The organism is Bacteroidia bacterium (assembly GCA_040880525.1).
Lineage (GTDB): Bacteria > Bacteroidota > Bacteroidia > CAILMK01 > JBBDIG01 > JBBDIG01.
The window spans coordinates 1-115,343 of sequence record JBBDIG010000024.1 but is presented as its reverse complement, the minus strand read 5'-3'; the positions used below and the strand labels follow the sequence as shown (position 1 = coordinate 115,343).

General features: G+C 45.4%; 111 protein-coding genes and 1 tRNA gene (1 of these 112 running past the window's edge). 51 read left to right on the top strand and 61 right to left on the bottom strand.

Annotated elements, in window-relative coordinates:
* The 9 genes from WD077_07140 to WD077_07100 form a co-directional block, all read right to left on the bottom strand.
* A protein-coding gene (locus WD077_07140) for a PKD domain-containing protein (protein ID MEX0966996.1) crosses the window boundary here: on the bottom strand, window positions 1-32 show its 5' end (the start). The gene continues 2,839 nt to the left of window position 1, outside the view; 32 of the gene's 2,871 nt are visible here — the first part of the coding sequence; it begins with the start codon at window positions 30-32; the stop codon falls past the left edge of the window.
* 187 nt (window positions 33-219) lie between these two features.
* Complete coding sequence (locus tag WD077_07135) at window positions 220-759, bottom strand: hypothetical protein (GenBank protein ID MEX0966995.1); 540 nt, start codon at window positions 757-759, stop codon at window positions 220-222.
* 222 nt (window positions 760-981) lie between these two features.
* Window positions 982-2,073 carry a DUF1573 domain-containing protein gene (locus WD077_07130; GenBank protein ID MEX0966994.1) on the bottom strand — a complete coding sequence of 364 codons (1,092 nt, stop codon included), beginning with the start codon at window positions 2,071-2,073 and terminating at the stop codon, window positions 982-984.
* Window positions 2,074-2,158: 85 nt separating this feature from the next.
* Entirely contained in the window at window positions 2,159-3,220 is a 1,062-nt protein-coding gene (gene ribD, locus WD077_07125) for a bifunctional diaminohydroxyphosphoribosylaminopyrimidine deaminase/5-amino-6-(5-phosphoribosylamino)uracil reductase RibD (GenBank protein ID MEX0966993.1), read from the bottom strand.
* Window positions 3,221-3,628 carry a DUF2188 domain-containing protein gene (locus tag WD077_07120; GenBank protein ID MEX0966992.1) on the bottom strand — a complete coding sequence of 136 codons (408 nt, stop codon included), beginning with the start codon at window positions 3,626-3,628 and terminating at the stop codon, window positions 3,221-3,223.
* Window positions 3,629-3,718: 90 nt separating this feature from the next.
* A complete protein-coding gene (locus WD077_07115; protein MEX0966991.1) occupies window positions 3,719-4,420 on the bottom strand; it encodes an SDR family NAD(P)-dependent oxidoreductase in 702 nt (233 codons plus the stop codon).
* Window positions 4,420-5,280, bottom strand: a complete 861-nt coding sequence (gene prmC, locus WD077_07110) for a peptide chain release factor N(5)-glutamine methyltransferase (GenBank protein MEX0966990.1) — start codon at window positions 5,278-5,280, stop codon at window positions 4,420-4,422. The genes WD077_07115 and prmC overlap by 1 nt, the downstream gene beginning before the upstream one ends.
* Before the next feature lie 107 nt (window positions 5,281-5,387).
* Complete coding sequence (locus WD077_07105) at window positions 5,388-7,625, bottom strand: T9SS type A sorting domain-containing protein (GenBank protein ID MEX0966989.1); 2,238 nt, start codon at window positions 7,623-7,625, stop codon at window positions 5,388-5,390.
* Window positions 7,626-8,185: 560 nt separating this feature from the next.
* The gene (locus WD077_07100) at window positions 8,186-9,481 is read right to left on the bottom strand and encodes a DUF5103 domain-containing protein (protein MEX0966988.1); all 1,296 of its coding nucleotides are present in this window, start codon (window positions 9,479-9,481) and stop codon (window positions 8,186-8,188) included.
* A 238-nt stretch (window positions 9,482-9,719) separates the two neighbouring features.
* On the opposite strand from WD077_07100, the gene WD077_07095 reads away from it, so the two are divergent.
* From WD077_07095 to WD077_07060, 8 genes are all read left to right on the top strand, one after another.
* Complete coding sequence (locus tag WD077_07095; protein MEX0966987.1) at window positions 9,720-11,069, top strand: Na(+)-translocating NADH-quinone reductase subunit A; 1,350 nt, start codon at window positions 9,720-9,722, stop codon at window positions 11,067-11,069.
* A gap of 22 nt (window positions 11,070-11,091) precedes the next feature.
* Window positions 11,092-12,270 carry an NADH:ubiquinone reductase (Na(+)-transporting) subunit B gene (locus WD077_07090; GenBank protein MEX0966986.1) on the top strand — a complete coding sequence of 393 codons (1,179 nt, stop codon included), beginning with the start codon at window positions 11,092-11,094 and terminating at the stop codon, window positions 12,268-12,270.
* On the top strand, window positions 12,257-12,991 hold the full coding sequence (nqrC, locus tag WD077_07085; GenBank protein MEX0966985.1) for an NADH:ubiquinone reductase (Na(+)-transporting) subunit C: 735 nt from the start codon (window positions 12,257-12,259) through the stop codon (window positions 12,989-12,991). Before WD077_07090 ends, nqrC begins: the two co-directional genes overlap by 14 nt.
* Entirely contained in the window at window positions 12,988-13,668 is a 681-nt protein-coding gene (locus WD077_07080; protein ID MEX0966984.1) for an NADH:ubiquinone reductase (Na(+)-transporting) subunit D, read from the top strand. The genes nqrC and WD077_07080 overlap by 4 nt, the downstream gene beginning before the upstream one ends.
* 12 nt (window positions 13,669-13,680) lie before the next feature.
* On the top strand, window positions 13,681-14,298 hold the full coding sequence (gene nqrE, locus WD077_07075; GenBank protein MEX0966983.1) for an NADH:ubiquinone reductase (Na(+)-transporting) subunit E: 618 nt from the start codon (window positions 13,681-13,683) through the stop codon (window positions 14,296-14,298).
* A 30-nt stretch (window positions 14,299-14,328) separates the two neighbouring features.
* Window positions 14,329-15,576: an NADH:ubiquinone reductase (Na(+)-transporting) subunit F gene (gene nqrF / locus WD077_07070; protein ID MEX0966982.1), complete on the top strand. Its 1,248-nt coding sequence runs from the start codon at window positions 14,329-14,331 to the stop codon at window positions 15,574-15,576.
* A gap of 282 nt (window positions 15,577-15,858) precedes the next feature.
* On the top strand, window positions 15,859-16,314 hold the full coding sequence (locus WD077_07065) for a helix-turn-helix domain-containing protein (GenBank protein ID MEX0966981.1): 456 nt from the start codon (window positions 15,859-15,861) through the stop codon (window positions 16,312-16,314).
* A 123-nt stretch (window positions 16,315-16,437) separates the two neighbouring features.
* Complete coding sequence (locus WD077_07060; GenBank protein ID MEX0966980.1) at window positions 16,438-16,866, top strand: PIN domain-containing protein; 429 nt, start codon at window positions 16,438-16,440, stop codon at window positions 16,864-16,866.
* A gap of 92 nt (window positions 16,867-16,958) precedes the next feature.
* Here WD077_07060 and WD077_07055 read toward each other — a convergent pair whose 3' ends face one another.
* The 6 genes from WD077_07055 to WD077_07030 all read right to left on the bottom strand — a co-directional run bounded on the left by WD077_07055 (window position 16,959) and on the right by WD077_07030 (window position 23,679).
* Window positions 16,959-17,381 carry a DUF5004 domain-containing protein gene (locus WD077_07055; GenBank protein ID MEX0966979.1) on the bottom strand — a complete coding sequence of 141 codons (423 nt, stop codon included), beginning with the start codon at window positions 17,379-17,381 and terminating at the stop codon, window positions 16,959-16,961.
* Between the two features lie 43 nt (window positions 17,382-17,424).
* The gene (locus WD077_07050) at window positions 17,425-18,528 is read right to left on the bottom strand and encodes a TIGR03032 family protein (protein ID MEX0966978.1); all 1,104 of its coding nucleotides are present in this window, start codon (window positions 18,526-18,528) and stop codon (window positions 17,425-17,427) included.
* Between the two features lie 148 nt (window positions 18,529-18,676).
* The gene (gene glmS / locus WD077_07045; protein ID MEX0966977.1) at window positions 18,677-20,515 is read right to left on the bottom strand and encodes a glutamine--fructose-6-phosphate transaminase (isomerizing); all 1,839 of its coding nucleotides are present in this window, start codon (window positions 20,513-20,515) and stop codon (window positions 18,677-18,679) included.
* An 11-nt stretch (window positions 20,516-20,526) separates the two neighbouring features.
* On the bottom strand, window positions 20,527-21,567 hold the full coding sequence (gene aroF / locus WD077_07040; protein MEX0966976.1) for a 3-deoxy-7-phosphoheptulonate synthase: 1,041 nt from the start codon (window positions 21,565-21,567) through the stop codon (window positions 20,527-20,529).
* A gap of 2 nt (window positions 21,568-21,569) precedes the next feature.
* Window positions 21,570-22,883, bottom strand: coding sequence for a DUF4270 family protein (locus tag WD077_07035; protein ID MEX0966975.1), 1,314 nt, complete (start codon window positions 22,881-22,883; stop codon window positions 21,570-21,572).
* The gene (locus WD077_07030; protein ID MEX0966974.1) at window positions 22,861-23,679 is read right to left on the bottom strand and encodes a glycogen/starch synthase; all 819 of its coding nucleotides are present in this window, start codon (window positions 23,677-23,679) and stop codon (window positions 22,861-22,863) included. The genes WD077_07035 and WD077_07030 overlap by 23 nt, the downstream gene beginning before the upstream one ends.
* 76 nt (window positions 23,680-23,755) lie before the next feature.
* Between WD077_07030 and panC the strand changes: the two genes are divergently transcribed.
* The 5 genes from panC to WD077_07005 all read left to right on the top strand — a co-directional run bounded on the left by panC (window position 23,756) and on the right by WD077_07005 (window position 27,724).
* Entirely contained in the window at window positions 23,756-24,646 is an 891-nt protein-coding gene (gene panC / locus WD077_07025; GenBank protein MEX0966973.1) for a pantoate--beta-alanine ligase, read from the top strand.
* A 3-nt stretch (window positions 24,647-24,649) separates the two neighbouring features.
* On the top strand, window positions 24,650-25,015 hold the full coding sequence (panD, locus tag WD077_07020; GenBank protein ID MEX0966972.1) for an aspartate 1-decarboxylase: 366 nt from the start codon (window positions 24,650-24,652) through the stop codon (window positions 25,013-25,015).
* On the top strand, window positions 25,012-26,040 hold the full coding sequence (locus WD077_07015) for a lysylphosphatidylglycerol synthase transmembrane domain-containing protein (GenBank protein ID MEX0966971.1): 1,029 nt from the start codon (window positions 25,012-25,014) through the stop codon (window positions 26,038-26,040). The genes panD and WD077_07015 overlap by 4 nt, the downstream gene beginning before the upstream one ends.
* Window positions 26,018-26,518, top strand: coding sequence for a D-glycero-beta-D-manno-heptose 1-phosphate adenylyltransferase (gene rfaE2 / locus WD077_07010; protein MEX0966970.1), 501 nt, complete (start codon window positions 26,018-26,020; stop codon window positions 26,516-26,518). Before WD077_07015 ends, rfaE2 begins: the two co-directional genes overlap by 23 nt.
* Before the next feature lie 63 nt (window positions 26,519-26,581).
* Complete coding sequence (locus WD077_07005; GenBank protein ID MEX0966969.1) at window positions 26,582-27,724, top strand: acyl-CoA dehydrogenase; 1,143 nt, start codon at window positions 26,582-26,584, stop codon at window positions 27,722-27,724.
* A 131-nt stretch (window positions 27,725-27,855) separates the two neighbouring features.
* On the opposite strand, the gene paaN is transcribed toward WD077_07005, so the two are convergent.
* Together paaN and WD077_06995 are read right to left on the bottom strand one after the other, a co-directional pair.
* Window positions 27,856-29,511 carry a phenylacetic acid degradation protein PaaN gene (gene paaN, locus WD077_07000; GenBank protein MEX0966968.1) on the bottom strand — a complete coding sequence of 552 codons (1,656 nt, stop codon included), beginning with the start codon at window positions 29,509-29,511 and terminating at the stop codon, window positions 27,856-27,858.
* Between the two features lie 169 nt (window positions 29,512-29,680).
* The gene (locus WD077_06995; GenBank protein MEX0966967.1) at window positions 29,681-30,340 is read right to left on the bottom strand and encodes a YggS family pyridoxal phosphate-dependent enzyme; all 660 of its coding nucleotides are present in this window, start codon (window positions 30,338-30,340) and stop codon (window positions 29,681-29,683) included.
* On the opposite strand from WD077_06995, the gene WD077_06990 reads away from it, so the two are divergent.
* On the top strand, window positions 30,333-30,695 hold the full coding sequence (locus tag WD077_06990; protein MEX0966966.1) for a DUF4296 domain-containing protein: 363 nt from the start codon (window positions 30,333-30,335) through the stop codon (window positions 30,693-30,695). The two genes, WD077_06995 and WD077_06990, sit on opposite strands and share 8 nt — an antisense overlap.
* Here the strand turns inward: WD077_06990 and WD077_06985 are convergent.
* Both WD077_06985 and WD077_06980 read right to left on the bottom strand, forming a co-directional pair.
* Window positions 30,692-31,375 carry a zinc metallopeptidase gene (locus tag WD077_06985; protein MEX0966965.1) on the bottom strand — a complete coding sequence of 228 codons (684 nt, stop codon included), beginning with the start codon at window positions 31,373-31,375 and terminating at the stop codon, window positions 30,692-30,694. The genes WD077_06990 and WD077_06985 overlap by 4 nt on opposite strands.
* Window positions 31,376-31,436: 61 nt before the next feature.
* The gene (locus WD077_06980) at window positions 31,437-31,580 is read right to left on the bottom strand and encodes a DUF6728 family protein (protein ID MEX0966964.1); all 144 of its coding nucleotides are present in this window, start codon (window positions 31,578-31,580) and stop codon (window positions 31,437-31,439) included.
* A 297-nt stretch (window positions 31,581-31,877) separates the two neighbouring features.
* Between WD077_06980 and WD077_06975 the strand changes: the two genes are divergently transcribed.
* From WD077_06975 to WD077_06960, 4 genes are all read left to right on the top strand, one after another.
* Window positions 31,878-35,738, top strand: a complete 3,861-nt coding sequence (locus WD077_06975; GenBank protein MEX0966963.1) for a gliding motility-associated C-terminal domain-containing protein — start codon at window positions 31,878-31,880, stop codon at window positions 35,736-35,738.
* Window positions 35,739-35,843: 105 nt separating this feature from the next.
* On the top strand, window positions 35,844-36,494 hold the full coding sequence (locus WD077_06970) for an ABC transporter ATP-binding protein (protein MEX0966962.1): 651 nt from the start codon (window positions 35,844-35,846) through the stop codon (window positions 36,492-36,494).
* The gene (gene kdsB / locus WD077_06965) at window positions 36,494-37,252 is read left to right on the top strand and encodes a 3-deoxy-manno-octulosonate cytidylyltransferase (protein MEX0966961.1); all 759 of its coding nucleotides are present in this window, start codon (window positions 36,494-36,496) and stop codon (window positions 37,250-37,252) included. Before WD077_06970 ends, kdsB begins: the two co-directional genes overlap by 1 nt.
* Before the next feature lie 138 nt (window positions 37,253-37,390).
* Entirely contained in the window at window positions 37,391-39,031 is a 1,641-nt protein-coding gene (locus WD077_06960) for a CTP synthase (GenBank protein ID MEX0966960.1), read from the top strand.
* Between the two features lie 25 nt (window positions 39,032-39,056).
* Here WD077_06960 and WD077_06955 read toward each other — a convergent pair whose 3' ends face one another.
* The 4 genes from WD077_06955 to yihA all read right to left on the bottom strand — a co-directional run bounded on the left by WD077_06955 (window position 39,057) and on the right by yihA (window position 43,088).
* Window positions 39,057-39,695, bottom strand: coding sequence for a hypothetical protein (locus WD077_06955; GenBank protein ID MEX0966959.1), 639 nt, complete (start codon window positions 39,693-39,695; stop codon window positions 39,057-39,059).
* Window positions 39,685-40,602, bottom strand: coding sequence for a hypothetical protein (locus tag WD077_06950; protein ID MEX0966958.1), 918 nt, complete (start codon window positions 40,600-40,602; stop codon window positions 39,685-39,687). Before WD077_06950 ends, WD077_06955 begins: the two co-directional genes overlap by 11 nt.
* Window positions 40,603-41,044: 442 nt before the next feature.
* Entirely contained in the window at window positions 41,045-42,316 is a 1,272-nt protein-coding gene (gene rocD / locus WD077_06945) for an ornithine--oxo-acid transaminase (protein ID MEX0966957.1), read from the bottom strand.
* Window positions 42,317-42,488: 172 nt separating this feature from the next.
* Window positions 42,489-43,088, bottom strand: a complete 600-nt coding sequence (gene yihA / locus WD077_06940; GenBank protein ID MEX0966956.1) for a ribosome biogenesis GTP-binding protein YihA/YsxC — start codon at window positions 43,086-43,088, stop codon at window positions 42,489-42,491.
* Between the two features lie 109 nt (window positions 43,089-43,197).
* Here yihA and ubiE point away from each other — a divergent pair, with 109 nt between their 5' ends.
* Window positions 43,198-43,926 (top strand): bifunctional demethylmenaquinone methyltransferase/2-methoxy-6-polyprenyl-1,4-benzoquinol methylase UbiE, encoded by a 729-nt coding sequence (ubiE, locus tag WD077_06935; protein ID MEX0966955.1) that lies wholly within the window; start codon window positions 43,198-43,200, stop codon window positions 43,924-43,926.
* 162 nt (window positions 43,927-44,088) lie between these two features.
* Window positions 44,089-44,796, top strand: a complete 708-nt coding sequence (locus WD077_06930; GenBank protein MEX0966954.1) for an outer membrane beta-barrel protein — start codon at window positions 44,089-44,091, stop codon at window positions 44,794-44,796.
* Here WD077_06930 and WD077_06925 read toward each other — a convergent pair.
* Entirely contained in the window at window positions 44,774-46,399 is a 1,626-nt protein-coding gene (locus tag WD077_06925) for a GNAT family N-acetyltransferase (protein ID MEX0966953.1), read from the bottom strand. The genes WD077_06930 and WD077_06925 overlap by 23 nt on opposite strands.
* 414 nt (window positions 46,400-46,813) lie before the next feature.
* Here WD077_06925 and mbhE point away from each other — a divergent pair, with 414 nt between their 5' ends.
* From mbhE to mnhG, 7 genes are all read left to right on the top strand, one after another.
* A complete protein-coding gene (gene mbhE / locus WD077_06920; protein ID MEX0966952.1) occupies window positions 46,814-49,126 on the top strand; it encodes a hydrogen gas-evolving membrane-bound hydrogenase subunit E in 2,313 nt (770 codons plus the stop codon).
* Window positions 49,123-49,533: a Na+/H+ antiporter subunit B gene (locus WD077_06915; protein ID MEX0966951.1), complete on the top strand. Its 411-nt coding sequence runs from the start codon at window positions 49,123-49,125 to the stop codon at window positions 49,531-49,533. Before mbhE ends, WD077_06915 begins: the two co-directional genes overlap by 4 nt.
* A 2-nt stretch (window positions 49,534-49,535) precedes the next feature.
* Window positions 49,536-49,877, top strand: coding sequence for an NADH-quinone oxidoreductase subunit K (locus tag WD077_06910; GenBank protein MEX0966950.1), 342 nt, complete (start codon window positions 49,536-49,538; stop codon window positions 49,875-49,877).
* Window positions 49,878-49,944: 67 nt separating this feature from the next.
* Window positions 49,945-51,468 (top strand): Na+/H+ antiporter subunit D, encoded by a 1,524-nt coding sequence (locus tag WD077_06905; GenBank protein ID MEX0966949.1) that lies wholly within the window; start codon window positions 49,945-49,947, stop codon window positions 51,466-51,468.
* Complete coding sequence (locus tag WD077_06900; protein ID MEX0966948.1) at window positions 51,461-51,961, top strand: Na+/H+ antiporter subunit E; 501 nt, start codon at window positions 51,461-51,463, stop codon at window positions 51,959-51,961. Before WD077_06905 ends, WD077_06900 begins: the two co-directional genes overlap by 8 nt.
* Window positions 51,958-52,233, top strand: coding sequence for a monovalent cation/H+ antiporter complex subunit F (locus WD077_06895; GenBank protein ID MEX0966947.1), 276 nt, complete (start codon window positions 51,958-51,960; stop codon window positions 52,231-52,233). The genes WD077_06900 and WD077_06895 overlap by 4 nt, the downstream gene beginning before the upstream one ends.
* Entirely contained in the window at window positions 52,230-52,571 is a 342-nt protein-coding gene (gene mnhG / locus WD077_06890; GenBank protein MEX0966946.1) for a monovalent cation/H(+) antiporter subunit G, read from the top strand. Before WD077_06895 ends, mnhG begins: the two co-directional genes overlap by 4 nt.
* 182 nt (window positions 52,572-52,753) lie before the next feature.
* Here mnhG and WD077_06885 read toward each other — a convergent pair whose 3' ends face one another.
* Both WD077_06885 and truB read right to left on the bottom strand, forming a co-directional pair.
* Window positions 52,754-53,692, bottom strand: a complete 939-nt coding sequence (locus WD077_06885; GenBank protein MEX0966945.1) for a bifunctional riboflavin kinase/FAD synthetase — start codon at window positions 53,690-53,692, stop codon at window positions 52,754-52,756.
* A gap of 48 nt (window positions 53,693-53,740) precedes the next feature.
* On the bottom strand, window positions 53,741-54,481 hold the full coding sequence (gene truB, locus WD077_06880; protein MEX0966944.1) for a tRNA pseudouridine(55) synthase TruB: 741 nt from the start codon (window positions 54,479-54,481) through the stop codon (window positions 53,741-53,743).
* Window positions 54,482-54,635: 154 nt separating this feature from the next.
* Between truB and WD077_06875 the strand changes: the two genes are divergently transcribed.
* Entirely contained in the window at window positions 54,636-54,989 is a 354-nt protein-coding gene (locus tag WD077_06875) for a DUF1801 domain-containing protein (GenBank protein MEX0966943.1), read from the top strand.
* A 53-nt stretch (window positions 54,990-55,042) separates the two neighbouring features.
* Complete coding sequence (locus tag WD077_06870; protein MEX0966942.1) at window positions 55,043-55,582, top strand: DUF1697 domain-containing protein; 540 nt, start codon at window positions 55,043-55,045, stop codon at window positions 55,580-55,582.
* 342 nt (window positions 55,583-55,924) lie between these two features.
* Here WD077_06870 and WD077_06865 read toward each other — a convergent pair whose 3' ends face one another.
* Window positions 55,925-58,606, bottom strand: coding sequence for a PKD domain-containing protein (locus WD077_06865; protein MEX0966941.1), 2,682 nt, complete (start codon window positions 58,604-58,606; stop codon window positions 55,925-55,927).
* Between the two features lie 609 nt (window positions 58,607-59,215).
* Between WD077_06865 and WD077_06860 the strand changes: the two genes are divergently transcribed.
* The gene (locus WD077_06860; protein MEX0966940.1) at window positions 59,216-60,031 is read left to right on the top strand and encodes a hypothetical protein; all 816 of its coding nucleotides are present in this window, start codon (window positions 59,216-59,218) and stop codon (window positions 60,029-60,031) included.
* A 9-nt stretch (window positions 60,032-60,040) separates the two neighbouring features.
* Here WD077_06860 and WD077_06855 read toward each other — a convergent pair whose 3' ends face one another.
* The 10 genes from WD077_06855 to WD077_06810 form a co-directional block, all read right to left on the bottom strand.
* The gene (locus WD077_06855; GenBank protein ID MEX0966939.1) at window positions 60,041-61,105 is read right to left on the bottom strand and encodes an anhydro-N-acetylmuramic acid kinase; all 1,065 of its coding nucleotides are present in this window, start codon (window positions 61,103-61,105) and stop codon (window positions 60,041-60,043) included.
* Window positions 61,106-61,244: 139 nt separating this feature from the next.
* Window positions 61,245-62,192, bottom strand: coding sequence for a glycosyltransferase (locus WD077_06850; GenBank protein MEX0966938.1), 948 nt, complete (start codon window positions 62,190-62,192; stop codon window positions 61,245-61,247).
* On the bottom strand, window positions 62,189-63,124 hold the full coding sequence (locus WD077_06845; protein MEX0966937.1) for a glycosyltransferase: 936 nt from the start codon (window positions 63,122-63,124) through the stop codon (window positions 62,189-62,191). The genes WD077_06850 and WD077_06845 overlap by 4 nt, the downstream gene beginning before the upstream one ends.
* A 51-nt stretch (window positions 63,125-63,175) precedes the next feature.
* Window positions 63,176-63,844, bottom strand: a complete 669-nt coding sequence (locus WD077_06840; protein MEX0966936.1) for a hypothetical protein — start codon at window positions 63,842-63,844, stop codon at window positions 63,176-63,178.
* A gap of 12 nt (window positions 63,845-63,856) precedes the next feature.
* Window positions 63,857-64,786 (bottom strand): hypothetical protein, encoded by a 930-nt coding sequence (locus tag WD077_06835; protein ID MEX0966935.1) that lies wholly within the window; start codon window positions 64,784-64,786, stop codon window positions 63,857-63,859.
* Window position 64,787: 1 nt separating this feature from the next.
* Entirely contained in the window at window positions 64,788-65,483 is a 696-nt protein-coding gene (locus WD077_06830; protein MEX0966934.1) for an acetyltransferase, read from the bottom strand.
* On the bottom strand, window positions 65,480-66,214 hold the full coding sequence (locus tag WD077_06825) for a WbqC family protein (GenBank protein ID MEX0966933.1): 735 nt from the start codon (window positions 66,212-66,214) through the stop codon (window positions 65,480-65,482). The genes WD077_06830 and WD077_06825 overlap by 4 nt, the downstream gene beginning before the upstream one ends.
* Window positions 66,211-67,302, bottom strand: coding sequence for a DegT/DnrJ/EryC1/StrS family aminotransferase (locus tag WD077_06820; protein MEX0966932.1), 1,092 nt, complete (start codon window positions 67,300-67,302; stop codon window positions 66,211-66,213). Before WD077_06820 ends, WD077_06825 begins: the two co-directional genes overlap by 4 nt.
* A gap of 253 nt (window positions 67,303-67,555) precedes the next feature.
* The gene (locus WD077_06815) at window positions 67,556-67,762 is read right to left on the bottom strand and encodes a CsbD family protein (GenBank protein ID MEX0966931.1); all 207 of its coding nucleotides are present in this window, start codon (window positions 67,760-67,762) and stop codon (window positions 67,556-67,558) included.
* 142 nt (window positions 67,763-67,904) lie between these two features.
* Window positions 67,905-68,279, bottom strand: a complete 375-nt coding sequence (locus WD077_06810; GenBank protein ID MEX0966930.1) for a LapA family protein — start codon at window positions 68,277-68,279, stop codon at window positions 67,905-67,907.
* A 358-nt stretch (window positions 68,280-68,637) separates the two neighbouring features.
* Here WD077_06810 and WD077_06805 point away from each other — a divergent pair, with 358 nt between their 5' ends.
* From WD077_06805 to pyrH, 4 genes are all read left to right on the top strand, one after another.
* Window positions 68,638-69,642 (top strand): fumarylacetoacetate hydrolase family protein, encoded by a 1,005-nt coding sequence (locus WD077_06805; protein MEX0966929.1) that lies wholly within the window; start codon window positions 68,638-68,640, stop codon window positions 69,640-69,642.
* Between the two features lie 63 nt (window positions 69,643-69,705).
* Window positions 69,706-70,596 (top strand): flavin reductase family protein, encoded by an 891-nt coding sequence (locus WD077_06800; protein ID MEX0966928.1) that lies wholly within the window; start codon window positions 69,706-69,708, stop codon window positions 70,594-70,596.
* Window positions 70,597-70,725: 129 nt separating this feature from the next.
* Window positions 70,726-70,798 (top strand) — tRNA-Pro (locus tag WD077_06795).
* Between the two features lie 101 nt (window positions 70,799-70,899).
* Window positions 70,900-71,607, top strand: a complete 708-nt coding sequence (gene pyrH / locus WD077_06790; protein MEX0966927.1) for a UMP kinase — start codon at window positions 70,900-70,902, stop codon at window positions 71,605-71,607.
* A gap of 453 nt (window positions 71,608-72,060) precedes the next feature.
* Here the strand turns inward: pyrH and hemL are convergent, their stop codons facing one another.
* Both hemL and WD077_06780 read right to left on the bottom strand, forming a co-directional pair.
* A complete protein-coding gene (gene hemL / locus WD077_06785; protein MEX0966926.1) occupies window positions 72,061-73,344 on the bottom strand; it encodes a glutamate-1-semialdehyde 2,1-aminomutase in 1,284 nt (427 codons plus the stop codon).
* A gap of 43 nt (window positions 73,345-73,387) precedes the next feature.
* Window positions 73,388-73,918: a thioredoxin domain-containing protein gene (locus tag WD077_06780; GenBank protein ID MEX0966925.1), complete on the bottom strand. Its 531-nt coding sequence runs from the start codon at window positions 73,916-73,918 to the stop codon at window positions 73,388-73,390.
* Window positions 73,919-74,203: 285 nt separating this feature from the next.
* Here WD077_06780 and mltG point away from each other — a divergent pair, with 285 nt between their 5' ends.
* Entirely contained in the window at window positions 74,204-75,238 is a 1,035-nt protein-coding gene (mltG, locus tag WD077_06775) for an endolytic transglycosylase MltG (protein MEX0966924.1), read from the top strand.
* A gap of 53 nt (window positions 75,239-75,291) precedes the next feature.
* Here mltG and WD077_06770 read toward each other — a convergent pair whose 3' ends face one another.
* The 7 genes from WD077_06770 to WD077_06740 all read right to left on the bottom strand — a co-directional run bounded on the left by WD077_06770 (window position 75,292) and on the right by WD077_06740 (window position 82,012).
* Window positions 75,292-76,659, bottom strand: coding sequence for a dihydrolipoamide acetyltransferase family protein (locus WD077_06770; protein ID MEX0966923.1), 1,368 nt, complete (start codon window positions 76,657-76,659; stop codon window positions 75,292-75,294).
* 297 nt (window positions 76,660-76,956) lie between these two features.
* Window positions 76,957-77,748 carry a hypothetical protein gene (locus tag WD077_06765; GenBank protein ID MEX0966922.1) on the bottom strand — a complete coding sequence of 264 codons (792 nt, stop codon included), beginning with the start codon at window positions 77,746-77,748 and terminating at the stop codon, window positions 76,957-76,959.
* A 30-nt stretch (window positions 77,749-77,778) separates the two neighbouring features.
* The gene (locus WD077_06760) at window positions 77,779-78,309 is read right to left on the bottom strand and encodes a hypothetical protein (GenBank protein MEX0966921.1); all 531 of its coding nucleotides are present in this window, start codon (window positions 78,307-78,309) and stop codon (window positions 77,779-77,781) included.
* Between the two features lie 457 nt (window positions 78,310-78,766).
* A complete protein-coding gene (locus WD077_06755) occupies window positions 78,767-79,669 on the bottom strand; it encodes a T9SS type A sorting domain-containing protein (GenBank protein ID MEX0966920.1) in 903 nt (300 codons plus the stop codon).
* 67 nt (window positions 79,670-79,736) lie between these two features.
* Entirely contained in the window at window positions 79,737-80,585 is an 849-nt protein-coding gene (locus WD077_06750; GenBank protein ID MEX0966919.1) for a T9SS type A sorting domain-containing protein, read from the bottom strand.
* Window positions 80,586-80,673: 88 nt separating this feature from the next.
* Window positions 80,674-81,525 carry a helix-turn-helix transcriptional regulator gene (locus WD077_06745; GenBank protein MEX0966918.1) on the bottom strand — a complete coding sequence of 284 codons (852 nt, stop codon included), beginning with the start codon at window positions 81,523-81,525 and terminating at the stop codon, window positions 80,674-80,676.
* Window positions 81,526-81,553: 28 nt separating this feature from the next.
* Window positions 81,554-82,012 (bottom strand): SRPBCC domain-containing protein, encoded by a 459-nt coding sequence (locus WD077_06740; protein MEX0966917.1) that lies wholly within the window; start codon window positions 82,010-82,012, stop codon window positions 81,554-81,556.
* A gap of 294 nt (window positions 82,013-82,306) precedes the next feature.
* On the opposite strand from WD077_06740, the gene WD077_06735 reads away from it, so the two are divergent.
* Window positions 82,307-84,517: a SulP family inorganic anion transporter gene (locus tag WD077_06735; GenBank protein MEX0966916.1), complete on the top strand. Its 2,211-nt coding sequence runs from the start codon at window positions 82,307-82,309 to the stop codon at window positions 84,515-84,517.
* Between the two features lie 34 nt (window positions 84,518-84,551).
* Here WD077_06735 and WD077_06730 read toward each other — a convergent pair whose 3' ends face one another.
* Window positions 84,552-85,148, bottom strand: coding sequence for a hypothetical protein (locus WD077_06730; protein MEX0966915.1), 597 nt, complete (start codon window positions 85,146-85,148; stop codon window positions 84,552-84,554).
* A 126-nt stretch (window positions 85,149-85,274) separates the two neighbouring features.
* Between WD077_06730 and WD077_06725 the strand changes: the two genes are divergently transcribed.
* Window positions 85,275-87,137 carry a sodium:proton antiporter gene (locus tag WD077_06725; protein ID MEX0966914.1) on the top strand — a complete coding sequence of 621 codons (1,863 nt, stop codon included), beginning with the start codon at window positions 85,275-85,277 and terminating at the stop codon, window positions 87,135-87,137.
* A gap of 20 nt (window positions 87,138-87,157) precedes the next feature.
* Complete coding sequence (gene trmB, locus WD077_06720) at window positions 87,158-87,802, top strand: tRNA (guanosine(46)-N7)-methyltransferase TrmB (GenBank protein ID MEX0966913.1); 645 nt, start codon at window positions 87,158-87,160, stop codon at window positions 87,800-87,802.
* Between the two features lie 4 nt (window positions 87,803-87,806).
* Here the strand turns inward: trmB and WD077_06715 are convergent, their stop codons facing one another.
* The 4 genes from WD077_06715 to WD077_06700 all read right to left on the bottom strand — a co-directional run bounded on the left by WD077_06715 (window position 87,807) and on the right by WD077_06700 (window position 90,114).
* A complete protein-coding gene (locus WD077_06715) occupies window positions 87,807-88,280 on the bottom strand; it encodes a DUF1573 domain-containing protein (protein MEX0966912.1) in 474 nt (157 codons plus the stop codon).
* Window positions 88,281-88,617: 337 nt separating this feature from the next.
* Window positions 88,618-89,082, bottom strand: coding sequence for a DUF1573 domain-containing protein (locus tag WD077_06710; protein ID MEX0966911.1), 465 nt, complete (start codon window positions 89,080-89,082; stop codon window positions 88,618-88,620).
* An 80-nt stretch (window positions 89,083-89,162) separates the two neighbouring features.
* Window positions 89,163-89,588, bottom strand: coding sequence for a hotdog fold thioesterase (locus WD077_06705; protein ID MEX0966910.1), 426 nt, complete (start codon window positions 89,586-89,588; stop codon window positions 89,163-89,165).
* An 88-nt stretch (window positions 89,589-89,676) separates the two neighbouring features.
* Complete coding sequence (locus WD077_06700; GenBank protein ID MEX0966909.1) at window positions 89,677-90,114, bottom strand: DUF1573 domain-containing protein; 438 nt, start codon at window positions 90,112-90,114, stop codon at window positions 89,677-89,679.
* Window positions 90,115-90,264: 150 nt separating this feature from the next.
* Here WD077_06700 and WD077_06695 point away from each other — a divergent pair, with 150 nt between their 5' ends.
* From WD077_06695 to WD077_06660, 8 genes are all read left to right on the top strand, one after another.
* The gene (locus WD077_06695; protein ID MEX0966908.1) at window positions 90,265-90,900 is read left to right on the top strand and encodes a histidine phosphatase family protein; all 636 of its coding nucleotides are present in this window, start codon (window positions 90,265-90,267) and stop codon (window positions 90,898-90,900) included.
* On the top strand, window positions 90,897-91,283 hold the full coding sequence (locus WD077_06690; protein ID MEX0966907.1) for a CrcB family protein: 387 nt from the start codon (window positions 90,897-90,899) through the stop codon (window positions 91,281-91,283). The genes WD077_06695 and WD077_06690 overlap by 4 nt, the downstream gene beginning before the upstream one ends.
* A 486-nt stretch (window positions 91,284-91,769) precedes the next feature.
* The gene (locus tag WD077_06685) at window positions 91,770-92,666 is read left to right on the top strand and encodes a PorP/SprF family type IX secretion system membrane protein (protein MEX0966906.1); all 897 of its coding nucleotides are present in this window, start codon (window positions 91,770-91,772) and stop codon (window positions 92,664-92,666) included.
* A 1,215-nt stretch (window positions 92,667-93,881) separates the two neighbouring features.
* A complete protein-coding gene (locus WD077_06680) occupies window positions 93,882-94,415 on the top strand; it encodes a hypothetical protein (protein MEX0966905.1) in 534 nt (177 codons plus the stop codon).
* Window positions 94,416-94,593: 178 nt separating this feature from the next.
* Window positions 94,594-95,127 (top strand): hypothetical protein, encoded by a 534-nt coding sequence (locus WD077_06675; GenBank protein MEX0966904.1) that lies wholly within the window; start codon window positions 94,594-94,596, stop codon window positions 95,125-95,127.
* Window positions 95,128-95,145: 18 nt separating this feature from the next.
* Entirely contained in the window at window positions 95,146-96,279 is a 1,134-nt protein-coding gene (locus WD077_06670) for a T9SS type A sorting domain-containing protein (protein MEX0966903.1), read from the top strand.
* A gap of 133 nt (window positions 96,280-96,412) precedes the next feature.
* A complete protein-coding gene (locus tag WD077_06665; protein MEX0966902.1) occupies window positions 96,413-98,434 on the top strand; it encodes a dehydrogenase E1 component subunit alpha/beta in 2,022 nt (673 codons plus the stop codon).
* Between the two features lie 150 nt (window positions 98,435-98,584).
* A complete protein-coding gene (locus WD077_06660) occupies window positions 98,585-99,295 on the top strand; it encodes a hypothetical protein (GenBank protein MEX0966901.1) in 711 nt (236 codons plus the stop codon).
* Between the two features lie 54 nt (window positions 99,296-99,349).
* Here WD077_06660 and WD077_06655 read toward each other — a convergent pair whose 3' ends face one another.
* Both WD077_06655 and WD077_06650 read right to left on the bottom strand, forming a co-directional pair.
* Window positions 99,350-100,132, bottom strand: coding sequence for a shikimate dehydrogenase (locus tag WD077_06655; protein ID MEX0966900.1), 783 nt, complete (start codon window positions 100,130-100,132; stop codon window positions 99,350-99,352).
* Window positions 100,129-101,058, bottom strand: coding sequence for a DUF368 domain-containing protein (locus WD077_06650; GenBank protein ID MEX0966899.1), 930 nt, complete (start codon window positions 101,056-101,058; stop codon window positions 100,129-100,131). The genes WD077_06655 and WD077_06650 overlap by 4 nt, the downstream gene beginning before the upstream one ends.
* Window positions 101,059-101,431: 373 nt before the next feature.
* Between WD077_06650 and WD077_06645 the strand changes: the two genes are divergently transcribed.
* A complete protein-coding gene (locus tag WD077_06645) occupies window positions 101,432-102,151 on the top strand; it encodes a GNAT family N-acetyltransferase (protein MEX0966898.1) in 720 nt (239 codons plus the stop codon).
* A gap of 47 nt (window positions 102,152-102,198) precedes the next feature.
* Here WD077_06645 and WD077_06640 read toward each other — a convergent pair whose 3' ends face one another.
* The 4 genes from WD077_06640 to WD077_06625 all read right to left on the bottom strand — a co-directional run bounded on the left by WD077_06640 (window position 102,199) and on the right by WD077_06625 (window position 106,990).
* Window positions 102,199-103,863, bottom strand: a complete 1,665-nt coding sequence (locus tag WD077_06640; GenBank protein MEX0966897.1) for an FAD-dependent oxidoreductase — start codon at window positions 103,861-103,863, stop codon at window positions 102,199-102,201.
* A 63-nt stretch (window positions 103,864-103,926) separates the two neighbouring features.
* Complete coding sequence (locus WD077_06635) at window positions 103,927-105,339, bottom strand: ATP-binding protein (GenBank protein ID MEX0966896.1); 1,413 nt, start codon at window positions 105,337-105,339, stop codon at window positions 103,927-103,929.
* Between the two features lie 83 nt (window positions 105,340-105,422).
* Complete coding sequence (locus tag WD077_06630) at window positions 105,423-106,493, bottom strand: alanine/ornithine racemase family PLP-dependent enzyme (protein ID MEX0966895.1); 1,071 nt, start codon at window positions 106,491-106,493, stop codon at window positions 105,423-105,425.
* A gap of 77 nt (window positions 106,494-106,570) precedes the next feature.
* Window positions 106,571-106,990 (bottom strand): GNAT family N-acetyltransferase, encoded by a 420-nt coding sequence (locus WD077_06625; GenBank protein ID MEX0966894.1) that lies wholly within the window; start codon window positions 106,988-106,990, stop codon window positions 106,571-106,573.
* Window positions 106,991-107,227: 237 nt separating this feature from the next.
* Between WD077_06625 and WD077_06620 the strand changes: the two genes are divergently transcribed.
* On the top strand, window positions 107,228-109,075 hold the full coding sequence (locus WD077_06620) for a T9SS type A sorting domain-containing protein (GenBank protein ID MEX0966893.1): 1,848 nt from the start codon (window positions 107,228-107,230) through the stop codon (window positions 109,073-109,075).
* A gap of 233 nt (window positions 109,076-109,308) precedes the next feature.
* On the opposite strand, the gene WD077_06615 is transcribed toward WD077_06620, so the two are convergent.
* A complete protein-coding gene (locus tag WD077_06615) occupies window positions 109,309-109,773 on the bottom strand; it encodes a hypothetical protein (protein MEX0966892.1) in 465 nt (154 codons plus the stop codon).
* Entirely contained in the window at window positions 109,770-110,342 is a 573-nt protein-coding gene (locus WD077_06610) for an RNA polymerase sigma factor (protein ID MEX0966891.1), read from the bottom strand. Before WD077_06610 ends, WD077_06615 begins: the two co-directional genes overlap by 4 nt.
* Window positions 110,343-110,466: 124 nt before the next feature.
* Here WD077_06610 and WD077_06605 point away from each other — a divergent pair, with 124 nt between their 5' ends.
* Both WD077_06605 and WD077_06600 read left to right on the top strand, forming a co-directional pair.
* Window positions 110,467-110,859, top strand: a complete 393-nt coding sequence (locus tag WD077_06605) for a DUF6249 domain-containing protein (protein ID MEX0966890.1) — start codon at window positions 110,467-110,469, stop codon at window positions 110,857-110,859.
* Between the two features lie 58 nt (window positions 110,860-110,917).
* Complete coding sequence (locus tag WD077_06600) at window positions 110,918-111,352, top strand: hypothetical protein (protein MEX0966889.1); 435 nt, start codon at window positions 110,918-110,920, stop codon at window positions 111,350-111,352.
* Between the two features lie 118 nt (window positions 111,353-111,470).
* Here the strand turns inward: WD077_06600 and WD077_06595 are convergent, their stop codons facing one another.
* A complete protein-coding gene (locus tag WD077_06595; protein ID MEX0966888.1) occupies window positions 111,471-113,081 on the bottom strand; it encodes a S8 family peptidase in 1,611 nt (536 codons plus the stop codon).
* Between the two features lie 298 nt (window positions 113,082-113,379).
* Between WD077_06595 and WD077_06590 the strand changes: the two genes are divergently transcribed.
* The gene (locus tag WD077_06590; protein MEX0966887.1) at window positions 113,380-114,153 is read left to right on the top strand and encodes an SDR family NAD(P)-dependent oxidoreductase; all 774 of its coding nucleotides are present in this window, start codon (window positions 113,380-113,382) and stop codon (window positions 114,151-114,153) included.
* A 354-nt stretch (window positions 114,154-114,507) separates the two neighbouring features.
* Here the strand turns inward: WD077_06590 and WD077_06585 are convergent, their stop codons facing one another.
* Complete coding sequence (locus tag WD077_06585; protein ID MEX0966886.1) at window positions 114,508-114,891, bottom strand: hypothetical protein; 384 nt, start codon at window positions 114,889-114,891, stop codon at window positions 114,508-114,510.
* Between the last annotated feature and the right edge of the window lie 452 nt (window positions 114,892-115,343).

Below are 115,343 nucleotides of genomic sequence, written 5' to 3'. Positions count from 1 at the left end.
AGCGAGATCAGGAATGTATAAATTATCCTCATAGGCGTATGTAAAAGTAAGATGTAAAAATCCGGTTTAAGAAGGGTTTAATCAAGAAACCGGTTTTAGGATCAAAATAGTTCACCAGAACCGGACGCACTATAGCAAGAAAAAAGCCCCGGCAGTTAAAACTACGAGGGCTTTCTATCAAAAAATGTATTAGAACCGGAATTGACGACTATCAAATAGTTACACCTTGTAATATTCACAAAGATGGCTGCAAAGAAAGTTGCTGACATGCAGCTTATTCTTATACATGCAGGATAAAATGATCATTCTGTTGCAATTATTGTCATCCTGGAAAGAGAAGGACAGATAAAGGTCCGGAGCCTTTATTCCTCCTTTGTGTGGAATCAGGTCCGTAAAAATATTCTGCAGCCTGCCTAATGGATCCAGGAGGTTACCCCGAAGCATGGCCTTCCCAAGTACTGATCGCTCCTTTCTCAGGAGGATCTGCTCCTTGTCTTCGAGAACTATATCATTAAGATTTTGAAAGGGAATAGCCGCATAGAATTGTTGCGAACCATTACTGATCTGTATTTCCAGTCCTCCCTTTCGCATCAACAGGTTGGTAGTGAGCTTTGGGCTAAATGTTTTTTTCTCCTGCACCAGCCGGTCAAAAGGTTCCACACCTGAGATATAGCTTAATTTATTCATCAGCTTTACCTGGTGAAACAGTCCGAGATTTCCGATCATTTGTGCTATTTCATTCTTTTCAAGTAGTTGCATAAGCGTTACATAATTACAGTTAATAATACACTTTTCAAATTTATCCACAAAAAAATGTGAATAACTACTGAAACCTGCGCCTGCCTTTACTTTTGTAAGAATCAAATAAAATCAAGATAATTTTTGTACTCAAGCTATAAGCCCAATTTAGAGATGTAGCTCCTGAAACAATAAAGGCCGGAACATGCCGGCCTTTACTTGAATTTATATAAGAGCAAAAATCTAATTGGCTGAAGTTGCCACTACATTTGCTTTGATCGTTAATGTTTGTTGAGGAGTTAAAGGGTCATTGGACCATACTGTAATAGTTTTCTCCTCGTATCCTACTTTTCCGGGTGGGGTAAATGTTACACGCAATTTACTGGATTCACCTGGCTCCAGCTTCTCCTTCTCAGGCTGCGATGCCGTGCATCCGCAACTGGTTTTTACCTTGTAGAGCACGAGCGGTTGCTTTCCGGTATTCTTATATTCAAATGTCACCTCTGATGTTCTATCAAGCGGGATATTTCCGTAATCAATCACATCCTGCTTAAACTCCAGTTTCGGAGCATTTGCCATTTCTTCTTCGTCCAGGGGTGAGAAATACTGCTTTACGGTAGCCATTACAATAAGCTCCTTTTCCGGCTGGGCCTTATCATTTGTCTTAACCATCACCTTTTCATGGACAAAACCGAGATCTTCTTGCTTCGCACCATCAAAATAGATGATGAAGCGGCCTTTTTCTCCTGGCGGCAAAAATTTAGGGTCTGCATGAATTTTCAGGTGTGGAGGCGTTTCTATCTCAGCAAAAACGATGGTCTCTTCTCCATCGTTGTAAAACGCCATGTGAACACTGTCCTCTTCGTTGGTATAGATTTCACCCAGATTAATATGATTGATCAGCACCCGAAGATTTCCGAGCTCAGTGGGGTAGAGGTCTTTTGCCGTCTTTACCCGTGGAGTAACGTTCCCTGAAATATAAAGCATCACCTGCTGAGGAAAACCGTTAGTAGTAACAGTGATGGATTTGTTGAATTTGCCCGGACGGTTCATAGGGTCAAAAATCACTGAAACTTTTCCGGTATCCTTGGGCAGAACTTCCTCTTTTGTCCATTTTGGAGTAGTGCAGCCACATTCCGCTTTTACAGTTTCAAGCTTCACCGGGGCCTTTCCCTTGTTCACAAAATAGAAAGTATAAGACATCATCGGCCCGTCTTCAGCAAAAACGCCAAAGTCGAAGCTGGTTTCTTCAAAATCGAGGATCCCCATTTTTTGTGCATCAGCCGCAAAATAAATGAGGAGGGCCGGAATTAAGGTTATCAAAATTCTCTTCATGATTGATTGTTTTAGGTTTGTGAGAATTATGGGCAGGCGGGCCAATATTTATGCCGTTGCCCTTATAACTCCACATAATTCACATTTATAAATTAAGGTAGTGGTTCATTACATCATGATCAATGGAATGCCGGGCAACAGGGGTCTTGCTGAGAACGGGAGCAGGAATACCTTCTGTAAAATAAACCGGGGCGGTAAAAACCCTTGCCTCATCCCACAGATCCTTTTCAATGAAGGAATTTAAGAGCGCGGCACCTCCTTCAACTAATACTGACAATACCTTCATATTGAATAGCTCATTCAGCATTGCCGCCAATCCATCCTCTCCGAACGCGATCTTCCGGAAACTCACATTCCGTTCCTCGCCATTTTTATGTTCATTGAAAATCACAATTTTTCCTGTTTTAGCAAAAATTTGAGCAGAAGCAGGGATTTTAAGCTGCCGGTCAATTACAATTCTTAGAGGATCTTTTCCAGACCAGTTCCGGACGTTTAATGCCGGATCATCAAAAAGTGCAGTTCTGGTACCCACCATTATTGCGCTTTCCGTGCTTCTGAATTTATGGACGAAAGCCCGGCTATACTGGTTGCTTATCCATTTCGAAGAATAATCTTTCCTTGCAATGAATCCATCGCTGGTTTGCGCCCATTTCAACAGAATATAGGGCCGCTGTTTCTGGTGCCAGGTAAAAAATCTGCGATTCAGGTAAATGGATTGCTTTTCCAGCACACCCGTTTTCACCGTGCATCCTGCCTTTTGAAGGGCGCTGATCCCGCTTCCGGCTACGAGCTTATGGGGATCCTCGCATCCAATCACAACCTCTGGAATTTCCTTCTCAATCAGGAGCCGTGTGCAGGGAGGCGTTTTCCCAAGATGGCTGCAAGGTTCAAGATTTACATAAACCCGCGCTTTTCTAAGCAAGTTGGGATCTCTGACCGCTGCCACTGCATTCACCTCGGCATGAGGACCACCAAACTGCTGATGATAGCCTTCGCCAATGATCCTTTGGCCATAAGGTGCGGCTTCATCCCCGATGGTGATCACACACCCCACCATAGGATTCGGTGCCACATTTCCTGCGCCTAAAGCTGCCAATTGAAGGCAACGCGACATGAATACTTCATCAGCTTCCAAATGGGCGCGCAATTATGCCATTCGACTTCTGAAACTAAAAGGCTTTGAATACAATTGGCTTAGTTCTTTTGCCTTAGAAATCGCATCAGAGGCTTCCGGGTAAATAAATAAAGGATGCTCCACAGATCCGTTGCTCACAGCCCAACCCTTAGGATGCCGGAATATTTTGAAATTATCGTCATCCGGAGGGGAGCCATTCACAGGGGCTGTTTTATGGTCTGATTCACCCTGCTCAAGGGAGTGAACAATTACCTCCCCCTCATCCGTAAGAGATAGCTCCCGCGCCTTGCGGATGGCCTCATCCCTGGAATCGAAAATAAAGGAAGGCAGCGAAAATTCTCCTGCTTTTACGGCCCATTTTTCATTGTGCCGTACTACGTGCAGGCAGACGCCAAGTTCATTGTCAAGTTGGTTAGCCATTTTTTCTATTCAGTTATATCAAAATAATCCGATTAAGGTAATAAGATTCTCTTACAATCCAACAAAAGGGAGTGTTTCCGCAACAGAAACCTACTTCTTTGCCGGCCTGGGTTGCAGTGGGCGGAACTCCAACGAGTTGATAACGAAATTATCCGGTGTTTCAATAATCCTGAGAATTTGCCCGGCTACGTCCTCCGGCATCATCATGTTATCATGCGCATCAATACCCTGAGCATTGTCAAAAAAGTTCGTTTTGGTGGACCCGGGAAAAATAGCCGTCACCTTTATATTGAAGTCACGGAGTTCCCGGAAGAGCGAATCGGAAATGCCGCGCACGGCATGTTTGGCTCCGCAATATGCTGCGCCCTGGGCCTGCCCTTGCAGCCCGGCTATGGAAGAAACATTGATGATATGACCACGTCCGTGCTTCTTCATGACGGGTATCGTTTCCCGGCAGGTAAAAAAAGTACCGTTTACGTTCACCTCGAATATCTCATGCCATTGCTCCAGGGGCATTTCTTCCAGCGGGCCGAAATATCCAAGCCCGGCATTATTGATCAGGATATCCACCCGGCCATCATGGCGGGCAAGCGCCTCCGCAACGGATCGCTTCACAGATCCGGATTCCCGGACGTTGGTTTCATAAAAGCTGAAACGCTCATGGCTGTAGCCGGGACGAGTCTTGCCCAGGCCGCAAACATGAGCACCTTTTTCCAGCAGTTGGCTGACCACTGCCTGTCCTATTCCTTTGCTCACCCCCGTTACGAAAGCTACTTTATCCTTTATTTCCATTATTCCTGTTTTACCAATTTTAAAAAACGTTGCTTGCCCGAAAGATCCTTCCTGATTTCTATGTTATTGAATTCAGAACTGCTTCGGAGTTCCTGCGCCAGTTCTCCGGCCAAATGCTCATTTACCTCAAACCAGATTGCCCCTCCTGCTTTGAGGTGAGAGTTAGAAAACCGGCATATTGCTTTGTAGAAAAGGAAAGGATCTTCATTCGGAACAAACAGCGCCAGGCGCGGTTCGTATTCCGCAACATTTGACAGCATATTCTCCTGTTCCGCCAGGGTTACGTAAGGAGGATTGCTCACAACTACATCATACTGCGGAAGATGGCTGATCTGTGAAGTTTGCAGAATGTCAGCCTCTGCGAAATTGATTTCAACTCCCAGCGTGCCTGCATTTTCCCGGGCCACCTTCAGCGCTGCGGGGGAAACATCAAGCGCATGAACTTCTGCGTGCGGCATGGCCCGTTTTAGCGCTATGGCAATGCAGCCAGTGCCGGTTCCAATATCGAGGATGCGGATCTTTTGATCCTGATGCTCTCTAATGACCTGCTCCACCAATTCCTCGGTTTCTGGCCGAGGGATGAGCACATCTGGCGAAACACTGAGTTTGAGATCATGGAACCAGGTATAGCCTAAAATGTATTGCACCGGTTCATATTTCTTCAGTCTTTCCAGCATCTTCATCAACTGCTCCAGCCGTTCGGGAGGGATGATCTCTTCGGCCCCTAGCAGGACTTCGGTGGTTGTTTTGTCCAATACTTCGCGGAATACCCAGTTCGTAATGCTTCCTGCTTCTGCCTCAGGGTAAAGGGCAGAAAGGGCCTGGATATAATATGTACGGAGTTCCCCGATCTTCTTCATTCAAGTGCGGCTAAAGATGCTTTTCTTTTGTAACATAATCGGGCAAACATGAAAAAGCCCGGACTGAATAATCAGTCCGGGCTTTTTCATGTTCAAGAAAAGATCGGTTAGCGAATGATGCTGATCTTTCTGTTCTCTATCTGGTTTCCGGCTCTCACCGTCAGGATGTAATTTCCGTTAGGAATACTTTCCACATTCAGTTTCATGTTGGTGTCATACGTTGACTGATTCAACACCTCTTGTCCGTGAATATTGATCAACCGCACGTCCATCTTCTCATTGTCGCGGTTGTTCATGTTGATGTTCACGCTTCCGCCTTTGGCAGGATTCGGGAAAATATCAATGACAAAGCTGCCGGCAAAATCAACTGCCACTACTCCGGAATAAGCATACTCACCATTGTAGTCAACTTGCCTGAGGCGATAATAGTTAATGCCGGACATTGGCGCATCGTCATGGAAGCGATAGCTCTGGGGAACCATTGTGGTACCGGTGCCTTCTACAAAACCCAGCTTGCTCCATTCCTTCAGGTCGCGACTGCGCTGCACTTCAAAGCCCTTGTTGTTAAGTTCAGAAGCGGTATTCCAATCCAGTTGGACATGATCTTCAACTTTTACAGCAGTGAAAGAGGTGAGTTCCACAGGGAGTGGAGACTGCATGTCACCTACGCCAAAGGGGGTATTGTCGAATATACCCAATGAATCTCTTGAAAGCATGTAAGTATCTGGATACGGACCCGCAACTGCCGCTTCAGGGCCAGCAGGAATATTCCAGCCTCCGCTAAAGAAGAAAGCGATATTAGCCGAATCGCGATTAAAATCTCCCCTCTCATCCGTGTCATTCCATAGCAGTGTTACACGTGTATCATCCGTGTTATCAGTATTTGTTCTGTTCACGATCCAGGAACGGAGAACTGTATTAGAACCAATTGCACTTCCTGTTGGCTGGCCATTATTATAGTCGTTGTAAACATCTCCAATTACACGGGCTTCGTAATGATTTGTTTGACCATTCGAGCCTACTGTTATGTAAATCGGAGTAAACCCGGTACTCGTTCCTAATGGATAAATCACAGAATCTGCATTTTGCACTACTTGTTGCCTTAGATAACCTGTTTGGCCCGTAATAATGTAATTGTCAGGGCCATAACCAATAAATTCAGAGGAACTATTAGGTGCAATCAGAACCTGATTAGAGCTCAAACGCGCTTTGGCTGTTCCGGCAAAAGTGAAATCTTCCTTAAAAATGATCTCGCCTGTTGCTTCAAACGTTTTAATGCCAGAGCCTCCAATTGTAAGATTATAGATGGTATCAAGTGAGGGTATTGACTGATTCCCGGCTCCTGTATATTGCAGTCTTCCAAGAGGACGCATATTTAGCAGCGTAAAAGTTCCGGCCCCAATTTGCTCGGAGTTTAACGTGCCCCTGTTATTAATCCTTACATCCGCATTAAGGATAATCCCATCATGTACGGTCAACATCTGCCAACCGGTAGCAATAAGAGGATCTTGTGAGCCTATTTGAAGTGTGGAGCCAGCTCCTGTAATTGACCATGCACTGTCCAGGACAACTGTATCAGGCGTTGTCGAGTAAGTATTCACTAAATTGAACCGCACATTAGATTCGCCAAAACCTGAAGGGCGGATACCCACAACTGCGGTATCCGGATTTGTGTCCCAATTGGATGTATCTTGAACATCTCCTGTTCCATCATAATAATAATCTATTGGAGAAAAATAAACCGTAATCTCAACTCCGTCCACATAAGGACTTGCCGTCTTTCCTCCGGTAGTATCAGCACGCACAGAAATACCTATTCCAAAATTACTACTTTTAAAATCAGCTGCGGTCCATGTAGTACCCCATAAATCAGAAGATCCCCCATAGGTGCGTGTAACAGCAGGGAAAGCTTGTGTATTCCACTCTCCACTTATCTGCTTACTTGTACCGACAAAACTTTGCGATCTAGCGAGAGTAATAGCTGAATCATAGGTATTAGCTCCATTTCCCGCAAGGATTTCAACCTGAATGCCCGTGATCACGGCATTTGACGGGATATCCTTGAACTCATCTGCTGTGTTAAAATTCTTTAACAATAAATATTGCGAATTGTCCCTTGCATTTCCATTGCACGACCCACCTGGTAGATTAACCTGAGCGATTTGTCCATTACCGGATTGAGTCGCTCCAGATGCATTATTCCAAGCCGCACCACAAATAACACTCTCATTATCTCCATTTCCAGCAATGTCAGAAGACAGTGAACTCTGCCCAAATCCCCAAACCGGCACTGCCATCAGCACCGCCATTAAAACTAACTGAATGTAATGTTTTACCTTTTCCATAATTGTTTTCATTAAAAATTTACTTTGTGTGTTAAAAAATTTTTGATAGTGTTCTTTTCCGCCTGCCAGGAATATGTTTTCATGCCTGCTTCAGACAAAGAAGAACGGAAGTTTTCCCTTCTTCACGGCAAAGATATAAAAATCAAATACTTTTAACCACTATCTTACAAATGAAATTTTTTGGGGATAGTTGCAAATAATCTCTCATTTCCATTTGATCCGATTTTGTCCTTATCCCATTTTTATCAAACCTTGAAGCACTAAATGTTAAGAATACAACCATCATTTTAATTTATAATAAACTATATTTAAGATGTTTACCAATTCAATTGTATGAAAATTTAGAACGTCAATAATTTTAACGAAGAAAAGATATGCCGGCCTGAAGAACCCTTTTCCCTGCCCGGATGGGCCCTAAAATGTTTCTAAACTCTTGGTATATTTCAAAAAAATAATAATATAGTTTGGGAAAAAATGATAGAATTTGACATTTGGCAAAGTTCAGAGTTCAACGCAGAACCCAGAACCCGGAACCCAGAACCCAGAACCCGACACGCAGCTCACATTCCGGTGTTTAGGCGGAGGATGCCGGCTAATTCGTCTGTATTGAGGGACAGGGAGCGGTGGTAGACGTAGATGGTGTAATCGTTTTCGGTTTCCCAATAGCTGCCTTCAAAATAGGTTTGGTCTATCGCTGGCAACCTGCCGGGGGTGCCGGGAGGCGCGGAGGGCCGGGCCAATACATATATATAGTTATAGTATCCCTGCTTCAGCAACTGCTCGGAAAAATAGTATCCTGAAGCACTGTCATAGTGCAGTTTGTAGGGTGGCTGCGTTTTCCAGCCGCTCAGCTCTCCATAGAGGTACATATCCGGTTCCTCTTCAGGATATGGATTCTTGAAGCGGAAATAGGTGAGCACGTAATCGCCTTCCACCGCGGGATTGGAAGCTTCCTTCGCGTCTATGATGCGCTTTCCGTTCAGGTCTGCCCGGCTGGAAAAGGAGAAGTATGAACGGTCCTCATCCACATGCAGCCGCGCCACGAACAGGGAATCAAGCGTAAGCTGCTCCACGCCCGTGCCTTTAAAGCGAACCGACCGCAAATCCACCGCCCGGAATTCATTGCCTGCCTCAAATAAATTCTCGAATTCATAATCATATATAAGGAGGTTATCCCTTACAAACTTTGGCTGCAGGTTGCGCAGCTCGCTATCGGGCCGGCCATTCTGCTGCACCACGATGCGTATGTCTCCATAAGGATTGGATACGGACAGATTCTTTAGGTCTACCTCAAAATCCACTTCCTGCATTCGCTTCCTGTATTTAGGATCCAGCGGCTGATGCACGTTTCCTCTGATGCCTACCTGCTGGGCAACCACATAGAACCGCCTCGTCAGCACCACCTCTTCCGGAGAGCCGGATTCATATACCTTTATTATATAGTTGCCGGCAAGCTTCGGCACCATCTGCTCGCTGGGAATTGCTACTTCATAGTTTGTATACTTTACATACGTATTAAAGGAAGGACTGATGTTGATGATATAATCGGAGATCAAACCATCAATATATTGATTCTCCGAAATATTGCTGGGATACCAATTGTAGTCGCAATGGATAAGCGTATATTCAAAATTGCGCTGTTCCGTTCCCATTTCATCGAATGAGAGTTCCAGCCGGTCGCCCGCATTCAGAATTAATATTGGATAAGAGTCTGGTATTCCCTTTTGTCGGAGCATCACGGTATGTATATTTTCATCAAATACATGATCAGAAAATTCAGGATCAGGATTTACTTGTGAGAGCAAACCAAACGGCAGGCTCAGCAGCAGGGAAAGCAGGCAGGAAGTATATTTCATAGATTTCGTTTATCAGGCTCAGGGGTATTGGCAAATGGCTGACCATGCAGCCGCAACCAACGAACGAAACAGGAATTGACTGCAAAGAAGGCAAATTCTTACACGGCATCCGGGCGCCAAAACAGGAAGTGCCGGAAATTAATTGATTTGTTTCCAATACTTCCCCGCTCTTTTCTACTTTTGCACCGATTTTTACGAATGGGTCGTAAAACCTCATTACAGAGCAAACACGGATAGAATGCCGAAAACAATAAGGTTGAAGAAAGGCCACGATATAAGGCTGGTCGGAGAAGCCTACAAGTTCATCGAACAAGCCCCGAGGCCTACAACTTTCGCAATTAAACCCCCGGATTTCCGGGGCATCGTCCCCAAACTTCTTGTGAAGGAAGGCGAGGAAGTAAAAGCGGGTTCGCCATTATTTTATGACAAATATAATGAGCGGGTGCAGTTTACCGCACCGGTGAGCGGAGAAGTGGCTGAGATCAAACGCGGAGCAAAGCGAAAGATCCTGGAGATAAAGATCCTGGCCGATTCCAACAATGACTTCATAGATTTCGGGAGTGGTGATCCGGCCCATCTGTCTCGGGAAGAGATCAAGGATAAAATGCTGGCGAGTGGTGTTTGGCCTTTTTTGCGGCAGCGGCCATTTTCAAAAATTGCCAAATCAGATGAGGTGCCGCGCGATATTTTCATCAGCGGCTTCAATTCAGCACCCCTTGCCCCGGACTACGCTTACATCCTCAAGGACTACGGCCCCGATTTTAAGACCGGCCTGGATGCGATAAAAAAACTTACGGACGGCAAGGTGTACCTCAGTTTGCCTGCCGGTAAGGAAAATCCTGCGGCTTTCGTGAACGCGGACGGAGTGGAGATCAATTATTTTTCCGGGCCTCATCCTTCGGGTAACGTAGGCGTTCAGATCCATCACCTGGCGCCATTGGGGAAAGGCGAGATGGTTTGGTATATTAATCCGCTGGATCTGATCACGATCGGAAAGCTTTTCAATGAAGGCCGCTTTAACGGAGAACGCATCATTGCTATCACCGGCTCGGAAGCTCCCAACAGGAAATATTTCCGCACAACCCTGGGAACCGCTATCGCACCTTTTTCGGCTGAAGAAAAGGAAGAAAAGCGAATCAGGCATATCAGCGGCAATGTACTTACCGGCACTGCAGTAGCGGCCAACAGCTATCTCGGATTTTATGATTACCAGCTCACCATCATTCCGGAGGGCGATGAACCGGAATTTATGGGATGGCTCTTCCCATCTTACCCGCGCCCCACGCTGTCCCGTACTTTTCCCTGGGCTTTTATGGAGGACAAAAAGTATGTGGTAAATACCAATATGCACGGGGAAGAACGTCCGTTCGTGATAACCGGAAAATTCGAAAAAGTAATGCCGATGGATATTTTACCGCTCCAGTTGCTGAAGGCGTGCCTCACGGAAGATCTGGACGCAATGGAAGGTCTTGGCCTCTATGAAGTAGACGAGGAGGACTTTGCGCTGGTAGAATTTATGGATACTTCCAAACTGCCGATTCAGTCAATCATCCGGGACGGCTTGGACCTTATGGAAAAAGAAGGTTAATCAGGACATTTTTTAAAATATCATGATCAAAAAACTCAAACAGCTTACTGAAGAGTACGGGCATCTATTTGAAAAAGACGGAAAGTATTCGCAATTGCATACTACCTACGATGCAATGTATACTTTTCTCTTTGCTCCCGGCCATACCGCCCGCTCTGGCGCACACATCCGGGATGGAATAGACCTGAAACGTACAATGATCACCGTAGTAATTGCGATGATCCCGGCTTTGCTTTTCGGCATGTGGAATACAGGGCACCAGCATTTTCTGGCAATCGGAGAACTTACCGGTTATGGAGAAGGCTTTCTGGATAAAATGCTGTTCGGAGCCATTGAGGTGCTTCCCATCGTAATAGTATCGTACGGAGTAGGGCTTGGTGTGGAATTTCTTTTTGCCACCATTCGTGGCCATCAGGTGAATGAGGGGTACCTGGTAACCGGGATGCTCATTCCTTTGGTGATGCCTTCCACCGTTCCGCTTTGGATGGTAGCCGTAGCGGTAATTTTTGCGGTGGTAATTGGCAAAGAAGTGTTTGGCGGAACAGGGATGAACATCCTCAACGTGGCGCTGATGGCCCGTGCATTTGTCTTTTTTGCTTATCCCGCTTATATGTCGGGAGATACAGTTTGGGTATCGGAAACGCCCGATGGATGGTCAGGTGCCACAGCACTTGCTCAGGCAGCATACGGAGGCGAAGTAACCTATTCGTTCTGGGAAATGTTCCTGGGCGTGGTTCCGGGCTCTATTGGAGAGACCTCCACTTTAATGTGTCTGATCGGTGCCGCGCTTCTCATTTTTACCGGAATCGGGAGTTGGAGGATCATGCTTTCGGTGGTTTTAGGCGCCTTGTTTATGGGAGCGCTCTTTAACGTGATCGGAGCACAATTTCCGGATACCGAATCGCTGGGGATTATCTTTATGCGGGAGGTTCCATTTTATGAGCACCTGGTAATGGGAGGGCTGGCTTTTGGCCTGGTGTATATGGCCACCGATCCTGTTACGGCCGCTCAAACAGACCAGGGAAAATGGTGGTACGGCTTTTTTATCGGTATCCTAACGGTTCTTATCCGGGTGGTAAATCCGGCTTACCCTGAAGGTACCATGTTAGCCATTTTGCTTATGAACGTTTTCGCACCTCTCATTGATTATATTGTTGTTCAACAAAACATAAAAAGGAGGTTAGTCCGTGTCACGAAATAGCACAGCATACCTGATATTCTTCGCTGCGATGGTAACGCTCGTAGCAGGAGTAACCCTGGCAATAACGGCTACGTATCTGAAGCCTGCACAGGATAAGAACGTAGCGCTTGAAAAGAAAAAATTCATTCTTTCTGCCATTAATTTTAAACCGGCTGAAGACACCGATTCTGCTTACGAAGAAGCTTACGCCAAGTACATTACAGGTATAGTGGTGGATAATAATGGTCAAGTAGTGGAAGGCGAAGATGCATTCACAATAAACCCTGTGGAGCAAAATACAATCCTTGCCGAGAATCCTTCAGCACAAGCCAAATTCCCGCTATACCAGTATAAAGGTGAAGATGGCACTACCGCCTACATTATTCCTGTGAATGGGAAAGGGCTTTGGGGTCCGATCTGGGGCTACATTGCGGTAGATGAAAAATACGAATCGGTTTTGGGTGCCCAGTTTGATCACAAGGGCGAGACGCCTGGCCTGGGTGCTGAAATCGGAGGCGATGTTTTTCGCGATAATTTCATTAACAAGAAAATCTACGATGAGGATCAAGAACTGGTTGCCGTTACCGTATTGAAAGGGACGGGCAACAAAGTAGATGAACATAGTGTGGATGGAATTTCCGGAGCAACTATTACCGCGAATGGCGTTTCTGAAATGCTTTTCCGCGATTTAAAGAAATACGAGCCCTACTTTATTAAGTTGAATAAAAACAAAGGAGAATGAGCGATACTGCAACAACCGATGTAAAAGCGCCTGAAGTAAAAACCAGTGAACCGCTTTTCTCAAAGAAGAACAAGCGGCTGCTTTCAGATCCGATGAACGAGAACAACCCGATAACCGTACAGGTATTGGGTATTTGTTCTGCGCTGGCCATTACTATTAAACTGGAGCCGGCCTTTGTAATGGCACTGGCGGTATTGGCCGTCATAGCATGTTCAAATGTCATTATTTCACTGATGAGAAATGCCATTCCATCCCGCGTACGGATCATTGTACAATTGGTGGTGGTAGCTTCTCTCGTAATTATTGTAGATCAGATCCTGAAAGCCTATTACTATGACGTAAGCAAGCAGCTTTCTGTTTTTGTTGGGCTTATCATTACGAACTGTATCATCATGGGCCGCCTGGAAGCTTTCGCAATGGGAAACAAGCCCTGGCCGTCATTTCTTGATGGCATTGGAAACGGACTGGGTTACGGAGCAATCCTTATAATCGTGGCCCTTTTCCGGGAAGTTCTGGGTTCCGGCAGCGTCTTCGATTTTCAAATCATCCCTCAATGGGCTTACGAGGCCGGATATACAAACAATGGATTGATGGTATTTCCGGTAGGCGCCCTCTTTACCGTTGGCCTTATTATCTGGGCTCAACGGGCATGGAACAAACAATACGAAACACATTAAGAGCAAAATACAATGGTAGATCTGGCAGATATTTTCGTCAAGGCGATTTTTGCAGAAAACATGATTTTCGCCTATTTCCTCGGGATGTGTTCCTATCTCGCGGTTTCTAAAAACGTGAAAACAGCAGTAGGACTTGGTGCAGCCGTCATCTTTGTGCTGCTGTTGACGGTACCGGCAAACTGGGCTATTCAGAAGTTCTTTTTGAATCCCGGAGCACTTCGATGGACAGGAATAGAGGCACTTGCTGCGGTTGATCTTAGCTTTCTCAGCTTTATTCTTTATATCGCTGTGATCGCATCCGTGGTTCAGCTAGTAGAGATGGTCGTGGAAAAGTTTTCACCTGCCCTGTATGGTGCATTAGGAATTTTCCTTCCGCTTATTGCTGTGAATTGCTCCATTCTTGGGGGTTCGCTTTTTATGGGCGAGAGAGGTTATGCGTTTACTGAATCCATCGCGTTCAGCCTGGGTTCAGGTATTGGATGGTTTCTGGCCATTGTGGGCATCGCAGCCATCCGCGAAAAAATTCAATACTCTAATGTTCCGCCACCGCTTCGTGGCCTGGGGATAACGTTTATTATCACCGGCCTGATGGGTCTGGCATTCATGAGTTTTCAAGGAATCAGTCTTTAATACTTATCGCTTATGTTATTAGTCGCTGAGATGTTACCGGTTATACTTTCCAGTGTAGCCGTCATTCTTTTCCTCATTCTGTCATTGGCATTGATGATCGTTTATGCCAAGACCAAACTGACGCCAAGCGGGAGCGTCTCCATCGTTGTGAATGGCGATAGTGAAAAACCCATCATTACGCAGCCCGGCACCAATCTGCTTAGCACCTTGTCAGAATCCAAGCTATTTCTGCCCTCAGCCTGTGGCGGTGGCGGAACCTGCGCCATGTGCAAGTGCCAGATTATAGAAGGAGGCGGAGACGTATTACCTACCGAAAAAAACCACCTGACCCGCAAGGAGCAAAATGAACACTGGCGGCTGGCCTGCCAGGTGAAGGTGCGGGAGGATATGCAGATAAAAGTTCCTGAAGAAATTTTCGGGATACAGAAATGGGAATGTGAAGTGGTGAGCAATGAGAATGTGGCTACCTTTATTAAGGATTTCATCGTAAAACTGCCGGAAGGCGAACACCTGGAATTTGAGGCAGGCGGTTATATCCAAATATATATTCCTTCATATAAAATTAAGTTCAGAAAAGATATTGAAGTAGAGGAAAGGTTCCGGGAAGACTGGGATAAGTTCAATTTATGGGATTTAAATGCCAGCAATGATGAGGAGATATTCCGGGCATACTCAATGGCGAACCATCCCGCTGAAGGAAATATCATAAAGCTAAACGTACGAATTGCTTCACCACCCTGGGACAATAAAAAGAACGGCTTCATGGATGTGCCTCCGGGCATCGCGTCTTCCTATATTTTTGCGCTGAAGCCAGGTGATAAAGTCACCGTTTCGGGTCCGTACGGAGAGTTTTTCGTGAAGCCAACAGAAAAGGAAATGTGCTACATTGGAGGAGGTGCCGGTATGGCTCCGCTTCGTTCGCACGTTTTTGATCTGCTGATGAGCAAGAATTCAAAGCGAAAGATATCTTACTGGTATGGCGGCAGGTCATTGCGAGAATTGTTTTACACCGAAGAATTCAGGGAACTGGAAAAAGAGCATCCCAACTTCAGTTATCATATTGCACTTTCAGAGCCGCTGCCTGAAGATAACTGGACCGGATCCGTGGGCTTCATCCATAAAGTCGTCCTGGAAGAATACCTTAGCAAACACCCTGAGCCGGAGGAAATAGAATATTATCTCTGCGGCCCGCCAATGATGCTCCAGGCCGTAATGAAAATGCTGGACGATCTCGGTGTTCCGCCAGAAAATATAGCATTTGATGATTTCGGGAACTGATCTCTGATCATTGATCTAAAGGGTAAAAGCCCCGGCATGAATGCCGGGGCTTTTTTTATTGAATTCTTTTTGAAGCTCATGCCGGAATGCTTACTATTCGAAAAGAATCTTCCCAAAAGATATTTTCTCTGCTGATCACCGATCTGGACTTGACAGCCCTGCTCTTCAGATTGAAACCCTCTTTAATATCAATATTCGGTTTCGGACATTTAGAAACAAAACTTCAAACCGAAAACATCGTTTCGATTATTTCGTTTAATTTGCAAACAAATACACCTTGTTATGGCACATCACCTCGATATACAAAAGCCTTCCAAAGAAGAGCGCAAGACTGCAATGGAGTCTTATGACGCACTTGCAGCCACTATAGCAGCACTCAGGACGGAAAACCCTGAAATTGAAATTGAAGAAACAGAAGAAAAGATTAAGATTCCACTTAAAGCCCTTAAGCTTTTAGCAGAAATTCTTAAAGCCACCAGCCAGGGAAAACCTATTTCGATTGTTCCCATTGCAACAGAAATGACCACTCAGGCTGCCGCTGAGATGTTAGGCTGCTCCAGACCCCATCTTGTAAAACTGCTTGAAGAAGGGCAAATTCCTTACACCAAAGTAGGGAAGCACAGGCGCATTAAATATGATGACATGGAGAAATACAAAAAGAACCTAAAGAAGAAACAGAAGAAACTTCTAATCAATATCATCAAGTCAGATGAAGAAGCCGGACTGTATGATTCATAGCATTCGCTTTACCTGTGTTTTGGATACAAACATTCTTTACCCTGTGGATGTCAGAGATATTTTATTCTGGTTTGCCCATTACGACCTATTCACCCCTAAATGGAGCAGACACATCTTTGATGAATGGGAAGCTCTGATCCAAAAAAGAAGTTTCCCCGGGAGAGAATCATCAAAGCACTGGAAATGGCCCAGTTAGCATTCCCCGATGCGTTGGTTCAGAACTACGAAGGGCTAATTAAGACCTTAGAACTTCCCGATGGTAAGGACTGTCACGTATTGGCAGCTGCCATTAAGATCAATGCAAATATTATTGTCACCAACAATCTCAAAGATTTTCCAGAAGATTACCTTTCTACATTTGGCTTGTCTGCAAAATCGGCTGATGAATTTATCACAGATATTATTGACTTGAACCCCCAAAAAGCCATACTTGCTTTTCGTGAAATGGTCATTAACAGAACAAATCCGGATCTGGATGAATATGAAGCATTGGACATCCTGAGAAAGAGAGGGCTAACAGATTCAGCTAATTATCTCCACACCCTTTTGTAGTCTCCAATTCGAATTCTCATCATTTTGTTACCAGGCATAAAAAAACCCCTGACTGAACATCAGAGGTTTTAAATGATAAATAACCGGAAGAGTTATTCTTTCTCGAATTCATATTCATACCCATCCTCATCTTCCACCCAAAGCTCGTCACTTGTCAGCTTATTTATTTGCCATTCCGTTTCCTCACTATCAACTTCCAATAACAGCGTTTCTTTTTTGTCGTCAAACTCCCATTCGCCATTTACGGAAAACGGGAATGGCATTCCATAATAGGAGATACTGCCGCGCATGGTGAAATCGCCATCCTTCTCAAATTCCATGGAGAGATCAGGTAAGTCAGCCCCAGAAGGTGGATCTGTGGCAACCAACTCCCAGTCTCCGGTTAATCTACCCTTTGGTGTTTTCAGGGTAAAGCCAGGCCCTTCTTCATACTTTTTACATGCCTGGAAATTGAACAAGATGGCAGCCGTGGCTATAGAAGCCAGCGAAACTTTCCTTTGCAGATTGATTTTCATATAAAATAACAGTTTAGAATTGACCGCAAAAGTAGTTTTAGTTTTAGTTATTTTCTGATTCTTTTTCCTGCTTCCTTTCTTTTTTCCAGTAATTCATTCCCGGTGCTGCAATTGAAGATAAATGTATCTCATTCTCAGCACTTAATATCCCCGGCACGCGAACTCCGGGAATCACCTGCACATCATATATTTCCTCCACACCTTCATCATACGTGAGATGGCCGATAATGGACGAAGTTGGCTTGAATATAATGATCACGCCCGCTTTTTCAGCCTTTTCCTTAACCGGCAATTTATTAAAGCTTTTGCTGCCTTTCCGGATTTGTGAAAGTCCAATAAAAATGTACTCGTTATACTCACACATGCCTCTTACAAAACCCGGCAAATCCATTATTTTTTCCTTACCTGTGATGAGATTGTGGATCAGGAGCTGGCCTGTAGCAGAAAGAAGCACATACAAATCGTCTCCGTAAACGCGCGGAGAATGCGGCATCGGTAGTCCGTCCAATATTATTTTGGAAGTAGGAATATGCATCACAACGCCATCCGTGGCAATATTTTCACGCCAACTGTCCTTGTAGTCATTGGTTCCCAGCGCTGAAACGTACATCGGCTCTCCATCCTTTACGGCAAGTCCATTCAGGTGGCAACGATCCTCCGGCCTGAGTTCTGAGATGAAAGGTGGCTGCCAGAGCGGTGTGAAACTATATTCCTGATCAATCCTCGAAATGCAGGAAAACATGGTATTGACTGCAATAAGTCCCTGGTTGGTCCAGTGCAAATCGTGCAGATCCAGCAACCCGGAATAGTAGCTGGCCCTGGGCAGGAACATGGAATCATACAATCCAGGCCGCATCGGAAAGGACCGCGCCAGCTCCGGAACATTTTTCAACACCTCTACATAATTCAGCGTAGCAATGGCCAGCCGGTTTCCATCTATGGCAATGCCCATAGGCTTCTTATAGCTCTTTGGTATCTGCGTTATTTTATTAGGCGTAATTGCTGTAAGGAATATGAGCTTCCCGGCCTGGTAAGTACTGATGGCAATTGAACAGTTGAGCTTATGAAGCAGCTCCGGAACATTTTCAGAATAGCTAAGCCTTATTTTCTTTTTAACAGGAGCTTCTTTTTCGGTTTCTTCTGACATAATATTTGGTAAAAAATTGACGAAAAACTTGGGAACAAAGGTAGATTTTTGATCAGCCCCACTTTTAAGCTTCTATATTCAAAAATTTTGGACACAAAAAAAGCCTCCACGCATGAAGGCTTTTTTTAAATGATTAATTCTCAGATAGCTATTCCACCGTTACTGACTTAGCCAAATTCCTGGGCTGATCCACATTGCAACCGCGCATCACCGCAATATGATAAGCGAGCAACTGCAATGGAATGACAGACAGCAGCGGAGTAAAGACTTCATCCGTTGAAGGTATTTCAATGATATAATCTGACAACTCATTGATGGTAGTGTCGCCCTCAGTAACCACTGAGATGATCCTGCCTTTCCTGGCTTTCACTTCCTGGACGTTGCTCGCCACCTTATCGTAGTTCACCCGGTTTGTGGCCAATACCACTACGGGCATAAACTCATCAATAAGTGCGATAGGTCCGTGTTTCATTTCGGCAGCCGGGTATCCTTCTGCATGAATGTAGCTGATCTCCTTCAGCTTAAGGGCACCTTCAAGGGCCACCGGAAAATTGTATCCCCGCCCCAGATAGAGGAAGTTTGAGGCATCCTTAAATTTATCAGCAATAAACTTAATGCGCTCATCCAGTGCCAGCACTTCTTCCACTTTCCGTGGCAGGCGCTCCAGTTCTGCCACCAATTCCTGATAGCGGCTCAGGGAAAGGGTTCCTCGCTTTCTCGCGGCCAGAAGCGCTAACAGGCTCAGCACCGTAACCTGTGCAGTAAAAGCTTTGGTGGAAGCCACCCCAATTTCCGGTCCTGCGTGGGTATAAACACCAGCGTGTGTGGTGCGCGGGATGGAAGATCCCACTACATTGCAGATGCCGAAAATAGTTGCCCCCTTTTCTTTAGCAAGCTCTATTGCAGCAAGCGTATCAGCCGTTTCACCCGATTGAGAAATGGCAATTACTATATCATCCTCATTAATGATAGGATTGCGATACCGGAATTCTGAGGCATATTCGACTTCTACGGGAATCCTGGCAAGATCCTCAATGAGGTATTCGCTTACTAATCCTGCGTGCCATGAGGTTCCACAGGCCACCACGATGATCCGCTTCGCATTTACAAGTTTTTCCTGGTATTCCTGAAGCCCTCCCAGAACCACCTCATGGGTCTGGCCGTCCAGCCGCCCCCGCATACAGTCCTTTATCGCATCGGGTTGTTCATGGATTTCCTTCAGCATAAAGTGCTCGTAACCACCCTTTTCCAGCGATTCAAGATTAAAATCCAACACATTTACATAAGGTGTTTGAATTTTATTCTCAATGGTTTTGAGCGTAAGTGACTGGCCCTTAATAACTGCAATATCATTGTCGTTCAGGTAAATGACGTTACGTGTATATTCCACGATCGGGGTGGCATCCGAAGCTAGGAAGTATTCTTCATTACCAATCCCGATGACCAGCGGACTTCCCTTGCGTGCTGCTATTACAGTATTCTTATCATTCTTGCAGAGCATCACAATAGCATAAGCGCCAATCACCTTTGTGAGGGCTAAGCGCACAGCCTCCTCAAAAGAGAGGTTTTCATTTTTCTTGATGTCCTCAATGAGGTGAAGCAGGACTTCCGTATCCGTTTCCGAACGGAATACATATCCGCGGTTTATCAGTTCCTTCTTCAGGGAACTGTAATTTTCAATAATTCCATTGTGAATAATGGCGAGGTCGCCATTCTCAGTGATATGAGGATGAGCGTTTATATCATTAGGTTCTCCGTGGGTAGCCCAACGGGTATGACCAATACCAATATTTCCTGAAACGTCCTTTCCTTCGATATGGTCCCTCAGCTCCTGGACCTTACCTGCAATTTTAAATACCTTAATTTGATCATTTTCGAGCAAGGCAATCCCTGCACTGTCATAGCCACGATATTCGAGGCGCTGTAATCCTTTAAGCAAAATATCGGACGCCTGGCGGTTGCCGATATACGCAACAATTCCACACATAGTAGTTAATTTTATTTAGCGAAAATTTTCGTTTTGAGGCTAAGATTCCTGCCGACAGACATTGCGACAGGAGCCAATTTTTGGGTGAGGTGTGTAAACTGCTCTAAATATAATGATTGTGGACCATCTGACAAAGCAGTTGAAGGGTTTGGGTGGATTTCGATCAATAAACCATCACATCCTGCAGCTACAGCTCCCGCAGCGATAGGATTCACGAGTGAGCGAATCCCGCTACCCTGGCTGGGATCAACGAATACCGGCAGATGGCTAAGTTGCTGAACGAGCGGAATAGCAGAAATATCCAGGACGTTGCGAACCGAATCATCAAAAGAACGGATACCGCGTTCGCAGAGAATGACTCGCTCATTGCCTCCGGTAAGAATATATTCAGCCGAAAGCAGCCATTCTGTGATCTTAGCATACATGCCCCTTTTGAGCAGCACTGGCTTATCAATTTTTCCCAATTCTTTGAGAAAATAGTAGTTGTGCATATTGCGGGAGCCTACCTGCAAAATATCGCTGTAGTTGTAAACCTGATCGAGTACGTTAAGATCAATTACTTCCGTTACCACGCGCAGGTCAAATTCATCTGCTGCCTGCCTGATGAACTTCAGCCCCTCCAGCCCTAAGCCCTGAAATGAGTATGGAGAAGTTCGCGGCTTATACGCTCCACCGCGAATGAACTTGATGCCGCTGCGGTGCAGGTGTTCTGCAATCGTAAAGATCTGTTCTTCACTTTCTATGGCGCAAGGCCCGGCTATTATTGTAAGCTCATTGCCCCCTATTTCCTCTCCTTTAACATGAAAAGAAGTTTTTTCTGTTTTCCATTCTCTGCTGGCAAATTTATAGGGAGTAGAAACCGGAATGACGTCCTCTACTCCGGGCATGAGCCTGAGTTCCTCAACCAATGCGGGAGAAAGCTCCTTCTCAAATCCAATCACCTGCCGGCCGTATAGATTGGCAACATGATAATGAGTGTTATGTGCTTGTAAAAAAGCTGTTACATGCTCAATACCTGCTTCCGGGAATCCCTTTTCTATCGAAATGATCACACCTAATTGAGTTTGGTGAATGTGAGCCGGAGCGTTATTTCCGGCTGGCTGCTGTTACCTTTTGCTCTTGCTATTAACCGGTTGGCCTCAAGCGGATTATCCGATTTAACGATCACATAAACACCCCTTGAACTATATGCCGGATCGGACTGCATTTTCATAAATTCTTCCTGCAAATACTGGGTGATGATGAACTGGTACCGGTTTTCTGAAGCGTCATAATTTCCACCGTAATATGTAAAAAGCGCGTCCGGCAGGACAAAGCTCCTGCCGTTCTGATCAATGCCGTATAGCAGCAGTTCTGAAGGTGGTGAAAGTGTATCTCCCTGGCCGGTAATGGCAGGAATGATAACCTGCGCCTGCATCAGCGCAACATTTGTGGATTCATATTCATCCACTAAATCCTTCAAACCAGGAAATTCCAGTTTTATCTTTACGCTGCCATGAGGCTGAGCAAATACCCTATGGAATTGCTGCTGTGGCGCTGCCAACTGATCTGCTACCGGAGTGCCATTGTAATTATGGCTTACACCTGAAATTCTGGCGCTTGATGAATTCACCGGATAAACGACCGAATGGCTGCCACTATCATTGGTATAATTCAATATCAGATCAGAAAAAGGGCTGGTAAGAAGAAATTGGACGATCGCGCCATCTCCTGAAGGGATCCCGGTAGTATCAGGAATTACTGCAAGCCCATTCATAAAGTCCTTAAAATCCTCATTGGTAGAATACTGAGTGGGATCTGTAGGTAGTAATGACGAAGCAAAACTTTGGCTTAAAGGAATATTCAATACGGAATCCGCAGTATTGAAAGCTGTGGTAAGTTCCCCTGCTTCATCCGAAACATGGGAGATGCGCCTTCCTGTAACATAGCTCCTGTTCAGGAAAATTCGCTCATTGAGCTTATACACATTGAGCGTTTGGGGAAACGAAGTATTTCCGACCGAACGGCCATCTTCATTAAGGCGTAACCGCAGTACCGCAGAGGTGGCGACAGGATTTGCCCCGAAATCGTAATCCACTGCGGGGAGTTCTACTTGAAAAAACATGGAATAATGCGTGAGGCCAAAAACCGAATCGTTTAAGGCACCAAAAAGATCTGCTGAGAATTCATCTATTGACAGCGTATCTTCTTTTACAGTAAAGGATCTGACAGTAAAGGTATCTACTGCATCAATATCAAAGTTCTCTTCAGGTGCCTCTTCCAGGAATTCAATATAATCCGGATCCTTACAGGTGCTGAAAAAGAGAAGTGAAAAAAAAGCGATTGCTGCATAGCAGAACCGGGATTTATTCATCAAATAATTCCTCATAAAATTTAGAGTAGCTATCCATTAATTCGTCACTTTCCATATCAGTAGATCTCAACACCGGTTTATCCGTAGCGTTAAGGTATGCCTCTACTTCAGGATCCAGTTTCTCTGCCAGCGTGGTGATGGCATCGGCTGATTTGATTCCGGCCATATAAAGATCCTTACACTCAGGATTTTGCAACATTACATCAAAATCCTTCATCTCCCCGTTGAGACCCGCCTTTTGAGCAAAGCCATCTCCAAGCTTTGTATTGAATCCTTCATCCAGCACCGAAAAAATGAATTTTGCGTTTTTGAAAACCGGCTCGTTCTTGAAATGTGTTTTTGCATAAAACGGTACCAGTGCAGTCATCCAGCCCTGGCAATGAATAACGTCAGGAGACCATCCCAGTTTTTTCATAATCTCCATTACTCCTTTATTAAAGAAGATCATTCGCTCATCATTGTCTTCAAAGAAAGACTGATCATCATCTCCGAGAAAACTTTTACGATGGAAATAATCCTCATTATCTAAAAAGTAAACCTGCATTTTAGCAGAAGGCAATGAAGCAACTTTAATAATCATCGGATTATCAGCTTCTCCCACAGGAATATTAATACCTGACAGCCTGATGACCTCATGAAGACGATGCCTGCGCTCATTGATCTTTCCATACTTTGGCATAAAAACCCTCACCTCCATTCCATCTTCCTGCATCTTCTGTGGCAACGCACGGGCTACCTTTGCATAAGGGGTAATTTTAGCATAAGGCTCCATTTCATGAGTTACAAATAAAATTTTTTTCTTATTTGTCATAATTAATTAGTTGTTTAGCAATCAATTTTAGGGGCATTTTGCCTTTTTGAAAAATCGGTCAAAATTACCGTTTTTAATGTATAATTCGAAATTTAAGAATAGCTTTGCCCCGGCTATGGCAGCGGTTTTCACCCAAAAATTCCCTCTTAAAAATGAACTCGAAAAATTTCGAAAGAAGGGGAAGAAGATTGGATTTGTTCCTACAATGGGTGCGCTCCACCAAGGGCATTTTTCTTTATTGGAAAAGAGCAAAAGGGATAATGATATCACTGTCTGCAGCATTTTCGTAAATCCCACCCAATTCAACAACAGCAAGGATTATATAAATTATCCCAGGAACCCTGAAGCTGACGTTAAGGCGCTGCAAAGGTATCAAATTGACCTCATTTTTTTACCTTCTTCAGAGGAAATGTATTCTGTTGCTGAAGAAACCCTGGATTTTGATGCCGGTAAAATCGCAGAGATCATGGAAGGCAAGTTCCGGCCGGGCCATTTTGCCGGGGTAGCATCAATCGTCCATAAGTTCCTGGAAATCGTAAACCCGGACAGAGCCTATTTTGGCCAGAAGGACTTCCAGCAATACCTTTTGATCCGGAAGCTGGCGAAAGAGAGGAACCCGAATGTAGAGATTGTAGCATGTCCTACTACGCGGAACGAAGCAGGCCTCGCCCTGAGCTCCCGGAACCAGCTTCTGACGCGGGAACAGCAAGATGCAGCCACCGCCATTTATCGTACTTTGACAAAAGCTGGAGAAATGGTGATGGCCGGCAGGGCCATACAGGAGGTAAAGGCCTGGGCTTTGCAGAACCTGGCCCTGGATGAATTGCTGAAACCTGAATACTTCGAGATCGTTAATGCTGAAACGCTTAACGATATAAAATCTAAATCTGAAGCAGAGAAAATATTGATCGCAGCAGCCGTAAGGGCAGGCGAGATTCGGCTTTTGGATAACATTGTGTTAGAATAAAATATGGACAATCGCTTTTATATAGAAGTTCTGAAATCAAAGATCCACCGCGTACAGATTACCGGGGCCGATCTTAATTACATCGGAAGCATAGAACTGGATGAGGACCTGATGGATGCCGCCAATCTTATAGAAAACGAAAAGGTGCAGGTACTCAATTTAAATAATGGCGAACGCTTTGAAACCTACGTAATAAAGGCTGGCAGGGCCACCGGCACCGTTTGCCTCAATGGCCCGGCTGCACGCAAAGGTGAAGTGGGCGATATCCTGATCGTAGTGAGTTACGCCCAAATGGATTTTGAGAAAGCTAAGACATTCAAGCCTTCCATCGTATTTCCGGAAAACGGAAACAAAATTTCCCAGGGTTGAAGAAGTTTTATTCTGCCGCCAAATACCTGTTCCTGCTGGGGATAGGCATTTTCATTTTGTGGCTGGTATTTAAGGGAGTAGACCCTGATGCCATCGCAGACGGTTTTGCCCACGCCAACTATATATGGGTGGCAATTGCCCTGAGTGCAGGAATGCTCAGCCACGTGAGCCGCACGCTCCGCTGGAATATGCTTATCGCTCCACTTGGATTCAGGCCCCGCTTTATAAGTGCATTTGCGGCAATTATGCTTGGCTACCTCGCCAATCTTGCATTGCCACGTATGGGGGAAGTAACGCGCTGCATTGTGCTGAACCGCACCGATAATATCCCGGTCAATAAGCTTTTTGGGACGGTGATCGTAGAACGGATCATTGATCTCATTTCGTTGCTGCTGATCGTAGCATTTACATTTATTATGGAATTCGACCGGCTGAAGAATTTTCTCAGCGAACAGATAGGGGGATCCGTTCAGGAAAAAGGAGATAGCTTTTCTACGCTCCTTTCTCCGCTCAATATTTCCATTGTGGTATTTGTAATCGGAGCAGGCTTATTTCTGCTATATATGATACTCAGGATGAAAAACCCGCCTGCCTTTATCATCAAGATCCGCTCATTGTTCGAGGGTTTTGTTTCCGGCCTCAAAACCATCCGGGCTATGGAGAATAACTGGCTCTTCATTCTGCACACCGTTTTCATCTGGATCATGTATTTCCTGATGAGCTACCTCTGCTTTTTTGCCCTGGATGCCACAGATCATCTTGATCTTCTTGCCGGTTTATCCGTACTTGCCATTGGCAGCCTGGGGTTCATCCTTCCGGTGCAGGGCGGGATCGGAACATTTCACTGGGCCGTACGCGAGGCGCTTGCGATATATGACATTGACAAAACTGACGGACTTGTGCTGGGTACGCTTATCCACGCATCTCAGGCACTTATGATCATATTGTTTGGCGCTATTTGCTTCCTCATCTTTATTTATTTAATAAAAAAGAAAGCTGCTAATGAAGTCCCCAACCTTTCTTAAAGATAAAATTGTAGGATTAGGAGCACTGCAATATTTAGTATCCCAATGGAAGGAGGAGGGGCTGAGGGTCGTTTTTACCAACGGCTGCTTCGATTTGTTGCACCGGGGCCACATTGATTACTTATCCAAGGCTGCCGCCCTTGGCGATAAATTCATCATTGGCCTCAATTCAGACGAGTCGGTATCTGCGCTGAAAGGAGAACACCGCCCCCTTCAGGATGAGGTCAGCCGGGCTATCATCATGTCTGCACTTGCATTTACAGATGCTGTTTGCATTTTTAATGAAGATACGCCTGCCAAAATGATCCGGGCCATAACCCCGCATGTCATGGTGAAGGGAGGCGACTATCAGGTAAGGGAAATTGCGGGTGGAAGCCATATTATGAAAAGTGGTGGCAGTGTAGTAATTCTTCCATTTTTACCGGGATATTCCACTTCAGCCATTGAGCAAAAAATTATTAAAAGCAATCAGCCATAATTTTTTGCTGGCAATCCACTCAGGAGTTGTTTTTTAAATTTGTAAAACTTTTAAAATCGAAAAATGGATTTTCAACTTACCGAAGAGCATAATCTGATTCTTCAGGCTGCGCGAGATTATGCCCAAAATGAGATTATAAAAGACGTGATAGAACGGGATGAGGAGCAAAAGTTTCCCACCCGCCACGTTCAAAAGCTGGCTTCCCTCGGATTCATGGGAATGATGGTAGATCCCAAATATGGTGGCAGCGGCCTGGATACGATCAGTTATGTGCTGGCAATGGAGGAAATTTCCAAAGTGGATGCCTCTTGTTCTGTAATCATGTCAGTGAACAACAGCCTGGTTTGCTGGGGAATTGAAACTTATGGGAACGAGGAACAGAAACAGAAGTATCTTCCCAGACTCACCAGCGGAGAATGGATTGGCGCCTTCTGTCTGTCAGAGCCTGAAGCCGGTTCAGACGCAACCTCGCAGCGTACAACAGCAGAGGATAAGGGCGACCATTATCTCGTGAACGGAACTAAAAACTGGATCACCAATGGAAATTCAGCATCGGTTTATCTGGTCATTGCGCAGACTGACAGAGATAAAGGCCATCGTGGTATCAATGCATTTATCGTTGAAAAATCCTGGGATGGTGTAACCGTTGGAAAGAAAGAACAAAAGATGGGAATCCGGTCTTCGGATACACATTCGATCATGTTTCAGGACGTAAAGGTGCCAAAGGAGAACCGCATCGGAGAGGATGGTTTCGGGTTTAAGTTCGCCATGAAAACCTTGGATGGCGGACGGATCGGCATTGCATCTCAGGCGCTGGGAATTGCCTCCGGAGCCTATGAACTGGCGTTGCAATATTCAAAGGAACGCAAGGCATTCGGCAAAGAAATATCGCAGCACCAGGCCATCCAATTCAAACTGGCAGATATGGCCACCAGGATTGAAATTTCGCGGCTCCTCTGCCTGAAGGCAGCATGGCTGAAAGACCAGCACCAGCCGTATGGGACGGCAAGCGCAATGGCCAAATTATATGCCTCAGAAACAGCCATGTGGGTAACTACAGAGGCGGTTCAGGTACATGGCGGCTATGGCTACGTAAAAGAATATCATGTGGAAAGAATGATGCGCGATGCCAAAATCACCCAGATCTATGAAGGTACTTCTGAGATTCAGCGAATGGTGATCTCCCGTGCAGTTTTAACACAGTAACATTTAAGAATACTGATAAACAGGAAAGGCTGGAGTTTCTAAATTCCAGCCTTTCCTGTTTTAATGCATTGCTTCTTTTGGTATTACACCGAAAGCAATAAAATGAAATGGGTGAGGATACTTTTCTGTCATCAAATCACTTCCCGGTGACCAACCCAGACAAAACGCTTGTTTACATACTCAGGATTGGTGAAGGAAGCATTGCCGGCAGGATTTCCTCCCGTTACGTGGAAATCAGAGAATGCCGCATTCTGATTCATCCAGATAGGTCCGACCATATTGAAGGAAACAGGTGTAAATGCCTGCTCCATTTCTTCTGCAATCATTTCACGCGTACCGGCATCCGTGGTGTAGGCTCCACAGGTAATGGCACCTTTTTCCATCGCCAGATCCCTCGCCAGTTCCACGGAGTGTCCTGTATCTTTCGTTTTTACCACCAACACAATCGGCCCGAAACGTTCCTCTGAAAATATGTCCTTGTTAGTGGCATCCACTTCCACAACCACCGGGGCGGAGATGAGGGCATTGGCAAACTCAGGATTTTGCACATCTTCCGGCTCCAGCACTACATGGCCGCCTAAGTTTTTGGCATGTGCGACCCGCTCCCGCGTTGCAGGATTCTGGATTGCGCCCAAAGTGCCAGCGCCCATTTTAGGATGTGTAACCAATCCCTTAATGTTTGCGGCCAGTTTCTGCACCACTTCTTCGTATGTCAGGTTTCCTTCTGCCGTTTTTATTCCGCCTTCCGGTATGAATATGTTTTGCGGAGCTGTACACATCTGGCCTGAATAGAGGCTGATGGCAAATGAGAGATTCTGGAAAACAGGATCCAGTGAATTTACGGAATCAAGAATAACGGAGTTTACGCCTGCCTTCTCGGTAAAGGTGATTTTTCCCGGCAGCTTTTCAATATAGTCTCCGAAAGAGGGTCCGCCAGTATAGTCAATCAGTTTTACGTTGTTATGCTCTGCCAATTTCTTGGTAACGGGATTGCCATGCGTATCCACAGCAAGCTGGCAAATATCAGGGTCCAATCCATTGTCAGTCAGCGCCTGCTGAATGCACGCCACTACAATGGCGATGGGATACACCGCACCAGGATGTGGTTTTACAATGACAGGATTTCCGGTGACGAGGCTTGCATATATTCCAGGAATACTATTCCAGACAGGAAAGGTGGAACAGCCGATGACCAGCCCTGTTCCTCGTGGCACTGGTTTCCAGCTCTTTTTGAGCTTCACATTAAATTTGCCCATTGGCTTTTCCCATTCTGCATTTTCAGGAAAGCGGGTAAGTTCATGATATCCCAATGCAATGGCTTCCAACGCCCGGTCAGCCGCATGTGGGCCCGATGCCTGGAAGGACATGATGAAGGACTGTCCGGTGGTATGCTGCGTGGCATGACCGATCTCAAAAAAGCGATCTTTCATTTTATCCAGGCTATCCATGAGCAAGCCTGCCCGTTCAGCCGGAGATGCTTTCCTCCAATTTTTTCCTGCCTTCCCGGCATTTCTTACCAGGGTAGCTACATCTATTTCCGGATACTTTACTCCCAGTTTCTCCTGTGTATAGGGTGAGGTCTCCTCTCCTATCCAGCCGGTTGCATCTTTATCATTTAGTCCCCCAAAATGATTATTTCGTGTTTGCTGGAATTGAGCCTCTCCCTGGCCGGGAGCATCTTCACCATACGCTTTGGGATGTTCCGGGAAAGCGGCAAAGAATGTCCGCTCATGTATCGCTTTTATAGCATTCTGAAGTGTTTCCTTATGCTTTTCGAAAAGATTCATGTTTTTGATTTTTGGGATGAAATTGATCGGCAAAAATACGGAACCGAAAGGTGACTGCTCTGGTGAACAAGGCATCCTGTTTCACTATCAATTTTGGTAAAGGTGCTGTTTTCACCGGGAATTATCCAAGCGGCAGCATAGAGGAAACCTGCCATTCAAATCTGCTATTTCAGCGTTCGCCAAAAATTGCGCTGCCAATACGCACAATGGTGCTGCCTTCTTCCACGGCTATTTTCCAGTCGTTGCTCATGCCCATAGAGAGCTGATCAAACTCCCCATCCGCGAATTTTTCCTTTCTGAGCCAGTCAAATAAATTCTTTAGCTTCCGGAATTCTGCCCTTATCTGTGTATCGTTTTCAGTAAAAGTTGCCATCCCCATAAGGCCCCGTATTTTTACCGAACTCAGGCTTTTAAATTCTTCGCTTTCAACCAGGCTGATCAATTCCTCTTTTGAAAATCCAAACTTGGTTTCCTCTTTCGCGATGTGTACCTGCAAAAGGCAATCAACCGTGCGCCCTGCTTTCCGAGCCTGTTTATCTACTTCGCGGAGCAAGCGCGGACTGTCTATGCTATGAATGAGATGAACGAAGGGAATGAGCAACTTCACCTTATTTCGTTGCAAATGGCCGATGAAATGCCACTCCAAATCCTGTAGCAGTTCCTCCTGCTTCGCAACAATTTCCTGCACTTTATTTTCACCAAAAATATTGTGGCCTGCAGTGAAGGCTTCCATTACCAGCGAAGCGGGATGGGTTTTGCTCACCGCAACCAACTTTACTTCCTGAGGCAATTCTTCCTTTATTTTGCGGAGATTATCAACTATGCTCATTTTGCGATCAACTTATTTACTCCTCGTATCTCTACTGTTTACTATGGTTTTTTTTCAGCGATGTTCAGATAGTTCTGAAACAATACCTGAATATGTGATAAACCAGGAAAAGATGGTAGACATCATGATGGACATTCATCTTTCAGAGGCATATATGGCCTCAAACAATATATATGGCGATAGTGCTGCCAGGGTAGCTCCCTTATTTTATGAAGCAGTATATAAAGAAAATGGAGTGACTAAGCAAGAGTTTGATACAAGTTTTGGCTTCTATCTGCGCCATCCTGAGATGATGGAGAAGATAGAAGCCAAAGTAATTTCCCGTCTTAATGAAGGGAATCCATCAAATAATTAGTCGCGGCTTCCCAGGAAAATGGAAAGATAGTATAGCAATGTTGCCAGAGAAGCTAAGGCGGCCACTACGTAAGTCATAGCAGCCCATTTAAGAGCGTCTTTCGCTTGTCCGTGTTCATCTGGCGATGTGATATTTGTCTGATTAAGCCATAACAAGGCGCGGTTGCTGGCATCAAATTCCACAGGCAGAGTAATGAAGCTAAAAAGCGTACTGAATGCAAAAAGGACGAGCGCTGCCATCAATACCCAGGGAACCTGGAAAACTGCAATGGCGATAATTCCCGCGATGAGCAGGAAGGGAACAAAGTTATTTGAGACAGAAACGATTGGCACCAATGCGCTTCTCATGTAAAGCCAGCTATAGGCTTTTGCGTGTTGCACCGCGTGTCCGCATTCATGAGCGGCAACTGCAGCGGCAGCGATCGAGCGCCCATTATAAACGTCCGGGCTAAGGTTCACGGTCTTTTTCATAGGGTTATAATGATCGCTTAACGAGCCCCCGACTGAGAGTACTTCTACATCATAAATTCCGCTATCATGCAGCATTCGCTTTGCGACTTCAGCACCTGTGACCCCTGCAAGCAAGGGCTCCTTCGAGTATTGCTTGAATTTTTTCTTGAATCGCCAGCTTACACCTGCACTTGCCAGGGTGATAAGAACTAAAAGCACTATGTATCCCATGTTTGAATTTTCTTTAGTATTTGTGAAAGTGCCGTTATCAAATTAAATGCTAATCCCAATGTCAAAAAATGTATCTATAAATAATGACAATAAGGCAGATCAGAAAAAGCAATATTGAGATTCGGTTTATCCCATGCATCATTTTCAGGTTTATGTTGCCCCTGGCGTTTTCATCCTTGCTGAATATGTTTAAATAGTGCAACATCCTTTTAAATATCATGGCATCTGTAAAATTTAGGAGTGATGCAGCAAAGGTCAATAATCCAGCAATAATATCCATTCATACCACCTTCGGTAATAATACTGGTTATTGTCGCTGGAAAAATTCTGTGAAGCGAAGCATCCGGACTAAAATAAATGGCGGGAAATCAAAAATAGAATGTTTAAGAAATTGTAGAACTTTGTTAAGGATCAAGACATTGATCACAGTAGTCAATTTAGACTTTTTAAGAAGACCTGCTTCATAATTTAGGAAAGACACCTTATCTTCAGCGCTGTAAAAATGTTGCATTCTCCAACACATAAGGCCATTTCACCTACGCCAGATCGCATGATCAGGTGGAGGCAATTACTCCTGGTGATAGCGCTGATTTTCTCATTTACTCATAGTCAGGCAAGTCACCTGGTGGGTGGAAGCATGTCGTACGAATATGTTGGCCGGTCAGGTTCTGAGTTCGTGTATCGTATTCATCTTGATATGTACCGGGATTGCTTTAATTCGACTACTCCGTTTGATCCTGTACTCAGTGTAGGAATCTATCTTAATAACGGATCCAGAAATCTGTTTCGCGTTAAGTCAATGTCACTCAAATCGGAAAAATCTGTTGATCCTCCAGCGGGAGGCAGCAACTGCGCTTTTCAACCTGACGTTTGTTTACGCCAGGGTATTTACACCGATACCATCATTCTTCCGGCCTCTGCCCTAGGCTACCATCTGAGCCACGTCCGCTGTTGCCGGAACGATCTCACCAATCTTCCGCAAATGGGGCAGACTTACTATAGTTTCATTCCACCTACCACGCTGCAAAACAGTTCCCCTGTTTTCACAGGAATACCGGCTCCTTTTATCTGCATAAATGATGAGATCGCACTGGGAAATCAGGCTACGGATCCGGATGGAGATTCACTCGTATATGAAATATCCTGGCCTCTGGATGGCGGTACCGCACTTGATCCGGCTCCTTCTCCTTCAGATATTCTGCCATCCCCTTTACCTAAGGTATCATACAATCCCGGTTATAGCCTTAGTAATCCTCTCGGAGTTTCCGGATCATCATCCATTGATCCTGTTACGGGAATAACGACCGTGAGGGTGCCTACCCAGGGCTTGTATGCTCTGGCAATAGAGGTAAAAGAATACCGTGATGGTGAGTATCTCGGTTCTACGATACGCGATGTCCAGATTATTGCGATCACCTGCCCGCCTAATCCCACACCGAAATTAATTGCAGAAACAGGATCCCCTGTTACCAATTACACCATTCAGGCAGGCGAACTCCTGGAATTCGATATTACTGTTTCAGATACTGATAGCGTAGTCATAAACTATAGCGGGTCTATTTTCGAGATTGGGGAAATACCGCCTCCTCTCGCAACACTAAACAACCTGAGGGGTAAAGACACTCTTTCCAGCCGCTTCCGATGGCAAACCAACTGCAGCCATGGCCGAAGTGCTCCCTATTTCTTTTCGGCTCAGGCCACAGATAAAGGCTGCCCGTCAAAAACGCTGAATATTAGATACACCATTACAGTAGAACAATATTATCCGCCCAATCAGATCGAAGGGCCTGATAGTATCTGTGAATTTAAAAAAAATGCCCGCTATGAAATTCCCAAAGACGGAGCTAAATATGAATGGTACGTTACAGGCGGCACTATTACGTCCGGAAATACTTCTGAAGCAATCAATGTCAACTGGAACGGAAGCGGGCAAGGTGAAGTGCGGCTCATAATCACCGGCCCCAAGAATTGTTCAATAGATACCCTTTTCAAGAAGGTAAAGATCATCCCGGTTCCTGTAGCAGATGCAGGAACTGATCTCTCTTTTTGCTCAGGTGATACCATTCTAATTGGTCCTGCCTCCCCGGATCCTTCACTTTCTTATCAATGGCTTACCACTGCAGGTTTATCTCAGGCAGACATTTCCAACCCACAACTCACACTGCTTAATTCCACACAAAATCCGGCTGTCAGAAAATATGTGCTCCGGACTTATAATATACTGTGCGAATCTCTTGACACTATCAATATAACTATTTTCCCAAGACCGCAGGGTAAAGCAATTACCGGCAACAGCAAGCCTTGCTTTGATGGAAGCTATCCATATTCAATCAGCCACACTCCGGGTTCAACCTATAAATGGGGTGCTAAGGGCGGTACCATTGAAAACGGGCAGGGAACCGGCAACGTCACCATAAATTGGAATTCAGAAGGTACCGGTGAAATTGAGGTAGTGGAAACCAATGTGCATGGCTGCGCGGGTGAAACAGTACGCTTTGCAGTTGATATTCAAAAAATAATCATTGATACAGTCTTTGGAACCAGAACGGTTTGTCCTAATTCTCGAATGATCAGATATTGGGTGGATGATACAAGAAATTCTACCTACTCCTGGTTTGTTGATCGGGGCATTCAGACAGGCGGAGGCAATAGTCCTGACATCCGCATAAATTGGGGGGATTCCGGATTCGGCACTATCAAAGTGCTGGAAACCACTAGCCTCGGTTGCGTGAGTGATACCCTGAATGTTCCTATCGTGATTAGCTACAGGTTACAAACCGGGCCGATCATGGGTGATTCCCTCCTTTGTGAATTGACTCAATCAGAACCCTATTTTGTATCTCCCACAAACGGCAGCAATTATACCTGGAATGTCAGTGGAGGTTCTTTTGTATCACCTAATGGACTAAACCATATAAATATAGACTGGGGCACCTTCGGTAATGCGCTTTTATCCGTGCAGGAAACAAGTTACGATTCGGTAAATGGCCTTCCATGCATAGGCGATCCGGTTCAGAAAAATGTAGCACTGAAACCGAATCCTCTAACTTCAGGCATAAGCGGTGAGGTAGCATTATGTGAGGGTCAGGATTTGTCTTATCACGTTTCTGGCTTTGATAGCTCAACCTTCCATTGGACGATAAAGGATCACGTAGCTTTTTCAGGAGATGGTAATGACACCATCACTGCCTCATGGAATAGTGATGGAGATTATACTATCACTTGTATTGAAAAAAGCTTTTACGGATGCGAAGGTCCATTAAAACAATTGGTGATAAAGGTGCATCCTGTTCCGGAAATTACGGAGATCTTGGGTGAGGATACTGTTTGCGTTGAAAACAATCAAGGCCTGGCTTACCGGGTGGAAGGAATGCCTGCGTCCACTTATACCTGGTGGGTACAGAATGGTACTATAACTTCCAGAGACAGTTCGGCAGAAGTAATCATTGACTGGAACGAACATGGTCCGGGATTACTGGAAGTATCAGAAACTTCCGATTTTGGCTGCCAGGGCGATACTATTTCATTGCCACTTGTGCTGGATGGCGCCATGCTGAGGATGGAGGTTGTAACAACATTAGAGGATAATGAACGCGACATCGAAATTAAATGGGAAATTAATAATGATGATTACTTTAATAAATCTTACCGGTTAGGCAGATCATTGAATGGCAGCGAAGAACAAAGTATAGGAACGTTCAATAGTATGACCCTGAATTATATTGACACTGATGTACAGACATCCGAAACACCATACTATTACACCGTAAAAACTGAAAATCTCTGCAACAGCACCTTGCTTTCCAGTACCCACAATTCAATTTTGCTGGATGGAGGTAAACAAGATGATGCAGGAATGAATCTTAGCTGGAATGGCTATCATGGCTGGGAACAAGGCGTGGCCCGGTATGAAATACACAGAAAACTAAATGAGGAGACATCGTACAAACTTTACCGGCAAAACGTACAGGATACGGTTCGGCAACTGGATGTGGGACTTGATGGCTATACCCAATGCTACCGAATAAGGGCAATAGAAAATGGAACTGACCAGGAAGCTTCCTGGAGCAACACAATATGCGGGAACTTTGAACCGGTGGTCTACATTCCCACAGCATTCTCACCGGATGGGGATTTTATCAACGACACTTTTGAGGTAACCTCCAGCAACCACAAGTATATCTCAATGAAGATATACAATCGCTGGGGTGAGGAGGTTTTTAATGAAGTTGGACTAAATCCTGCCTGGGATGGCTTTCATAAAGATAAGCTTGCAGCCGAAGACGTGTACATCTATTCCATTGAGGTGGAAAATAACCGCGACCGCTTCAATTACAGCGGCACGCTCACACTCATCCGGTAAAGAATACTCCGCCTGATCCGTTCCTGTAAACTCCGCCCTTTATGGCATAGCATCAGGATAAGCGAAGACATCTCCATATTTTCGCCCCTTCAAATTTTATGACAAATGATTATTGCAAACCATGTAACCCGCAGCTATGGAGACCTGAAAGTACTCAAGGATGTGTCTCTAAAAGTAGAAGCTGGCGAAGTTGTGAGTATAGTAGGACCTTCAGGCGCAGGGAAAAGCACATTGCTTCATATTATCGGCACCATAGACCAGCCTGACAGCGGAGATGTAACCATCAATAATGTTTTGCTCAATAATCTTCCATCTAGGAAAATAGCCGCTTTCAGGAATAACCATATCGGGTTTATCTTTCAGTTTCATCATCTGCTACCGGAATTTACAGCGCTGGAGAATGTCTGCATTCCCGCCTTTATTGCCGGGCAGGACAAAAACGAGGCGTCTGGCCGCGCCCGTGAATTGCTGGGACTGCTGGGACTGTCTCAGCGGGAAAAACATAAGCCGGGTCAACTCTCAGGCGGAGAGCAACAACGAGTGGCCGTGGCAAGGGCTCTTATGAATAATCCCGCAGTAGTACTCGCGGATGAGCCTTCAGGAAACCTGGACACCAACTCTGCGAATGATCTGCACAAGCTTTTCTTTCAGCTTCGGAAACAATTCAACCAGACCTTTATCATTGTGACCCACAATCTGGGCCTGGCAGAAATGGCAGATCGCCAATTGACAATGGTGGACGGATACCTTGCCTGATGAAAATTATAGCCATCATTCCGGCACGCTTTGGCTCTTCGCGATTCCCAGGAAAGCCCCTGGCACTCCTAAGCGGAAAGCCCGTCATCCAATGGGTTTATGAAGCCGCAAAGAGATCAGCTTCTTTAAACGCGGTTGTTGTAGCCACAGATCATGCTGATATTTATGCGCAGGTCAGGCAGTTCGGTGGCGAAGCAGTTCTCACAGGTACGCATCATCTTTCAGGAACTGATCGCTGTGCGGAAGCTCTCCTTAAATCAGGTAAGCAATTCGATGCCGTCATCAACATCCAGGGAGATGAGCCATTTATAGATCCGGAACAAATTGACCTTCTTGCTTCCCTGCTAAAGAATCCACTTGTTAAGATCGCAACCTTGATCCAGCCCTTAAAAGATCCCAAATTGCTTTCTGATCCCAACATCGTGAAAGTAGTGATAAATGCGAAGAACGAGGCGCTGTATTTCAGCCGGACTCCTATTCCTTTTGTGCGTGGCCAGGCACATGCCGCCTGGATGGAAAAAGTTCAATACTTCAGGCATTTGGGCATTTACGGCTTCCGCTCCCATATACTGCAGCAGATCGTTAATTTGCCGCCCTCCAAACTAGAGGAAGCCGAAGCTCTCGAACAACTCCGCTGGCTGGAACATGGCTATTCCATCCACACCGCCATGACTTCTCAAGATTCTCTGGCCATTGATACGCCTGAAGATTTGGCAAAGGCCGAAGATTTTTTGAGACAAAACACCTCAGGTTCGTAATTTTGCGACCCGTGGGCACGGGAATTCCTCTTTCCTTCCAGTTTTTTATCCAAAAATTTTTGAATTACACCTGTTATCAAAAAACCGGTTGCGGGGAAATATTATTTTTAATCAGCAACTGAGATTTTAACCGATTCAATGGCAAATACCAAATATATATTCGTTACGGGCGGAGTTACGTCATCCCTGGGTAAGGGCATTCTTGCAGCCTCTTTGGCAAAACTACTCCAGGCAAGAGGGTACTCTGTTACCATTCAAAAATTTGATCCATACATAAATGTGGATCCGGGTACAATGAACCCTTATGAACATGGCGAATGCTATGTGACGACCGATGGTGCGGAAACCGATCTGGATCTGGGACATTATGAGCGTTTCCTGAATATCGAGACTTCGCAGGCCAACAACGTAACCACAGGCCGCATATATTCTACGGTAATTCAAAAAGAAAGAAACGGAGATTACCTGGGAAAAACAGTGCAGGTCATACCCCACATTACCGATGAGATCAAATTCCGCTATCAGCAATTAGGCAAAAGCGGTGAGTATGACATTATCATTACAGAAATTGGTGGCACGGTGGGCGACATTGAATCATTGCCTTATATTGAATCTATTCGTCAGATGATCTGGGAAACAGGGCACAGCGACTGCCTAGTGGTTCACCTTACCTTAGTCCCTTACCTCCGGGCTGCAGAGGAACTGAAAACGAAACCTACTCAACATTCTGTAAAGGCTATGCTCGAAATAGGGGTTCAGCCTGACATTCTCGTTTGCCGTACTGAGATACCACTAAATAAGGATCTTAGAAATAAAATAGCCCTGTTCTGCAACGTGAAGAAAAATTCCGTCATCGAAGCCATTGATGTTAAAACAATATATGACGTGCCCTTACAGATGATCAAGGAAAACCTCGACAAAGTCGTGCTCTCCAAACTGAAACTTCCCTTAAAGAATGAACCTACGCTGGAGAAATGGAAAAATTTCCTTCAGCGGCTTAAGAATCCGACCTATGAGGTGAATCTTGCCCTGATTGGAAAATACACGGAACTTCCGGATGCCTACAAATCCATCCATGAAGCGCTGGTACATGCCGGTGCTGAAAATGAATGTAAAATCAACCTCCACTACATTTCATCCGAATTTATAAACGAAGAAAGCCTGGAACGGAAAATTAGCGAGATGGATGGCGTGCTCGTAGCGCCTGGATTTGGTGAGCGTGGCATAGAAGGTAAAATTATCGCTATAAAATTTGTACGCGAAAAAGGCATTCCTTTCTTCGGCATTTGCCTGGGAATGCAATGTGCCGTTATTGAATTTGCTCAGAACGTCCTAGGCATGGCTGGCGCACATTCCACGGAAATAAGTCCAGACACAAAATACCCCGTGATTGCACTTATGGATGAGCAGAAAAAGGTCACCGCAAAGGGTGGTACTATGCGGCTTGGCAGCTATCCCTGTCGAATTCGCAAGCCATCCAAAGTATTCAATGTATATGGCCGCCAAACGGTGACCGAGCGCCATCGCCACCGGTTTGAATTCAACAATAAGTTCCTTGAGAAATTTGAGAAGGCCGGCATGCTGGCTACAGGCATCAATCCTGATTCAGCTCTTGTGGAGATCATAGAATTGAAAAACCATCCGTGGTTCATCGGAACACAATTTCATCCGGAATATCAAAGCACGGTGGCTGAACCCCATCCGCTCTTTGTAAAATTTGTGGACGCTGCTAAAACCCAGAAGCTCAAAATGGAGAAGGAATTGGCAGCGGCAGGATAACATTCCTGCCCGTCTCACCTATTTCTTAATCAAACGCATAACCCACGCTCAAACCGGGTCTCAGCGATACTTTACCAAGTACAGAGGTATACATAGAGTAGCAACTTATCCGAAGGAATATTCCCCGCTCAAGGGCCTGGTGACGATAAGCCAGCCCGGCTGAAGGAAAGAGTACATGGTCAGGCTGTGTGCTGAAGGTCATCCCAACATTTGCTTCAAGGAAATTCTTTTTCTTTCCATACATCGCATTGAACGACACCGGAAACCATGCCGGAGTCCCGATACCACAGTTGAGGCCGCTCCCTGGATTTTCACCTGATGCGGAGCGCACCAATAGAATCTCCATCAGGCTTACTCCTGCCCTGCCTGAAAAATGCACATTGCCGCTCCTAAAAAAAATCCGTTCATAGTTGATTGACTCAAAGTGGCTGATTCCAAGAAACTCTGCATACACCACATTCCTGGACCTTTGGAGCCTGGGTTCGCTCTCACTGGAAGAAATCCCCGTTGACTCAGAATATTGTTCAACAATGGCCGTGTCATATAGCGATATTTCCTGGGCCAAAACAGGAGAGCCAGAGACAAACCACAAGCTGAACAGTATGCTTAAGAGTGGTTTTATTTGATTCAATAGTAAAGGGCAGCCTGGCATTTTAGATTCCATAATATTGAGGTGTTATGACATTATCGCTATACGAAGAATTATTATACTCCGATTTATAGATGCCTTTAATTCCCACATCTGCAAATACTACTGTTCTCACAACTTTTGAAATGGTTGAGTGACCCCACTTCTGCATTGATCCTACATGACTTTTGGGAAATCCCCAATACCCTTCAATCGAGCATATATTCCATTCCAGTCCCAGAAAATCCGCAGGTGTTTCTTTTAAATATGTACTCCATGTACCCTGAAAATAGTAAGGTGTTTCCTTGTAATGAACTACTGTAACCCCCGTGGAAGAATAGAAAAAGCTAAATCGAATCGCCCAGGAATGCGTTTTAAGGATTCCTGCGTTAAGCGTAGTTTTCACTGTCGACATCTTGACATTATATTCATAATCGGCTACATCATCACAGGAAATGAGCCCTGGATCAGCCGGGCGGGTAATCAGATATCTCTTGATCGGGAAAGCTTTAACCTCTTGATTGTCGACATAAGAATAAGTGGTATCCCTCGTAAAAAGGTAAACCGTATCTGCAATCCCCATAAAACCTTCAGGCGTTAGGATCGCGGCCAGCCAATGATCCTCTACAGGTTGAGGTGCCATTTCTGTAAGAGGAGCCAAAAGCGTATCACCTAAATCCTCAGGAATGGGATTGTAAAAGGCTCTCATGGAATGGAAGTTCATAGATTCTTCCCATAGGTGAAGATCTTTGCTTTCATAGCTAAATAGTACTTTCATAGTACTGTCGAAACTTGCCTGATCTGCAAAAACCAACATATTGTAGTCAGAGGAAATCCTGACCGGAGCTGCCGGTCCTGAAGGGGTTAACATCGCCTCTTTCTGGCACTGGATCATGAGTAGCGCCAAGCATGCAAGTCCAAGTATTTTTAGCTTCATATTCATTCTATTAAGTTTTGTTGGTTGGAATTATTGATTTAGTAACTCTGACAAAACTACCTGATGAATATGTGCAGCTTTTTTATTACTGTTTCTCTTGCTTACACTTGTAAGACATCACTATTTTTTTATTAGAATATTTGTTCAATTGCCCTGCCCGGTCGGCTCATTTCAAGGCTCCATATCCTCCTTCGCACCCCTTTTCCTGCGGAATACGCCCTTTCTAAGAAATTTCTCTTGGTCAGACACAGGTAGTGATCGGGATGTAAGAAAACACATCCACAACGGTTGAAATAAAATTTTAGCAGGAGTTATTCCAAATGGCCTGTGCTTGAAACACAATTCGAAGCCTGAACAAATATCCTATTATCCGGATCTTATTTAGATGATCAGTGCTAAATATAAGAATTGACCGGGGCCTTGTAAGATTTAGAATACCTTAGCCAAATTACGGCAAGCTGGTGAGGCCATCTTCTTCCTCGGCCACCCTCAAAGTATTTATGATAATTTCGCAACAAGCTTCAAGCTGTGGCTGAGTTATAATCAAAGGAGGGGCAAAGCGGATAATATTGCCATGTGTCTGCTTTGCCAGAAGTCCATTTTCCTTCAGCATTTTGCAAATATCATAGGCGCTGGCCTCAATCTTGGAATTGTCAATTTCAATGGCACTGAACAAGCCTTTCCCGCGTACATCACTCAGGTAAGGAATACCTGCATCCCGGATCCTCATCCTGAAATATTCCCCCATTGTCGCCACCTTTTCCAGGAGTCCTGTTTCTGTAATGATCTGCACAGCCTCAATAACGATGCGAGCGCCAAGGGGATTGCCACCATAGGTAGAACCATGTTCACCCGGCTTAATATTCATCATTATATAATCATCACAGAGTACTGCACTTACCGGCATCATCCCTCCGGATAGCGCCTTGCCGAGCAATATCACATCGGGCCTTACGTCCTCATGTTCGCAGGCAAGCATTTTACCCGTTCTCCCCAACCCGGTCTGAATTTCATCTGCCAGGAGCAGTACATTGTATTGGTCACATAGCTCCCGGATTGTCTTCAAATATCCGGGATCAGGGATCTGCACACCGGCTTCGCCCTGGATCGGTTCCACCAGAAATGCGCAAACTGCCTCATCCTGAAATGCCCGCTCCAAAACTTCGGTATCATTAAATCGCACAACTTCAAATCCCGGCATAAACGGTCCGAAATGCTTCTTGCTGGAAGGATCCGTTGAAAAGCTGATCACACCCGTGGTACGGCCATGAAAGTTGTTTTCGGCCACCACAATTTTCGCCTTGTTTTCCTCAATACCTTTTGTGTCGTAGGCCCAGCGCCTGGCCAGCTTAATGCTCGTTTCCACTGCTTCTGCACCGGAGTTCATCAGGAGGACTTTATCATAGCCAAAAGTTTCAGCGAGGAATTTTTCTGCCCGGCCCAGCATATCATTATAGAACGCGCGCGAGGTGAGCGTCAGCGTCCCTATCTGTTCGCGCATCGCTTTTACAAGGCGCGGATGGCAGTGACCCTGGTTAAGTGAACTATAGGCCGCAAGAAAATCGAAATACCGGCTTCCTTCCACATCCCATACAAAAACACCCTCTCCGCGCGAAAGCACCACAGGCAGCGGTTTATAATTGTGCGCGCCAAACTGCGCTTCCATTTCTATCAATTCATCACTGCTGTATCGCTTGTCCATTACTTCAGGTGTCATCATAATCAATAATTTTTCAAAATTCAAAAATAGAGGTTGGGAGATAATGTCGTTTATTTAGGCTGCTAGCCCGTGACGAGACGTCTGCAATTACATGCCGGATAGCAAATGAACCTTTATAAGACCGCCAAGGCAGTTCATAAACCGGAGGTTTGAGTGCCACTCAATAGTAACCCTACCCGAACTGGCGGCTCACTTCCTCAATAAAAGTGAGAATCTCTTCAGCTCCCTCTTTCTTTCCGGCCGATGTGAGGAATACAGGCGGAAGCTCCTCCCAGTTTTCAAGAATCCGTTCCTTGAATGTTGCAACGTGCTTATTAATGATGTTACGTTTCTCCTTATCCGTTTTCGTAAATACTATCGCAAAAGCCACTCCCTTTTCCCCAAGCCATTCCAGGAACTCCAGGTCAATTTTTTGGAGAGGAATGCTTGAATCTACCAGCACAAAGACGCAACCCAGATTTTCCCGGTAGAGCACATAGTCCCGGATAAAGACCTGCCACTCTTCACGCATTTTCTTCGAGATTTTAGCATAGCCGTAGCCAGGCAGATCCACCAGATACCAATTTTCATTTACCAGGAAATGATTTATCGTTTGGGTCTTACCCGGGTGGGATGATGTTTTTGCGAGTTTCTTGCGCCCTACCAGCATATTTATGAGCGAAGACTTTCCCACATTGCTGCGCCCCACAAATGCATACTCAGGTTTGTCAGGGGCCGGACAGCCCTGGTAACTGGTGCTGCTGATAACGAACGTAGCTGAGGAAATTTTCATAAGAAGTGCTTAACGGAATATGCAGCAAAGCTAAGCGGTTTATTAGCGTTAATTTTGGCGGACCATCCCTGCTGGCATTCCTTTTATTCAAAAAATCAATTGATGATAAATGGCAACTGTAGTTCCTGATAAAGCCTCGAAAGAAAAAAAGAAGCAACAGGTGGAACAGATGTTCGACAATATTTCTCCTTATTACGACTTTCTGAACCACCTTCTTTCTTTTGGCATTGACATCATTTGGCGAAATAAAGCCATTGCCCATCTAAAACAGGATCAACCGCAGATATTGCTGGACGTGGCCACCGGAACTGCGGATTTCGCGATACAGGCAATGAAGCTGAAACCCCGCAAAATCATTGGCGTGGACATCTCAGCCGGAATGCTGGAGAAAGGAATCATTAAGATCCGCAAAAAGGGGCTGCAGGACAGGATCAATCTGCAACAGGCCGATTCCGAAGACCTGCCTTTTGCTGACGGTCACTTCGATGCGGCTATGGTTGCCTTTGGTGTGCGAAACTTTGAAAATCTGGACAAGGGCCTTAGCGAAATTCACCGCGTATTAAAACCCGGTGGAAAGCTGGCAGTACTGGAATTTTCGCAGCCCCCTAAGTTTCCTGTCAGGCAATTGTACAAGTTATATTTCATGCACGTATTGCCCGCAGTGGGTAGGCTGGTTTCAAAAAATTCACGCGCGTATGATTATCTGCCTGAATCTGTTTATGCCTTTCCATCTGGTAAAGATTTTGAAAATAGGCTGGAGCTTGCAGGCTTCGTTTCACCCCGCACGCAAAGGCTTACGTTTGGTATCGCGTCCGTTTATACCGGTATCAAAAAGTAAAAATTCACGTTTATGTATTTCCGGCATTTGTTTTCATTTTATAAAAAATTCAGGCAACCTATAGAAATATTTTATTTTGCAACCTTTTAATTCTGAATATCAACGGAATTGAACATTGGGTACTTACGACACTTTAGTATGCTAATTTCCATTTTAAACGCTTTGCCTGTAATTATCTGCCGCATTCTCTTTCTGGTATTGCTCCTATTGCTGCTCTTCTCGAATGGCAAATTGGTAGCACAAAATATGAACACCCCGTTTTACGATCTGAAACCGGTCCATTTTGGCGTTTTCTTCGGGACGGATGCTGCGCACTTCAGGTACGAACTGAGTGAGGATTTCTATGCCACCGACAGCGTTCAACGCATCAACATGGTGCGATACCCCGGCATCCAGTTCGGAGCAATCAGCAACTTCCGCCTCGGGGAGCATTTTGACCTTCGCTTTACACCAACCCTGATCCTTGCCCAGCGCGGAATAGAATACACCCTGAACGACACCACGCCCCGCAGCCTCAAGGAAATCGAATCAGTAATGGTGGAGGCTCCGCTGAGCATCAAATTTAAATCTACCCGCCACCGGAATATCCGCTACTATATATTAGCAGGCGTGAAGTATGGATATGATATTTCTTCGGATGCCGGCAGCGCCCGAAACATAAACAAGCCGGAAATTTATGTGTATCCTCATAATTATTATTATGAATACGGTTTCGGGCTCGATCTGTATTTCCCTTATTTCAAATTTTCTCCGGAATTAAAACTCAGCCGCGGACTGGTGAACGTGCTGGAACCTGACCGCTCCATTATCAGCCGTTCTTTCGATAAGCTCTTTTCGCAATTCTGGTTTATTTCCCTTCTTTTTGAATAATCTCCACTTCCTGCTTATCCTCTTTCACCTTCTCCGCCTGGCCGGTTTTCACATTATAGGTCCAGGCCAGGTTGTAAAGATCTAATCGCCTGTCCTGCAGGTTCCGCACACTTCCTTTCGTATTCAGTTCCTTCAGCAAGTCCAAGTCAATATCAGCGATCAGCGTCATCTCCGTGTTAGGTGTAGCCTCCGCGATAGTAGCATCGTGCGGAAACGCAAAATCTGATGGCGAAAAAACTGCCGCCTGCGAATACTGGATGTCCATGTTTTCCACGCGTGGCAGGTTGCCAACGCTGCCGGTAATTACCACGTAACATTCATTTTCAATGGCCCTGGCCTGTGCGCATCTTCTCACCCGCAGGTAGGCATTCTTGGTATCGGTCCAATAGGGCACAAACAATATCTTCATTCCCTGGTCGCTGAGAATGCGCGATAACTCAGGAAATTCCACATCGTAGCATATCAATATTCCTATCTTTCCGGCATCGGTATCAAAAGCCACCAGCTTATCGCCACCCTGAAGTCCCCAGTAGTTTTTCTCATCAGGCGTTACGTGGAGTTTGTATTGGGCATCCCAGGTTCCGTCACGCCTCAGCAGGTAAGAAACATTGCGAAGCTTATGATCCTCATATTCAGGCATGCTTCCGGCAATTATGTTGGTATTATAAGAAATAGCCAGATCGAGCAGCCGCTCCCGAAGCCTTTCAGAATAATCGGCCAGCGAACGGATGGCATCAGCCGGTGAAGCCTCATTATACTGGGCCATGAGCGGCCCGGCAAAAAATTCAGGAAACACCACAAAGTCAGCATTGTAGCTGCCCATTGTGTCAATAAAAAATTCAATCTGCTGCATCAGGTCCTCAAAATCACGAACCCTCCGCATTTGCCACTGCACCACGCCAATGCGCACCACAGTTTTTTTGGCCCCGATAAGTTTCTCCTTTTCTTCGTAATAAATGTTGATCCATTCCAGTAGCGTTGCAAAGGACTTGGAAGCTTTATCTTTCTTATTATAATTAGTAAGAATTCGCCTCACATGGAAATCATTGCTGATCTGAAATGTCAGGATCGGATCGTAGATCTCTTTATTCTTTACCCGCTCAATATATTCCCGTGGTGTCAGGTCTTTTGAATATTTCAGGTAGCCGGGAATTCTCCCTCCGGCAATGATGGCGCGGAGATTCAGCTTTTCACAAATCTCTTTCCGGGCATCATAGAGCCTCCTTCCCAGCCGCATTCCCTGGTACTCAGGATGCACAAAAACATCCACCCCGTACAGCGTATCGCCATCAGGATCGTGCGTGGAAAAGGAGCCGTTCCCGATGATCTCTTCGTAGGTATGCTTGTCCCCGAAATCGCTGTAAAGCACAATAAGGCTCAGCGCTGCAGCCACAACGGTTCCTTTGTCCTCAATGCAGATCTGGCCCTCCGGGAATTTCTTCAGTTGAGAAAGATATTCCTTCCTTGTCCATGAGCCGCCAATGTTAGAATACACCTGGTCCATGATCAGTTTAATATCATCAAAATCCTTGACCTCAAGCGTACGCAATACCAGCCGGTGCTCAAATCCATTATTTATAGTTTCAACATCTTTATCAGCCATCTTTCCTTAAATTTAAAATTCAATTAATAAAGCACACGGGTGCAGGCAATGTTCATAATTCAATTGTAATGAAAACCGGTGGTTCACTTTTTTCAAATACAGCCTCTGGCAATAGCCCCCGCAAAGATAGCAGCATAATGAATGGCTCCTTTCATTTTTTAAAAAACGCTTAGCCTAACCTTCCTGAGCATTTTATGAAAATATCAAAACGGAAATATTAGTTTTTAATTAAAAATTGAATAACATAATTATATTTAAAATTTCCGTTTAAGTGAAAAATTTAAATCCGGCAAACAAGGCTTTGCAATACCTCCGGAGTAATTCCCTGCTTAAAACCAAAGCAAATCATTGATGTTACTGTGAAAGCTTCACGGATGGCCCTCTTACATCCATAGCAGTCCAAATGAGGTTCTAATGACTTTAGCTGTTCTCCTGGCATTTATTGTCGCCATATTTATTCCCGTCATCACCCGGCTTTTCAGGCAAAAAACCGGGTATATCCTGGCCTTGCTGCCGCTGGGAATATTCGTATGGTTTTTACAGCAAAATCTTGAAAGATCCGGACAAACCCCGCTGCGGGAAGCCATAAGCTGGAACGAATACTTTAACCTGGAACTGGCATTTTATTTAGATGGCCTGAGCCTCCTCTTTGCCATGATTATCAGCGGCATAGGAGTTCTTATTTTCGCTTATGCCGCCCATACTATGCGCGATCACCGGTATTACATCCGGTTTTTCATCTTCCTCACTGCATTTCTGGGTTCCATGCTTGGATTGGTGCTGGCGGATAATGTGCTCACCCTGGTGGTATTTTGGGAATTAACGAGCATAACGTCTTTCCTGCTCATAGGATTTGACCATGAAAAGGAAAGTGCCCGGAAGGCTGCTCTCCAGGGTTTGCTGGTGACGGCTCTGGGCGGCCTCGCATTGCTGGCGGGCCTGGTACTGCTTGGAGGAGAAACCGGAACCTACACCATTTCCGAACTCCTGCAATGGGAGGGCGATTTGACGGCTTCTCCGGTTTATGCGGCCATTGTGATATGCGTGTTGCTGGGAGCGTTCACCAAATCTGCACAGATACCATTTCATTTCTGGCTACCGAATGCGATGGCCGCGCCCACGGCTGTGAGCGCCTTTCTGCATTCAGCCACAATGGTAAAAGCCGGAATTTTTCTCATCGCCCGCTTCTCGCAAATTCTGGAAGGCGATCCTTTGTGGAACGGAACGATCACCGTTTTTGGAGCGCTTACCATGCTCACGGGAGCGGCAATGGCCATTGGCGCTACGGACCTTAAACAGATCCTGGCATATTCTACCATCAGTGCATTAGGCATCATGACGCTCTCTTTGGGAATAGGCTCGGAGGCCGCGATTGCTGCGGCCCTGGTGTACGTTATTGCACATGCTTTTTATAAGTCTGCACTTTTCATGATTGCCGGTATCATTGAAATCAAAACCGGTTCGCGCGAGCTACAGGATCAGCCGGAAGGTCTTTTCAGGAATATGCCGGTATCCTTCGCAGTGGCAGCCGCAGCCGCACTTTCGCTGGCCGGGATCATTCCGATGTTCGGGTTCATTGCCAAGGAAATGCTTATTGAATCAGTGCTTTTAGCCCGGCAGTACTCAATGCTTTTGGTGGCGGCAGTGGTCATTACCGGAGCCCTTTTCACGGTTATCGCACTCATCCTCACGCATCGCACTTTTTTCAGTAAAAATAAAAAGGGTAGTAACGAGGCAATAAAAGAAATCACTCCCTGGCTTTTCCTTCCCGCCCTTTTACCTGCCCTTGCCGGGTTGGTGGTAGGAGTTTTTCCCGGTTCGGTGCAAACGCTGGTCACGCAAGCTGCCTCGTCCATTTCTCCCGGAGTTGACCCGCTGAACATTTCCCTATGGCATGGATGGAACCAGGCGTTATTGCTTAGCATTATTTCTCTTGCAACCGGCTTTATTATTTATTTAATTTACCATAAATCCCAAAAATGGGGCGAAGAGCGATCCTTTAAATATCCGCGTTTTACGCCTTCATCAATTTATAATTATTCGCTGGTGGTACTGAAAGAAGTGGCCGCATGGCAAACCCGGATTTTGCAACGGGAACATCTCCGATATTATATAATGGTGTGCTTTATCACCTTTATAGTTGCTATGGCCTACACTTTCTTTTCACGGGCGGAGCTCAGGGTTAATATTTCGGATACCAACCTCTACGTTTTTGAAGTTGTGCTGGGAGTAGTCATGATCCTGGCGCTGATATTTATTCTTGCCATAACGCACAGGATTGGCTCGCTGCTCTCTCTGGGCATTGTGGGGATTATCGTCTCCATTATTTTTCTGGAATATGGAGCCCCGGACCTCGCCATTACCTGGATTTTAATTGATGCGCTTACCATTACGGTTTTTGTTCTGATCCTGCACCGGATGCCGAAACGTGAAGTACGGAAATCCCGAATATCTATAGCGCGTGATACCGCAATATCAGTGGCTGCCGGTGCCATGATCACCGCCATTCTTTTTTCCCTCACGAATGATCCGCTCCATTCAAAACTGAAGGAATTCTATGCAGCCAATAGCCTGACAGAGGCGCACGGAAGAAATATTGTGAACGTGATCCTGGTAGATTTCCGGGCACTTGATACGTTTGGTGAGATCACCGTCCTGGCTATTTCTGCCCTCGGTGTTTACACGCTTATCAGGCTTTCAATGAACAGAAAAAAAGAAAAGGCATGAACTCCCTCATTCTCTCTGTGAGCGCAAAACTTATTGTTCCTGTCATGCTGCTGTTTTCCGTGTATCTGCTTGCAAGAGGCCACCATCTGCCAGGTGGCGGGTTTGCAGGAGGGCTGATGGGCGGAGCAGCGCTGGTGCTATACGCTTTTGCCACGAACGTAAAGCGGGTATTGAGGCGAATCCGCTTCAGCCCCGTCACCATTATCAGTGCAGGACTCCTGATAGCATTTGCCAGCGGGCTTCCGGCTATTTTCCAGGGCCAGCCTTTCCTTACCGGGCTTTGGCTCAACTGGGAAGTGCCTTTCCTTCCCGTCCCCGGCACTCCATTGTTTTTTGATATGGGTGTTTATTTGTGTGTGATCGGGACTGTTTTGTTAATAATCTTTCCAAACATTCAAAGTGATTAAAAATGGAAGTCTGGTTATCCATATTAGTGGGAATATTATTTACAGCCGGTGTTTATTTATTGCTGCATCGCGATTTCGTTAAGCTAATCATTGGGATCGTAATTATCAGTAATGCCACGGCTCTGTTCATTTTTGCTGCCGGAAGAATTGTCCGCGAGGAGGCTCCCATCATTGAAAATGAAGAAGCGCTGCCACAACTCGAAGCCTTTGCAGATCCGGTGCCCCAGGCGCTGATTCTCACCGCGCTGGTAATTAGTTTTGGCATCCAGGCATTTGCTCTCACGCTTTTTAAGAAACTATACGATATGCCCGGAATTGAGGAGATTGACGATTTGAAAAAATAGTTAATTTAATCTATAAATTAAAAATATATAATTTAAATAAAACTGAAATTAAAGCCTTAAACGAATAATGCAGGCAATAATACTCGCCCCAATTCTTCTTCCTTTTCTGACGGCCGTTGGCTGCCTGCTCTTATTTAAAAATAAAGAATGGCAAAAAATAATTTCAATGGCCGGAAGTATTATCCTTTTTGCGGCTTCTGTATATTTATTTTTTATGGTTGAAGAACACCGGATCCTGATTGTGCAGTCAGGCGGCTGGCAGGCGCCTTTTGGTATTTCTGTGGTGGCGGATATATTCTCAGCCATGATGGTGGGCATTACCAGCCTGATGGGATTGATGGTGAACATTTATGCTTTGCAGGATATGGACAAAGCCCGCAACCGTTTCGGGTTTTTTGCCCTTTTTCATTTCCTCCTGATGGGCGTAAACGGAGCTTTCCTGGCCGGAGATATTTTCAACCTGTACGTTTGGTTTGAGGTAATGCTGATCTCTTCTTTTGTATTGCTCACCCTGGGCGGCACGCGTGATCAGCTTGTAGGAGGCGTGAAATATATGCTGCTCAATTTCATTGCTTCCACTTTTTTGCTGGCAGGAACCGGCATGATATACGGCATCACCGGCAGCCTGAATATGGCAGATGTAGCGCTCTTTTTCCGCGAGCATCCTGAAAATCCTTTGATCACTGTTGCTGCCGTGTTCTTCATGATTCCTTTTGCCCTGAAATCCGCGATGTTTCCTGTCTTCTTTTGGCTGCCTTCCTCTTACCATACGCCCCCTATTTCCACTTCGGCCATTTTTGCCGGTTTGCTTACCAAAGTGGGCGTTTATTCGCTGATCAGATTTTTTACTTTAATTTTTGTGAATGACGTAAGTTATACGCATTCCATATTACTGGCCGGTGCAGGATTCACGATGATTACTGGCGTGCTTGGCGCTGTTGCCATGAATCAAATGAGGCGAATCCTGTCTTTCCACATTATCAGCCAGATAGGATATATGGTGATGGGCCTGGCGCTTTTTACCCCGCTGGCGCTGGCCGGAGCCATATTTTATATTATCCATCATATTATCGTAAAAACCAATCTTTTCCTGATATCCGGTGTTGTAGAAAAAATTAAAGGTTCTTCTGAACTTGAATATATCGGAGGGTTGTATAAAAGTTTTCCATTGCTTTCACTTTTGTTTCTCATCCCGGCTCTGTCTCTTGCCGGACTGCCGCCCCTTTCCGGCTTCTGGTCTAAATTTATTCTCATAAAGGCGGGCTTTGAAATTCAGGAATACACCATTGTGGTAGTGGCCATTATCACCGGTTTGCTTACCTTATTTTCCATGACCAAGATCTGGAACTTTGCTTTTTGGAAAAGTGATCCATCAACGCAAAACGACCGGATATTCAGCGAGCCGGTGTTGTTCAAATCTCACTGGCAAATGCTTACACCCATCATTGTTCTGGCACTTTGCACCATTTTTATTGGTTTGTTCTCTGGCCCGTTAATGCACTATTCCACTCTGGCAGCAGAACAATTAATGAACCCTGACGAATATATTAATGCAGTTTTAACGCAGCCAGAATTTCAACCGGATGAATAGTTTCAAAATACTTGTGGCCCACCTCTTAGTGGTGATTATAACCGGCTTTTTTCTTCATGAAGAATTACATTCGGTGATGGCTGGCCTTTGGGAATTTGCAATTTATTGCGGCTTCTTTACATCTCTGTGGCTCACCAGTTTTATTTATAGCAGAAAGTATTTCCGCCAATTTTATTATTTTATTTTATTAATGATATTTTTTATAAAAGAATTATTTATAAGCAATTTAAAAATAGTGTGGTACGTCATTACTCCTGATCTTCAGTTTACACCTGCCGTACTTGCGCTTCCACTCACGGTAAAGTCGGATGTGGAAATTGCGCTGCTGGCCAACCTCATTACACTCACGCCCGGCACACTGACGCTGGAAATAAGTGACGATCATAAATTTCTTTTTTTTCATATTATTAATGTACCCAATAAAGATCCTGAAGAAGCCAAACGACAAATAAAAGAGGGCTTTGAAAAACGAATCCTAAAAATGACAAGATGAACTATTTTGAATTTCTTTTGCTCGTTGCCTTTTTAGCTCTTATCGTGGCATTTCTCATTACAATGATCCGGTTCATGTATGGTAAGCAGTTCGTAGACCGGGTCATCACCTTCGACCTGATGACTGCCAACCTGATTGGCGTGATTGCCATTTATTCAATTTATTCAAATGAACCGCTGCTGCTGGATGTGGCACTGGTGCTGGCGCTGATCGGCTTTTTCGCTATTGTTGCTTTTGCTTATTATATTAAATACCGAAAAAAAGAAGAATGAAAGAGATCCTGGTTTTAGTATTTGTTTATGCAGGCGTGTTCCTCATGTTTGTCGCTTCCCTGGGGCTCTTCCGGCTCCCTGACGTTTATACGCGCATGTCTGCGGTAACGAAGGCGGTTACCTTTAAGGTCGGCCTGATTTTGATAGGGGCGTGTATTTTTTTTAATACGGTGCCTATTATTATTAAGGCGATTCTCATTATTTTATTTTTGCTTCTCACCACCCCGGTTTCATCCCACCTTATGGCCCGAGAAGCTTATCTTCACAAACTCCCGCTATGGAAAAAAACATTGACAGACGAATTTGCCAAATATCTGCGAACAAAGAAAAAGAAATAAGCAGGATTCTAATGATGAATATCCCTGCCTGCTTTTGTTGAATTCTGAGTTTTACCAAAAAGAAAATATGGCTTCAGCAAACTTTACTTCCCTGGGGTGAATACACTTGTATTTAAAATAAAACTTTGGGTTACTTTGAGTCCTGAAGCCTTTGTGTCTAAAGTCCGGATTTTTTTTAAATCTCAGGTCTTGTGTTTTTCAAGCAATTCAAATGCATGGTGCTGATCCGCCTCCATTTGCTCCTTCAGTTCGTCAACTGATTCGAACTTAATTTCATCCCGCATCCGGTAAAGAAAGCGTATACAAATTTCCTTTCCGTAAATGTCATCCGTAAAATTGAAGATATGCACCTCAATGGTGCGGCCTTTCCCTTCAATAGTCGGGTTAAGGCCGGTATTCAGCATTCCGTACCAACTTTCATTTCCAATGATTATTTCGGCTACATACACGCCATCAGCCGGGATCAGCTTATATGGTTCGTTTAATTGGATATTAGCGGTAGGATAACCCAATTGGCGGCCCAGCTTTTCACCGGCTGCCACCGTTCCCTGAAGAAAATAACTATAGCCAAGAAATTCATTTGCCTGCTCAATTTGTCCGGCTTCCAGTGCTTTGCGGATCTTTGTACTGCTCACGTTTACATCATCAATTTGCTGTGCTGATATCTCCTCCAGCGCAAACCCATATTTGGGTGCCAGAGCTGCCAACTGCTCCAGCGAGCCTTCCCTGTTTTTCCCAAAATGATGGTCGTAACCAATCACCAGTGTATGTACACCAATTGCATCCACGAGTATCTGCTGCACAAACTCCAGCGAAGTGGTGCGCGAAAAATCTATAGTAAATTCAATGATAAGCAGGTTTTTCAGTCCAGCCTCACGCAGCAGGCCGGCCCGCTCGTCCAGCGTATTCAGCAATTTCAGCGAATCATCATCCGGGTTGAGCACCATGCGCGGATGCGGCCAGAAAGTCATCAGCATGCTTTCGCCCTGCTCTGCTTCCGCAATCGTGTTGAGCCTGTCGAGGATCTGCCGGTGCCCGATGTGTACGCCATCAAAAGTTCCCACCGTAAGGATGGGGCGTGTGATCCTGGGTAGTTCCTTTAAACCTCTGAATATTTTCATGTAATAAAAATCATAGCGGTGAGGGCTGGCAATTTAGGGCAATAACCGCTAATCTCCCTCCGATTGTTCGTGCATAATGCGCGTCTGTTCGCTCCATGCCTCCAACCGCGGAGCCAGCGCCTCTATGCTCAGCGCCTCGTCCACCGTATGCTCACCAATTGCTGTACGCCTGAGGCTCCCCAGGTAGCCGCCACTTTGCAGGTTGCGGCCCAGGTCCCGCGCCAGCGCCCGGATGTAGGTACCCTTGCTGCACTTCACTTCAAAATGCACCTCCGGCATCTTCACGTCCGTAATGCTGAAATATTCCACATGCACCTCGCGTGGCTGCAATGCTACTGCTTCGCCTTTTCGGGCTCGCTTATAGGCCCGCTGCCCGCCCTGCTGCAATGCCGAGAAATCAGGAGGCTGCTGCATCAAGGTGCCCTCCATTGCTCTTGCCGCAGCAATAATATCTGCCTCTGCAATGTGCGCCACCGGAAACTCGCGGCTCACCTCCGTTTCGCGGTCAAAAGAGGGCGTCTCTGCCCCAAGGATGATGGTGCCGGAATAAACCTTCTCAAGCCCCTGAAAAGTGTGGATCTGCCGCGTCATTTTGCCGGCACAAACAATCAGCAGCCCCGTGGCCAGCGGATCCAGGGTTCCTGCATGGCCTACCTTTTTGAAGGGCACCCGGTATCGAATCTTATTCACCACATCAAACGAAGTCCACCCTTCCGGTTTATCAACGAGCATAACCTCGCCATTGTCTATTTCGAAGATGTAAGTACCGGGCGTTTGGCGTGTCAACATTATTTTCGGATAGTGTTTTCGCGGGCGAAGTTCAGGGTTTGTGCGGAATTGAGGGCGGTAAAACTTTCTTGCTAACACCTTTTTGTTAAAATTAATGCAAATATTTGCGAAATAAAAAAGAATGCTTTGGAATAACTAACCAATAGTTTTAATTATGAAATCTGTAGATGAATACATTAGCAATTTTCCCGGGAATGTGCAGATCTTGCTGAACAGGATCAGATCGATTATTAAAGAAAAAGCTCCGGATAGTATTGAAGGCATCAGCTATGGTATACCTGGCTACAAAACCAATGGAAAACCGCTCGTATATTTTGCGGGTTATAAAAATCATATTGGTTTTTATGCCACGCCATCAGGCCACGAAGCGTTTATTGAAGAACTCTCAAAGTATAAACAAGGAAAAGGTTCCATTCAATTTCCACTTGATAAACCCATTCCTTTTGACCTGATAAGCCGGATGGTAGAAAGAAGGGTAATGGAGAACCTTGCAAAAACTGCAAAGTAGCCGGGCAATCCTATCGTTTTTCATTCCTTTGCCTTTTAATTACGCAATAAAAGATGGCACAAACGTTTATCGCACTGCTCAGGGGCATCAATGTAGGCGGGCACCATAAAGTACCGATGGCGCTTCTCCGCCAGGAAATGGAAAGGCTTGGTTTTGAGAATATAATTACCCTGCTAAACTCCGGTAACGTAATATTCAAGGGAGCCGGGGGCCAGGAGGAAAAGCTCGAGAAAAAGATAGCCGCTCACCTTGAAAAAGCTTTTGGTTTTGCCATACCGGTTTTGGTTCGCAAAGCAGAAGCGATCATTAAACTGGTCAAAGCTGATCCTTTTAAGGAAGTGAAAGTGACCGATGACATTCGCCTCTATGTATCCTTTCTGAAAGAACCTCACGGAGTATCGCTAAATCTTCCCTGGATTGCTGAAGATCAATCCTTCAGCATCATAAACGTGCGGGAAAAAGAAATTTGCAGCGTACTGGATTTGTCTGTCACCAGCACACCTAAAGGAATGGAAGCGCTGGAGAAATTTTATGGAAAAGACATTACAACCCGAAACTGGAAAACAATACTCCGGATTGCAGAAAAAATTTGAGCAATTAAAAAATTAATATAAATATTTAAATATCGAATAACATTTAATGGGATCGTTATATGGTTTTATTTTTAATTAATTGGAAATATTTGAGACCGTCTTTCCCAACTTCATTAATAAAAGCTTATGAGGTGGTTTCACGCAGCTAAAATAAGGTTGGCTTACTTCTATTTACAGTGCTACTAAGGTTTTAAAGATCTAAAGAAATGAAAATAAGGTTATTGTTAGATCCTTGATTTTTTCTTTATAGCAACTTCACAAAACTGAGATGATCCATTCGGCCTTCAGACCTTCAAGGTTTTAAAACCTTGAAGGTCTTATATATAATCGGAACGGGGAAACTCACTTCACCAGCAACAGCGTCCCTTCGCTTTCTGTGTATTTATTGTCGCTACCGAATACGCGCAACTTGTAGAGGTAAACGCCTGCCTGTGCAGGTTTTCCATTGATGCTGCCGTCCCAGCTTTGGTTAAGGTCGCCTGAAGAAAATACCTGCTCCCCCCAGCGGGTGTAGATTTCCATCTTGAAGGAATGGATGCCAATGGCGGTGGCGCTGAACGTGTCGTTGTAGCCGTCACCATTGGGGCTGAAGGCCGTGGGCACCCAGACGGTGGGCTGATAAGGCAGGCACAGGCGGTTGCTAAGGCTGACAAAGTTTCCCTCCTTCTTCACGGCTTTTATGCGGTAACAGGTTTGGTATTGCCCGTTTGTGGGTGTGAAGTCCAGTTTGTAATCTGCAACGGGTTGCGGCATAGAGGCTACGGAATCGAAAGTGCCCTCCGGCTGCTGAATCTCGATTGTGTAGTGGCCAACGCCATTGGGCCATTCTTCATAAGCCGAAAAGCGGATGAGGTTGAACTCATTGCCATGGCTGGTTCCGGAAAGGTGGATGGTGGTGGCCACACGGCCTGCAGAGGATTGTTTGCCGCAACTGTCGCTGGCGGTAATGCGGTAGGTTACCGGCTGCGCTGCCACGGGCGCACCGTGGTCCGTGTAGTCGGTAAATGATGTTTTTGCCAACTCCGTGAAAGTGCCGTCATCCAGCCGGAACACTTGGTAGAGCCGGGCCAGCGGGTGCGGCTGCCATTGCAGCGATACATGCTGGCTGGCTGTAACCGTGGCTACCACCGTATGAATGCTGTCATTTTCAGAGAAGCCATCTGAAACATCCACGGCCACGGAATCTTGCGTGATGCAGCCGGTGGGTGAGAGCAGAATTTGATGCACCCAGAAATCGCCCGGTTCGGGGAAGCTGATCTCCGGATCGGGAATATGAAGGCCGGTGAGGTGGCCGTAGTAGTAGGTATAGTGCGTTACCTGCCCCTGCGATTGATCCGTGACTTGCGCAGTGAAAGGCGCACAGCCCGAAGCAGCACTGAGCGAAAAGCCCGGTTTGGGGGCAGGCAATATCTCTACCACCTGCTTTCTGGTAATGGTATCGCTACAGAAGCCGTTGTTGTAAATCAGGCTCACGGTATAGCTGCCGTTTTCGGTGTAGATGTGGGTGGGATTTTGTTCCGTGCCGGTGGTGCCATCACCGAAGTGCCATAGCCAGCTTTCACCGCGCGTGGTATCCAGGGTATCGGTGGTGGATGCATCCGCAAACCGGAAGCCCAACCACTGGCAGCCGGTAGTATCTTCTGTGGTAAAAGTTGCCTGGGGGCGGGAAATAAACAGCACACTGTCACTGTACCACTGGTTGTAGCCCGCTGGCGTGGTGGCCCGCAGCTTCACGAGGTATTTCCCCGTGCGCGAAAATTGATACGAGGGTGCAAACCCTTCAACGCTGTCGGTAATCCCGGTAAAATGATCGGCAAAGAACCAGGTGTAGGTGCTGAAGAACTGGGTGTCAGATACATTCTGATATCTGTAGCTGCAGTTTTGGGTGTAGCGGAATTTAACGGATTTATAGGCATTGATGATGTTGGGGAAGGCAAAGCGGCTATACTGGTTTTGGGGATAGTCAATATACTGAAATTCTAGCTGCATGGCCTCCCCTATAGAGTCAGGAGAATGGATCACCGCCATGTGGTCATGCCCAATAGGGTTGACATAAATTTTTCCATTGGGTGCAAGTTGAAGTGAAGCAAACCCATCATTAGCAGGAGGAAACACCCAATGCCGGGTAGATTTTATATCCGGTGCATAACGCTGGTATTGGGCCAGAGGCTGTCGGTTTGAACTATAGACTTGGCCTTTATTATCATGACCATATCCTACAATATACAGTAAAGAATCATTGGGTGAAAATGTAGCATCCTGATACCGGAAAAGTGTTTCTTGATTGAATTCACGGATAAATTGCTCTAGGATGCTTTGATTGGAAAAAACGCCTGAACCCGGATCAAAATCGTAGATATATACAAAACTGTCAAAAGTGGAACTGCATTCGATCAAAATCTTCCCATCCCGTGAAGCTTTTATATTTCCTATGCCTTCAAGGGCTGGCATATAGGAAGTAACGGGGGAGCCAATTCCAGCTTCCGTAATTGGAAAGGCAAAGAGGCTGTCCCCACTCCGGGTGATGACCCAGTAATCCTTTTGATTGACATGCTGAATGGCCGTGATTTTATGGCAGGTTTTTTTAAAAAAAGGTACTTCCTTTGTTGCAATTCCTCCTAAACCATTATTCAACCGCATGTCTATAACAGAATAGGTAGCACCGTCCTTTTTAACACCAACACCGCCCAGAATATTATCTACCAGAAACAGATAATACAGGGATGGTTGGCCGACAACAGGAAGGATAATAGCGGCTTGGGAATAGGAACCGGATTCCTGTCCAAATTTCCCATCAGGTATGAATTGATGATTCCTATTGTATATCGAATCATCGAGACAATAAAATAGTAACCTGCCCAGGCTGTCACAATAGCTGGCACAAGAAGCCGTACCTAGCGATGCCCCATTGGTTATAACTGTAGGGGGTTCCGTATTAAAGTCAAGGCCGTTTTTACTCCCAAAAATCCAGACATTCCCCTCCTGCGCCAATAGGCAGGAGGGGAATGAAAGGAGTATGAACATTAAATATTTCATTGGATAATAAACTTGCCCTGGATAACGATAAGACAAACTGCTGCGAAAAGCCGTAAGAAAGAATTCATATTTTTCATAAGGGTTATCTTTTAATGTTAGGTGTGAAAAAAATGAATTCCGGGGAAGTCGTTATCAAAGATACTATTAAACTCAATACAGAAAATCTATCCTGGCGATTGTTGCGTTGATACTAAAAATCAGCGCTTTAAATCCAATTGATATCATATATTGTTGCAGCAAAACCCTTGAAGGGTTGGGAGTGAAGGGTTAGCCGCTACAATAAACCGTTGAAACGGTTATGGGTCGGCATTCTTCATACCCCCGGTTGAAACCGGGGGTATGGATCGAAATGTTGGAAATGTTGTCATCCATTTTTTTCATCAATTTTTGGAAATTCTGAAGGGATGAAATTATTATAGCAAGCAGCCCAAGCGCTCCCATCCGCAAAACACAATCACCCTCAAAACATGATCACCAGAATTAAAAATATCCCATTCAGAAACATTTGTAATAACCAGGCAAAATCCCTGAAAACCATTAACCGGAGCGCATGCCTTCTTCTTAAATTGCCCTTCATTAAAAACCGCAGTGAAACACATGCCACAAGGAAAAAGCAGAATGGAACAGCAGCGTCAGGCAGTTGAAGTGGAAAAATTGAAGATCCAGGCGGAGTTGGGGGCCTTTTTCATTGAGGGAAACCCTGAACTTCCACCCGATGTGGAAATGCAGTTTCTGCATCACATCCGGTCCTTTCATCAGCGCATGGAAGACGAGCCTGCCAGGAAAGTATTTGACGTGATAGGCCAACCGGATCTGGTCCCACTGAAAGATCTGGAGCCAAAGGATGTTGAAAGTTCATTGCGGAAACTCCGGTCGCTCCTGAAGAGACACAATATTGCAGTGGACTCGCTGCATGAAGTGGCGGAGGAGGAAATGTACAGATTTATGACCGAAGATCTGATGCAGCAGGAGGTAATTGCCCACGACATACCCGGGATGAAAATGTGCTTCACTTATGAAGAGTTTCATCCAAATGATTCAGAAGACGTTGTAGACGCCGCGACACAAGTGGCCAGGGACCTGCTTCAGAACCCGGATTATGAGCAATGGTATCATTTTGCAAAAATCCTGAAATTCAACGGCCTGACGTTTTCCAGGAGAAAAGACCTGAAGCGGTACCTCACTCATTTCTCTGATGCATACTTTTCAATAGAAGTGCAGGACGTAAGGGTAACGGATCTGCAAATGGGTGACTCAGGTTCTGCATTCATCAAAATACTGATTACCTGCAAAGCCTTTCCCAAAGGAAAAACCACCCATACCGGGATGAAAGCGAATGCACGGATCCACCTTACGAATGACGATGGCTGGTGGATGGTAGATGAAATGGAACTTCCACTGGTAAAAAAGTAATACCTATCGTCAGCGCTTCCCCCACAGCGCTCCGCTCAGGCTGTTTCGGCTGGCGCCTGTACAACTGCTAAGGACGTTCTCCTGCTGTTGTATTCTCAGCAACCCTAAAAATGCAAACACCAGCGCTTCTTTAAATTCCACCAGAGACTTTTCAGGCACCACTACTTCAGCCTCACAATGGGTTCGCAGCCGGTCTATGAGAAACCGGTTGAAAGCGCCTCCACCGGTTACCAGCATTTTTTTTCCTTTTGAGCCGGGTCCCAGCGAATTGCCTACCTGAATTGCAATATGCTCCACTACCGTTGCCAGCCTGTCATTCTCAGCAAAACCTGATTCCAACAGCAGCGGAAAGAACTGGCCCTCCACAGCCGTCTTGTCCAGAGATTTAGGTGGAGCCTGCCGCAGATATGCATCTTCCTCAAGTTTATCTAGCAGTTCCGCTTTGACCATTCCTGAAGAGGCTATGCGCCCATCCTCATCATAAGGCCGGTCGACTTCCTGTGCCAGCCTGTTTAGCAGCAAATTGCATGGACAGATATCAAAAGCCACTCTTTCGCCATTTCTTTCAAATGAAATATTAGCGATTCCGCCCAGATTGAGGAGATATTCATATTCTGCGAAAAGAAGTTTATCCCCTATAGGAACCAATGGCGCTCCCTGGCCTCCCAAATGAACATCCAGGCTGCGGAAATTGGAAACCACCGGCAAACCCGTCAGGGCATGAATGGCGGCCCCATCTCCGATTTGAAGGCTAAGATGCCGCTCCGGTTCATGAAAAACAGTATGGCCATGAGATGCTATCAGTTCCGGCCTGAGGTTGTATCTCTCAAGAAATTGCTGTGATACTTCGCCCAGCAACCGGCCATAGGCTACATCTGCCAGGGCCAGTTCATGAGCAGAAGAAAAGGGGAGTGCCTGCAGGCGCTGCCGCCATTCATCGGTATAATTAAATGTTTCGGCCTTTTCTATTTCGAAATGCCAGCGGCCATCAAACCGAAACCGGCAAAATGCCACATCCAGCCCATCCAGAGAAGTGCCGCTCATCAGGCCAAGAACGATGTGGGTGTTCTTCATTTGCCCTTCAGTTTTCATGCTTTCAAAAGTAGCATAGTTCCGGATCAGCGGCCGGGTAAAGATTGGAGGGGTAGAAGCATCCTTTTTATAATTCTAAATTTAATGAGGAATATTCTATGATTGAATTAACCCGCTATTTCTATTCCTGTGCTCCGTTTTCTATCGCACCGCCAGTTCTGCCGTTTACACGGCTGCCGTATTTCTTCAGCATAATCATAAATGCTTTTCTGTTAATCAGTGCGCTTTTAAGAAGGTATAATAATACCCGCAGAAAGTCTTTCCTGTGGCTGGCGAAGATGGCGCGTCTGAAATAAAGGGCCGCAAGCTTATGGCGAAAAACAGAACCCGGCACTTCCGGGAAATGCTTTTGCAGCGTCTTCGTTTGGCGGATCTTAATGCGATTCACATCCAGCGACAATTTATCCCTGTGGCTAATGCTTCCTTTATTTACAGTATATCTGTACTTCAGGTCATGGAAATATTTTACGCGTCCCTTTTTGGAGATCAGCATCTGCAATATCCAGGTGCCGCTGTATACTTCCCAGAACCACTCCGGTATTTCGCTGAGTACACTTCTGCGATAAACCGTGGAGGAAGCAGGTATGAGGCACCGCGAAACCAGTTCATTATGCTCCACGACCATTCCCGGAGACAGGCGCAATTGCTTGCTGTAGAGAAAAGGCTTGAGGTTGTTTTCATCAGACTCCACGATGGCATCATGGAAACACATGACGTAATCCGGGTTTTCGTCCAGGAACGTTACCTGCTGCTGGAGCTTATGTTTGTCCAGCCAGTAATCGTCTCCATCCAGCAGCGCTACGTATTCGCCTTTGGCAGCCTGAATATTCGTGATTAAATTGAGGCGGCCCGGAACTCCGGAATAGCGCTCCTTATGGGCTATAAAGCGTATCAACTCCGGGTATTGCTGACGGTATTTTTCAATTATGGCTTGGGTACCGTCCGTTGAACAATCGTCTCCAATGATGATCTCGTAGTCAAAATCTACTTCCTGCATCAGCACGCTTTCAATGGCCTTAGCTATGTATTTTTCCTGGTTGTAGGTAATAATGGATACACTAACTTTCACACCTGCTGCTTTATTCCGTTATTGTTGAATTTCTTCTTCAGGTAGTGAATGGCAGTCGTTGGTGAAATGGCTGCGGCTCTTGCAAATGCTGCAGACATAGCGGCATACTTTCCTATTCTGCGAAGAATAAATCCACGCTTAAAATACAGATCAGCAATTCGCTGCTGGAAAACCGGTGCATACTCCCGCTTAAAATGCTTCTTAAAAGCCCGGTTTTGTTTAATCATAATGCTATTGGCCCACAGCGAATTCTCGCTTACCCTCGTCATGCTGCTGGTATTCTTGAAACAACAGCAGGTGAGGCCCTCGAAATACTTCACTTTGCCATGACGGGAGGTTAGCAGCGCCATTGCATAATCGCCATTATACACCTGCCAGTACCACTCCGGGATTGGCAGTAAAGCACTGAGCCTGAACATCATAGAGGAGGAATTTATATCCAATCCTGCCACAACCTCCTGGTGGGTGAATCCGGCTGTTTTCCCATAATGGTGGTAGCGATCATTGTAACTCCATGCAGGATGCAGGTTCTCTTCCCACAGAAAGCTGGTATTGTGAAAGGTGAGCGCGAAGTCCTGATGCTGGTCCAGGAAATCAGCCTGTACCTGGAGTTTATTGTTGCTTTCCCACCAATCGTCCCCATCAAGCAATGCTATGTATTCTCCCTTTGCGGCTTCCAGGTTTGTGACAATGCTGAGTTTTCCCGGTACGCCCTGGTACTTTTTTTCATGGAGAAAAAGCCGGATACGATCAGGAAAGGATTGCTGAAATTGCTTTAGCAACTCCCTTGTGCCATCCGTTGAGCAGTCATCTCCGATCAGAATTTCATAAGCGAAATCCACCTCCTGGCTGAGGACGCTTTGCAGCGCCTTTTCCACATACTTTGCCTGATTGTAGGTGATGACCGAGACGGTCACTTTAGGATTTTGCATCTGCACAAACTTACCTGCCGTTGCTTCTTAATATGCTTAAAAAATGGGGTTCTAATTACAAATGACAAATTGATGTGCATTGAGGAACAATGGATTCTGCTTGTCCTGCTCGCTCCATTTTGATTGGTCTGTGTATACGTCAGGGGCAGCGGAAACGGGCATGACCCGGAAATCGAAGGAGACGCGGGTAGCCCCGGTTTCATTTTTCCTGGCACCATGCATCAGGCTGCATCCTTTGAATTCAGCGTATTGGCCAGGTTGCATATTCATGGGTTGAAAATCCGCTTTTCCCTCCTCGCTTTCAATCCAGATGGCATTGGTATCAAAAGCCGGGGTTTGTGGAACGGAGTAGTTCACCTCAGCCAGGTTATGGCCATAATCGCTGTCGCGATGAAAGCGGCTGATGCCACTGCCATTTGAGAAATGGATCCGGTGGGTGGGCCGTGCCTGGTAAAATATGGCCTCCGGGTATTGCGGTCTTATAACTTCTTGAATAAATTTTTCATACATCTCATAAAAAGCCTCGCCTTCACCAGAATTTAATTTGCTATAAAGAAGTTTATACCATTTGGATTGCTCCATATTTTTATACAGAGAATTTTCATTTTTTATGGCTTCATTTTTCTCCGCCTTCATATCTGCAAGACTTTCCACATTCAGGAAAGACGCGATAAGGGCAGGAAAATTAAATTTCTCAAGATCGTATTTGAGTAATTTCATTTAATAATAATTTTAATCATGAACCCAGCGCGCATAACCAATTCCGGTGCGGCCGAATCCATTTCCATTGTAAAATAAATAGAGCTCCTCTCCCACCCGCAGCACGTCAGGATAAGTTTGCATTTTGCTGTCCCAGCCGTCCGGAGAGAGGTTGATCCCGGCTCGCTCATCCATTCGCTTCCAGTCAATACCATCTGTAGATTCTGCATAGCCGATGCGGTAGCTATCCTTGCCATCGCGATAATCAAAACTGCCACGGTAGGTGAACCACATCTTGTAGATCCCGCCTTCGATAATTACTGTAGGCCGGGCATTGGCTTCATACTCTGATTTTGGAAGAATGCAGGTAATATTGGGCCGCTGCCAATGGATGCCATCCGAAGAAGTTGCGTATTTAATAACATACAGTGGTTCCGGTTTTCCATTGGCCATTACGAATCCCGTGGAAGAGGCATACCACATTCGCCATAGATCTCCCTCTTTCAATACGCAGGGGGAAGCGGTAAAAAACGGTTCGTGCAGGTTACGGTCTACCACCGGTCCTTTGAATAGCCGCTGAAATGTTACACCCCCGTTATCACTCACTGCCAGCCCTATGGAATTACGGTAGGGCACCGTAACCGCAGGATTCCAGCCTACATAGTACAGGTAGAGCCGCCCTTCATGTTCTGTAATTGAACAGGGCATAATGCCGCTGTCATCAAAAGTTCCCGTTTCGCCCGGATTCATAATCGGGGCATCATGCAGGTGAATGACTTTGGAAGGATCGGCCGCGGCAACATCCAGGAAAGTGGGAATGCTTTGTCCTTTGGCATTTCGCGGAGCAAAAAATATTCTGATGGTTTCTGCATCCTTCTGCCATGCGGTGGGTACGCAGGCATGGCTTACCATCCATTCGTGGTTTTTATTTGTATTAAAGATCAGCCCTTTTTTCTCCCACATATCAGCCCCCGGTTTTATGCGAAATGCTGTCCAACTCAATGCTTTTCTTGTCAATGGCGCTGGATTTTGCACCTAATACAATTTGTTGTGGAGCCGTGTCCCTGGTAATGATGGCTCCCATTCCGATGAGTGAAAAAGGCGCAATATCGGTTTCATCACGTACGGTAGAATTAACGCCAAAAAATGAATGCTCGCCAATCTGGCAACAGCCGGAGATCACTACGTGCGAAGTGATAAAAACATGGCTGCCAATGGTAGTATGGTGGCCGATATGATTACCACTCCATAAAATACAGTTGTCACCGATCCTGACGAACGGCTGAATGGTATTATCCTCGAAAATGAAACAGTTTTCTCCAATGTCGAGGCCAGGCCACGTGGTAGCTTTCGAACTCACATAACTCACGATCTCATATCCTTTGGCCTTAGCCGCCTCATATTTTTCTCTGCGCAACAGGCTCATCCGCTTGAAGCTGATGGGAAGAAACATTGCATATTCTGAGGGAGGGTAAATTTCCTGTACTTTTTCAAATGGCACGAGGGGCAGCTTTTCATATTCTTCATTCCTGCAATATTCTGCGTCCACAGTAAAAGCCACCACAGAATGCGGGGAATCATGTTTAAAATAAAAATGAGCAAGGCTTGCCAACTGGCTTGCTCCGAAAATCACAATTTTCTTTGCTTTTTCTTTTGTCATCTTAATACTGGTTTTTCGATGGGTGTTTGCAGCCGGTATTTCCGCAGCCAATCCTGGATCTGCTCAGGAGAAAGGTGCATCATTGCATCCAGGATGGAGAGGTTTGGAATAAATGGTTCCTTCTGCTGCGCGTAGGTCAGCAACCGGGGATGAAGAAAATGCAACGTAATTCCGGCCTCCTGAAAAATAGCGGGAGAATATAATTTGATGCCGCCAGCATTGTTCACATATTCATCTGCACCTTCTTGCCTGCAAATATCCAGTACGCGCTTCTCTGCTTTTAAATCATGGTTTCCGTACCGGTTGTCGCTGCTATGGGAAACCGGAATTTCCAGTCCCAGGTAATCTGCCACCGCCACCACACTTTTCCCAGCCAGGGCAGCTATAGAGACCGGTGGCGGATCAATAACTTTCTGTACTAAATCATATACTTCCGAATAATAAGGCGCCTGGCTATATTGCATCTTTAGTGTGAGCAGAAATTTAAGCTTCCAATGGCTGTATAACTTTTTATGAATAGAAGTTTCAGCAATGGTTCTGAATGAACTTTGTTTTTGAAGAGGCACCGTAAAATATACGGGTTGATCATTAATGGCGATCCGGTTCCTGTTTATCCAGCCATTTTTTATATAGTTAACATCATCATAAAGGATAAATTTATCCACAGAAGCCAGCAGCTCAAAATAGCCTGGATACGCAAAGAGGTAAGGTTGCATGATGGCAATCCTCATGGATTAAGAGCTTCAGTAATAATAGATGAAATATACGCTACCTGCTCCATCTGCAGATCGGAATAAAGCGGCAGGCATAGTACCCGCTCGGCTACCGTTTCTGCCACCGGACAATCGGCTCCTTTTAAATATGGCAATTTGTTCAGCGATGGGTAGAAGTATCTCCTGGTAATAATGTTTTCAGACTGGAGCCGCTCTTTTACGTAAAGCAGCTCTTTATCCGATTGAAAAATGACGGGAAAGTAAGCATAGTTGTAATCCAGGCCGGATTGCAAATAGGGCAGCACCAGGCCAGCATTCGCCAGGTTGATGCAATAGCTCTCCCATAATTCCTTGCGCGCTTTAATCAACGATTCTACATAGGGGAGCACACACAGGCCCATTGCCGCATGGAATTCCGAATTTTTTCCGTTAATGCCTGCGCAAATGAATTCTTCCTCCCGGTGACCAAACGTTTTCATCAGGAACATTTTCTCCGCCAGCTTCTCATTATGGGTAATTACCGCTCCGCCCTCCACCGTATGAAAAATCTTGGTGGCATGAAAGCTTACAGCAGTTACATCGCCATGGCTAAGCAGTGAGCTCCCCTGGAACGAGGAGCCAAAAGCATGGGCCGCATCATAAATCACCTTCAGGCCGTGGCGATCCGCTATGCTTCTGATTGCCTCTACATCGCAACTATAGCCATATACGTGGGTGGCAACAATAGCCGTAGTTTCGGGCGTGATGGCATCCTCAATTTTCTTCGGGTCAATGCACATCGTCAAAGGATCTATATCCACGAAAAGAGGCTGGCAATTCTCCCAGATAATAGAAGTAGTAGAGGCTACGTAAGAAAATGGTGTAGTAATAACATCTCCTTTCAGTTCCAGACTCCTTATAGCTATTTGTAAAGCTATCGTACCATTTGCCACAAAGTGCAGGTACGGCACGTTCAGATATTGACGTAGTTCCTCCTCCAGTTCCTTCACCAGCGGGCCATTATTGGTAATGCGGTTTCGCTGCCAAATGCCGTGTAGCTTCTCCGTATAACTTTCCATCGGAGGCATGAAGGGTTGGCAAACGGCTATATTTTGTAAGGCTATCATTTAAATGCTCAATTATCGTCCAAAGATATTGATAACTATTAAAAAAATAGTTTATTCTCAGATAAAATTTAACCGCCACATATAAACACCCGAAAATGGCTTACCTAAAAAATAGTTTTTTCTAAAATAGATACAATACAAACCTCGAACCCGGCACCTGGACCGGGGGTAAACAAGGCCTAAATGTAAAAAACCGCCCGGCAATTTGCCAAAGCGGTTTTTACTTACAAACAAGATAAACTTAGACTCTCAATCAAGCCTTGCTGGCTTCTCTGTCCAGCCGCTGAATTTCAGCTCTGATTTCATCTCTTGCTTTTCCAGTCTTTTTCTGGATGTTGCCAATAAGTTGTTCTTCTTGTCCTTCGGAATAGGTAAGATCGTCATCCGTTAGCTGGCCCCATTTTTCTTTGAGTTTGCCTTTAGTCTGGTTCCAGTTCCCTTTAATTCTTAGATCGTCCATGAGATTATTTTTTATGAGTTTGTTATAGAGTAAACCGGGAATTCATTAAGATGTTCAAAATTTTGGAGCTGAATTTTCCATTTTCGGCTTGCATTTCAATTCATAAATAATAGTTTTAATTCTAAGAACTGACACCCATTTTCTATTCAGTAAAATCCTTGATCCCACCAGAAGAGCCGCGTTTACCGCCTCCATCAATCTCCTGGTTTTGAAGTGCAGCCTTTTCTTCTTTTAGTGTTTGTATCTGCACATTCAGATTTTTCATCTCCTTCTTCTGACGGGAAATCATCCGGTCTCTGCGCCATACATTATTGATAATGCTGAACAACCCTAACAATACTCCACCCACAAACACTATGGCCAGTACAAGGGCGAGTGAACCCTGAAATTCCCACAACAGGAATTTAATGGGCGTAACCTGAGAATTCTGTAACGCGAACACGATTCCCAGAAGCAGGATAAACACCCCAAGCACCACGAATAACATGTTCGAACTTCCCTTTTTGTAATCTTCCATCAATACAATTTTTTATGAAATGATTCCGCAGAATTACCAAATTATACTGAAACGAGTTCTGCGTTCCGGGTTCTGCGTTCCGGGTTCCGGGTTCTGTGTTCTACGAAGCATCGACCACTGACCAGTGAACATCGAACATTGAACGTTGAACTCGGAACATCGAACGTTGAACTCGGAACATTGAACATTGAACCTAGAAGCATCTATTACCTGGTGTTTACGGCTATAAAAGGTTCCTTCTGCCTTTCTACCTTTGCCACGAGATTTAAACATTTCCAGGGGGCAATGTTTAAATAGCTTCGGGAAATATCCCCGAGGCAAATTATCAAAAAGATCACCCACACCTAAAGACGAAAAAATGAAGTTAGTATCCTACCTTGACGGAGATTGCGACCGGCTGGGATTTTACCACGATGGCAACGTATATCCGTTGGACGAAATAGAACCGGGAATGCCGGACAATATGCTGGATTTCCTCATGGAAGAAGATGCCATACCGAGGGCCAGGAAGCTGAACAAAAAGCTGCTGGAGGGAAAATACAGTGAAAAGGCACTGGATTTTAATACGCTTGACGTGATGGCACCGGTGCCTTATCCCACCAGTTGCCGCGATGCTTATGCCTTTCGGCAGCATGTAGCTACCGCCCGCAGAAACCGTGGAGTAGAGATGATCCCCGAATTTGATCAATTCCCGGTATTTTACTTTACCAACCACAATGCGGTAATGGGACCAGGCGAAATTGAACTGATGCCGGACCACTTCGAGAAGCTGGATTTTGAACTGGAGGTGGCGATAGTGATTGGAAAAGATGGCCGGAACATCCGCGCAGAAGAAGCAGACGATTACATTGCTGGATACATGATAATGAACGACCTAAGTGCCCGCAGGCTGCAAATGGAGGAGATGAAGCTGAACCTCGGTCCTGCAAAAGGAAAAGATTTCTCTACTATAATAGGGCCCTGGCTGGTAACCCCTGATGAACTGGAACAGTATAAAACCCCGGCTAAAAACGGCCACACCGGAAATGCTTATGATCTGAAAATGGTCGCGCGGGTAAACGGTAAAGAAGTGAGCCGTGGCAACCTGAAAGATATGGACTGGACTTTTGCCGAGATCATTGAGCGTGTTTCTTACGGAGTAGACCTGATGCCTGGGGACATCATCGGTTCAGGTACGGTGGGCACAGGCTGCTTCCTGGAATTGAACGGCACCGCCCGCCTCAAAAATCCTGAACATGAAGATCAGTGGCTAAACGATGGCGACCAGGTAGAACTGGAAGTGGAAGGACTTGGACTCCTGCGCAATACCATGGAAATGGAAGACACTTCCTATTCTATATTTCAACAGAAAAAGAACACTTAACTCGCAGACACCGCCAAATGCCTGTCCGTCTGTCCCTAAAGCGAAGGCAAATATGAAATCCTTATGAAGTCATTTGAACCGCAAGATTTGGATTTGAAAGAGCGCCACCAGTTGTTGCTCGGAGCTGTAGCGCCACGGCCTATTGCATTCGCCAGCACTATTGATAAGGCAGGAAATCCAAATCTTTCCCCGTTTAGTTTTTTCAACATTTTCAGCAGCAATCCGCCAACGCTCATTTTCTCACCTGCACGGAGGGGCCGGGACAATACCGTGAAGCATACCCTGGAGAATGTAATGGAGGTGCCCGAAGTGGTGGTGAATATTGTGAGCTACAGCATTCTGAACCAGATGGTGCTCACCAGTACTGAATATGACCGTGATGTAAATGAATTTGAGCGCAGCGCCCTCACACCTATTGACAGCATCAAAGTGAAACCTTTCCGGGTGAAGGAAGCCAAAGCGCAACTAGAGTGCGTGGTAAAAGATATTATTCATCTTGGAAAGGAAGGTGGAGCCGGCAACCTCGTGATCTGCGAAGTGGTATACGTGCATATTGACGAAAGCGTGCTAAAAGAAAATGGCCGCATTGATCCCGTAAAAATGGATCAGGTTGCCCGTCTTGCCGAAGGCTACTATTGTCGCGTTTCGGAAGGCATATTTGAAGTAGCCCCACCACGTGGAACCAACAATCTTGGAATGGACGGCCTGCCTGCTTGGATACGCGAAAGCCGCCATTTCACAGCAAATGAACTGGCGCGCCTGGCAAAAGCCACCCACTTGCCTTCCGAAGCAGAGGTGGAGATGGTTCGCCACTCCACAGGTATGAAGGAGATCTATGAGAAATACGGACATGATGGGGTAATGCTGGAATCAAAACTTCACAACCTGGCAAAAAATTTAATTGCTGAAGGCAAGGAAGATGAAGCACTCAGAATATTAATGAGTAACAAATAAGTTCTGTGAATTACTAACGATGCATAGGATGGCATTTTCAGGTGTCATTGGATTTAAATTGGCAAATCCGGGGCAGGTCAGTTAATTTTGTACCATCACTTTTTAAATATTACGTTATTGAATTTTCATCGGGGTGTGGCGCAGTTGGTAGCGTACCAGCATGGGGTGCTGGGGGTCGCGAGTTCGAGTCTCGCCACTCCGACTCATTGCTATAAAGCAAGCTAAAAGAGTTGCCGGGTGATTCCGGCAACTCTTTTTTTTGCCGTGGCTTTTCCTTCTGTTTCAGTAAAAAAATAAAGAATAATGGCCTATAAACGAGTTCTGCTTAAACTGAGCGGAGAAGCCCTGATGGGGAAAAATAATTTCGGAATAAATTCTGAAGTTCTTGAGCAATATGCTGATGAGATGCGGACGCTGGTAGCCGAAAAATACGAGGTAGGTATCGTGATAGGCGGTGGCAATATTTTCCGTGGGCTGGAGGCCGTAAAGGGTGGGATGGAAGACCGGGCACAGGCAGATTATATGGGAATGCTGGCCACCGTCATCAATGGCATGGCGCTTCAAACTGCCTTAGAATCGCATGGCATGAAAACGCGCCTGCAATCAGCCATTAAGATGGAGCAGATCTGCGAGCCCTTCATCAGGCGCAGGGCCATTCGCCACCTCGAAAAGGGCCGGATCGTAATTTTTGCAGCGGGCACCGGTAACCCTTATTTCACCACGGATACGGCAGCCGCACTCAGGGCTGTGGAGATTGAAGCCGATGTCATCCTCAAAGGAACCCGTGTGGATGGCATATACACTGCTGATCCGCTCAAAGATTTAACGGCAGAGAAGTATACGAACCTCACATTTGACGAAGCTTACGAGAAAAACCTCAACGTGATGGATATGACGGCTTTTACGCTATGCAAGCAAAACAACATTCCCATTATTGTTTTTGACATGAATGAGCGGGGCAATCTCCTGCGCGTGGTGAAAGGCGAACAGGTAGGGACACTTGTCCAATAATTTTTCCTTTCAGCGAATGCTTAAAATTTAGGGAAATTGCTTTCTTCATATTTTGAAACAGCACTTATTCAATTGTCTTTTATTAAATAACCCTTTAAATTTAGTGCTATTTTTATTCTGAGTATTTTTTTAAATATTGCTTTTGAATTTTATTTTATAAATTTAAATAATTAATATCCATTACATTCCATCCTAAATTATAATTTAACCCATAAATAATAAAATATATTTCCGCGCCTACAGGAAATCCTCAATATGAGCCGCACAGGTGCGCCATATTTATTTTCTAATCGAAATTGACGGTGATTTTATAACGCTGGGCTTCCGCCCGGAAAATTGACCCATTTACATTATCCGCTGACGCGAATTGTCCGGCTGAAAGCCAGACTTACATTTGGGTATCTCGCGACAATGACCTTCTGCAGAAGGAGAATCTCCGGGAACCTTCCCGATTTAATCGTTCAGTGCAATCCTGACTGCGGCAATTATTTTATCCAACTCATCTTCCTGGATTATCATAGGTACAAACCAGGCTTCAAACTGGCTGGGCGGTATATACACCCCGTTTTGGATGAGGCCCCAAAAGAACCGGGCGAATGCTGCGGTATCAGATGTGGATGCCGAATCAAAATCCTTGACGTGATGCGAAGTAAAAAAGGGATTTATCATTGAGCCGAACCGGTTTACCGTGACAGGTGCACCTGCATCGGCCACGGCTTTTTTGATGCCCGTTTCCAGGCGCTCAGTCATCTGCATCAGATGTTGATAGCCTTGGGGATGCTCCTGCAGATATTTCAGCGTATAGTATCCGGCCGTCATCGCAAGCGGGTTACCACTCAATGTCCCGGCCTGGTATACGCCACCAAGGGGAGCAAGTTTATCCATTATTTCGGCTCGCGCGCCAAACGCCCCCACCGGCAAGCCCCCGCCAATAATCTTCCCAAGACAGGTGATGTCAGCCTCCACACCAAATTCTGCCTGTGCTCCACCAAAGTTTTTACGAAATCCGCTCATCACTTCGTCAACCACCAGCAGCGCCCCATAGCGGTGCGACAGTTCCTGTACTTTTTTAAGAAAATCATTTTCCGGCACAACAACTCCCATATTGCCTGCAACGGGTTCTGTAACAACAGCCGCGACAGCCTTTCCATGCTCCCGGAATATGGCTTCCACGCTTTCTATATCATTGAATTTTGCTATTAACGTATCCTTCACTGTTCCTTCCGGCACGCCTGCACTGGTCGGCATTCCGAAGGTCATAAGGCCTGACCCGGATTGCGCAAGAAGGAAATCAGAATGGCCGTGGTAGCAACCGGCAAACTTGATGACCTTGTTTCGTCCGGTAAACCCGCGGGCCAGGCGAATGGCACTCATCACCGCTTCCGTTCCCGAATTCACGAAACGTACCTTATCCATTCCCGGAAAGGCTTCTTTAACAAGTTCAGCGAGTTTTATTTCAATTTCAGTAGTTGCACCAAAGCTGGTCCCGTTATTCAGCGCTTCATTGAGCGCACTGGTAATGGTGGGATGGGAATGGCCGAGGATAAGCGGACCGTAGCTGCCTACAAGATCAATGTAGCGATTTCCGTCAGCATCTTCAATCCACGCACCGGACCCGCGCCTGATGATCAGCGGATTTCCACCTACCGATCTGAATGCACGAACGGGGCTGTTGACGCCACCTACAAGATGTTTTTCAGCCCTTGAAAAAAGCGCCTGGCTTTTCTGAAAATTCATGGAAAATGATTAGACCTGGAAAAATAAAATCAGCAAGCCAGCTCTATTTGGCCAGCAGAAATTCATTGATCATCTGATCGAATGATGCCTTGGGAAGTGCGCCCTGTGCCATTTGAGGCTGATCGCCATTACCGGGAATAAAAAGAATGGAAGGCAGGCTCATGATCTGAAGCTTGGCAGCTACCTCCTTTTCTGCTTCAGTATCTACTTTATACACCTTCACCCGGCCCTCATATTCTGCGGCTACCTTTCTGAGGGTGGGTTCCATCATTTTGCAGGGCCTGCACCAGTCAGCGTAAAAATCTACAATGGCGGGCTCCGTTCCGTTGTATTTCCATTGGGTATTGTTGCGATAGTCGAAGATCAACTCCCGGAACTGAGCCGAGGTGAGGTAAACGATAAGGTCTTTGTTTTCTGCTTTGGCCTGTACAGGAGTGGTTTCAGTGGTTACTTTGTTAACGGGATAATCCACCTCCGGTCGGCTTGTGTCTCTTTGCTTATTGGATTCCCCACAGCTTGTAAAAAAAAGCAGGGCAGCCAATATTAAAACGGTATTCATCAATATATTTTTCATTGAAATTTCTTTAGTACTGAACTTACAAATCCTTAACCACACACGGTTGTTTGGAAAAAAGAAGTTTTATTGGCAAAAATACTTTTTTGATTCATCACGGAGTTGCCGCAGGCCCGCTGGCCGGAAACGCTTTATTTTTGCATTTCTTTCCCTGGCAAATCAGTACCAGAATCCTGCGGCAATTTGTTGTATAAAATCATTGTAAATGTATTCATGTGTCCAGTGTTCTTGAATGTTTTACAAAATATTGGAAGATAAAGTTATACGCTAAAAAAAACGGTTTTTTTGTTAAAGAGAATTTTCATTTTAATATTCCTGCTCGCCTTATTGGCGGGAGGTACAGGTGCCTGGTTTATTTATCATTATGCCTTCCAGCCTAACGTTCAGGTAGAGGGCTCGCCCTTTCTTTATGTTCCTACAGGGGCTACTTATCAGGAAGTATTGGATAGTCTTCAGCACAATAATTTTCTCCTCAATGCCAAGACTTTTGACCGGGTGGCGCAACAGAAAAAATATCCCTCAGCCATTAAGTCAGGGCGTTTCCGGCTCAGGGAAGGTATGGGAAACAATGAACTCATCAACCATCTCCGGCTTTCAGGAAACCAGGAGCCTGTGGATCTGGTGATATATAACGTCAGAACAAAAGAAGATCTGGCTGAAATTGCGGGCCAGGCTTTGGAAACCGATTCTCTGCAGATTATACGGCTCTTGCAGAATGATACGCTGCTGGAGGCTAAATACGGATTTGATGCCGAAAAGATCATGGTGATGTTTCTGCCCAATACCTACCAGTTTTTCTGGAACACTTCAGCGCAGGAATTTCTGGATCGAATGGCCGTGGAGTTCAAAAGGTTCTGGACAGCGGAGCGGATGCAGAAAGCAAAAGAAGCAGACTTGTCTCAAAGCGAGGTTTACATCCTTGCATCCATTGTGCAGCAGGAAACCAACAGGAAAGAGGATATGCCAAAAATAGCCGGAGTGTACCTCAACCGTTTGCGAATAGGAATGCCCCTGCAGGCGGATCCCACGCTAAAATGGGCGCTTCAGAATTTTGACGCAAAACGGGTTTTAAATAAGGACAAACTTGTGGATAGCCGATACAACACTTATAAATACGCGGGCCTCCCACCGGGGCCTATCTGCCTGGCTAATCCTGTAACCATTGATGCGGTGCTGAACCATGAAGATCATGACTACCTGTATTTTGTTGCCAGGGATGATTTTTCCGGTTATTCCGTGTTCTCCAAAACTTACTCGCAGCATCTGATCAATGCACGAAAGTATCAACGAGAGTTGAACAGACGGAGAATAATGCGATGAACTTCAGGCAGATAATGGCCGGAGTTGAGCAAATTCAGAAGGTTGTATCGAAATTACAATGTCCGGTTCACGTCCCAGGCCTCCAGGTAGTCTGCCACGCGCCTCACGAAACTGCCGCCCAGCATTCCGTCCACAACGCGATGGTCGTAAGCATGTGAAAGGAACATCATGTGGCGAATGGCGATAACATCTCCATCTTCGGTTTCGAGCACTGCCGGCTTTTTCTTTATTGCTCCTGCAGCCATAATGGCTACCTGGGGCTGGTTGATGACCGGAGTTCCCATCACGTTTCCGAAAGTTCCTACGTTGGTGAGCGTAAAAGTGCCGCCCTGTATTTCTTCCGGTTTTAATTTGTTTTCGCGGGCACGTTTTGCCAGGTCGTTCACAGCCTTCGTCAGTCCCAGCAGGTTTTTCTCATCTGCATTGCGAATTACGGGCACGATCAGATTTCCGGAAGGTAAAGCTGCCGCCATGCCGATATTAATGGCTTTGCGCTTTATGATCTTATCTCCGGCTACAGAAATATTGATCATCGGAAAATCGCGGATAGCCTTTGCAAGGGCCTCAATGAATATGGGCGTAAATGTGATTTTCTCTCCTTCCCGTTTCTCAAAATCCTTCTTGATCCTGTCGCGCCATTTCACAAGATTGGTTACGTCCACTTCTACCATGCTGGTGACGTGGGCAGAAGTATGCTTGGAATGCACCATGTGCGCAGAAATGAGCTTCCGCATTCTGTCCATTTCTATGATCTCATCACCGGGATAAAGCGGCACATCCATCTCTTTTATACCTGCCTGCGGCTTCTCCTGAACTGTAATTTTATCAGAAGGCTGGCCTGCAGGGGCTGCGGATTGTGCCGGTTGTTCCTGCTTTTCCTGTGCTTTCCGTCCGTTGCTAACGTACGCAAGGATGTCTTTTTTTGTAACACGTCCTTCACGGCCGCTGCCTTCCATTGCTTCCAACTCTCCGGAAGTAATTCCCTCTCTGCGGGCAATATTCAGCACCAGCGGAGAATAAAATTTCCCGCCTTCAGTGCGCGACTTCAGCTCTCCTTTAGTTTCACCGGAAGTTAAGGCACTGGCCGTGCGGGATTCCTTGCCGGATCCGGATTCTGCCCTTGCGGGTTCCGTTTCTGCTTCTTCCCGTGCAGGAGCGCTGGAATCCGCTCCACCGCCTGCTGTAATAATCTTAGCCACAGAATCGCCCACAGCCACCACATCACCTTCCTGAAATAATATCTTTCCCAGCTTCCCTTCCACAGGTGAAGGCACCTCTGAATCCACCTTGTCCGTAGCTATTTCCAGTACGGGCTCGTCAATTTTAATATCATCTCCTTCCTTTTTCAACCATTTCAGAATGGTAGCTTCTGCAATGCTTTCGCCCATCTTGGGCATGATAAGGTCAACTGAGTCAGACATATTTCCTGGTTTATCTTTTTTGATTGATACGTTCGCTTCCTGCTTTCATTTACACAGTGAAGGTACCTTCATTAGCGGCTGTAAAATTAATCCTTATAATTCGCTTCTTCCAAAACCATCTGCAATCCGAAACACAAAATTTGGTTCCGCCATTACCCCGATGAACAAATCTGGTTTGGAAAGGATCAATGGAAGCCAGGAATTTTGCAGCAGGGCAACGGCAAAATAAAAAAGCCTGAATTCCGGATTTATATTCCGGAACTCAGGCCCACAGATAAGAGGAATAAAAAATAAGTCTTATTCGGTCACTGGAATTGTAGAAAGCAACTTGAGATAGTTAATATCAGAGTAGTCATATTGGCTAAGACCATCCGGTCCAATCACCATTAGCAAGTTGTTGTACGGAATCACATCAAAAGTTTCAATGCCGGTAATATGGTTGGTCATTTCCAGGCTCTCCGGATCCTCGTTGTCAAATACTTTCAAACCATCCGTTCCATCACAAACAAAAAGGTGGTTGCCATCTACGCCCAGGCCAAATGGATTGCTCAACGGATATGTGTTTACCAAACTTGGGGAACTCATATTGCTGATATCAATCACCTGAAGTTCATTTACCGGTGTGCCTCCGCAATCCGTGCCCGTGCGAAGCGTGACATAGGCATAATTTCCCTGCGCCACTACGGGGTCGCATCTGCGAATGTGTGCATAAGTGGAAACATATACCGGCTGGCTCGGATTTGTAATGCTGTAGATCAGCATTCCTGAACGGGTTCCCATCAGCAAATATTCGTGGAAAGCAAAAATGGTTTCTATTTCACTCCCTTGTAACTTCATCCCGGAAGAATGTACAGGTTCGGCTGCATTCGCCAGAGAAAATACCTCCAGACGGTCGTTCTGGATGATGTACAAAAAATCTTTGGCTATGGTAAACCTCGCCATGGACCCACCCGTACCGGTTCCAGTTCCACCGGTTCCGGTATTTCCTTGTGTGGGACTTTGCGAGGGACTGTCCATATCTCCTTTGCTGCAGCCTTGAAAGGCAAAGGCCCCTGCCGCAATCATCATTAGCATTAATATCTTCTTCATCTTATTATTCTTTAAGGTTATCTTTTACTTTTAGCGGAAACATTGAGGATTGGTCAGGTCAGCTTTTTCCCAGCCTATCACCATTCCTTTGTCGGGATCTACACAATCAAAATAAAATCCCTGCTCTGGTGGATACAGATCCTGCGAATTCTTGTCGAAGTCTATCACGTTCTGCACTTCCTTCACTACCACCGCAGCGAGCGGATTTGAAATATCAATCACTGCCAGATGATTCCCATTGTTCGCATACATGTAAGTCTCTTTAATAGAAACATCGCTGTTATAGGGGATCCTGATGAACGAAATATTCTTGGGATGGGTAGGATCGGTGTTGTCAATAACGTGAACACCCAGGCTTTTTTCATTTATAAAAATGAAGTTGTCCTTATAATAAATCTTTCCGGGGTTCTTCACCGGGCGGGCTTCCACGGATTTTATGGCAACCGAATCTGCTGAGTAAACCGGTTGATACCCTTCAACCTCCCATTCAGTATTTCTTTCGCAACCCAACAGGAGGGTTCCACCCAGGGTAAGCAGGAGAAAAATTTTAAGTTGGCTCATATCAATTTTTGTTTAGTGAAAAATTCTATCTTAAAAATAAATGCAAAATGCCCAAGAGAGATGTATCAGTGCAATAAACGGTTGCACCAATACGGCAGCAGGAAATTCCGGGAAATCGCCAAATGCTCACTGACGCAAACCCTTCAACAGCGGCATACAGTTAATTTTACCGAATCCTGAAACGACAACGCTGCAATGCTTTTTGTGCAAATTTAACAGTAAGCACTAAGGATTCTAATAGGGGAAATGTTTTGGATTTCTTATTTAAAATCAGCGAAAAAACCCGCTGATAAACGATGCTGAAGATGCCTGGAAAAGCAGGCGATCTGCAACCGTTCCCTCGGAGATGAGGATAAAGAAATAGGAAAGGATATAATGCCCGGAGCAGGATCACCTGCTTCCGGCCTGTTTCGGATAACTTAAATACAGTATAGGATTAAAGGATAAACGTCTTATCTCAACGCACTACAAATCGCTTCACATCTGCAGGAATACCCTCCTGCCATAACTTCATAATATAGATGCCGGAGCTTAGTTTCAGCCCATATTGGTTCCGTGCAAAAAAGGGCAGCCGGTGCTCACCTGCATTCATGGCTTTATTCTCAATCACCTTCATTATTTCCCGGCCATCCAGATTATATACTTTCAGAGATGCACGGCCTGCCCGTGCAAGCGCTATTATTACGGTTGCTGATTCCTGCACCGGGTTGGGCTTAATGCTGCCGATCCCGGTTCCCATCTCAGCCGGCTGAGCGCCTGTGCCGGTCACCAACTCAGGATCAATGTCTATCACTATATCTGCCACGCCATGCTCAGCATTGTTCTGGTCTGTGCTCAGCGCAATGATCCTTTCTGCAGCATCAGGATCAGAGGCCCATGGATCTATAGGAATCGAGGTATCGCCCTCAAAATATATCTGGGTGGTGAGAACGAGGCCGGGAATAATGTCCGGAGCCGATACCTTATAGTGCAGGTGGCGCGGCCGGTATTGGGAACCGTTCAGGTATTTGCCGGGTAGAATTGACTCAAACGCATATTTCCCGGTTTGATCTGTCTTAATAATTCCGCGATAATTTTCATCCTCATATCCGCCACCATCATTTGCCTGCCACACGTCAACCACAGCACCCTTTATGGGCGTAGTGCAATCGTTAGCATACACGCTGCCTGTGATGAACAGCTTTGTGCCCGCTGATCCGGATGATGCTATTTTGCTGCTGTGTGGAGAACCGGGTATATAATATGGTCCTTCAATGTCTGCCGTTGTTAGGCATTCATCCGCTATCATTCTTGCGGGCATCATCAGGCCCAGGCCAGTTAGCAGAGAAGATTTTATGGCTGTGCGTCTCGAAACTTTCATTGGTTTTACTATTTAATTTATGCAATCCTAATTTGAATATTAAGATCACTTTTTACATTAAAATAATTTATTGTTTCAAAAATCTTCTGGAAAAAACACGGCCTGACGTGCCGGTAACCTGTAACATATATATTCCCGGCTTTAACCCACCGGTTTCCAGGATAAGCTTCTGCTGAGATTCTCCTGCGATCAATTGGCGCTGCATCACTTTTCCATTCATATTGAACAGCGTAATGGTGGCTCCTTCAGATCTGAAATTCCACGCTACCGTTAATTCTGTGATAACCGGATTTGGATATATAGTAATCGCCTCATTGATTGCTGCCGGTTCATTTATACCAGTGGGCTTTTCGCTGATCTTTAAATTATCCAGTCTCACATCCAGCCAGTTCACAATGGTGGTATAACGGAATGCTATGTGGCTTTGTCCGCTGGTGGCGGGAATATTCAATGCCTCCAGCTTTCGCCAAACATTATCATTCTCATAGGTGCTGTCAGTAAAATTGTAAAGAATGGTGCGGGTTGTGGCTGTCTCCGGATCTTTCGAACCATTAATAAGATAGATCGCGATCGTATCTCCGTCCATGGGTGTACCGAAACCTGTGAAAACATACCGCAATGAATCTATAGTAGCGCCATTGCTAAAATCGAATTCGGGTGATACAAACCAGTCATCGGTGCGCTCCGAGCCGCCCACAGGATAGTTGTGATTCAGGCTATGTGGAGGGGAGTAGGCTGCAAATGATGCAAAATTCCAGTGGTAAGGATCGCTGTCTGTGCCCGTTTCGTATTCCTCCCAGCCGTCCTGCTGCGAAGCATCGTCAAAGGCTGAGTAATAAGGCAATGAGGTTTGTCCGTGCAAAAGTGAGTACCCCGGGATCAGGGCCAGGGAAAGAAGTAAGTATCGTAGTTTCATTTTGATTAATATTTTTAACAAAACTACTTTACCACAAAATATTAACAATAGTATATTAATTCATAACTATGGTAAATCCTGTTTTTATTTATTCATTGCTTTTACTGCGGAATGCCCCAGGCGAAATTTTTCTGTGCTTTTTAAAAAATTTGCCGAAATGGGCCGGGTCGTCAAATCCCAGCCGGAAGCCGATTTCCTTCACGCTCAGTTCGCTGTATTGCAGAAGCCTCATTGCCTCCAGCATCAGGCGCTGCGCGATATGCTCCAGGGTGGTTTTTCCGGTGGAGTTGCTGAGTTCATGCCCCAACTGCCTGTCAGAGACGGCCAGTTCGTCTGCATATTGTGTTACGAAATGCCATTCATAGAAATGAGTTTCCAGCAAGGCGAAAAAGCTCATGACCAGATCCGGCTCCTGTTGCTTCCGTTCCAGGTTTTCAGCACTTCTGAAAAGCATTTCATGGAGATAAAGGCGCATTAATTCTTCCATGTAGGGACTGTTGCGGGCGAGCTCCTGCCCCATCCTGGTAACGCAATTCACCAATTCTTGAAAATGCTTTTGCACCGGCTTTATGATGGGATAATTGGTACGATTGTGCAAAAGCGGGTGCCGGAAGAGGAGCCGGTTATCAGGCGTGGCTTTGTAGAAAAATTCACGAGAAAAAATGACGATATAACCATAAGAGCCGGGAGCTCTTTTCAGCACATGTACCTGACCTGGAGACACGAAATGAATACTTCCATCCTGTATCTCAAATTCCTCGAAGTCAATAAGATGATAGCCTCCGCCCACTTCAAAGAAAAATATCTCAAAGTAATTATGCCGGTGAGGCACTGTAAAATCATAGTAACTCCGCTTTTCGAGGGAATGCAGCTTAAAAGCAATACTGTCCTCGTCATCTTTGGTAAAATTGTGCAGCGGTATCTGATCTTCCTTTCCCATTTTTATAATAAAACCCAATAATTATAATCTATTTCTCAGGTTTAAAATCAAAGGCACCTTTCCTTAAATTAATTCCGTACTCGAGGTAGGCTTTGAGGCATGCCAGGAAGTTTGCCCAGCCCTCGGTATTTTCTTTGAGCCATTTAATGCCTGCATCATCATTATCCCCTCCCTTTTCTGTAATGCGAACAACAGTCGCTTCAGGGCCATTCGGTGTTAAAGATATTTCCACCGGATACTCCTTTCCATCCGCATCCCAGTAAAAGGAAATAAACTTGTCCTGCTCCACTTTGTCGATCCGTACCGGCACATCCATATCAAATTCAGGGAACCGCCAGATAAGCTCCTTCCCCGGCTCCATCCTTCCAGTGCTTTCTGAAATAAAGTAACGGGTCAGCCCTTCAGGATCAACAATAGCCTCAAAAACTTCATTGGCCGGTTTTAAAACCTGGATGACCGTCTTAATGTCGAATCGTTGATTTTTCATTGAGTTGTAAAATTTGAAGTCGTAAAATTAACAAATATTGAATCAGGCAAAAGAAGGAAGTTTTTTCACTCTATCCTTGTTCAAACCGGCAAAGATTAAATTTGCCACCAGATAGCATCACGCATTCTCAAGGAGAATACGAGGCGTTAAGAGCATTTGGAGTTTGCCAATATAAACACACTTCATGCATGGCTGTAACTCAATCCTTTAAGTTTTTCTTATTATCCTAACGAACATCCGGGGCCGGAAAAGCAATTGAACATTTTCATCCATAGAATACTTGAAATTTCCTGAATGCCAAATTTTAAGGACATAAGCAGGCCGCTTTTTTCCCGACCGGATAAAGACATCCCGGCAGGTTTAGTGGTATTTTTAGTAGCGTTGCCGCTGTGCCTGGGCATAGCGCTTGCCTCCGGAGCTCCTCTGATTTCCGGCCTCATTTCAGGCATTATCGGAGGTATTGTCATCGGTTTCATCAGCCAGTCGCACATCAGCGTAAGCGGACCTGCCGCAAGCCTTACAGCCGTGGTACTGGTTGCGATAAAGGAGCTCGGCAACTTCGATGTCTTTTTGCTGGCGCTGACTATTGGCGGTATCTTTCAGTTCATACTCGGAATGTTAAAAGCCGGCATGATCGCGGATTATATGCCTACCAGCATTATTAAAGGATTGCTGGCTGCCATCGGTCTTATTCTCATTATTTCGCAAATTCCTTACGCCCTGGGAGTGGAGTTGGATAGCCGTATGGCTGACTACTCCCGCGATTTTATCCTCACTTCGCCAGATATGATTCTTGTGGTTTTTAATTCCATATCGCCAGGCGCTCTCATATTAACGACTTTTTCATTATTAATACTTATATATTGGGATAAAACTTTTCTCAAGAATATTAAATTTTTGCCCTCTTTTCTTTTCGTTGTGTTTTTTGGCGTATTAATTAATTTATTTTTTAAGCATGTTACCCCCTATTTTTATCTTGACGAAAATCATTTGGTCAACATACCAGATGTGCAGGAATTTACCTCCTCTGTTACCTTCCCTGATTTTAGTTCCATCTCAAATTTTAAGGTATGGACCTATGCATTTACCATTGCGCTGATTGCGTCTATTGCTTCCTTGCTTGCTATAGAAGCGGCTGATAACCTGGATCCGCATAAAAGGAGAAGCCCGCCCAACCGCGAATTGGTGGCGCAGGGAATAGGAAATACGCTGGCAGGATTGATCGGTGGCATACCTATCACTTCGGTAATCGTCAGGAGCTCGGTAAACATAGCGGCCGGTGCTGAAACCAGGCTTTCCACCATTCTTCATGGCACATTATTGCTCGCCAGCGTTTTAGCGATAAGTCCGGTTATCAATTTAATCCCCCTTGCATCCCTTGCGGCCATCCTGCTTGTTGTGGGGTACAAACTTGCTTCTATTTCTATTTTCAGAAGCATGTTTTTGAAAGGCTGGGACCAGTTCATCCCTTTCGTTGTCACCACCATCGGAATCCTGGTCACGGATGTGCTGATCGGAGTAATGATCGGTACTGCCGTAAGCATTTTTTATTTACTAAGGGGTAATTTTTATAATCCCTTTTACATTGAGAGTTCTAAATCAAAAAAGGGGGAAGCCATCCGGCTGGAGTTATCTAACGAAGTATCGTTTCTTAATAAACCAGCAATAAAAAAGACATTGTGGGGCCTTCCTAAAAACTCAAGAGTAATTATTGATGCCACATTTTCAACCTATGTAGAGCAGGACATTATCGAAATATTACATGATTTTGAAAACACATTTGCCCCTGAAAACAATATCCAGGTCGTCATAACCGGCCTTAAGGAAAGCTATGGCAGCAATAAGAATAAGAACTTAATTAAAACACCTCTTCCCGAGAAAAAAGAATTGCACACACCGCAGGATATTCTGAATTACATGATCGAAGGAAATCAGCTTTATGTGGATGGCAAATTGGTATCAAGGCGTTACCGGAATAAAGAACTTATAGATTTCATTAAAGAAGCTCCGCTGGCTACTGTGGTCAATAGCATAGATATGCGGGAGCCATTAAATATGCTTCTTAATACAGGAATCGGAGATTTGATTCCGTTACGAACTGCCGGCAACCTGGTGAGCGCCTATTCGATTTACAGTGCTGAAATTGCCTGCCGGAAGCAAGGGGCCAAATTAATTCTGCTTATGGGAAATTCCGGCAATTCATTTATTCAGGAGGCACTGGAAAATTATCGTGCAGGGAAAGAATCCTACCTCCATCCGTTGCTGTCTCCTGCGCTTGATTCAGGGGCATTCAGTAAGGAAAAGCTGGAGAAAGAAGATCTGAATACTTTGGCTGATGAAATTACCCTGTGGAACCTGAACGAATCAAAAATCAGGATTGTGGAGGGCAGCCCCTACATTCGTGAACAAGTGGCAAAAGGCAATATTGGTCTTTGCTCTGCATTTTTTGTACGGAAAACGGGTAAAATAAAGTTCTCCCCTCTGTTTACAATTGAAAGCAAATAATTCTGCTATATCGCTGCGATGATCTGCAAATTCATCATTCACCGCAAATCACCGCCATCATTTCGTCCATTCCCTGGGCATCCAGATATTTCGCATCGCTGTAACTGTTGCACAATAGCTTGATGTGCGTGGGCCGGTCATTGATCTTCACCAATTCCACACTGATATTTCCAAAACGCTGATCGAGTGGAAAAGGCATGGTTCGTTCTATGCTCGGCTTGAGATAATGCCGCTCTATGGTTTCAGCAAACTCCTTTCGGTTGTAAATCTTCCTGTCAGAGGCATAAAGCCGGTAACCGTCCTCTAAAAATTTATCTTTGAGCAAATCAAAGAAATGCTGAAACCCGGCAGCTTGTACGCTGGCTGGAAATCTCAGGAGAAAACCTTTGGAGGAAACGGTGGTTAAAACCCGCACCATTGCCTGATCCTCCTGCTCACTTTTGCTGCGGTGATATTGAGTGCAGAGAAATTCCGTGAGACTTGCCCGTTCTCCACCCGCTTTCCACTCCTCGTACTGCTGAAGTTCGAGCTGCCGTCTTTTAAGCACTTCGTGTATTACAGGTTGAGCCGGGTTGGCTGGGTCGGGAAAAAACCTGTTCTTTATGAGATCAAAGAATTTCATAAGTTTCATATAATGCTGTGATTTACAATATTTGCAAAAATACCTGTTCAGAATTTGATGAAGAATCAATGATCTGAAGGGCCCGGGGATAGTTTTGAACCGGGAAATTACACCCAAAGAATCCAAAATTAACCTATGATAGAGCTTGCGGCAATATTAGTACTAGGGATGTTCTCACAATGGCTTGCGTGGAGGGTGAAGCTGCCCGCAATTCTTCCTCTTATCATCATAGGCCTGATGGTAGGCCCGTTATCAACTTTCATTACGGCTGACGGTGAGAAGTTGATTGATGGTGATGCCATTTTTAACGGTGATGTGCTATTTGCCTTTGTCGCGCTGTCAGTAGGCGTAATATTATTTGAAGGTGGGCTTACCCTGAAGCTGAAGGAGATCCGGCATTTGGCCCATACCGTCAGGAACCTGCTTACCATCGGTGCCGCCATCACCTGGATTGGAGGAAGCCTTGCCGCCTACTATCTCCTGGGGATGCACTGGAAAATTTCACTGCTCTTCGGTGCGCTCATTATTGTGACCGGTCCCACCGTTATTGCGCCCATCCTCAGAAACATCAGGCCTACAAAAAATATCAATACGGTTCTTAAATGGGAGGGAATACTCATTGACCCTATTGGAGCACTTGTGGCAGTGCTGGTGTACGAGTTCATTCGCTTCAGCAAGCCGGGTGACGAATACACACTGGTTTTTTTCACCAATTTCTTTCTCACCATACTGGTAGGCGCTATCATCGGAACTGTCAGCGCCCTTGCCCTTTATTTTATGATCAGAAAACGATTGCTGCCCGGTTTCCTGAAAAATATTGTTACGCTGGCGCTGGTTGTCGGCACCTTCGCTATTTCTGATGCGGTTTATCATGAGAGCGGCTTATTGGCCGTTACCTTAATGGGAATGATCCTTGGAAATATGAGGATCGAGGAACTAAAAAATCTCCTTTCCTTTAAAGAGGATATCAGCGTCATTCTTATTTCCCTTCTCTTTATCATTCTCTCATCCCGAATTCAAATCCAGGATATTGAGTCCTTAGGCTTCAATAGCATTATCCTCTTCTTAGTGGTGATATTCCTGCTGAGGCCGCTGGCTGTGTTTATGAGCACCTTTCGCTCTAACCTGAGCTTTCGCGAAAAGGTGTTTATTTCATGGATTGGGCCGAGGGGGATTGTGGCGGCTGCGGTAGCTTCCCTTTTTTCGCTGGAGATCATGAAGGATACTTCCGTGTTGCCGGCAGAAAACCGGGATGCCGCGTTACTGCTTCCGCTTACCTTTCTGATCATTATCGGTACTGTAATACTCCAGGGTGGCTCAGCCAAATATGTTTTGAGTTGGCTGGGCCTCACGCGTAAAGAACCGCAGGGAGTTCTTTTTGTGGGGGCTAATGAGATCGCCAGATTTCTGGCCAGATACCTGAGAGATAACGATGTGCCAGTTTTGCTTGCGGATACAGCCCATTCCAATATTATGGAAAGCAAATCCCAGGGGCTGCCTGTGTATGAGGGGAGCATCCTTTCTGATGATGCGCTTGAGGAAATAGACCTTGCCGATAAAGGCCGGCTGTTCGCGCTCACTTCCAATACCGAAATCAATATTCTGGCAATGAGAAAATTCCGTGAAGAGTTTGGAGAGGACCATACCTTGCGCCTCATGTCTCAGCGTGAGATGGAGTTTAAGGAGCTGATCAAACCGCGAAACCTGCTGTTTGGAACCAGCGTTGACTACATTCAACTCATCCAGGCCATCAGACGAAAACCAAATTTACAGGAGATGGAAATTCCAAAAGGAACGGATCTGAAATCGTTTCTAAATGCAAATCCCAATTTAATTCCTTTTTTCATCAAGAAAAGCGATGCCCGGATCGAAGCATTCAGCGGGCAGTCCCTGTTTTCAGAGGAAGGAGATATCCTTGTATATATCGGTGATCTGGACCAACCGAAAACGGATTCGGAAGTGGAAGAAGAAATAAATTCACAAAGCGAAAGCCGGTAATATTTTCCAAACAAGGCAAAATGGCAAGAAGAAAGCGAGAAAAGATCCTGGCACTGAAAACGATGCCCAATGTGTTTGAAGAACCGAAAGCATTAAAAGGAAACTGGAATAAGGAGGTTTTTCAAAATGATCATCCGGTAATTCTTGAACTGGGTTGCGGCAAGGGTGAGTACACCATTAATCTGGCGAAGCACTACCCGCAGTATAATTTCATTGGAGTAGACGTAAAAGGGCCTCGCTTACACAATGGAGCCAAAGAAGCCCTGGATTTGAACCTGTACAACGTAGCCTTTCTGCGCATCCTCATAGAGCGCATTGATGATTTTTTTGAGAAAGGTGAAGTCAGCGAAATCTGGATCACTTTTCCTGACCCGTATCCCCGGAAAAGCAAAGCCGGGAAAAGATTGATCTCTCCCCGGTTTCTGGATCTTTACTGCCAGATACTGGAGCCCAATAGCATGGTGCATTTTAAAACTGACAATGAAGCCCTCTTTAATTATGGCCTGGAGGTATTAAATGAAAAAGGTTATAGCGTGCTTGGATACACGTATAACCTTTATCATTCTAATATGCTTAATCATCTGACCGCCATACAAACTACTTATGAAAAGAAATTTCTGGCAGAGGGCTTAACGATCAAATATCTGCATTTCCGGCTGAGCTAAGCGCTTAGTCCTGGATGGCAACCTCGTGGGCTACACTTCCCGAAAGCTTCACTATTTCCTTGCTCATCACGTGCTCCTTGGTAATTTCATCCTGATAGGTGAAGATCACATTCATGTGCTTGCGGAATTCACCGTTAATATCACGGGTGTTAAAAACCACTTTGAAGTAACCTTCCTCACCTGGCTGGATCACCTCTTTGGTATAAGCAGGAATAGTAACGTTGCAGGCTCTGTCAAAGCCAACCACCTTTACCGGCTTATCACTGGTGTTCTTAAAGGCAAATGTGTAATCCGGATAGTTGCCTCTTTCCACTTTTCCGAAATCGTGTTGCATTTGCTCAAAACTAATTTCAATTACACTTTCGCCTACTTTGTTATTCTGGTTGAATTTGTTCCAGAACTGAGCGTTAGCTGATTGAAAAGATCCTGCGACCATTAGCAGAACAAACGAAAATGATAGTGCGTGTACTTTTTTCATAACATCAAATTTTAGCGCGTTGATTCAAAAAATTTTCCCTTATTGACCAATCTGGGTTTTCCCTTCCGTCATTGATCGCTACAAAAGTAAGCGCACCACTCTTTGCTCTGAAACCTGTATCATAATCTATCTTTCTAGTGTCAGAATAATAGCTTTTGGTTGCGGAACAACAAGCGACAATTGAATATCCTAACCTCACTTAACCCATTGAATTAATGATATACCAAGGCTCAGGCATAAAAAAAAGCCCAGCAGAATTAAGTTGCCGGGCTTGAAATTTTAAGAGATAAAACTCTATTTAATTTGATCTAATTAATCTAATAGTTCCATGGCAGGCTCACTCACGCTTGGAAGAATAGCCTCTTATCACCTTGCCGGTGAGATATACCTCTTCATAAGTATATTGATCCTCACCTTTCTTTTCATATTTGAATACAAGCTGCATCTTCTTCTGAAACTTCCCGCTGATGTCCCGCGGATTAAGAATGAGCTTAAAGAAACCACTATCCTGCGGATTGATGGTTTCTTTACTATAGGCAGGAACCGTGAGATTGCATCCTCTGAATTCCTGAACCTGGACAGGCACTTCGCTTTTGTTTACGAATATGAACTCATAGCCTGGATAATTTCCCTGCTCCACTACCCCAAAATCATAATTATCTTTTACAAAAACAATGTCCAATGCCCCTTTCTTGACGTCTTTGCCATTCACCTGTTTGGCTCCGTTTCCAAATACTCCGCAGCCGGTTTGAAACACTAAGAGCAAGGACACTGTCATTACAACCAGAATTTTATTATTCATTTTTTTTATCTGTTTAAGGATATACTACTAATAAAGTATCTCAAAAAAAGTTTATACGTACGCAATTTTAATCCTGCTTTCTATCTGTTCTTTTTGGGAAGCACCGCTAAAGTAAGCGTACTAAATGCAACCCGGATGTGTTCTTCATCTGTGATGTCTATTTGCCATACATGGGTTCTTTTGCCGGTATGAATGGGAGTAGCCGTTCCCATCACGAATCCGGAAGTAATTCCACGTACGTGATTGCATTTTATCTCAATACCCACGCAATAATATTCGGTATCATCTATATAAAGATGAGCTGCCATGCTTCCTACGGTTTCAGCCAGGGCTGCAGAGGCGCCTCCGTGCAGGAGGCCAAGTGGCTGCCGGGTGCGATGGTCAACCGGCATTCGCATCTTCAGCATTTCCGGGCCTAATTCTATAAACTCCATACCCAGAGTCTCCACCATCGTACCTCTCGTAATTTCTCTCAGGTCGGATAGCGGAATATTGGTATTGATCATATCGCTATATAATAAAAAATCCTGTCAGGATATTTCAACCCCGGCAGGATTCATAAAGTTTGCAGGCACATCCATCAGGTGATGGAGTTTATATTTGCTCAGGTACGATATTGCCCTCTACAATAAGATTCTTACCTGTTCTCATCTGCTGTCCGTCATCGGAATACGTAAATATTATCTGGAAATTTTTCCTGATACTTCCGTTCAGGTCCCTGGGGTTCAGCACTATCTTAACAAATCCGCTTTCTCCAGGCTCTATAGGTTCCTGACTATAGGCTGGAACCGTGAGGTTACAGACCCGGCCAAACCCGGTTACCGACACTCGCTTGGAACTGTTGTTTACGAATACAAACCGGTAGCCGGGGTAATTCCCGGCCTCCACATGTCCAAAGTCATAGGATTGAGTGTCAAACTCTATGGACTTTCCTACAGCCGTATTCTCTTTAACTTTGGGCTGTGCGAGAGCTGACTCTATGGAAAACAAGCTCACAAGCATGAGCAGGGTAAAAGCGCTTAAGTTCTTCATGGCGTGGTCTTAAAACGATTTTTTGGTTGAAATAAATATTTCGCAAAGATAATTTGCTTTTGAATAATATAGTAAAAGCAAATAAATTATTTTTTCCTTCAGAAGCACTTCCTTTGCACTGGGAAATTCTTCTTACGTAAATACAAAAATATGCAGAATATATTCATCATCAGGCACGGAGAAACGGAGTACAACAGGCTTGGCTGCGTCCAGGGCTCTGGGATTGATACGAGCCTGAATGAGAAAGGCCGGCAACAAGCTGAGGCATTCTACAATCATTATAGCCATATTCCATTCTCAAGAATCTATGTTTCCTCCCTACTCAGATCACAGGAATCTGTAAAATCCTTTGCCGGCCATAATATAATTACGGAACGCCATCCCGGACTAAATGAAATTTCCTGGGGCACTTTTGAAGGACGCCATATCAGCAATTTGCATAAAACGTATTATGAGGAACTGGTGATAAAGTGGCAAAAGGGGGAAACCCACCACGGGATAGAAGGTGGAGAAAGCCCGGATGACGTAGCAAAGCGTCAACGAAAAGTCATTGACCTCATCATGCAGCGAGAGGATGATGAAAACGTACTGGTATGTATGCATGGCCGGGCCATGCGTATTTTCCTATGTCAATTGTTGCAGCTTCCTCTTCAAAATATGTCGCAGTTCAGGCACCATAATCTTGGACTGTATCAGGTTACGATCTCACCTGATGGAAGACGAACCCTTGCACGGGAGAATTGCATCGCCCACCTCAACCAAATTCTGGTAAACGCAGAAGAATGAACACGTTGATGAACCTGCTGATCATAGGAACCGGAGGATTCTTCGGAGCCATTTTCCGGGTGCTTATCAGCAATTTTATGCATGGCCATTTCCCGCACAAGCCATTCGGAACCCTCACAGTCAACCTCCTGGGAAGTTTCCTTTTCGGCATCATGGCTTTTGGTTTCCTGCAATTCAGTTTGTTTTCAGAACGACAATTTATGCTGGTAGCGCTGGGTTTCTGTGGCTCCCTTACCACGATGTCCTCCTTTGCCTTCGAGTCATTCGAAATGCTGGAACATGGCCGCTGGATCACTTTTGCCGCATACGTAGCTGCGCAGGTATTCCTCTGCATCCTGGCCGTTTGGGGCGGGAAGGTTGTGGCGGGAATGGTGGCGGGGTGAGTTTAGGATCGTTAGCATCATTTAGGCGCCTGCTGGAATTAATGCTCACATTCCTCAACCCTTTATCCCTGATCTTTCCCACAAAAGCCACAGCCTGACGCAGTAATGTCATCGCGAAGACCGCATTCGGAGCGATAGCGAAGAAAGTGGGACGTGGCGTTCTGTAGACCAACGCACCTCCATTTGGCTACAGATTGCCACAGTCAACGCCTTTCGATGGCGCTTAAGTCCTTTCCTTCGCAATGGCAGGAGGAAAGGATCCCTCGTCATTCAGCGCGACACCGAAGAATATGCTGGCATGCTGCACGCCCCACCAGTCCTTCAGCCTCTGTCGGTAATTACTGAATCCTACAATGCGTTGGCTGCGTTCCCGGCTGCTTCATTATTAAAATTTCTTGTTCACACCTTCCTTGTGCCCTATAAAATAGAAGGTAACTTTTCAAGCATGTTCAATACCCTATAATTTACCACTCAATGACATCTATAATGAAAATCCTGCTGATATTCACGCTGTTACTGACCACGAACCCTTTATATGCTCAAATTGAGGGTTTGCTGCACCCAATGACGTTCCCCGTGATGGTAAACCCCGCATTTGCCGGAACCACAGAACATGCGCGGATAACCCTGAGTGGGATGCAACGCTGGTCACGCTTTTTGTCTGCAACCAATGATGCATGGATTGGCAGCCATGATCAGCACTTTGATCAATTGGGTGGAGGCCTGGGCTTTTTCGCCTCCTATCATCGCTGGCCATTCGATAAACACAGCACGGTAGGTGGGATGTATAATTACCGCATTTCGTTTTCAGATAAGATGGCGATGCGCATAGGAGTTAAGGCAAATTATTTTGAAAGTACAATTCCCGATGAAACACTTTCCTCCCACCTCCGGTATCTTGAAACTCACGAAAGTTATATTAATTGGGGAACTGGTATTTTATTTTATAAAAACACCTTTTACGGGGGATTAAGTGTGGACAATTTATTCCGTCCAATCCTGAGGACTTTTTCCGGAGATAATCCACAGCCCCGGGTTTTTAGATTTCAGGGTGGCTATTGGCATAAATTATCGTCCGGTGATAAAAGTTGGGTTATCAACCCATCCGTACTTCTTGAAAAAAAGTCAACAAACTGGAAGATTTTAACCGGCATACAAGCTCACAAAGGTTGGTTTACGGGAGGCGTCTTTTTAGAGGAAGGTAGTATGGAGGCTATCTATTTACTCACCGGAATTCAAAAAGGTGTCATCAGGATATCATACCATTATGAATTTCCTATAAGTAATAATTATGTTTTTGCGAGCCATCAACTGGCGCTTACTCTTTTATTGAACCAAAATAAGACTGACCTTGGCGGCCAAATGTTTAGCAGGGTATTCTAATAAATTTACTTCACGCCCGGTTATTCCAGCACCAGACTCTTCTCTCCGCTGCGCTCCGATCAGCGTGACGTTGAGGTTAGGCAGCCTATCTCCATACTGTCATCGCGAGGAGTGCTTTTGGAGCGATAGCGGAGAAAGCGGGACGTGGTGATCTGTTGGTGATCTGTAGCTCAGCGCACGCTCGTTGTGCCACAGATTGCCACAGTCAACACCTTACGCTGCGCTCAAGTCGTTTCCTTCGCAATGACAGCGTGGGAAAACTCTCCTCATTCTGAGCGATAGCGAAGAATCTGGGAGTGTGCTGCACGCCCGGTTATTCCAGCACCAGTCTCTTCTCTCCGCTGTGCTGCGATCAGAATGACGTTAGGGTTAGGCAGCCTATCTCTATACTGTCATCGCGAGGAATGCTTTTGCAGCGAAAGCGGAAAAAGCAGGACGTGGTGATCTGATGGTGATCTGTAGTTCAGCGCACGTTCGTTGTGCCACAGATTGCCACAGTCAACACCTTACGCTGCGCTCAAGTCGTTTCCTTCGCAATGACAGCGTGGGAAAACTCTCGTCATTCTGAGCGATAGCGAAGAATCTGGTAGTGTGCTGCACGCCCGGTTATTTCAGCACCAGACTCTTCTCTCCGCTATGCTCCGATCAGAGTGACGTTAGGGTTAGGCTTCCAATCTCAATACTGTCATCGCGAGGAGTGCTTTTGGAGCGATAGCGGAAAAAGCGGGACGTGGCGATCTGTGGGTAATCTGTAGCTCAGCGCACGCTCGTTGTGCCACAGATTGCCACAGTCAACACCTTACGCTGCGCTCAAGTCGTTTCCTTCGCAATGACAGCGTGGGAAAACTCTCGTCATTCTGAGCGATAGCGAAGAATCTGGTAGTGTGCTGCACGCCCGGTTATTTCAGCACCAGACTCTTCTCTCCGCTATGCTCCGATCAGAGTGACGTTAGGGTTAGGCTTCCGATCTCCATACTGTCATCGCGAGGAGTGCTTTTGGAGCGATAGCGGAAAAAGCAGGACGTGGCGATCTGTAGCGCAACGCACGCTCGTTGTGCTACAGATTGCCACAGTCAACACCTTTCGCTACGCTCAAGATTTCTCAAAAAGCATTTGCTCAGGATGAGAGACTTATTCCTGACAATGCAAAAGAAACGACACAAATCAAATTTGTACATTTGAATAACGCTCATTCACTCATAAAAGCATGAAAAGATGAAATCAATAGCCCTCCTGACACTGTTTCTTGCAACGCTGATAAACGGCTGCAAAAAGGACCTGCCTGAACCGCAACTGCCTCCTTACACCCAGGAAGGGAAAAATATCTTTGCCTGCAAAATAAATGGGGAAGTATTCGTTGCTGAAGGTGTAATGGATAAGAATACCATGAGTCCGAAAGGAACAGACAATAACTATATGGTTTGGGGAAATGATACGATAGTGGAGATAAGAGCAGTGGAAAAAAAACCAACGGAGGCAAGTGTATCAGTTGATTTTGTCTATACATTAATAAAAGACACATTTGAATTAAATCAAAAGGAAAATTCAGTAGCCAGAATCTCCATACCCGTTGAAAATTATGTTTTTGCTGAATCAATTTTCAAGACAACTGATGAGCATAAGGGCTGGGTGCAGGTAAAATATTTCCAAAACAACATCCTTGCAGGAACATTTGAATTCACAGCCATTGACGACCGGGGAGAGATTATTCATGTTACAGACGGACGATTTGACTTCTTCACAAAATAATAGCTAACACTGAAATCCATGAAACAACTTATACCTTTTTAATACTTGACAGCTTTGCTTTTTCTCACCAAACATTTGCTCAGAATGAGCGCCTTATTCCTGATAATGCAAAAGAAACGACACAAATCAAATTTGTACATTTTGAATAGCGCTCATTCACTCAGTAAAGCATGAAAAGATGAAATCAATAGCACTCCTGACACTGTTCCTTGCAACGCTGGTTAGTGGCTGCAAAAAGGAACCGCCCAAACCGCAACTGCCTCCTTACACCCAGGAAGGGAAAAATATCTTTGCCTGCAAAATAAGCGGAGAGGTATTTATTGCTGAAGGTGTAATGGATAATAACCCAATGAGTCCGAAAGGAGTTGACTATTACTGGATATTATCCGGTAGTGATACTTTGATCTACATAAATGCTAACGAAGAAAAACCCCTAAAGGCAAGCATTTCACTTAAATTCATTTTTGAGTCTTTAAATTTTGCGAAGGAATTAAATCAATATGAAAAAAGCGTTGGATACTTTTACATTCCTGTGGAAAATTATGTCTTAGCAGAATCTAAATATTCAACAAACGAAGATCATAAAGGCTGGGTAACGGTAAAGTATTTCCAAAATAACATCCTTGCCGGAACCTTTGAGTTCACAGCCATTGACGACAGGGGGGAGATCATTCATATTACAGAGGGTCGCTTTGACTTATCTACAAATTAATAGCTAAAATTGAAAGCCATGAAACAACTATTAACAATATTTCTATCAATTTTTTACTCCCTTCATGCGATTGCACAATGGGACTTATTAGGACTCTCCGATGTTAAAGCCAGATGTGTAGCAAGTGATGAAACTAATCTTTATGTTGGAACCGATTTTGACGGAATATTCCTTTCAACAGATAATGGATTGACGTGGAATTCTATAAATACCGGACTATCTGAAAGAGTAGTTAGGGTCATCGAAACCAATCAGGGGAATATCTATGCGGGGACATGGAATGGTCTGTTCTTATCAGACAACAATGGTTCGTCATGGACACCTATAAACAATGGGCTTACTAATCTAGACATAAGGGATATAGTAGCTTTAGGTTCCATTCTTTATGTAGGCACGGCTGGTGGAGGCGTCTTTAAATCATTGAACAACGGTTCGAGCTGGACCGCAATCAATAATGGTTTAAAAAATTTGAATGCTTTATCATTAGCTATAAACTCTCAAGCCATCTTTGCCGGAACATACATTGGTATTTTTATGTCTTCGGATGGAGGAAGCACGTGGAACCCTCCAAGTGGAGTTAATATTCAAACGAATTCCATAAAAATTTTCGATTCGCTTGTAATAGCAGGTACCATAGATGGATTTTATAAATCAGAAAATTATGGAAAGACTTGGATTAAATCAAGCAACGGAATAACTGAGGATTTTGTGACAACTGTAACTATGGCTGGTGATAAAATGCTCAGCGGAACATGGGGTAAAAGCATTTTTTTATCTTCCGATACTGGCAACACATGGACCTCTCACAACTCAAGTTTTTTAGGTAATTTTATTTCAGACTTTGTCATTCATAACAGATCCATAATCGTGAGCACATTGTATGAAGGAGTTTGGAGATATTCTGGAGTTTCATTTCCAAAGCCTGGAATAAATACCTCTCATTTAATAGGTTTGTTTCCAAACCCAACTAACAACGTATTAAAATTCACTCAAATCCCAAAATCGGTGGAGATAATGGATTCAAACGGGAAAACTGTAAAGGTATATGGACAAAAAAACGAGATCAATGTGTCAGGATTGGCTAAAGGAATGTATTTTATTCGAATTAAAATCAATGAAAAACTTATTACTAAAAAAGTGATAATAAACTAACTACTTCACACACAGGATATAAACCATATTAAAATGATGGTTTATATTAATCTTTTAGACTTCCCAACCCCGCCCCACTCCTCCCCCGCTTTCTCCCTAATTTTGCCCCCGCAAAAACTTCCTTATTCCAATGATGAACTACGACCGTGGCAGCCTGAGTGATGAAAAGCTGCTTTTCTTATACCGCGCCCTGCTGCTGCCCAGGATGATCGAAGAAAAAATGCTGCTCCTGCTGCGAAAGGGTCGCATCAGCAAATGGTTTTCGGGCATCGGGCAGGAGGCCATTTCGGTGGGCGTGACGCAAGCCCTGGATCAGGACGAATTTATCCTGCCTTTGCATCGCAATCTTGGCGTTTTTACTGGCAGGAAAATGCCGCTCGAAAAGCTATTTGCGCAGCTTCAGGGAAAGTATAGCGGCTTCTCCAAGGGCCGCGAACGCTCGTTTCACTTCGGCAGCACGCCCCATCATATCGTTGGAATGATTAGCCACCTGGGGCCGCAGTTGAGTGTGGGTGCAGGCATTGCCTTGGGCAAAAAGCTTAAAGCGGAGAAGAAGATTACCGTGGCCTTTACGGGAGAGGGCGGAACCAGCGAGGGGGAATTTCATGAGGCGCTGAATGTGGCGGCCGTCTGGAACCTGCCCATCATATTTCTTATAGAAAACAATGGCTATGGCCTCTCCACGCCTTCGCGGGAGCAATTTGCAACAGATGATTTGAAAGGCCGGGCAGCCGGGTATGGCATGGAGGGCGTGCAAATTGATGGCAACAACATCCTCGAAGTCTTTAACACCATCAATATTCTAAAGGAAGAAATTCTCGAAAATCCTCGTCCGGTATTGCTGGAGTGCATGACCTTCAGAATGCGCGGACATGAGGAGGCCTCGGGCGTGAAGTATGTACCGCAGGCGCTATTTGACGAGTGGGGCAAGAAAGACCCGGTCAGCAATTATCAGGAATATCTACAGGAACAAGGGTTGTTGACGCTGGAAGCCATTGCAGATTTGCGAAAAGAAATGGCTTCGGAAATTGATAATACATTGAATGAGGCGCTTGATGAAAAAGATGCCGAAGCACATACAGCAGCAGAACTCGCAGATATTTATCACGAGCATACTTTTCTAAGGGAGAAGGGAGATGCGGCCACTCATCAGGAAAATGATTTTCTTATTGCCCCTGCGTCCTCTGCTAAAACAAAGAAACGATTGGTGGATGCGGTTTCTGACGGGCTGCGGCAGAGCATGGAACGCTACGAGAACCTCATCATCATGGGGCAGGATGTAGCTGAATATGGTGGAGTATTTAAAGTAACGGAAGGATTTCTTGAGCAGTTTGGCCGGGAACGGGTGCGAAATACTCCGCTTTGCGAATCAGCAATCCTGGGCATGGGCCTGGGTCTAAGCATAGAAGGCTACAAATCTGTAATTGAAATGCAGTTTGCAGACTTCGTAACCTGCGGTTTTAACCAGATAATAAATAACCTCGCAAAAATCCATTATCGCTGGGGGCAAAATGCAGATGTTGTGGTGCGGATGCCAACAGGAGCAGGCGTTGGCGCAGGGCCATTCCATTCGCAGTCCAACGAAGCCTGGTTTTTCCATACTCCCGGCCTGAAGGTGGTGTATCCCTCCTCCCCTTCCGATGCCAAGGGATTGCTGGCCGCCAGTATTGAAGATCCTAACCCGGTGATGTTCTTTGAGCACAAAGCCTTGTACCGCAGCATTTCGGAGGAAATTTTTGACGACTATTATACCATAGAATTAGGAAAGGCAAGGTGCTGGCGCAACGGAGATGAGGTGAGCATCATCACCTACGGAGCGGGCGTACACTGGGCGCTTGAGGTGCTGAACATACACCCCGGAATATCAGCGGACCTCATTGACTTACGCACCCTTTTGCCGTGGGACCAGGAGGCCGTGAAACAATCTGTGCTGAAAACCGGAAAAGCGATTATCCTGCATGAGGATACGCTGACGGGCGGAATAGGCGGAGAAATCGCAGCCTGGATTAGCGAACACTGTTTTGAGCATTTAGACGCACCGGTGAAACGGGTAGCGAGCCTGGATACGCCAGTTCCGATGGCACCTAAGCTTGAAGCGAATTTTCTTGCAAAAAGCCGGTTTGAGAAAGCACTGGTGGAGCTGGTAGGGTATTGAGAATTGAAAGGGAGAAAAAGAGATAGTAGCCTTTAGCGGCCTGACGGCTTGGACCCGTCTGACCGCGCCTATGCCAATTGACTGATAGTTCGAAAAGCGGTTATTGATATTTTTATCTTTGATAAGCCATAATCAAATTCGGTAATCGAAATGAAAAAGTTTTTGCCCCTTGTCTTAATAGCTATTCCTCTGTTGCTTCTTTCTCAAAACGAGGAAAGAAAAATCATAATGACATTTTATGCCGGTCCTTCAATAAACCGGATCCAGGTTATAAAAGAATCAAAACCTTTGCTTGATGGAAATTCTTTTAGTAATCCGGTTAATCTTGGCACCACGGGCGGGTTCCAAACGGATTTCCGTATTTGGAAAGGTCTTTCCTATTCTGTGCTGGCAGAAATGGGTACTTTCAGGCTGGAAGGTTCATTTGTCAATAACAAACCATCTGGACAGACAGCGTATAAATTTGAAAACTCATTCAGTTCTAATGCTACCACATTTTCCGTTTCTCCGGTAGGTTTGGTTTATTGCTATCCACTTTCTCCCTCCTTACAACTTATAATGGCCGCTCATGCGGGAATACTTTTCTCCTATGATTATAAAATATCAGGAGTACAGGTTCTTAGACCGTACTACTTTGATTCATACCCAAGTACTTCAAGTGAATCGGAGAAAAGAAAGGGATTCGTATCCGCTTCAACCGGGGTTGAGTTTGATTTGAATAAACGCCCGGTGGTGATTATGGTGGGATACCGAAGTTTCAGTACGAGTGGGTATAGGGGTGAACTCCTCTGGAACATCGGTGGTAGCGCGATACAATACAGAAGAGAAATGGCATGGATAGCATTTGGATTTGTCCTTTAAATTCAGAGGATTTCTTTAGTGTATTATCCTGAAGAAAAGACGCGAATCCTGGCTTTAGCGGCTTGACGGTTTAGAACCGTCTGACCGCGACTGGAGGTTCCAAATCTCCCAGGCCCTGTCCGCCTGGAGGTGCAGCATCCCAAGGCCATTCTGCACCGTGGTGCCATGCTCCTTTCCTTTTGCTAAAAATGCCGTTTCTGCCGGATTATAGACCAAATCAAACAGGTAATGGTCCGGTGTCAGAAATTGGTAGGGAAGCGGTGGCAGCGACTGCTCATTGGGATACATTCCGACTGGCGTGGCATTGATGATCACCTGGTGACCCCTCATTGTTTCTTCATCTATATCATCATAGGAAAAGTCTCCCTTTCCTGCATATCTTGAAACAACTGCAAACGGAATATCAAGCCGGTCCAAAACGTAGCGCACGGCTTTACTTGCACCACCACTTCCCAGGACCAGGGCTTTTTTGTGAATGGCAGGGTCGAATTTCTTTTCGAAACTTTGCCTGAAACCATACAGATCCGTATTAAAACCTTTGCACCATAATTTGCCTCCCTTCTGTTGCAAGCTTATGGTATTCACGGCTCGTACAGCTTCGGCCTCGCTATCCAGTTCATTCAGATAAGCAAGAATGGATTCTTTATACGGAATGGTGACATTCAGTCCTGCGAGTTCAGGCTCGCGCTTCAAAAGCATCGGAAACTCCTCTATTGACGCAAGCGGATAAAGTGAATAGCCGTAGCCGCTAATGCCTTCACTGCTAAATTTCTGCTCCCAATATTGCTTTGAATGCGAATGCGAAAGTGGAAACCCAATGAGGCCGAGCTTTTTCATTTTGCCTCGGGTACCCTTTTCTCCCCTGATTTTTCAATAAAATAAACCGCCAGGGCTCCGGCTGCGATCAGCAGCACAGCAAGAAGAAACTCCATATTCATACCCGGCAAATGCCACAAAAACCCCGCTTCTATCAAGTCACCGTTTTCTTTGGTTACGAAAGTGCCTCCCTCGTCCTTCATGTATTCCGTTTCTTTCCACGGCCAGATGATAACAAGAGAACCGAATACGAACCCAGTGAGAATAGCGATGGTGGCATCTTTAAAGTGCTTAAAAATAAAAGCCAACAGATAGGAAAAAGCCACCAGGCCAATAACGCATCCAATACCGAGAGGAATGAGTATGTCCATATCAAAACGGCCAATAGCCCCGAGCACCAGCAGGTAATTGCCCATAATCAACAACACAAACGAACCTGACAAGCCCGGCAGGATCATGCTGCAAATGGCCACGACTCCACAGAGGAAGAGGTAGAAAAAACTGTCGTCAGCAGTAGCGGGATTAAGAAAGGCAATGCCGGCAGCCACAGCAGTACCGATAATGAACATCAGCACGGTGATAACGCCCCAACGCTCTACCTGCTTACCTACCAGCAACACGGAAGAGATGATGAGGCCAAAGAAAAATGCCATGGTCAGCACCTCGAAATTAAGTAGCAGAAACTCAAGTAATTTGGCAAGACTTACGATGCTAAGTCCGATACCGGCAAAAAGTGCAATCAGAAAATAGAGATCAACATGTATAACAAAAGCTTTGAATTTACCCGCCAGGAGTAACTTCGCAGCTTCAAGGTCGAATGACTTGATGGCATTGATCAGGCGCTCGTAAATGCCTGTAATAAACGCAATCGTTCCGCCTGAAACACCGGGAATGACGTTTGCGGCTCCCATTGCCATTCCTTTAAAAAACACAAAAAAAAGATTCATTATAGATCGGTTTGAACTAATTTAGGTAGTGCAGGGTTTTTGCCCTCAATAATCAAAAAAATGGTTTTGAAAAAAATAGTAATTCTTATCGCACTTTCATCAGCCTTCGCGCTATCTGGCTGCAAAAGCCTGAAGTTAAATAAGGACTGCAATTGTCCAAAATTCGGCAAAGGTATAGAAGAGGAGCCTATTATTGTTTCGGCAGCGCTTGCCACTCCTGAAACAAGCCATACAATATCGTGTAATTAACTGCTGACCGGAAATCCTCTCCATCCCCCCTGTTTCACGGGTATCGTTAATTTTTAAGTAGTCATTCTGTTGCAGGCAAAAGGCCGTTTCTGCCGGCTACTCCTGTATTGAAGTTGTGAAGGGAATGCAAGAATATCAAATACTCAATTGGGACTCCAGCTTCTTTGGGTTTAAAGTCGCCAGTATCTCCAATAAAAAGCTTGAGGCTGAACATATTAAAGCAGTGCTCCAAAAGCTCAAAGACCAGGAAGTGAAACTCGTATATTGGGCTAAAGATCCTGATACAGAATTGCCGGACGAGATACTCAAAGCGTATAATGGTTTCCTGGCAGACCGGAGAGTAACCTTCGTTAAAAGGCTCGATAAAAACCTTACGGAAAATATTCGGAGCCACATCGGAATCTCAGAGTATCCTGAAAGCGAACCTGACCAAAACCTTCTGGACCTGGCCGTTAGCAGCGGTCGCTATTCCCGGTTCAAAACAGATCCTAATATCCCAGGGAAGAAATTCAGAGAACTTTATCATTTATGGATGCGGAATTCTACCCTGCGGAAATTCGCCAAAACCGTACTCGTATATCAGGAAAATGAGGATATAATGGGCATGGTAACGCTGAAGGAAAAGAATGGCCGGGGTGCTATAGGATTGATTGCCGTTGCTGCTGCCATGCGGGGTGAAGGTATCGGGCTTCATCTTCTTCACGAAGCGGATAAATGGTTTTTAAAAAACGGGCTTGAGCAAGTGGAAGTAGCTACCCAGGAAGAGAATAAGGCTACCATATTTTATCGGAAGCTGGGATTTGAATTAGACCGGAGTAGCCATATTTATCACTTCTGGCTTTAAGTGAAATTCATTTATATTTGGATAGCCTCTAAACCTCTGTTAGCTCCTTAGTTTTCAGCCAGGTATTGATGCACAAATTTGATGGCCATCGCGCCTTCACCTACCGCAGATGCCACCCGGTTCATGGCGCCAGAACGAACATCGCCTGATGCAAAAATGCCCGGAGAGCAGGTCTCCAGAAAAAATGGCTCACGATTCAGTTTCCAGATCTTTTTAAAGCCTTCGCGCCTCATAAGATCACGACCGGTTTCAATAAATCCTTTATCATCTTTATACAATTCCAGGGATATCCATTCAGTATACGGCTTCGCGCCAATAAATACGAAGAGCGCGCCCAATCCTGCTTCATGTGTTTTTCCGGTATCTAAATTCTTCAACCGCAATTTTTCGAGCCTGCCATTTCCGATGGCCTCCTCTACCTGAGTTCTATTGATAATGCTCACGTTTTGTGTATTATCGATCTGATCAATCAGGTATTGGCTCATGCTTGCAGAAAGGTTCTCGCCCCTGATAATGATAAAAACCTGACTGGCATAATTGGCTATGTGCATGGCGGCCTGGCCGGCTGAATTTCCTCCACCAATTATATAGACATCCTTGTCTCTGCAGGAGTTTGCCTCCGTCATCGCTGCGCCATAGTAAACTCCCGCTCCGGTAAATTGCTCAATGCCCTTCGCCTCCAGCCGGATATATTCCACTCCCGTGCTGATAATCACACTCCGGCTGTTAATTGTGCTCCCATCCTTCATGCCTATGATCTTATAGTTCCTTTCGCTCCTGATGCTGACCACCTGACGGGGCGCCAGGAACTCCGTACCAAACCGCCTGGCTTGGCTCAAGGCTCTTCGCGTAAGATCCGCCCCACTCAGCCCGCTGGGAAATCCAAGATAATTCTCAATGCGGGAACTGGTGCCAGCCTGGCCTCCCGGAGCATATTTCTCTACGAGTAGTGTTTTCAGCCCTTCCGATCCACCATACACAGCCGCTGCCAATCCTGAAGGACCGGCACCAATGATCACTACATCATACACTTCCTGCTGCGGCTTTCCACTAAGCCCCAACCTTTCTGCAAGTACTTCCAAAGCCGGGTTACACAAGCTGCCTTTGCCATCCTCAAAAATAATGGCCGGGAGGTCTTTGGGTTGTAGTTCGTACATGTTCATCATTTCGCTGGCTTCTTCACCGGCTTCGGCATCAAGCCATTTATACGGAAAAAGATTGCCTGACAGGAAATCCTTTATGGCATGAGATGCCGGAGAATATTGATAGCCCAGCACTTTCAGCCCCTGGTAGGGCGGGCGAAAGTTCATGCGCCAGTCTTCCAGAAGATCATCCAGCACAGGATAAAGCTTTTGTTCTGGCGGATCCCACGGTTTCATAAGGTAATAATCCAGCCTCACATCATTGATGGCCCTTATAGCGGCTTCCGTATCAGAGTATGCCGTCAGCAATACCCGTTTGGCTTCGGGATAAAATTCCCTGGCCTGCACAATAAAATCCACGCCCAGCATTTCCGGCATTCGCTGGTCCACCAGAAAGAGCGCTACAGATTCGGTTTTCTTCTTCAGTTCAGGAAGTGAATCGAGCGCTTCCTGCGGATTGCTGGTAGAGAGTACACGATAATGCTGACGGTATTTTGTTCTCAGATCGCGGGTAATCGCCCGCAGTACCTCCTCGTCATCATCAATCGTAAATATGATTGGCTTTTTCATTTTTTATATGATCAAATTCCAACATAAAATTAATAAAAGCTTTTGCTCCGGAATACAAAAGATTTATTGCACAGGAAGCATTATTCTAAACTCAGTATTTCCAGGTTTGGAATGTACTTCAATCTCCCCTTCATGGTGCTGGATAATCTTCCGCACAATGTCCAGTCCCAGACCGGTTCCTTCTCCCATTTTTTTGGTGGTAAAAAACGGATCAAATATTTGCTCCTGAAGGTTCTCCGGAATTCCGACCCCATTATCCGCAAAAGAGATAGTAGCCTTACCATCTTTAACATCGGCCCGTATGCTTAATGCTCCGCCCTCATTCATTGCATCCGCAGCGTTATCTATAAGATTAGTCCAGACCTGGTTCAATTCGCTTACATAGCCACATATTTCCGGCAACGCGGGATCTATATCCACCTGAACTTTTATATTCTTTTTGCGGAGCTTATGATTCAGCATCGTAAGGGTAGTTTCGATCCCCGTTCGGATATTCAGGTCCTGCCGGTCCTGGCTCTGATCCATGTGGCTGTATTCCTTCACCGAATTCACCAATGCAGAGATCCGGGAAGAGGCGTCATGGATTTCCTGCACAAGTTTTTGTGTCACCAACAAATTGTGCAGCCATTCCAGTACGGGCTGCCGGTATTCTGGTCCTACCGTTTTGCTAATGTCTTCAAGATCATCAGTTGTAAATCCACTGGCCGCATATACGACAGAAAGATCATCAACCTCATTAATATTATTATCCTCAAACCACTCAAGCAGTTCGTCCTCCCGATCTGTGCGCTCCATCATGGTCAGCTTTTCAGTGCCGTACGCATGTAGTTTCTCGCTATACAACCGGTTTACCTCTCCAATCTGCTCAGGAGTTAGTTGCACAGAAATGATGTTCTTAAACTTGGCAGGAACACTTTTCACATGCTTTTTTAATTCCTCGCTGGTGCGCAGTATTGCCGAAGCCGGATTATTGAGCTCGTGTGCCAACCCTGCGGATATTTTGCCGAGGGCCGCCAGTTTTTCATTCTGCATGGCCTGCCAGGTAAAATCCCTGACGCGCGAGGTCATCGTATGTACTAGAACTTCGGTTATTTCATGGCAGGCATTGATCATCTCCTTTATATGCTCTCGCGAAACCTGCAGGATCAGTGTACCGTTAGCGGCCATTCCATAACCTTGCGCAAGCTTCGCCCGCGAATACGGCAAAAGTCCCGTGACCTGGCCAGCTTTTATTTCTCCCACATCACGGAATTGCTGGTTTTGCTCTGTGCGCATGATAATCTTGCCTTCCAGCACAAGATGCATGAACCGGATTTCATCTCCTCTTTTAAAGATATAATCGCCTCCGTTATACCGTTTCAGATCACCATGCTTCGCAAGCCATAAAAGCTGGCTTTCGGGGATGTCTTTAAAAAGACCGAATTGCTGCAAGCGGTCAGCAACTTCCCTGGCACTTAATTCCGGATCCTTTTTCATTGAAAAGCGGTGTTGAAATGAATTGGCTGTATAATTTACGGAATTGCAAATTTGGCGGAAAAGCCTGGGAAAAAGCGATGAATTCAGCTTATCCTTTTTTCTATGTAGTTGCTGTTGAGCAAGGCAAGCGCTCCCATATATTTCAGATCGAATTTGAGAAGATCGCCCACTTTAAATCGCGATTCATTCTGGCCCAAATCCACAACCAGCATATCAGAACTGGCCCCCACGATCTCGAAGTCATCATTTTTAGGAACCAGATATTTTGGATCTACATCCAATACGCCAATATCAACAATGGCTCTGTGCGATGTTTTACCATAAAGTGTATCATCAAATTCCAACTGTTCGCCTTGGGGATTATAACCGAGTTCTCCGGAGGGCAGCATTGGTTTTTCAATTAATTCAATGATCTCGACACATAGTTCAAATACGTCAGGTTTCATCCCGTCTATTACCTCGCTTGTAAAGAGATCAAGGCCAAAGTAGAGCGTCTCGCCAATACGGAAATGATTGACTCCTTTAGGCAACTGATTCCTGAGCAGAAGTGGAATCGTAACCGATGATCCACCCGTAATCCATGGAATTTTGGTATTGAACTTCAGGTCAATAATCTGCTTGTAAAGACTGAGTTGGATGAGCTTATCCTGTGATGGCATAATACCATGAAGGCAGTTGAGGTTGGTGCCGATCCCAATCACTTCAATACCTGGTAATTCAAACACCCGGTTGTAGAAGTTGACCAGATTGTCGCCCATCACGCCTTCGCGCAAGTCGCCCATTTCAATCATGATGATAACCTTGTGGATTTTCTTCTGGCGCTGAGCCTCTTCACTGAGCGCCTTGATCGTAGAGAATTCTGTGTTGAAACTGACGTCAGCATACTTCACCAGTCGCTGAATGCTTCTGATGGGTGGCGGCTTAATGTAAACGGTTTGCACTTCCGGCTTTAGCTTCTTTATCACCTGAAGATTGCTGATACGGGAGTCGCTGATTTCCTTTGGCCCCAGGTCCAGTACCTCCTGAATGTAAGCACGGTTGCCGCAGAGCATTTTGGTAACAACGCCCCAGGCAACCTGGTTTTCACTGAATAATTTGTCCAGAAAATCATAGTTGTGCCTGAGCCTGTCCCGGTAAAGTGTTAAGAATGCCATAAAAGAGTGCCTCTGGTTAAACAGCGGCTGTAAGTGTAAAAATAAATAAAATTTGAAGCTTTTTGTTGATGAGACAATCAGGGTTTCATGTAGCGCATTTCCAGGTACTTATTTGTAAAGCCTAATTTTTCATAGAGAAATTTGGCTGGATTCTCCGGTTCCACATGCAGGGCTACGCTGCCCTCGATATTGTCTATGGCTACCTGCATCAGCTTCTTGCCAAGCCCCTTACCGCGCGTATCGCCATGGACGGCAATATACACCAGGATATTTTCCGGTATGTAACCTGACATTCCGGTTTTATTTATTACCACCACTCCTTTAATCTCGCCATTTTCTGATCCTGTGATTACCATTCCTCCACGTCCTGCATCCTTGCTCAATGCGTAATCGAGACATTTCATAATGTCCTCCCTCCTGTCGCCAAACTGATCCAGATGCTGAAACAGGAAGTCAGCCACTTTATCCCTGGAAAAATCTCCTTTTTCACCCGGCATTTGAACTCCGATTGAAAATGCTTTGAACTGATCCTTCATTTCTTTTTTATAATTATTCCTTAACAAGTGATTAAAGGCATAAAAAGCCTTTCAGTTCAGATAGTCCTTTTAAAAGATTAAATTGAACCGTATTCGCGAGCTACGCTGTTAACCCTGAATAAACGCAATCTTAGTGAATAATTTTTAACCGGCTTACGTTATACTGCCATTCTTCCATTCCCAAAACGCATCATAGACGTGAATAAATCTACCCTGGCCCTTCAGTTATTTCTAATAATACCGGTATTCACTTTTTCTCAAATAACCCTGGATCAATCCTATCTTCCGGCTGCGGGGGATACTTTTCATTTCAACATTGATCTTTTCACAGATCTGCTCCCGAAAGATTCAGTGATACTGGAGCCTCAATTCTGGGATTTTGCTTCCGAACTAAAAAATCAGGCAAATTCCAATTGGGCGTTTACTACTCCTTCGGCCAACCCCTATGGAAACTATTTTCCTGATGCCACGGTAGCTGTGCATCTTGAAATGGACAGCGTTCATCTCTTTTTCCGCACTGATTCTCAGGGCTTGCATGCCGTGGGTTTATACAGCCTCAACAGCCTCTTTACAGGGCCCATTGAAAGCAATCCCCATGAGCTTTACTATCCGGCCTCTTTTACGCTTGGCGATACGGTGAAACGTCTTTCCGGGGCTGAAATCGAAACCACCATAGGTATTCCGGTTCAGGTAATTCGTTCGGTAGAGAAGGTTTTTACAGGAATTGGCTTCGGCAACCTGCTTACTCCTGAAGCGCTTTTTCAAAACGTATTACTCGTAAAAACCGAGACCCATACGATTGACAGTGCTTTCGCCCAATTCGGCCCGGTCGTCCTTTTTGTAGATCGGCAGGTGGAACATACCGTTAATTTCGACTGGCTGCGAAACGGTACTCCGGCTTTGCTTCTTAACATATTGGCTGACAGCAGCGGCAGGGAGCCAATAAGAGCCAGCTACACCGCGCATTTCGCAGATCATGCCCGTTATCCTCAAATCAGCTATATCAGCGACAGTAGTCTGTGTTCAGGCGATATTCTGGAAATCGGGATATCAGATACCTCCGGATCGCACGCGGACAATATCTACGTAATTCAATTGTCTACTCTTGCAAATGATTTCAGGAATCCGCTAACCCTCCAAACTGTGGAGGCAAACAGTGATACGCTGGTAAAAGTGGTGATTCCTGAAGACATCAACTGGAACACTTCAATGCCCTATCTGGTCCGTGTAATTTCCGGCATTCCTGAAAGAATTGGCCCAACCTCTCCGCAAATGTTATCGCTGACCAGTTTTCCGGATGCCGTAACCTCACCGGATAAAACTATTTGCAAAGGAGATACGGTAACGTTGCTTGCCGGTGGAGGCCAAAACTATTATTGGAGTCCCGCAACAGGCCTTGACGACAGGTATCGCTATAACCCACGGGCTTTCCCGGAGCAAACTACCCTCTATACGCTCATAGCCGGCAACGCATGCGGATTGGATTTTGACTCCGTTTTGATCACCGTTGATCCCCTGCCGGTTACTTCTTCAATATCAGGACCTCCGAAAGCCCAGGCGGGGCAAACCGCCACTTACACCGTTGCAAATCACCCGAAAACAAGTTACACATGGACTGTAACTGGTGGCCAGCAGATTTCCGGTGGGAGCACTAATACGGCCGGGATACGCTGGGACCAGACATCTTCAGGGAAAGTGGAGGTCATCGAAACCGACAGCAATGGCTGCACCAGTGAAAAGCAATCATTGAATGTGCAGGTGGAAACCGGGATACCGGAATCGGAGAGGCCCGCTGTGATCCGCATTTATCCTAACCCGGCAGATGATATGCTGAACCTGGATATCCCCGCCCGCTCCCATTCTGCAATCTCCATTGAACTCGTGGATATAACTGGAAGAGTGGTGGTGGCACACGAAAAGCTCCGGCCACGGGGAGAGGCATTTACGATGCAACTGAGCCTTGCCGGAATTCCCGCAGGAATCTACCATCTGAAGTTAATGGGGAATGGAGAGATCTCTGTTCATACAGTGGTAGTGCAGGAATAAGCGGGCATAAAAAAGCCCTGGTAAATATTAAATTCACCAGGGCAAAAAAGGTATAAAATAAACTGATAGAAAAAAAGGCTACTCCGTAGATGATGGGGGTTCAAAAAGGGTTGCATCCTTTTTATAAAATCAGTCAAAAAAATTTTCACGCTCCTTTAGATTGTTAAAAAATCCTTGCTGACGCTTTCCATTGGCCGCTTTTACATTCCTGGCTAGAGCCTGGGATTTTCTTTCTAAATTCTGAATTTTAAAGATCCTTCATGCATGAGTTTGTGGCCGGATTGCTCCAGCAAAGCCACCACAAGGAGAATAACCCCAAGCGCGATCAATACCGGCATCGTACCCGCCAGGGGTTGCAGCACAATGAACAATGCTGAAGCGCCAGCCACCAAATAGCTGCCGGCAAAGAAAACCGTCAGGGCAACCCCTGTTAACGTTGCTATTCCCAGCAAGGTGTAGTTGGCCCATTCCCGGAAATAAGCCGTAGCGGGTTCAGGCAATCTCTCCATCACGCTTTCCTCAAATGATGCGGACAATTCAGGAATTTCTTCAGCCGCCAGGCTTGTCGCCAGCTTTTGGTAAAATGCATAAGATTCGTGGCAACGTCTGCATTCTTGCAAATGCTGCTGCTCCGCTCCGCTGAATAGGGTCACACCATCAGCCGCCATTTGTAGTTGTTCTTCTGATATATGTTTCATATTCCAATGTCTTCTTTAGAAAAACTGGCCGTAATATTTTCACGCAGCATTTTTCGCGCCCGGAAGAGATAGCTTTTTACGGTTCCTTCCGGCATTTTCATGATGTCTCCGATTTCCTGATAACTCATTTCATCAAGATGGTATAAGGTAAGCACCGTACGGTAATGAGGAGCAAGCTTTAAAAGCTGACTTTCCAGCATGGCGTTAAAATCCTGCTTATGGCTTATCTCATCCGCTGATTCCGTTGCGGCCGGTTCGTAGTTGAAGTTATCTTCCTCATCCTTTTGCAGGCTAACCGTATTCAGCTTTTTCCGCTTCCGGTAGTCGAGGGCCTGATGGTAGGCGATCCGGCCAATCCAGGTTGAAAGCTTAGCGTCTCCCTTGAATTTGCCAATATTTCGGTAAACCTTCAGGAAAACGTCCTGGCAGATCTCCTCCCGCTCAAAAGCATCTCCTACAGCCTTATAAACTATATGGTTTACCAGGCGCTGGTTCCTGTTGATCAGCAACCTGAAAGCATCCCGGTCGCCCGATCGTACAAGCCTGGCAAGTTTACAGTCTTCCATCATTGAATCTAATTGACTGGCTTGTTGTGAGGAATGTTGCAGGAAATGAGAGAAAAAATTTTCCGCTAAACTGCAACATTGCGAATCACACCCTCGTCAGTTGCAGAAACAAATAAAACAACAAGTTATGGTAGATGAACTCGCAGTAATGATCCCTATCGCATTTTTCTTTTTTGTTTACCTCATTGTAAGAACCATTAGCGATAACCGGCTGAAACGAATAGTGGTAGAACAACAAGCAGATGTCACCAACCTTCAGCATCTCTTTCGCAGGCCGCCAGCTTCGTTAATTTCTTCCCTCAAATGGGGAATGCTCCTGATCGGCATCGGTGCAGGCGTGATGGTGGGCAAGCAATTCGATGGACCCGATCCGGAAATGTTTATCATCAGTTCCATGGTGCTGGGTGCGGGGATTGCACTAGTGCTGTTTTATATTCTTGGGCATTTTATCGAGAAGAATCAAAACCGGCAAAATCGTGAAGAAAGCCTGGAGCCGCAAGAGAGAGACAGGCGATCATAATCTGCGGATCTGAGTCACTGCGCAGGACCGGCTCCCGGCAAGGGCTTATATTCGCGGCATGAAATGGATGATAATACTGCCGCTCCTGCTCACTTTCGTAGCCTGCGGCACCCAGAGAAAAGCTTTCCTGTTTCCCGGCCAAACCACCAGCCTCACCTTTGGCCGGGGTGGTGGCGTAACGGGTGGCGTAGAAGAATATTTAATTGATACTTCAGGCAAAGTGGTATTCAGGGAAACGCTGAAACAGGAGCCTTCATACCGGGAAGTGAAAACGCTTGACCGTAAACAACTCAATGAAATAGCCGAAAAAATAGACGCGCTGGAATTTTTAGAGGTAACGTTTAACCATCCCGGTAATCTCTATTGGTTTATTGAAACGCGGAGCGATGCCGGCCCCCATCGCGTATCATGGGGAGACCACCGAAAAGAGGCTCCACCTGAAATGGTGGAACTTTACAAATACCTGGAAAAAGCAGTAACGGAGGAACCATAGAATTCCACGAACGAATTCGCGATAACTATGGATTTTTAAAACGAAAAACCGCTTGCAGCAAGAGCCGCAGCGGTTTTCCTTTAACTTCAATCCAGGAACTCAACTTTGCCCGATGAGATTATTTCGTGGCCATTTCCTCCGCAAGCTTCATTGCAGCATACGCATTTACCACTCCTCCGGTTTCTGAGAGTTTCTTGAATTTGGTTTTCTTCGTTTTACCGTGGCCCGGGCGATAAACTTTCATCTTTCCATGATCCTGGGCAGATTCCACCAAAAGTTGCTTCACCTGCACGGCAGTGAGGTCAGGATAGTATGACATGACCAGTGCTGCCACTCCAGCCGTTGCGGGAGCCGCCATGCTGGTGCCGCTGTTGACGGCATATTTATCTCCGGGCTTCAGCGAATAAATATCCACTCCGGGCGCAAAAAGATCCACAGTTCTGCGTCCATAGTTGGAAAAGATGCCGGGCAAGCGCAACCCCGTTTCCATGGAGGAGGCACCGGTAACCAGCCAAGCTTCAGGCTCTTCATCCATTCCTTCTCTCACGGTGGGATAGTGTATCACTTTGTCATTATTCTCAGCATCATTTCCTGCGGCATGGATCATCAATACACCCTTTGAAGCAGCATATTGAATGGCCTCGGCCACCACACCCACATTGGCCGAGTACTTTTTGCCAAAGCTCATATTGATGATATTGGCGCCATTGTCAACAGCGTATCGAATCCCGTTGGCTACATCTTTATCATATTCATCACCATCCGGCACCACCCTCACGGCCATAATTTCTACATCCTCTGCTATGCCGTCCATGCCTATGCCGTTATCGCGCACAGCCGCCACAATGCCGGCCACATGCGTCCCATGCGAAGGATCCGGGCCCTGCACGTCATTATTTCCGTAATACCGTTCGCTCATGTCCTCAGGATCATCTCCAATCACCGGACGTGAGTCAAAGTCGGGGTTCAGGTGGTAGTTGAGTTGAGAGACATAATGATTGCGCAGTCCCATGTATTCCTCCCGTGAGAAACCCTGTTCAGCAAGGGAGATCAGGAATTCCGCCAGCTTCATGGTTCGTACGTCTTCGGTTTCAATGCTTTTCAGATCTTTCTCTGTATAATTTTCCTTGCCCAGATATTCTATCACAACGCTGTCAGCCATTCCAAAGACCCTGTGAAAATCCTTCAGGCTTTCTATCATCATTTCGGCTGATGCCCGTTTTTCCAGGTAATCCTTCTTAATCTCCTGATAAAGTTTGTAATCCTTTTTCTCATCTTTCTTTATTTGGCCACCTTTTCGGTCACCAAACTGCCCGCTATACTTTTTATAGAGGCGGGTCATTTCCAGGGTGGCATGTTCCACATTCTCCCCGCTTTCATTTCCCAAAAAATTCCAGCCATGCACATCATCAATATATCCATTGTTATCGTCATCCTTTCCGTTGCCGGGAATTTCGTCACGATTTATCCATATTTTCCCTTTCAGGTCTTCGTGATCCGTATCCACACCTGAATCCAGGATGGCCACGACCACCGTGCGGGATTGTTTATTTGCCGTCAACTCCTTGTATACCCTGTTGGCGCTTACGCCCGGCACATCATCATTTTCAGCATCTTTATTATACCAATTGCTGTATGGGTTTTCCGTACTATCCTTTACCGGCCCTACGGCAAAAGCCGGCAGCGTTGCGAGGCAGGCAAGCATTAAGAAGAATGATATCAATTTCATCTTTTATTAAATTTAATAGTGAATGATTTAGAAGAGCCACCGAGACAACACGCTTGCCGGTGGGCTCTGCCTTAAGAGAAAAACTTGCCGAAATTACCTTCCTGTACCGGACATTACTCATAAAAAAGTTAAAGGCGCTAATAAACAGCTATCGTCCTCCGCTACGAAATTTACCTGCCCGAATTAACCTGCCGGAAATACATACCATTTTTCAGGGGACATTATTATTACATCGGTGTCGCCAAAACTTTATTTATCCATATATTCTCATTTTTGTTTGTCTAAAATCAAATTACGAATGAAACTGAAAAATAAGATCGCCCTCATCACCGGTGCTACTTCAGGCATCGGAAAGGCTTGTGCAGAATTTCTGGCCGCAGAAGGCTGCAATCTTATCATCACCGGTCGCAGGGGCGACCGGCTGGAAGAACTTGGGCAGGCGCTCACGCTTACGCATCCCATCAAAACAAAAACACTACGGTTTGATGTCCGCGACCGGGAGGCCACCCATGCCGCAATCGGTTCGTTGGATTCAGCATGGCAGCAGGTGGATATCCTTATCAACAATGCAGGGCTTGCGCTTGGGCTGGCTGGCATCCATGACGGAGATCCGGAAGACTGGGACACCATGATGGATACGAATGTGAAAGGCATCCTGAACGTTACGCGTCCGGTCAGCCAAACGATGATAAACCAGGGTCACGGGCATATTGTAAACATAGGTTCTGTGGCCGGCAGGGAAGTATATCCCAAAGGCAACGTATACTGCGCCAGCAAACATGCGGTTGCCGCGCTCAGCAAAGGCATGCGCATTGACCTGCTGCAGCATGGGATCAAAGTCTCGCTGGTGAGCCCCGGTCATGTAAATACAGAATTTGCCGAGGTACGTTTTAAAGGCGACCGGGAAACGGCACAGCAGGTATACAAAGGATTTCAGCCGCTCCGGCCTGAAGATATAGCAGAGACGGTGCTGTTCATCCTCACGCGCCCTGCCCATGTGAATATTGATGACATGCTGATAATGGCCACCAGCCAGGCCAATACATATTTAATTAACCGGGGTGAGGATTAAGTAAAGCGCCCAGGGCACTTTCCATTAGCCGCTAATGTAGGTCCCAATTATTTTGGAACAAGCCCGAATACGGGCTACAGCGCATGGTGAAGAGGCGTTAGCAGCGGCCGGGGTACCGGAAACCGTAGTATTCCGCTGGCGCGGAATTGTCCGATAATAAATCGGACCTACAAAGCCCTCTCCATTGGCCGCAATTCATGGAGATCAAAATTGTTTTGGGAAAAGGCTACAAAGTACTGATTGCATTTAAATCTCCATTTAAATATTACAGGAAGTCTCATTAATATTGCATGTTAAAAAGCAAAACCTGTAATAATTTGTGTGTATTGCAAAGTGTTACTTTTTAAATAAAAACTAGAATTTTAATGAATAATCAATTTGAATACTAATATTCTCAAAAAAACCTGTAATGGTGGCCTCCTTGAGACCCGCATCGAATTCACCTTTTTCCAGGAGGGCGCCACTGGGATAAAACGAAGCAAATGTGCCATTGAGCAAATTGCCACTGTATCCGCCCACGGTATGATGTACTGCAAAGGGCTGAAACCAATAGTAGGTCAAATCACTTTGTACCTTTATCTTTCGCTCTAATCTGTTCAGGTCTACCTTTATAAGCGTATCACCTTGTCTTACAGAAATCCCCGAAGTGATCTCTGAGAGATAGTGCTCCGTTGTGGTTTTATAGCTGCACTGCACCAAAGCTGCAAGGCAACATGCTATAGCTAAATACTTTCCCATGATTTTTTGTGCTAATCATGCAAAGTACCTCATTTACTGCGAAAGGAACAATCTTTCGATGAACTAATCTGGAAGAAATGCCAGTTCATTAATTTTGTCTACCCGGGCTAAATTTGCATCTTTGATATATAAAAAGACGTTGCACAAGACTTCTCCCTGGGGGAGTAAAAACAGTAACTTTTTATGCAGACATTTACTAAATTTGGTTGATTAGCGCATGAAATAAATCAGATGAAAATAGCTTCCACAGCAGATTGTAAGAGGAATGGTTACTACCCATTTGCGATGATAATGCCAGAGCGCGAATACACCTCTGGGTCTTATCGTTACGGGTTCCAAGGGCAAGAAAAGGATGACGAGATATACGGAGAAGGAAACAGTTACACCGCAGCGTTTTGGCCAAGCAATTTACCTCCTGGCTCAGGCTGGCCCCGAACAATAAAATATCGGGT

Coding starts and splice junctions, on each gene's coding strand:
- WD077_06690 (MEX0966907.1), top strand. CDS start 90,897: ATGAACACGTTGATGAACCTGCTGATCATAGGAACCGGAGGATTCTTC.
- WD077_06860 (MEX0966940.1), top strand. CDS start 59,216: ATGCCACAAGGAAAAAGCAGAATGGAACAGCAGCGTCAGGCAGTTGAA.
- WD077_07105 (MEX0966989.1), bottom strand. CDS start 7,625: ATGGAAAAGGTAAAACATTACATTCAGTTAGTTTTAATGGCGGTGCTG.
- WD077_06665 (MEX0966902.1), top strand. CDS start 96,413: ATGAACTACGACCGTGGCAGCCTGAGTGATGAAAAGCTGCTTTTCTTA.
- WD077_07060 (MEX0966980.1), top strand. CDS start 16,438: ATGGGAAGCTCTGATCCAAAAAAGAAGTTTCCCCGGGAGAGAATCATC.
- WD077_06875 (MEX0966943.1), top strand. CDS start 54,636: ATGAAATCTGTAGATGAATACATTAGCAATTTTCCCGGGAATGTGCAG.
- WD077_06815 (MEX0966931.1), bottom strand. CDS start 67,762: ATGGACGATCTAAGAATTAAAGGGAACTGGAACCAGACTAAAGGCAAA.
- WD077_06915 (MEX0966951.1), top strand. CDS start 49,123: ATGAACTCCCTCATTCTCTCTGTGAGCGCAAAACTTATTGTTCCTGTC.
- rocD (MEX0966957.1), bottom strand. CDS start 42,316: ATGATGACACCTGAAGTAATGGACAAGCGATACAGCAGTGATGAATTG.
- WD077_06700 (MEX0966909.1), bottom strand. CDS start 90,114: ATGAAGAACTTAAGCGCTTTTACCCTGCTCATGCTTGTGAGCTTGTTT.
- WD077_06695 (MEX0966908.1), top strand. CDS start 90,265: ATGCAGAATATATTCATCATCAGGCACGGAGAAACGGAGTACAACAGG.
- mnhG (MEX0966946.1), top strand. CDS start 52,230: ATGAAAGAGATCCTGGTTTTAGTATTTGTTTATGCAGGCGTGTTCCTC.
- WD077_06830 (MEX0966934.1), bottom strand. CDS start 65,483: ATGACAAAAGAAAAAGCAAAGAAAATTGTGATTTTCGGAGCAAGCCAG.
- WD077_07005 (MEX0966969.1), top strand. CDS start 26,582: ATGGATTTTCAACTTACCGAAGAGCATAATCTGATTCTTCAGGCTGCG.
- WD077_06780 (MEX0966925.1), bottom strand. CDS start 73,918: ATGAAAAATATATTGATGAATACCGTTTTAATATTGGCTGCCCTGCTT.
- WD077_06800 (MEX0966928.1), top strand. CDS start 69,706: ATGAAGTCATTTGAACCGCAAGATTTGGATTTGAAAGAGCGCCACCAG.
- pyrH (MEX0966927.1), top strand. CDS start 70,900: ATGGCCTATAAACGAGTTCTGCTTAAACTGAGCGGAGAAGCCCTGATG.
- WD077_07030 (MEX0966974.1), bottom strand. CDS start 23,679: ATGACAAATAAGAAAAAAATTTTATTTGTAACTCATGAAATGGAGCCT.
- WD077_06735 (MEX0966916.1), top strand. CDS start 82,307: ATGCCAAATTTTAAGGACATAAGCAGGCCGCTTTTTTCCCGACCGGAT.
- WD077_06765 (MEX0966922.1), bottom strand. CDS start 77,748: ATGAAGAAGATATTAATGCTAATGATGATTGCGGCAGGGGCCTTTGCC.
- WD077_06675 (MEX0966904.1), top strand. CDS start 94,594: ATGAAATCAATAGCACTCCTGACACTGTTCCTTGCAACGCTGGTTAGT.
- WD077_06905 (MEX0966949.1), top strand. CDS start 49,945: ATGCAGGCAATAATACTCGCCCCAATTCTTCTTCCTTTTCTGACGGCC.
- rfaE2 (MEX0966970.1), top strand. CDS start 26,018: ATGAAGTCCCCAACCTTTCTTAAAGATAAAATTGTAGGATTAGGAGCA.
- WD077_06950 (MEX0966958.1), bottom strand. CDS start 40,602: ATGAATATGAAGCTAAAAATACTTGGACTTGCATGCTTGGCGCTACTC.
- panC (MEX0966973.1), top strand. CDS start 23,756: ATGTATAATTCGAAATTTAAGAATAGCTTTGCCCCGGCTATGGCAGCG.
- WD077_06990 (MEX0966966.1), top strand. CDS start 30,333: ATGCTCATTTTGCGATCAACTTATTTACTCCTCGTATCTCTACTGTTT.
- WD077_06865 (MEX0966941.1), bottom strand. CDS start 58,606: ATGTTCATACTCCTTTCATTCCCCTCCTGCCTATTGGCGCAGGAGGGG.
- kdsB (MEX0966961.1), top strand. CDS start 36,494: ATGAAAATTATAGCCATCATTCCGGCACGCTTTGGCTCTTCGCGATTC.
- WD077_06645 (MEX0966898.1), top strand. CDS start 101,432: ATGCAAGAATATCAAATACTCAATTGGGACTCCAGCTTCTTTGGGTTT.
- WD077_07065 (MEX0966981.1), top strand. CDS start 15,859: ATGGCACATCACCTCGATATACAAAAGCCTTCCAAAGAAGAGCGCAAG.
- WD077_06835 (MEX0966935.1), bottom strand. CDS start 64,786: ATGTGGGAGAAAAAAGGGCTGATCTTTAATACAAATAAAAACCACGAA.
- WD077_06600 (MEX0966889.1), top strand. CDS start 110,918: ATGAAATGGATGATAATACTGCCGCTCCTGCTCACTTTCGTAGCCTGC.
- WD077_07035 (MEX0966975.1), bottom strand. CDS start 22,883: ATGAGGAATTATTTGATGAATAAATCCCGGTTCTGCTATGCAGCAATC.
- mbhE (MEX0966952.1), top strand. CDS start 46,814: ATGACTTTAGCTGTTCTCCTGGCATTTATTGTCGCCATATTTATTCCC.
- WD077_06585 (MEX0966886.1), bottom strand. CDS start 114,891: ATGGGAAAGTATTTAGCTATAGCATGTTGCCTTGCAGCTTTGGTGCAG.
- WD077_06625 (MEX0966894.1), bottom strand. CDS start 106,990: ATGCCGGGTGAAAAAGGAGATTTTTCCAGGGATAAAGTGGCTGACTTC.
- WD077_06740 (MEX0966917.1), bottom strand. CDS start 82,012: ATGAAAAATCAACGATTCGACATTAAGACGGTCATCCAGGTTTTAAAA.
- WD077_06685 (MEX0966906.1), top strand. CDS start 91,770: ATGAAAATCCTGCTGATATTCACGCTGTTACTGACCACGAACCCTTTA.
- WD077_06975 (MEX0966963.1), top strand. CDS start 31,878: ATGTTGCATTCTCCAACACATAAGGCCATTTCACCTACGCCAGATCGC.
- WD077_06770 (MEX0966923.1), bottom strand. CDS start 76,659: ATGTCTGACTCAGTTGACCTTATCATGCCCAAGATGGGCGAAAGCATT.
- WD077_06630 (MEX0966895.1), bottom strand. CDS start 106,493: ATGGCATTCTTAACACTTTACCGGGACAGGCTCAGGCACAACTATGAT.
- WD077_06845 (MEX0966937.1), bottom strand. CDS start 63,124: ATGCAAAATCCTAAAGTGACCGTCTCGGTCATCACCTACAATCAGGCA.
- WD077_06810 (MEX0966930.1), bottom strand. CDS start 68,279: ATGGAAGATTACAAAAAGGGAAGTTCGAACATGTTATTCGTGGTGCTT.
- WD077_07090 (MEX0966986.1), top strand. CDS start 11,092: ATGATCAAAAAACTCAAACAGCTTACTGAAGAGTACGGGCATCTATTT.
- WD077_06660 (MEX0966901.1), top strand. CDS start 98,585: ATGAAAAAGTTTTTGCCCCTTGTCTTAATAGCTATTCCTCTGTTGCTT.
- WD077_06655 (MEX0966900.1), bottom strand. CDS start 100,132: ATGAAAAAGCTCGGCCTCATTGGGTTTCCACTTTCGCATTCGCATTCA.
- panD (MEX0966972.1), top strand. CDS start 24,650: ATGGACAATCGCTTTTATATAGAAGTTCTGAAATCAAAGATCCACCGC.
- trmB (MEX0966913.1), top strand. CDS start 87,158: ATGGCAAGAAGAAAGCGAGAAAAGATCCTGGCACTGAAAACGATGCCC.
- WD077_06750 (MEX0966919.1), bottom strand. CDS start 80,585: ATGAAACTACGATACTTACTTCTTTCCCTGGCCCTGATCCCGGGGTAC.
- WD077_07115 (MEX0966991.1), bottom strand. CDS start 4,420: ATGGAAATAAAGGATAAAGTAGCTTTCGTAACGGGGGTGAGCAAAGGA.
- truB (MEX0966944.1), bottom strand. CDS start 54,481: ATGTTGACACGCCAAACGCCCGGTACTTACATCTTCGAAATAGACAAT.
- WD077_06895 (MEX0966947.1), top strand. CDS start 51,958: ATGAACTATTTTGAATTTCTTTTGCTCGTTGCCTTTTTAGCTCTTATC.
- WD077_06910 (MEX0966950.1), top strand. CDS start 49,536: ATGGAAGTCTGGTTATCCATATTAGTGGGAATATTATTTACAGCCGGT.
- WD077_06725 (MEX0966914.1), top strand. CDS start 85,275: ATGATAGAGCTTGCGGCAATATTAGTACTAGGGATGTTCTCACAATGG.
- WD077_06705 (MEX0966910.1), bottom strand. CDS start 89,588: ATGATCAATACCAATATTCCGCTATCCGACCTGAGAGAAATTACGAGA.
- WD077_06820 (MEX0966932.1), bottom strand. CDS start 67,302: ATGATAGCCTTACAAAATATAGCCGTTTGCCAACCCTTCATGCCTCCG.
- WD077_06825 (MEX0966933.1), bottom strand. CDS start 66,214: ATGAGGATTGCCATCATGCAACCTTACCTCTTTGCGTATCCAGGCTAT.
- WD077_06715 (MEX0966912.1), bottom strand. CDS start 88,280: ATGAAAAAAGTACACGCACTATCATTTTCGTTTGTTCTGCTAATGGTC.
- paaN (MEX0966968.1), bottom strand. CDS start 29,511: ATGAATCTTTTCGAAAAGCATAAGGAAACACTTCAGAATGCTATAAAA.
- WD077_07120 (MEX0966992.1), bottom strand. CDS start 3,628: ATGGCTAACCAACTTGACAATGAACTTGGCGTCTGCCTGCACGTAGTA.
- WD077_07055 (MEX0966979.1), bottom strand. CDS start 17,381: ATGAAAATCAATCTGCAAAGGAAAGTTTCGCTGGCTTCTATAGCCACG.
- nqrE (MEX0966983.1), top strand. CDS start 13,681: ATGGTAGATCTGGCAGATATTTTCGTCAAGGCGATTTTTGCAGAAAAC.
- WD077_07130 (MEX0966994.1), bottom strand. CDS start 2,073: ATGAAGAGAATTTTGATAACCTTAATTCCGGCCCTCCTCATTTATTTT.
- WD077_06760 (MEX0966921.1), bottom strand. CDS start 78,309: ATGAGCCAACTTAAAATTTTTCTCCTGCTTACCCTGGGTGGAACCCTC.
- prmC (MEX0966990.1), bottom strand. CDS start 5,280: ATGAAGAAGATCGGGGAACTCCGTACATATTATATCCAGGCCCTTTCT.
- WD077_06670 (MEX0966903.1), top strand. CDS start 95,146: ATGAAACAACTATTAACAATATTTCTATCAATTTTTTACTCCCTTCAT.
- WD077_06995 (MEX0966967.1), bottom strand. CDS start 30,340: ATGAGCATAGTTGATAATCTCCGCAAAATAAAGGAAGAATTGCCTCAG.
- WD077_07100 (MEX0966988.1), bottom strand. CDS start 9,481: ATGAAATATACTTCCTGCCTGCTTTCCCTGCTGCTGAGCCTGCCGTTT.
- WD077_06955 (MEX0966959.1), bottom strand. CDS start 39,695: ATGGAATCTAAAATGCCAGGCTGCCCTTTACTATTGAATCAAATAAAA.
- hemL (MEX0966926.1), bottom strand. CDS start 73,344: ATGAATTTTCAGAAAAGCCAGGCGCTTTTTTCAAGGGCTGAAAAACAT.
- nqrF (MEX0966982.1), top strand. CDS start 14,329: ATGTTACCGGTTATACTTTCCAGTGTAGCCGTCATTCTTTTCCTCATT.
- WD077_06605 (MEX0966890.1), top strand. CDS start 110,467: ATGGTAGATGAACTCGCAGTAATGATCCCTATCGCATTTTTCTTTTTT.
- glmS (MEX0966977.1), bottom strand. CDS start 20,515: ATGTGTGGAATTGTTGCGTATATCGGCAACCGCCAGGCGTCCGATATT.
- WD077_06590 (MEX0966887.1), top strand. CDS start 113,380: ATGAAACTGAAAAATAAGATCGCCCTCATCACCGGTGCTACTTCAGGC.
- WD077_06595 (MEX0966888.1), bottom strand. CDS start 113,081: ATGAAATTGATATCATTCTTCTTAATGCTTGCCTGCCTCGCAACGCTG.
- WD077_07135 (MEX0966995.1), bottom strand. CDS start 759: ATGCAACTACTTGAAAAGAATGAAATAGCACAAATGATCGGAAATCTC.
- yihA (MEX0966956.1), bottom strand. CDS start 43,088: ATGAAAATTTCCTCAGCTACGTTCGTTATCAGCAGCACCAGTTACCAG.
- WD077_07050 (MEX0966978.1), bottom strand. CDS start 18,528: ATGTCAGAAGAAACCGAAAAAGAAGCTCCTGTTAAAAAGAAAATAAGG.
- WD077_06885 (MEX0966945.1), bottom strand. CDS start 53,692: ATGAAAATATTCAGAGGTTTAAAGGAACTACCCAGGATCACACGCCCC.
- WD077_06970 (MEX0966962.1), top strand. CDS start 35,844: ATGATTATTGCAAACCATGTAACCCGCAGCTATGGAGACCTGAAAGTA.
- WD077_06980 (MEX0966964.1), bottom strand. CDS start 31,580: ATGTTGCACTATTTAAACATATTCAGCAAGGATGAAAACGCCAGGGGC.
- WD077_06840 (MEX0966936.1), bottom strand. CDS start 63,844: ATGAAATTACTCAAATACGATCTTGAGAAATTTAATTTTCCTGCCCTT.
- WD077_06755 (MEX0966920.1), bottom strand. CDS start 79,669: ATGAAAGTTTCGAGACGCACAGCCATAAAATCTTCTCTGCTAACTGGC.
- WD077_07080 (MEX0966984.1), top strand. CDS start 12,988: ATGAGCGATACTGCAACAACCGATGTAAAAGCGCCTGAAGTAAAAACC.
- WD077_06870 (MEX0966942.1), top strand. CDS start 55,043: ATGGCACAAACGTTTATCGCACTGCTCAGGGGCATCAATGTAGGCGGG.
- WD077_06805 (MEX0966929.1), top strand. CDS start 68,638: ATGAAGTTAGTATCCTACCTTGACGGAGATTGCGACCGGCTGGGATTT.
- ubiE (MEX0966955.1), top strand. CDS start 43,198: ATGGCAACTGTAGTTCCTGATAAAGCCTCGAAAGAAAAAAAGAAGCAA.
- WD077_06650 (MEX0966899.1), bottom strand. CDS start 101,058: ATGAATCTTTTTTTTGTGTTTTTTAAAGGAATGGCAATGGGAGCCGCA.
- WD077_06855 (MEX0966939.1), bottom strand. CDS start 61,105: ATGAAGAACACCCACATCGTTCTTGGCCTGATGAGCGGCACTTCTCTG.
- WD077_06710 (MEX0966911.1), bottom strand. CDS start 89,082: ATGAATAATAAAATTCTGGTTGTAATGACAGTGTCCTTGCTCTTAGTG.
- WD077_06745 (MEX0966918.1), bottom strand. CDS start 81,525: ATGGGAAAGGAAGATCAGATACCGCTGCACAATTTTACCAAAGATGAC.
- WD077_06925 (MEX0966953.1), bottom strand. CDS start 46,399: ATGGCTGATAAAGATGTTGAAACTATAAATAATGGATTTGAGCACCGG.
- WD077_06640 (MEX0966897.1), bottom strand. CDS start 103,863: ATGAAAAAGCCAATCATATTTACGATTGATGATGACGAGGAGGTACTG.
- WD077_06900 (MEX0966948.1), top strand. CDS start 51,461: ATGAATAGTTTCAAAATACTTGTGGCCCACCTCTTAGTGGTGATTATA.
- WD077_06985 (MEX0966965.1), bottom strand. CDS start 31,375: ATGGGATACATAGTGCTTTTAGTTCTTATCACCCTGGCAAGTGCAGGT.
- WD077_07095 (MEX0966987.1), top strand. CDS start 9,720: ATGCCGAAAACAATAAGGTTGAAGAAAGGCCACGATATAAGGCTGGTC.
- WD077_06615 (MEX0966892.1), bottom strand. CDS start 109,773: ATGAAACATATATCAGAAGAACAACTACAAATGGCGGCTGATGGTGTG.
- WD077_06635 (MEX0966896.1), bottom strand. CDS start 105,339: ATGAAAAAGGATCCGGAATTAAGTGCCAGGGAAGTTGCTGACCGCTTG.
- WD077_06610 (MEX0966891.1), bottom strand. CDS start 110,342: ATGATGGAAGACTGTAAACTTGCCAGGCTTGTACGATCGGGCGACCGG.
- WD077_06680 (MEX0966905.1), top strand. CDS start 93,882: ATGAAATCAATAGCCCTCCTGACACTGTTTCTTGCAACGCTGATAAAC.
- WD077_06730 (MEX0966915.1), bottom strand. CDS start 85,148: ATGAAACTTATGAAATTCTTTGATCTCATAAAGAACAGGTTTTTTCCC.
- WD077_06960 (MEX0966960.1), top strand. CDS start 37,391: ATGGCAAATACCAAATATATATTCGTTACGGGCGGAGTTACGTCATCC.